Genomic DNA, 115343 nt, shown 5'->3' with positions numbered 1-115343 from the left:
CAGGTCGCCCGGCTGCGGTCGCAACTCGGCCTCGACGAACCGGCCGTCGAACGCTTCAGCCACTGGCTCGGCGACGTGCTGACAGGAGACCTCGGTACTTCGATGATCAGTGGCGGGCCGGTGCTCGACATCGTGAAGTCCTCGGTCGGGGCGACGCTGGTCCTGACGCTCGCGACGCTGGCCGTCGTGATCCCGCTCGCTGTTGCTCTAGGCCTGGTCATGGGCACCCGCGAAAACGGTCGGCTCGACCGCACGATCACCTCGATCACGTTGGCACTGAGCGCGATCCCCGACTTCGTGATCGCGGTCGTCCTGGTCACGCTGTTCTCCTTGAAACTCGGCTGGCTGCCGGCCACGTGGGTCGGCGGCGACCTGCTGGCAAGCCCGGCGCTGCTGGTGTTGCCGGTCGCGGTGCTGCTCGGCAGGACCGTTTGCCTGCTCTCGCGTCAGGTCCGGGCCGGCACGATCAACGCGCTGAACGCCGACTATGTGGTGCAGGCCCGGCGCCTCGGCGTACCGCGACGGCAGTTGCTCCTGAGGCACGTGTTGCCGAATGCCGCGGTCCCCGGAGTCCAGGAGTTGGCCCGGACCGGCGACACCCTGCTCGGCGGTGTGCTGGTCGTGGAGGCGATCTTCGCGATCCCCGGGTTCGCGACGGCGTTGGTGGACGGGGTCGAGACCCGGGACGTGCCGGTCGTGCAGGGCTTGACGCTGGTCCTGGCGGTCGCCGCGCTGGTGATCAACCTCGGCGCTGACCTTGTCTGCAACCGCCTGGTGCCGCGCACGGAGCTGCTCAGATGAGAGCCCGTACTGCGAATCGTTCGGCGTTGGCCGTGTCGGCCACGCTCGTCGCGATTCCCTTGCTGGTGGCGATTTTCGGCCCGCTGGTCAAGCTTCACGCCAAACCCGGGCTCCCCTATGAAAGAGGTGCCCGGCTGGGAACGGACGGGCTCGGCCGCGACGTACTCGAGCTCCTGCTGGTCGGCGGCCGGACCGCGCTCGGCATGGCGCTCGGGGCAGTGGTGGTCGCCTATCTCGTCGGCGGCGTCATCGGGTTGGTCGCGGCGTCCACCCGGCATCGGTGGATCGACGAGGCGCTGATCCGGCCGCTGGACGTACTCCTGCCGCTGCCGTCCTTGCTGGTGATCAGCGTGGTCGCCGTCGGCTGGCGTGCCTCCCCGCCCGCGATCACGCTGGCCGTTGCCATGGTCAACGTTCCCACCGTGGCCCGGCTGGTTCGGGCGGCCGCCTTGGATGCTGCGAGTGGACCCGTGGTAGAGGCGTTGCGGATGCAGCGGGAGAGCTGGGTCGGGATCCACCTCGGCCATGTCGGCCGCGCAGTACTCGGTCCTGTTGCCGCCGACCTCGGCACCAGGATCACCTTGGCTGTCTTCCTCGTTGCCTCGGTCAACTTCCTCGGGCTGGGGCTGAGCCCGACCGCACCGGACTGGGCGGTCAGCGTCTCGCGCAACCGTGAAGGCGTGCTGCTGCAGCCGTGGGCGGTGATCGCGCCGGCGATGATGCTTGTTGCATTCACGCTCGGCTTCAACCTGTTGGCCGACCGCCTCGTCCATCGTTCCAAGCAACTCGCCGAGGCCCAGCGATGAAGCCGCTGGTGAAGGTCACGCGATTGGCGGCGGTCGCGGGAACCGCCATTCTGGTCGACGGTGTCGACTTCGAGGTCTGGCCGGGCCAGGTGACCGCGCTGGTGGGCGCCTCGGGATCCGGGAAGACGACCTCGGCTCTGGCCTTGCTCGGCGAGCACGGCAACGGCGTAACGCTGACAGGGCAGGTCCAAGTCGACGGCACGGTGGTTGTCGACCACAACGGTCCTAGCCGGTCAGCACCCGCGGTCAAGGGCCGTGTGGTCGCCTACATGCCGCAGCATCCCGGCAGTGCGCTCAACCCCGCGAGGCGGATCGGCGCCGGACTGCGGGAGCTGGCCAGGCTGCATCGCCCGGGTGAAGAGGTTGTCCAGGAAGCTCTCAGAGCAGCGCAGGTTGCGGGCGATCCAGCAACCTTGCGGCGGTTCCCGCACCAGTTCTCCGGCGGTCAGCGGCAGCGGATCGCGCTGGCCCAAGCCCTCACCTGTGGCCCGAAGGTGCTGATCTTGGACGAGCCGAGCACGGGCCTGGACTCGATCACCCGACTGCAACTGGTCTCCGAGTTGGAAGACCTTGCCCAGCGAGGTCTGGGGATCTTGTTGCTCAGTCACGATCTCGACCTCGTCCGCGCCCTGGCGCAGCACGTCGTAGTACTCGCTGCCGGCCGAGTGATCGATGCGGGCGGCACGGATGTTCTTCCAGCTGCAACAGGGATCGCCTCCCCGTCGGGAACCACGGGCCGCACGAAGCCGTTGCTCCAGGCAATGAAGCTGTCCGCCTCGTTGCGCACTCGCGGGCGCGGCCCGATCCTGCTGGAGGTCGATCTTGCTGTGCTGCCCGGTGGATGCGTCGGGGTGGTCGGCCGTTCCGGCAGCGGCAAGACAACCTTGGCGCGATGCCTCGCCGGACTGCACGAGCGCTACACGGGCCGTATCACCCTGGCCGGCCAGCACCTTCCAGTACTGCGTAAGAGGTCGGCTGAGCAGGTCCGTCAGGTCCAGTACGTCTGGCAGGAAGTCCGCGGCTCGTTCGACGAGCGCAGGCGGGTCGACGAACAAGTCGCACGGACGGCCCAACGCCTGCGGGGACTCGATCGCGGGGAAGCATGTGCCGAGGCCGTGGAAGTCCTAGCCAGGCTGGGAGTCTCGGCGATGGTCGCGGCCAGACCACCGAGCCAGTTGTCCGGGGGAGAGCTCCAGCGAGCCGCTCTGGCGAGGGCGCTGCTGGCACGACCCGACGTGCTGGTGTGTGACGAGATCACCACCGCGCTCGATGAGCACGGCACTGCGCTCGTGGTCGAGCTGCTGAACGAGATGAAGGATCAGGGGACCGCCTTGGTCTGGATCAGCCACGACCTCGGCCTCGTCGCCGCGGTCTCCGACCATGTGCTCGTGCTGGATGCCGGTCGGGTGGTCGAACAGGGGCCACCGGCAACAGTGATGACCGAACCCAGAACAGAGTTGACCCGGCGACTGGTGAGGGCCGCCCGGGTCGGCTGGCAATCTCCGCCCGTGCTGACCAATTGTGCCGACACGAGGAGCGAACCGCAGCGATGAAGCCTTCCCGATTACACGATCATCTGGCGGAGGCGATCAAGGATCCGGACCCGATCCGGGTCGGTGACGACCTGATCTGCCTGCGGTTCGAGACGATGAAGGTGTACTCCGCGCTGGGTGCTGTCCGGCATCTGCTCGAGACGGGCGCGGTCCAGCCGGGGGACACCCTGATCGACAGCTCCAGCGGGATCTACGCGCACGCGCTCGCGCTGGCGTGCCACCGGTACGGGATGAGGTGCCACATCGTCGGGTCCACCACGGTCGACCGGACACTGAGGATCCAGCTGGAGATCCTCGGCGCGACTGTCGAGCAGGTGCCGTCGTCGAACAACCTGCAGCTGGACCAGAACCTCCGGGTGCGGCGGATCGGCGAGATCCTGCGCGACAACCCGTCGTACCACTGGATGCGGCAGTACCACGACGACATCCACTATCTCGGGTACGGCGCGGTCGCGGATCTCGTCGACGAGATGGTTCCCAACGGACCGCTGTGCCTCGTCGGCGGTGTGGGCACGGGGGCATCCACCGGTGCGATCGCGGAGTATCTGCGCGACCGCGGGCGCGACGTGAACCTGGTCGGCGTGCAGCCGTTCGGCAGTATCACCTTCGGGGCGGGGCACACGCAGGACCCCGAGATGATCATCGCCGGGATCGGCAGCTCGATCGAGTTCCGGAACGTGCGGCACGAGCTGTACGACCGGATGCACTGGGTGTCGTTCGACTATGCGATGTCGGCGGCGGTGGACCTGCTTCGCACGTCCGGGATCTTCGCCGGGCTGTCGGCGGGCGCGGCGTACTTGTCAGCGCTGTGGGAACACACCTGCGACAGCAGTCGCACCCACGTGTTTCTGGCAGCCGACACCGGCACGCGCTACGTCGAGTCGGCCTTTGCTCGTCATGCCGAGGCGCACCCGATGGACGCTATGCGCCCCCGCGAGATCCAATCCCTGGATGAACTGGCCGTGCCCTGGTCCGCCATGTCCTGGGACCGCCGTGAGTCAGCCTGGACCCGACGCAAAGAATTCCCATCTGCGACCCCGTCGCATTAAGGTGAGTACCATGACCGCCTCCGTGGCTGCTTTGACCGCTGACGTTCTCGCCGGGAACCGTGGGCCGGCGCCTGCTGAGCTCAATGTCACGAGTGCTTTCTGGTTGCACCACACCACCCGGCTGCCAGGGGCAGACGTCACCTACCGGAACTACTACGTGCTCCTGCGGGTCGGCGAGGTCTTCGGCGCGTGCTCCTTCGAAGCGGGCGAGTTGGAGCCGTCCTTCTGCGAAGAGACTTCCGGTCTGTCCCTGGACAAGCTGATCGCCGACGCGCCGCTGCCCGTGCGGATCGCCGCGCTGGACGCCTACCTGGCGTCGGTCGAGCCGCATCACCAAGCCTCGAGCGCCGAAGAGATCGTCCTGCCGGCCGGTACGCCGGATGTCCGGGCGCGGGCGCGTGACGCGGCGGTGGCCGGACTCCTGGATGTCCAGGACGGTTCCAAGGTCGCGCTGATCGGCGTGGTGAACCCGCTGGTCGACGCGATCGCCGAGCGCGGTGGAACTTGTCTGCCGTGTGACTTCAACCTCCGCGAGACCGCGTCCGGGATTCCGGTTTCTCGCGATATGACGGAGGTTATCGACGCCGCGGATGCTGTCGTGGCCACCGGAATGACCTTGAGCAACGGGAGTTTCGACGTCCTCCTCGATCGTTGCCGCCAGCAAGAGAAGCCGCTGGCGGTCTATGCTCAGACCGGAAGTGCCGTGGTCCGGTCCTTCCTCGGCTCCGGTGTCACCGCCCTCTCGGCGGAGCCCTTCCCGTTTTCCCAGTTCAGCTCCCGCCCGAGCAGCTTGTATCGCTATCGCGAGGACGGATTCCATGAGCACTGACCAACGAACCCCGGCTGCCGTTGTGCCGGGGGACCTCCGGATGGCCAAGAGACTGTGGCCGTTCCTGCTGGCCTCGATGGTCAGCCTGATCCCGTTCACCGTGTTCGGCATGTACCTGGTGCCGATCGCGGGGGCCGCGGACGGCACGGTGGCGGAGATCGGGGGGCTGCGAGGGCTCGGCGGACTGGCCGCACTGGTGGTCGGGATCGCTCTCGCGCCGCTGGTCGACCGGCTGGCAAGGGAGCTCGTGGCGGCCGGAGGCCTTGCCCTGCTGGGGATCTCGGCCGCGCTCGGTGCTGTTGGCAACGTCTTTGCGCTGGCCGCGTTCTGCTTGTTGATCGGGGCATCCACCTCGATCCTCGGTCCCTCGATCGGAGCTGCCGCCGCTGACCGGTTCAAGTCGGCCGCCGCTGCCGGGCGCGCCGCCACCCTGGTCTCGGCGACCACCTCGATGATGGCGATGCTCGCCGCGCCCGTCCTCGCAGTACCGGGGCTTTGGTGGGGATGGCGCGGCAACCTGCTCGCTGCTTCGGCCGTATCACTCGCGTTGTCGGCCGCGTTCTTCTGGCGGGGGCGCGGGCGGAAGCCTCGAGCGGCTGGCGTGCGCACGAGTTACCTCGCGACGTACCGGGCGTTGGCCCGGGTCCCGGGTGCGCTGCCACTGCTGACGGTGGCGATGCTGCGGACGGCGGCGTTCATGGGGTACCTGGCCTACTTGGCGGCGTTCTACGACGAGAAGTTCGAGTTGGCTCCGGGGTGGTTCGCGTTGGTGTGGTCGCTGAGCGGTGCCTCCTTCTTCCTCGGCAACCTGCTGGCCGGGCGGTACATCGCCCTCGAACGTCCGTGGATCGGCCCGGAGAAGATGCTGCTGCTCGGCCTGGGCGTCGCGTTGATCAGCGTGGCCGCCGTCTACTTCTCGCCGACCCTTCCGCTCACCTTGCTGCTGACCGCGCTGATGGGCGCGAGTCACGCGACCGTGGCCGCCTGCGTCACCACGCTGCTCGTACACCGAAGCGGCGACCTGCGGGGATCCGCCCTCAGCATCAACGCGGCCGGGATGAGCATGGGCACGTTCCTGGGCGCGGCGATCGGCGGACTGGGCCTCGGGCTCGGGGGTTACCCCGGCGCGGCCCTGGCTTTCGGCTCGATCACCCTGCTTGCGCTGGTTTTCGCGTTCCGGGTGGGCCGGTAGGACAGCTATCGTTCGGTCTCATGGACAACCTGCCCGACCGCCCGAACCCGCATGCGCATCTGCGCGCCTCCGACAGCGATCGGGACAAGGTCGTCGAGGTGCTGCGAGATGCGCTGATGACCGGGCGGCTCACGCAGGACGAGCACGGCGAACGCCTCGAGCAGACCCTGCAGGCGCGAACCCTCGGCGAGCTCGAACCGATCACCCAGGATCTCGCCCTACCGGGGCAGGCCTTCCGTCCGGCAGCAGCGGCTCAGCCATCGACGGGCGTCGTGCCGATCGAGGAGCCTGCCAACCCCGAGGACAGCTTCGACACCGTGGTCGGCATCTTCGGCGGCGGCGAGCGCAAGGGTCGCTGGCGGGTGAAGCGGCGGACCAATGCGCTGTGTGTGTTCGGCGGCTACGACCTGGACATGAGGGATGCGATCTTCGAGGGTCGCGAGGTCACCGTTTACGCGTTCGCCGTCTTCGGCGGCGTCGACATCACCGTGCCCGAGGGCGTCGAGGTCCGCACCCAGGGCGTCGGCATCTTCGGTGGGTTCGCCGGCCGGGGGAGCAAGGAGCCCGACCCCACCGCCCCCGTCGTCGTCCTCAAGGGCCTGGCCCTCTTCGGCGGCGTCAGCGCCCAGACCGCCAAGCCCAAGAAGCACTGATGCCGGTCAGATCCAGGACTTGAACCACATTCGGCTGAGCCACTCCGGGTGCGGGAGGACCTTGTCGGTCAGGATCGGCCAGATGTAGGCGAAGTTGAGCACGACCAGGACGACGAAGGCCCCGACCGCCGCGCTTCCGATCAGCCGGCGCGGGGTGGACGTCTGGAGGGCGGCCTTCGCCGGTCCGAGGATCTTGCCGAGCACGAGCGCCAGTGCGATCACCGTGAACGGGATCATCGTGACCGCGTAGAAGAAGAAGATCGGCCGGGTGTCGAAGAAGAACCACGGCACCCAGCAGGTCAGATAGCCCACGATCGGTAGGCCGAACCGCCAGTCCCGCTGGCCGATCCACAGGATCAGCCCGGCGATGAGGGCCAACGCACCACCCCACCACAGCAGCGGAGTACCGAGGGCGGAGATCACCGACAGGCAGTTCGTGCCGGCGGGAGCGGTGCAGCCCGCAGTACCGGGTTTGATGTCGTTGACGGCGTCGAACCCGATCGGGCGGGCGACGATCGGCCAGCCGGCCGGGTTCGACTGGTACGGGTGGGTGGCGTGCTTGATGTAGTCGCCGGTGTGAAACGCCAGGACTTCCTTGTGGTAGTAGAGCAGTGACCGGAAGTCGTCGGGGACCACCTTCATCACGCCCTGCGCCGGGTGCGTGGACGCGTAGTTGTGGTCGTAGGCGTTGTCGTGCAGCAGCCAGCCGGTCCAGGTCGCGGTGTAGGTGATGACAGCGACCAGCACGATGCTGAGGAACGCTGGGATGCCGTCGATCAGCGCGGACTTCCAGAACGCATGCCGGACGCCGATCGCCCGGCGTGCGCCGAGATCCCAGGCGAAGGCGAGCAGCCCGAAGCCGGCGATGACCCAGACGGCGCTCCATTTCGTGCCCAACGCAAGGCCGAAGCACACACCGGCAGCGAGGCGCCATGGGCGGATCAGCATCCAGCGGCCGAATCCACCGCGGTCCAGGGAGTCGGCGAGGCGGCGCCTGGACCAGTCGCGGTCGGCGACCAGGCACGACACCGCGGCCACGATCCAGAACGCGAGGAAGATGTCGAGCAGGGCGACCCGGGACATGACGACGCTGAGTCCGTCGACGGCGAGCAGGAGGCCGGCGATGCAGCCGATCAACGTGGACCGCGTCATCCGGCGCACGGTCCGGATCAGCAGCAGCACGGTCAGCGTGCCGAACAGGGCCGGCATGAAGCGCCAGCCGAAGGTGTTCATCCCGAACAACTGCTCACCCGCGGCGATCATCCACTTGCCGACCTCGGGGTGCACGGTGAGGCTCGGGGTGTCTTTGAAGACGTCGAGATTGCCGGCGATGATCTGCTTGTCCGCGATCCCCTCCGGCTTGTCGATGAACTGCCGGGCGTAGCCGTACTTCAGCAGCGAGAACGCGTCCTTGGCGTAGTACGTCTCGTCGAAGACGAACTTGTTCGGCGTGCTCAGGTGCCAGAACCGCAGCACCGCGGCCATCGCGGTGATCGCCAGGGTGGCGATCCAGCCGCTCTCGAAATCCCGCGGCATCGGGGGGTACAACCGCTCCTTCAGCGGTGGCAGCCGACGCCCTTGGACGTCGCGTCCGAGCGTCTCCCGCGGCTCGGCGGTCGTCGCGGTGTCGTCATCGATCACGGCAGTCACGGTGGCCATGGTACGGGGGGGCTGCGATGATGGCCTGCGATGATGGCCTGCGTGACTGGGCGACTGGTGTTGGCGGGGACTCCGATCGGGGACTTGGGGGATGCGTCGCCTCGGCTCGCACGGGTGTTGGGTGAGGCCGATGTGGTGGCCGCTGAGGACACGCGACGGCTGCGGCGGCTGACGAGCGAGCTCGGGATCACCGTCAAGGGCCGGGTGACCAGCTTTTTCGAGGGAAACGAGCGGCAGCGCACGGACGAGCTGGTGGCCGCGCTGGTCGACGGTCAGACCGTGGTGGTGGTCACCGATGCCGGCATGCCGAGCGTGTCCGATCCGGGGTACCGCCTGGTGGCTGCCGCGATCGAGGCCGACATCGTGGTCACGGCGGTACCGGGCCCGTCTGCCGTGCTCACCGCGCTGGCGCTGAGCGGGCTCCCGGTGGATCGCTTCACCTTCGAGGGTTTCCTGCCACGCAAGTCGGGCGAGCGGAACAAGCGGCTCCAGGAGCTCGCGAAGGAACCACGGACGATGGTGTTCTTCGAGGCGCCCCACCGGCTCGCGGCCTCCCTCGAGGCGATCGCCGACGCCTTCGGAGCAGATCGCCCTACTGCGGTGTGCCGGGAGCTGACCAAGACCTATGAAGAGGTCAAGCGAGGCACTGCCGCCGAGCTGGCCGAGTGGGCCGCGGACGGCGTCCGCGGCGAGATCACGCTGGTCGTGTCAGGAGCCGACCCGAGCGCCCGCGAGCTGGGCCCGGACGAGCTGGCCGCCGAGGTGGCGACCGACGAGGAAGCCGGCACGCCGCGTAAACAGGCCATCTCCGACGTGGCCAAGCGGTTCGGGGTCCCGAAACGGACCGTGTACGACGCCGTCCTGGCCGCCCGCGACCCTGGTAAACGGGCCTAGCCCGGCCGACTACGATTTGTGTATGTCCGAGAAGGCCTTTTACGTCACCACCCCGATCTACTACGTCACGGCCGCGCCGCACATCGGCAGCGCCTACACGACGGTGGCCGGGGATGTCCTGACCCGTTGGCACGCCCAGCGCGGCGAGCGCAAGTGGTACCTGACGGGGACCGACGAGCACGGCGAGAAGGTGATGCGCAGCGCCCAGGCGCAGGGCATGTCCCCGAAGGAGTGGACGGACAAGCTCGTCGAGGAGGCCTGGAAGCCGGCCTGGGTGGACGTCGACATCGACTACGACGACTTCATCCGGACCACCGAGAAGCGGCACACCGAGCGCGTCCGCGACTTCTGGCAGACCCTCTACGACAAGGGCGACGTCTACAAGGGCGAGTACGAGGGCCTGTACTGCGTCGGCTGCGAGGAGTTCAAGCTACCGGCGGACATTCGCACGGATGAGGACGGCACCCAGCGCTGCATGATCCACGGCACCGAGCTGGAGACCGTTTCGGAGACGAACTACTTCTTCCGCCTCTCCGCGTACGCCGACAAGCTGATCGAGCTCTACGAGTCCCAGCCGGATTTCGTGGCTCCGGCCAGCGCCCGCAACGAGGTCATCTCGTTCGTCAAGCAGGGCCTGCAGGACCTGTCGATCACCCGGTCCACGTTCGACTGGGGCATCCCGGTGCCGTGGGACGAGGACCACGTTCTCTACGTGTGGATCGACGCGCTGCTGAACTACGTCACCGCCGCGGGCTACGGGACCGACCCGGAGCGGTTCGAGGAGCTGTGGCCGGTCGACGTCCACCTGGTCGGCAAGGACATCCTGCGGTTCCACGCGGTGATCTGGCCCGCGATGCTGATGGCCGCGGGTGTCGCCGTACCGAAGCAGGTGTTCGCGCACGGTTGGCTGCTGGTCGGCGGCGAGAAGATGAGCAAGTCGAAGCTGACCGCGATCGCGCCGCACGAGATCACCGACCACTTCGGCTCCGACGCCTTCCGCTACTACTTCCTGCGCACGATCCAGTTCGGCTCGGACGGGTCGTTCTCCTGGGAGCACCTGAACGCGGTCTACACCTCGGAACTGGCGAACGGCCTGGGCAACCTGGCCAGCCGGATCGCGGCGATGGTCGGCCGGTACTTCGACGGCGAGCTGCCCGAGCCGACCGACCACGGACCGGCCGAGCAGGCGCTCGCGGACAAGCTCGCCGCGACCGTCGAGACGGCCGACCGGGCGATCGACACGCTGGCCTTCCAGGACGCGTTGGCCGCGATCAACGACCTGGTCGGTGCCGTCAACGGCTATGTCTCCGAGCAGGAGCCGTGGAAGGTGGCGAAGGACGAGACGCAGCGGGAGCGGCTGGCGACCATCCTCTACACCTCGGCCGAGGTACTGCGGGCGGTCGCGGTCCTGCACAACCCGACGATGCCGAAGACCGCCGCCAAGTTGTGGACCCTGCTCGGCGCCGAGGCCAAGCTCGGCCCGCTGAAGGACCAGCGGGTCCAGGACGCGGGCACCTGGGGTCAGCTTCCGGCCGGCTCCACCCTGGTCAAGGGCGAGGCCTTGTTCCCCCGCCTGACAGAAGAGTCCTGATCTCGGGAATACCCGCGGGGCGGACCGCGATTGAAACCTCCATCAGAGAGTTGACGTATCAACTCCTCTCCAGTGGAGGTTTCGATGCAAGCGATCGTGTTCGAGGAGTTCGGCGGTCCCGAGGTTCTGCAGACCCGGGAGATCGAGGAGCCACACGCAGGACCGGGCGAGGTCCGGGTCACGGTCCGGGCCGCCGGCGTGAACCCGGTGGATTTCAAGATCCGGCGGGGGTGGGTCCAGGCCGTGATGCCCACCACCTTCCCCGCGATCCCGGGGCTGGAGGTCGCCGGAGTCGTGGACGAAGTCGGCGACGGGGTGACTGAGTTCGTGGTCGGCGACGAGGTGGTCGGCTGGGCGAAGAGCGGCTCGTACGCCCAGTACGCGCTGGTCGGCGCCGTTGCCAACAAGCCGGCCGAAATTTCCTGGCAGCAGGCCGTCGCACTGCCGGTCGCCGGAGAGACAGCCGGGCGGGTCCTGCGCGAACTGGGCCTCAAAGAAGGCGAGACGCTGCTCCTCCACGGTGCGGCCGGTGGGGTCGGCGCGGTGGCAGTCCAGCTCGCGGTCGCACTGGGGGCGACCGTGGTCGGCACGGCCTCCGAGGCGAATCACGACTTCCTCCGCTCCCTCGGCGCGATCCCCGTCACCTACGGGGACGGCCTGGTCGAGCGGGTACGTGCCGCGGCGCCGCAGGGTGTGGACGCGGTGTTCGACGTCGCGGGCAAGGGTGCGCTGCCGGCCTCGATCGAGTTGCGCGGCGGCACCGACCGCATCATCACGATCGCGGACGCGGCCGCCCAGGAGTTCGGGGTGGCGTTCGCGGCCGGTGGCACGCGGCCCGAGGCGCAGAAGGCGGGGCTCACCGAACAGCTGCGCCTGGCGGCTGACGGCAAGCTGCGGTTGACCGTCGCCGAAACCTTCCCGCTCGCCGACGCCCCCAAAGCCCAGCAGCTCAGCGAAGAGGGCCACGTCCAGGGGAAGCTCGTCGTACTGCCGTAAATCCGTCGCCGCCGACGAAGGCCCGCACCTACAGTCGGCGGCATGACCCATGTACTCGCAGCTGTTGCGTGGCCGTATGCGAACGGACCCCGGCACGTTGGACACGTGTCGGGGTTCGGCGTTCCTTCGGACGTTTTCAGCCGGTACATGCGGATGGCAGGGCACGACGTACTGATGGTGTCGGGAACCGACGAACACGGTACGCCGATCGTGGTGCAGGCCGAGCGGGAAGGCGTCTCGCCGAAGGAACTCGCGGATCGCTACAACCGGATGATCGTCGAGGACCTGCAGGGCCTCGGCCTGTCGTACGACCTGTTCACCCGGACCACCACCCGCAACCACTACGCCGTCGCGCAAGACCTGTTCCGCACGATCCACCGCAACGGCTACCTGGTGACGAAGACCGCGATGGGCGCGATCTCCCCGTCGACGGGTCGGACGCTGCCGGACCGCTACATCGAAGGCACCTGCCCGATCTGCGGGTACGACGGCGCGCGGGGCGACCAGTGCGACAACTGCGGCAACCAGCTCGACGCGATCGAGCTCCGCAACCCGCGCAGCCGGATCAACGGGGAGGCCCCGGTCTTCGTCGAGACCGAGCACTTCTTCCTCGACCTGCCGGCGCTCGCCGATGCCCTCGGGTCGTGGCTGCAGACCCGGACGGACTGGCGGCCGAACGTGCTCAAGTTCGCCGCCAACCTGTTGGACGACGTGCGCCCGCGGGCGATGACGCGGGATATCGACTGGGGTATCCCGGTCCCGCTGCCGGGCTGGGAGGACAACCCGAACAAGCGCCTCTACGTCTGGTTCGACGCCGTCATCGGGTACCTCTCCGCCTCGATCGAATGGGCCCGGCGGAGCGGTGATCCGGACGCCTGGAAGGCCTGGTGGTGCGACCCGGCCGCGGAGTCGTACTACTTCATGGGCAAGGACAACATCACCTTCCACGCGCAGATCTGGCCGGCCGAGCTGCTCGCGTACGGCGGCCTGAACCTCCCGACGGAGGTGGTGAGCAGCGAGTACCTCACCGTGGACGGCCAGAAGTTCTCCTCGTCCCGCGCGCTGGTGATCTACGTCCGGGACGTGCTCGAGCAGTACGGCCCGGACGCGCTGAGGTACTTCGTCTCCGTAGCCGGTCCGGAGACCCAGGACACCGACTTCACCTGGGCCGAGTTCGTCCGCCGCAACAACGACGAGCTGGTCAGCACCTGGGGCAACCTGGTGAACCGGACCGCCTCGATGATCGCCAGGAACTTCGGCGCGATCCCGGCCGCCGGTCCCCTCGGTGACGCCGACCACCAGCTCCTCGCAGCCGGCCGGAGCGCCTTCGCCACGGTCGGGGACCACATCCAGCACCACCGACTGAAGCAGGCGATCGGTGCGGCAATGCGGACTGCCTCGCAGGCGAACCAGTACCTCTCCCAGCAGGCACCGTGGAAGGAGTCCGACCTGGAGCGCAGGGCAACCATCCTGCATGTCGCCGCGCAGGTAGTAGCCGACAGCAACAGATTGCTCGCGCCGTTCCTGCCGCACTCGGCCCAGCAGGTGCACGAGGCACTCGGCGGGACGGGCTCGTTCGGCGATCGGCCCGAGATTCGCGAGGTGGCGGACCTCGACGGCGGCCCCGGGTATCCGGTGATCACTGGCGACTACTCGCTGCGAACCACCTGGGCCTCGCGACCCGTAGTACCGGGGACCCGGGTGCCGGACCCGGCACCGATCTTTGCCAAGTTCGTTTGACGCCTTTCTACAAGCGGGTACCGGTGGGGGCGATCTAGTGTCGGGGCATCGAAGAGAGGAGTCGAAAGCGATGGCTGACCATGTGGCCACGGCGGAGACCGAGATCAGTGCCGCGCCGGCGCAGGTGTGGGACGTGCTGACCGATCCCGAGCAGGTCAAGAAGTTCATGTTCGGTGCGGACGTGAAGACCGACTGGCAAAAAGGCAGTCCGATCACCTGGCAGGGCGTGTACGAAGGCAAGGAGTACGAGGACAAGGGCGAGATCCTCGAGGTGGACCCCGGGCGAGTGCTCAAGATGACCCATTACAGCCCGCTGAGCGGGCAGCCCGACGTACCGGAGAACTACCACACGCTCACCTATGAACTCGCCGATCGCGGCACCACCACCCACCTTTCGCTGAGTCAGGACAACAACGCCAGCGAGGAGGAGGCTGAGCATTCCCGGGGCATGTGGGAGATGCTCGTCGGCGGTGTCAAGGAGGCTGCCGAGCGCGGCTGACCGATCGGCCCCCATGACCGTGCATTATTGACAGGTGACCGGCACGACGATGGTGGGTTCGGCTGTGCCCACCCGACCAGAACCCACTTCAACACGGCCGGCACCAGAGCTGGGGCTCGGGCTGGTCGGGTGGTGGTTGCTGGTCCCGATCACGGCCGTCCTGCTCCTGGCCTGGGCCGGCGACCCCGGCGGCGAGAGCATCCGGTTCTTCGCTACCTGGCTGTTGGCCGTGCTGCTCCCGGGCACCCTGTTGTGGCGGGTGCTGGCCGGTGGGCGGTCGGTGACGCAGGACCTCGGATTCGGCGCCGTCCTGGGGCTGGTCTGGCAACTGGCGACGTGGGCGATCTGTACGGCGATCGGCCTGCCGCTGCTGCAGTGGGCGGCTACCGTCCTGCTGGTACTGACCTTCATCCTCGTCCCTGGCCTCAGACCGCATTTCGGGTTGCGTGGCATCGCGCCCGCGCCGCCACGGTGGTGGCACGCGCTCCTGGTGACGAGTTTGCTGCTGGCGATCCTCCGGACCGTGGCGGTGCTGCTGCGAGCGATTCCGCTGCCTCCGGAGGCAGCGGCCCGCAACCAGGACATCTGGTACCAGCTCGGGCTCGTGCACATGCTGACGCACCACGTTCCGCCGCCTGACCCGGCGGCCCTCGGCGAACCGCTGATCTACCACTGGTTCGCCACCGCTTCGATGGCGAGCGGGTCGGTGATGTCAGACGTCGATCCGCCGCAGGTGCTGATGCATCAATGGCCGATCATCATGGTGATCACGCTCGTGCTGGCCGGCTGGGCGGCAGGCGAGGCTCTGAGCGAGCGTTCCTGGGTCGGCCCGATCGCGGGGGCCTTCGCGGGCGTCCTGCCCGGCGCTCTGCAGTTGGCTGTGACGCCCAAGGCCAACCTGGTGGGCTCGCAGTCGATCCAGTCGCCGACGGGGACGATGGCCGCCGTGGTGATGCTGGGTCTGGTCGGGCCGACCGTGCTGATCCTGCGGCGACAAGCCGGTCCAGGGGTCTGGGTCGCGATGGTCCTGCTGCTCGGGCTCGCGGCCGGCACCAAGCCGACGGTGTTGCCGATCATGCTGGCCGGGTGCGCGGTCGCGGGAGTGTTCAGCTGGTTCTCAGAGCGGCGTCCGCCCTGGCGATTGGCCGCCGTGACCGGTCTGTCCGCGGTCTTCCTGCTGGCGTCCTCCTTCGTGTTGATCGGCAGTGCCCAGGGGAGCCGGATCCAGTTCCTGGCGGCCCTGCGGGTGCTGCCGTACTACCGGGTCGTCACGGGCGACGCGTCGCTTCCGGCCAGCGGCGGTTGGACCCTGCCGTCGGTGGCTTCCGGTGACTCCAGGCTCATCCTGTTCGCCGCAGTCCTCCTCACCTGGTATCTGGTCACTCAGACGCCCAGATTGGTCGGCTTGTTCGGCCTGAGGATCGAACCCGTACGACGGGACCCGGCGTACTGGTGGATCGGTGGCTGTGTCGCGGCCGGAACCTGCCTCACCCTGGTCATCTCGCAACAGGGCTACTCGGAGTACTACTTCCTGAGCGCCATCCTCGCGCTCGGCACGGTCGGGACCGTTGCAGTCGGCGCCGAGCTTGGCCGCCGGGCGGATCTGCTGAGCGTGGTGATCGCCGGCTGGGCAGGCGTCCTGACGGCCAGCGCCTTGTACCTCTGGTGGCCGACGAACCAGGCGAACCGCACGGTGGCCGGGGCGATCGTAGGTCTGGTGGTGCCGTTCGCGATCCTGGCGGCCGTCGGGGCGGTGGTGATCCTGCTGATCAATCGCGCCCGCGGTGCCGCCATTTGCGTGCAGGTGATCGCGCTGACGATCGCGGCCGGGCTGCCCGCCCAACTGGTCTACAACGTCCAGGCCATCGGCGTCGCTGCGCAACCACGGTCCGCGCCGAACGAGGCCCAGCGGATCTACCTAACGCGGGACGAGCAGGCAGCGATGCTGTGGCTGCACGACCACAAGGCGGATGACGATGTTGCCGTCACCAACGTGTTCTGCATGCCGGCGAAGTACCGGCCGGGGTGTCCCGATGACGCGTTCTGGGTGTCGGGGTTGAGCGGAATACAGCAGTATCTCGGGGGGTGGGCGTACACACCGGCGAACCTGGGCGCGGTTGAGGCCGGGAAGAGCTTCCTGGCGCAGCCGTCGCCCTGGCCGGATCGGTTGCAGGACAGCCTGGATGCCGTTCAGCAGCCGACCCCGGAACTGCTGGCCCGGTTGAAGAACCAGGTCGGCGTGGACTGGATCGTGGCCGACCTGCGAGCGGGACCGGTGTCACCCGAGCTCGACAGACTCGCAGTACGGGCCTTCAGCAATTCCGACATGCGGATCTACCGACTGCGGTAAGTAGGCTGTGGTGCATGTCTACCGACGGTGTGGAGGTCGATCGCCCGACCCGGGAACGTGCTGCCATCGGCGAGGACGGGCGGTCGCGGGACCGTAGCCGGCCCGCCGTGCCGGACCCTTTGCCGATGAGCGTGGTCGACGCGCACTGCCATCTGGACATCGCCGACGGCGAGGACGGCAACTGGCTGGGTGCGGCCGAGGCGATCAAGCTGGCCGCATCGGTAGGCGTGACCCGGATCGTGCAGGTGGGTTGCGATCTGCCCGGCGCGCTCTGGGCCGTGGAGGCCGCCGAGCAGTACCCCAATCTGATCGCGGGCGTCGCCCTGCACCCCAATGAGGCGCCGAAGCTCAAGGCGGCCGGGGAGCTCGACACCGCGCTGGCGGAGATCGAGCGGCTCGCCACGAGTTCGGACAAGGTGCGCGTGGTGGGCGAGACGGGGCTGGACTACTTCCGCACCGGTGAGGACGGCCGGGCCGCGCAGCACGAGTCGTTCGCGGCTCACATCGAGTTGGCCAAGCGGCTGAACAAGACCCTGATGATCCACGACCGCGACGCGCACGACGACATCCTGGCCATCCTGGATCGCGAGGGGATGCCGGAGCGGGTGGTGATGCACTGCTTCTCCGGGGACACGGAGTTCGCTCGCAAGTGCGTCAATCGCGGCGCCTACCTGAGTTTCGCGGGGGTGGTCACCTTCAAGAACGCGCAGTCGTTGCGGGACGCGCTGGCGGTGACTCCGCTGGATCGCGTGCTGGTCGAGACGGACGCGCCGTACCTGACGCCGTCCCCGCACCGCGGTCAGCCGAACGCGTCGTACCTGATCCCGCACACGGTCCGGAAGATGGCCGGCGTCCTGAACATCTCGGTCGCCGAACTGTGCGAAGCCCTGTCCACCAACGCCGACAAGGCCTTCGGCGGCCCCTGGTAATGGAGTTCAGCGAGGTTGTCCGCCGGCGGCGAATGGTCCGGAACTACGACCCCGATCGGCCGGTGCCGGCCGAGATCCGGGAGCGCATCCTCCAGAACGGTCTTCGGGCGCCTTCGGGCGGGTTCACCCAGGGCTGGGCATTCCTGACCCTGGAGGGCGACGACCGGGAACGGTACTGGGCGATCGCGGCCGAATCTGTGGACGAGAAGTATGTGGAATGGGTCACAGGATTGCGCCGAGCTCCGCTGCTGATCTTCGCCTTCGCTCACAAGGACGCATACCTCGATCGGTACGCGGCGCCAGACAAGGGCCGGACCGACCGCGACGAGTCCCGCTGGGCCGCGCCGTACTGGTACATCGACACCGGGATGGCGGCCTTGTTGATGCTGCAGACAGTGGTCGACGAAGGCTTGGGAGCTTGCCTCTTCGGGCCTCCGGCGGACAAGGTCGACCGATTGAAGAAGGAGTTCGGGGTGCCCGTCGGGTTCGACCCGATCGGGGTGATCTCGGTCGGCTACCGGGCGCCTGACCGCCGCTCTCCGTCACTGAAAAGAGGGCGTCGCAGTACTGCGGAAGTGGTCCATCGGGGCCAGTGGGGTCAGCACGCTGAGTGATCGGGTCGTTACACCTATTTCGGCCAAATCGGCCAGGGGATTGGCACTTCCGGAACTTCTTCGTTACTGTCTCGTGATGTTGGCCGGGATCGGGGAAGGTTCCGGACAGCACGCCCCTCGGCGAAGACCGTGGTTTCCGGGCCCTGCAACCCGGCATTTGCGGCGTTCGCCTGTGCTGTCCCACCCCGTGCCCGGGTAGTCCTACCTGGGAGAATTAGTGCGCAAGTCCATCATCGCGGCCGTCGGTGCGACGGCTGTGCTCGCCGTCGTGGGCGGCTCCGTGGCCTACGCCAGTAAGAGCAAGACCGTGACTTTGTCCATCGACGGCCAGGCGCAGAAGGTTCACACCTTCGGCTCCACCGTGGCGGACGCATTGAAGGCGAAGCAGATCCAGGTCGGCGAGCGCGATCTGGTGGCTCCCGCCCCGGACGCGAAGCTCCAGGACGGCCAGGAGATCGCGGTCCAGTACGCCCGTCAGTTGACGGTCAACGCCGACGGCACCAGGAAGATCTTCTGGACCACTGCGAACAGGGTGAACCAGGCCCTCGCCGACCTGGGCCTGCGCTACGACGGAGCCTTCCTCTCCACCAGCCGCAGCGCCCCGATCGGGCGTCAGGGTCTGCTGCTCGAGGTCCGCACCCCGAAGACCGTCCAGTTCGTCCGGCAGGGACACGTCGCCCAGGTGAGGTCCATGGCGATGACCGTGGCCGAGGCGCTCAAGGGCGCCGGCGTCCAGTACGACGGCGACGACCGGATCACCCCCGTGACGGCGACCGCGCTGAAGCCGGGCGTCAACCGGATCACCATCGTCAAGGTCGACGTCAAGAAGGTCACCAAGGTCGAGCCGATCGCCTTCGCCAAGAAGGAGACCAAGTCGGCGACCATGGTCGAGGGTGACACCAAGACCGCGGCCAAGGGCACGGCCGGCTCGAAGTCGGTCAACTACGTCATGACCTACGTGGACGGCAAGCTCACCAGCACCAAGGTGGTCGCCACCAACGTGCTGACCAAGCCGGTCGACGAGCAGGTCCTGGTGGGCACGAAGCCGAAGCCCACCGCGCCGACCACCGACACCGCCCCGCCGTCCGGCAACACCGGCGCCTGGGACCGGATCGCGCAGTGCGAGTCGGGCGGCAACTGGGCGATCAACAGCGGCAACGGGTACTACGGTGGCCTGCAATTCGACCACGGCACCTGGGTGGCCTACGGTGGCGACGCCTACGCCAGCAACGCCAACCTTGCCTCCAAGGCGCAGCAGATCGCGATCGCGGAGAAGGTCAAGGCCGACCGCGGCGGTTACAGCGCCTGGCCGGTCTGCGGCCAGAAGGCCTGACACACTGACCTGTGTGACCAGCGCTGATTCCCCCACTTCCGCCGGACCGAGGCTTCTCGGTCCGGCGGAAGTGCGTTCACTGGCCGCGTCGCTCGGGCTTCGCCCGACCAAGCAGCGCGGCCAGAACTTCGTCATCGACCCGAATACCGTCCGCCGGATCGTCCGGACCGCGGAGCTGTCCGCCGCCGGCGAGAGCGTGCTCGAGGTCGGCCCGGGGCTGGGGTCGCTCACGCTCGCGCTGCTGGCCGAGGGGCACCGGGTCACCGCCGTCGAGATCGACCCGCTGCTGGCCGGGGCGTTACCCGGCACCATCGCTTCGTACGCGCCGAACCAGGCCGACAGGCTGATTGTCGTGCTCGCCGACGCGATGACTGTCCAGCTGTCCGAGATCGGCTCGCCTGAGGCTTGTGTGGCGAACCTGCCCTACAACGTCGCCGTGCCGGTCCTGCTGCACCTGCTGGCGATCGCGCCGTCACTGCGGCACGGCCTCGTCATGGTCCAGTCCGAGGTCGCCGACCGCCTCGCCGCTCCACCTGGCTCCCGCACGTACGGCGTACCGTCCGCCAAAGCCGCCTGGTACGCCGAGGTGCGCCGCGCCGGGCCGATCGGCCGGAACGTGTTCTGGCCGGCCCCGAACGTCGACTCCGGCCTGGTCGCCTTCGAGCGCCGCGAACCGCCCGCCACGCCAGCAACCCGCGAGGAGGTTTTCGCCGTGATCGAGGCCGCCTTCTCGCAGCGCCGCAAGACCGTCAGGTCCGCCCTGGCCCGCTGGATGCCCGACCGCGACCGCCTCGACGAGGTGCTGCAGAAGGCCGGCATCGACCCCACTCTGCGCGGCGAGATGCTCGGCATCGAAGAATTCGCCGCGATCGCCGGGGCGACCTACTAGGGTTTGCGCGTGCCACCTCAAGCCCAGGTCACGGTCCGGTCGCCGGCCAAGATCAATCTCGGTCTGTCCGTCGGTCCGCCGCGTCCGGACGGGTACCACCCGCTCGCCACGGTCTACCAGGCCGTCGCCCTCTACGACGACGTCACCGCGACCGTGCGGGACGACCTCGAGGTCACCGTCGAGGTGGTCGGCGACTTCGCCGTCGACGTACCGACCGACGACTCGAACCTCGCGGTCCGCGCGGCCCGGCTGCTACAGGCCGAGTTCGACGTCGAGGAAGGCGTCGACCTGACCATCCGCAAGACCATCCCGGTCGCAGGCGGCATGGCCGGCGGCTCCACGGACGCCGCCGCGACCCTGGTGGCGTGCAACCGGCTCTGGGGCCTGCAGTTGTCGCCTGCCGAACTGGAGCGGATCGCCACGGACCTCGGCAGCGACGTACCGTTCTGCCTGGTCGGCCACACAGCCCTAGGCCGTGGCCGAGGCGAGCAGGTCACCGAAGTGATGTCCCGGGGCACGTTCCACTGGGTCTTCGCCATCGCCGACGGCGGCCTCTCCACTCCCGCGGTCTTCAAGGAACTGGACCGCCAACGCCCGCTCCGCCGCGTCGAGGCGCCCGAGGTCCGGCCCGAGCTCTTGTCGGCTCTGCTCTCCGGTCAACCGGCCACGCTGGCGGTTGCTCTCAGCAACGATCTTCAGTCGGCAGCTTTGTCCCTCCGCCCGGAGTTGGCCTCAACCCTTCAGTTCGGCCTTGACCAAGGCGCCCTCGCGGCGATGATCTCCGGCTCCGGCCCCACCTGCCTCTTCCTAGCCGCCGACAGCCGCCGAGCCGTAGACCTCGCCGTAGAACTAGCCGAATCAGGCCTCTGCCGAATGGTCCGCCAAGCAGAAGGCCCAGTCCCCGGCGCCCGAATCCTCCCAGCCCCCATCAGCCGCTGACCTCCCGCCGTCTCGCCCTCTCAGCCCTCTCAGCCCTCTCGCCTCCGCGCCGCTCGCCCGCCGCTCGGACCCTTCCGGCATCAGCGGTACAGGGCTGGTCTGCGCTCCGCACCCTCGGCCTCTCCACGCGGCCCCGGGCTGCCACCTGCCAACTGGTTCCCGCCAACTGCCTCCTGCTGCCATCGCCCCTCGCCCCTAGCCGCCGCCTCCGGCTGCCACCGTCCGCGGGTTGCTGCTGTCTCGCTGACACCTGCCTCCTGCTGTCAGCAGCCATCGGGCCTGTCACCTGCGTCCAGCTGGTACGTGTAGCCGACGGCAGTCGCTTCCGGCTGCTACTTGCATCCGCCTGCCTAGCGTCTGGCTCCAAGACGTCCACATTGCGGCTCTCTTCCGCGCTGTCTCGCTCGCGGGCCCGGTCGGAGGGCGTGGTTGCTGTCGGTCCCGTAGCTCCCAACGGGACTTACGCGCCCCGGCCTGACTGATTACCTTGACTGGGACTTTGACGTATATCCGCTTTTCGAGTGAGGCGGGGTGTGATGTTTTCTCCTTGTGGATAAGGGTAAACGGGTCGGTTGCGGGTTTGCTGACGGTCCCTGGGCGGGCGTAGTGTCGAACACATGTTCGCAGGGGATGTGACCGAGTTGGGTGCGGCCGAGACGCTCGCCGCGACCCGCGACTGGCTCGCCCTGCAGGGCGAGTCCGAGATCAGGGTGCTTCAGCTGGCGCTGCGCTACGCCGACCTGCATCCGAGCCCGGCGAGGGTGCCCGACGACCAGCGGCTGCCGGGCGGCGAGCGTGGCGTTGTCTATGGGGGCGCGGGGTGTCCGGCGGTGGCGGAGTTCGCGGTCGCGGAGTTCGCCGCGGTGCTGGGGGTGACCTCCGAAACGGGCGGCAACTTCATCGGTCAGGCGCTCGCGTTGCGGCATCGGCTGCCGTTGACCTGGGCCCGGGTCGAGGCGGGTCAGGCGACGGGTTGGAAGGCGCGGCTGATCGCGACCGCGTGTCTGGGTCTGTCGGTCGAGGCGGCGGCGCTGGTCGATGCGCGGGTCGCGGGGGTGGTGGACTCGTTGAGCGCGCATCAGGTGAAGACGATCGTCAAGGCCGCGGTCTGGGATGCCGACCCGGCCGCGGCGCGGGCCGCGGCCGAGCAGAAGGCCCGGGAGCGGGGCGCCTGGCCGGGCCAGTCCGATCAGCACGGCACCACCACGCTGTTCGTGAAGGCCGCCAGTGGTGACGTGATCCGGTTCGACGCGACCCTGGGCCAGATCGCCGACGCGCTGGCCGCGTTGGGTGACCCTGACAGCCTGGATCAGCGTCGCGCCAAGGCGCTCGGGATCCTGGCCGACCCGGCCTTCGCCCACGAACTCCTCCAGGTCGCCCAATACCTCGCCACCCGCCACCACCCCACCACCGGTGACGACGGCACCGATGCGCCGGCTGCAACCGACGCCCCGACCGCCGCGGCCGACCCGGCCCGGGCAGGCGACACGGCCCGGGCAGACGACACGACCCGGGCAGGCGACTCGGCGCAGGCCGAGGCCGCACCGGGCGCAGCGACTTGTGAGGGATCCACGTCGGCCACCGACGCGGAGCTCACCCCGGCAGACCAGGCCCCGGCCACCGAGGACTTCGGGCCGCGCAGCGGCGCCGCGCCGGCGGGTAACCCTCCGACGACAATTGACGCCGAGCGGGCCGGCGACGCGCAGGCTGTCGAGGTGACCCGGGACGGACAGCCGGCTAGTGACTTGTTCCTCGCCGACGAGCCCGGCGCCGATACCGAGGCTGACCGGGATGCGCCGCACCCGTGCCACCCGGACCAGCCGCTGGACGCGGCCAGCCGGTACGGGCCCCGCACCGGCCGCGGCAGGGCCGAGCAGATCTTGTGGGGCATGGACGCCGCCGCACGCCACGACCTGGTCGCGAAACTCGCCGCGATCAAACGAGCCGCCGACACCGGTGGTGGTGGGCGTAGACCCGGGCGGATCAAGCTGTATGTCCACATCACCGACGAGACCCTGCTCGCCGGTGGAGGAACCGCGCGCGTCGAAGCCTTCGGGCCCGTGTTCGCGGCCAAACTGGCCGAACTGCTCGGCCACGACCGCATCACCGTCCAGCCGGTGATCGACCTGAACGACCACGTCAGCGTCAACGCCTACGAGATCCCGCACCGGATCCGGGAACGCGTCAAGCTGACCTACCCGGTCGAGCAGTTCCCCTACGGGACCGGGGAGACCACCACCAGCACCGACCTCGACCACGTCGTCCCCTTCGACCCGACCGGGCCACCGGGACAGACCAGCACCAGCAACCTCCGGCCGCTGCGACGCTTCAGCCACCGGGTCAAGACCCACGCCGACTGGACAGTCCGCGCCCTCGACGACCAGGCGCTGGAATGGACCACCAAACACGGCTTCAAGTTCCACGTCGACCACACCGGCACCCACCCCATCACCAACGACGACCAGCCCTGACAGCGAACACGGTCGGAGCGCGGTGGTCGATCTCGCTAGGACGTCCCATCGTCGCGGTTCTAGCGCTGGCCGCATGACGAGGTCCTTCCGCATGCGGACGACGGTGCGAGCTGTTCGGGTCAGCTGACCGCCCAGCCCGTGAACGCAAGATCATCACGGGATCACTATCGGCGTAGGCCTGTGGAGCCACAGCGCTGGGCGCTCCAGCCAGGAGCTGATACTGCTTCATGCCAGACGTTTCGAGCTACCACGGCATCGACATCGTCGGAGACGGCGGCGAGCTCAGCCAGAGGTACCGCCCGGCCGGAATCCCTTGCAGCGCGACGGAAATTCGGTGTCGACGGATCGACTCGCGCTGCTACCATCGGCAAACGTTGGTCCCACGTGTGCCGAGCGAGAAGGAGAACGAGATGCGCCGGGTGTCGGTCTACGCCATCTCTCCTGATCGCTTCGACGCACCCGCGAGGACCTTTGAAGACCCTGACGATGGGCATTTTGGCGCATGTCGACGCCGGTAAGACCAGCCTGACCGAACGCCTGCTGCATGCGGCAGGGGTGATCGACCACGTGGGCAGCGTGGACGACGGCAGTACTCGCACCGACTCGATGGACCTCGAGCGGCGCCGCGGGATCACCATCCGCTCGGCCGTGGTCTCCTTCGAGCTCGGCGACCTGACCGTGAACCTGATCGATACCCCCGGCCACTCCGACTTCATCGCCGAGGTCGAACGAGCCCTGTCGGTGCTGGACGGCGCCGTACTGGTGATCTCGGCGGTCGAGGGCGTCCAGGTGCAGACCCGCCTGCTGATGCGCACGCTGAACCGGCTGCGCATCCCGACGTTGTTGTTCGTGAACAAGATCGACCGAATGGGCGCCCGGTACGACGACCTGCTCGCCGACATCGGGCGGCTGCTCACACCGGCAGCGGCGCCTATGGGGTCCGTCGCCGGCCTCGGCACTCGCGAAGCGAGCTATGAGCCGTTCCCCCTACGGGACAAGGTGCTCGGCGAACTCCTTGCCGACCGCAACGATACCTTCCTGGCCGGCTATCTCGAGGACAGCCTCACAGCCGACGACTACCGGCGTGAGCTCGCCGACCAGGTCAGCCGATCGGTCGTCCACCCGGTGTACTTCGGTTCGGCGATGACGGGCGAAGGCGTCGCCGCACTGATCGAGGGCATCCGCACCTGGCTCCCCAGAACCCCAGAGCGCGTCGAAGAACCATTACAGGGCAGGGTTTTCAAGGTCGAGCGCAGTTCTACAGGCGAGAGAACCGCCTCCGCGCGTCTGTTCGCCGGCACCCTGCAAGCCAGGCAGTACTACGACCTGCACCGGGCGGGCGTGGTCACGCCGATCAAGCCTGCGTCGATCGGCGTCTTCGACCGAGGCGGCACGATCCGCGTCGACCAAGCAGAGGCGGGCCGGATCGTCCAACTCAGCGGCCTCAAGGACATCAGTATCGGCGACGAACTCGGCAGTCCCTCGGGCAAGGACGGCCACCTGTTCTCGCCACCAACTCTGGAGACCCTGGTCCGCTCCAAGGACTCCCGCCTGTACGTCGCCCTGCAACAACTCGCCGAGCAGGATCCCCTGATCCAGCTACGCCTGGACAGCCACGCCGGCGACCTGACAGTCCGCCTGTACGGCGAGGTCCAGAAGGAGGTGATCGCCTCCCTGCTCGAATCCGAGTACAACCTCCCCGTCGAGTTCGCCGAAACCCGGCCCGTCCACATCGAACGCCCCACTGGCACCGGAACTGCCCAACGGGAGATCGGTGACCCTGACAACCCCTGGGCGGCGGCCGTCGGGTTCCGCGTCTCGCCGGGCAAGATCGGAAGCGGCATCGACTACCGGCTGGAGGTCGAACTCGGAGGTTTGCCCCGCGCTTTCCACACCGCAATCGAGGAGACTGCTCGACTCTCCCTGCAGCAAGGTCTTCACGGCTGGGAGGTGGTGGACTGCCGTGTGGACCTCATCCACACCGGCTACATCGCTCCGGCGACAGTGGCCGCGGATTTCCGTCGGCTGGTTCCGCTGGTCCTCATGCAAGCCCTGCTGGATACAGGGACGAGAGTGCACGAGCCGGTCAACGAGTTCGAGCTGGAGCTGCCGGCCGGCTCAGTGTCCCCTGTCCTGACCAAGTTGGCGGAGGCCACTGCGACAGTCGTCGAGGCCGTCGTCGGGCCGCAACAGGCTCGCCTCACCGGGCTCATCCCGGCGGGTCGGCTGCGCCCTTTCGAGACCCAGCTCCCCGGCCTGACCCACGGCGAAGGGGTCTTGCTCGCCGCCTTCGAAGGCTTCCACCCGGTCCCCGGCGTCCCGCCGTACCGCCGACGCACCGACGGCAACCCCCTGAACCCAAAGGAGTACCTCACCCACCTGAACAACCAGTGACCACGTAGGCTGGGTCGGTCATGGCCGCTACCCCTGCACCCAACCTGGTCAATCTGGAAGCCGTCTCCAAGGGCTTCGGAACCCGCACCCTGCTCGACGGGGTCAGTCTCGGCGTCGGCCGGGGTGAACGCATCGGCGTAGTGGGGCGCAACGGCGACGGTAAGTCGACGTTGCTCCGCTTGCTCGCCCGTCGGGAGGAAGCCGATGCCGGGCGGGTGACGCTCAACCGCGACCTGCGGCTCGGGTATCTCGGCCAGAGCGACGACCTCGATCCGAACCTCACCGTCGCGCACGCCGTGCTCGGCGATGTCGAGACCTACACCTGGGCGGCTGATCCGCGCGCACGGTCGGTGATGGAGCATCTGCTCGGCGGCGTCGATCACGAGGCAATGGTCGGCACGCTGAGTGGTGGTGAGCGGCGCCGGGTCTCGCTGGCGAAGCTGCTGCTCACCGAAGTCGATCTGCTGATCCTCGACGAGCCGACGAACCACCTCGACATCGAGGCGGTGAACTGGCTCGCCGCCCACGTGGTGGATCGCGCCGGCGCGCTGGTCGTGGTGACCCACGACCGGTGGTTCCTCGACGCCGTCTGCACCAACACCTGGGAGGTCCAGGGCGGCCGGGTCAACTCGTACGAGGGTGGCTACGCGGCGTACGTGCTGGCGAAGGCGGAGCGGTCGCGCAATGAGCAGGTGGTCGAGGGCAAGCGGCAGAACCTGATGAAGAAGGAGCTCGCCTGGCTGCGCCGGGGAGCTCCGGCCCGGACCGCGAAGCCGAAGTTCCGGATCGACGCGGCGAACGCGCTGATCGAGAACGAACCGGCGCCCCGCGACAAGCTCGCGCTCGCGCAGTTGGCGACCTCGCGGCTGGGCAAGGACGTGTTCGACGCCGAGGACGTCAGCCTCAAGTTCGGCAACCGGGTGATGCTGAACCACGTCACCTTCCGGCTCGGGCCGGCCGATCGGATCGGCCTGCTCGGCCCGAACGGTGCGGGCAAGACCACCTTCCTCAAGGTGCTCACCGGTCTGCTGGAGCCCGACTCCGGCAAGGTCAAGCAAGGCAAGACGGTCCGGATCGCGAATCTCTCGCAGACGCTGGAGGATCTCGACGGCTCGGTGACGGTGCTCACGCACATCACGGACATCCGTCGTACCGCGGCCCTGGCCGGCCGGGGTGGCGAGATGACGTCGTCGCAACTGCTGGAGCGGTTCGGGTTCACCGGCGACAAGCTGACCACGCGGATCAGCGACCTGTCCGGTGGTGAGCGGCGGCGGCTGCAACTGCTGCGGATCCTGCTGGACGAGCCGAACGTGCTGATCCTCGACGAGCCGACCAACGACCTGGACGTCGAGACCCTCACGGTGCTCGAGGACTTCCTGGACAACTGGCCGGGCGTGGTCGTGGTCGTCACCCACGACCGGTACTTCCTGGAGCGGGTCAGCGACATGGTCTACGCGATCATGGGCGACGGCCAGGTCCGGCACCTGCCGCGCGGAGTCGACCAATACCTGGACGAACTCGAAACCGGTACTGCGCCGCGCCGCGTCGTGTCCGAACCCGTTGTCGAGGCGACGACTGCGCCTGCCCAGGACGCGGAACCAGTCGTGGATGCCGCGGCCGCGAGAGCGGCGAAGAAGGAGTTGAACCGGATCGAGCGGCAGCTGGCGAAGCTGACGGAATCCGAGGCGAAACTGCACGACCAGTTGGCCGCGAACGCGAGCAACTACGAGCGGCTGGCCGAGCTCGACATCGAACTGCGCAAGCTGGCCGAAGAACGCGGTGAGCTGGAAACCGCGTGGTTCGAAGCGGCCGAACGGGCCGAATAACCACGCATTCCTGCGAATGTCATGAGTTGCGACGTACCCTCCCATCCCCTGTGATCGGGAGGGTACGTCGCCACTACCGGGTGAGCGGGCCCCGTGCCGGCCGTTGTTGTTCGGGCCCCGAGCCCCGGACACCATCGACCCGCTTCGGCGGACCACCTCTTGCCGCCGAAGTCACCAGAGATGAACGATTTGTAGTCGATTGGACACCGACAGTGAGGACCTTAGTTGGACGGGTGACTCAGTGTCGATAGTCGGCGGCTACAGCAATCTCTCGATCTCGTTGCAACTAGCAACGATCGGCGACCACATTAAGTGACGCGCCGTCTTTTCGGATTATTCCGGCACAATTCCGACCGGTCTACTGAAATCTCTTTCAGTGTTTTTCGACGTCGAACGGGCCGACCAGTTCCCGCAGTACGCGGGCGATCTTGGCCTGGTCCCGTTCGCTGATCGAGCCGAGCAGGTTCCGCTCGTGCGCGAGCAGGTCGGCCATCGCCGCGTCCACCGAGTCGCGGCCCGAATCGGTGAGCTGGACGAGCACTCCGCGCCGGTCCGCCGGATCGGGCAGCCGCTCGACCAGACCGCGGGCCGCGAGCCGGTCCACCCGGTTCGTCATCGTGCCGGACGTCACCAGCGTCTCCTTGAGCAACCGCCCGGGGGAGAGTTGGTACGGCGCGCCCGCGCGGCGCAGTGCGGCGAGCACGTCGAACTCCCAGGACTCGAGCCCGTGCGTCTCGAACGCCTGGCTGCGGGCGCGGTCCAGGTGCCGCGCCAGCCGGCTGACCCGCGACAGCACCTCCATCGGTGCCACGTCGAGATCGGGCCGCTCCCGGCGCCAGGCCTCGATCAGCCGGTCGACCTCGTCTCTCATACGGTGAGACTATGTCATCAAGACTCTTGACATCAAGACAACTCCGGGGCGTAGAGTATCTCGACGTCAAGATATCCAGCTCGAAGGGCCTGCCGCGATGCGAACCTCCCCCGTCTGGAACCCCGAGCAATACGGCAAGTACGCCGATGAGCGCGGGCGTCCGTTCGCCGATCTGGTCGACCGGGTCTTCGCCGACCAGCCGGCGACAGTGGTCGATCTGGGCTGCGGCCCGGGCAATCTGACCGCGACCTTGCTCGATCGCTGGCCGTCGGCCACCGTGCGGGGTGTCGACAGCTCGGCCGAGATGATCGAGGCCGCCCAGCCGCTGACCTCGGACCGGCTGACCTTCGAGGTCGGCGACCTTCGCGAGTGGACCGCGCCGCCGGGGTCGGTCGACGTGATCGTCACGAATGCCACGCTGCAATGGATTCCGGAGCAGCTCGACCTGCTGCCGGGGTTCGTGCGGGCGCTCCGCCCGGGCGGTTGGCTCGCGATCCAGATCCCCGGCAACGGCGATGCCCCGTCGCACGCAATCCTTCGCGAACTCGCCGCCACGCCGCCGTACGCCGAGTTCGCCGCGGGCAAGTCGCTCCGCGCGGACGTGCCGGGGCCCGCGGAGTACGTCGACGCGCTCAGCGCTGAAGGGTGTTCCGTCGACGCCTGGGAGACGACGTACAACCACCTCCTGTCGGGCGACAACGCAGTACTGGAGTGGGTGAAGGGGACCGGTGCGCGGCCGGTGTTGCAGGCGTTGCCGGACGACCTGCGGGCAACCTTTGAGAAGGAGTACGGCGCTCGGTTGGCGGAGGCTTATCCGCAACGCTCGTACGGCACGTTGCTTCCGTTCCGCCGGATCTTCGCAGTCGCCCACCTACTCGCTCGCTAGGGCGCCTGCGGGGGCGACCTTGGCGGCCCGGCGGGCGGGCAGGACCGAGGCGAGCAGACCCGCGACGGCCGCGACCAGCGCGATCGTGACGAGCATGCCGACCGGCAGGGCGTATTGAACACTCCCGTCCGCGGTCTGGCCGGCCATCAAAGCGGTCGTCCCGGTCCAGCCGTAGATCAAGCCGAGTGCGATACCGAGTCCGGCCGCGACAAGGGCCATGAGCAACGACTCGATCGCCAGCATGCCCCGCAGTTGTCGCCGGGTCAGGCCCATCGCCCGGAGCAGCGCGTTCTCACGAGTCCGCTCCAGCACCGACAGGCTCAACGTATTGCCGACGCCGACCAGCGCTATCAGCACCGAGACCCCGAGCAGGCCGATGCCTACGATCAGCAGGACGTCGAAGATCTGCGTGTACGAACTGCGCTCGGCCAGGCCACCTCCGACGGACAGGTCCTTGACCGTCGGCAGCGACCCCTTGACGGCATCGATCACGGTCGGCCCGTCCGCCTTCGGATCGGACGCGAGCCAGTACCCGGTGATCGCGGCGCCCGGGGCGAGGATCTGAAGGTCGGCCTGACTGATGGTGATCGGATCCAGACCGGTGGCCACGAACGCCTTCATCGTCACCTTGTTCTTGCCGGCCACCAGCGTGAGGTCGGAGCCGTCACTCAGCTCGAGCATGTTCATGGTGTTGTTGTCGAGCAGCGCAGTCCCCGGCTTGAGCTTGTTGACCAGGTCCGCGTTGTGCACGACGGGCGGCGCCGCGGCCGGGTCGATCCCGGTGACGTTCAGCTCCTGCGAACCGGTCTTCACCGAGATGGTTCGGACCGGAACGACCTGCGTGATGCCCTTGATGTCGTGCAGCTGCTTCTCGCCTGTGGCCGGCATCTTCTCGTTGTAGGCGGCAACCATTACGTCGACTGGGTACTGATCATCCATCGTGACGTCGAACGTCTTGCGCACAGAGGCGATCCCGACACAGGTCAAACTGATCAGAGTGACCCCGATCAGCAGCGCCGAAGTGGTCGCGGCAGTCCGCTTCGGATTCCGTACTGCGTTGCCCACGGCGATCCGCGCAGGAACCCCTCCGCCCCGCGCAGGCAGTGCCCCGAGCAGCTTGATCAAGGCGGGCACCAGCAGTGAACCGACCGCCAGGATGCCCAGGAACGACACCACGCCGCCCGCGACACCGATCAGCACCTGCCTCGACTGTGTGCTTGCCGCCAGCAACAGACCCCCACCGGCAAGCAACAGGAAGCCCAGTACGAGCCGCAGTACGCCGGCCTTGGACGCGGCGGCAGGCGCGACCTCCGGCCGAAGCGCAGCAAGCGGAGCGACCTTCGTTGCCCGCCGAGCCGGTACTACGGCCGCCAGGATCGTGGCGATCGTGCCTAGCAGCAGGGGGAGGGCAACCGAGGCAAGGTCGAGGTGCAGGTCGATCGCCGGAATGCCCCAGTCGAACTCGCGGGTCAGCGCGAGTGCGAGCGCCGACAAGGCGACGCCGAAGACCACGCCGACGGCAGAGGCGACCACGCCGACGACGGTCGCCTCTGCGAGCACCGAGGAGAACACCTGGCGTCGGGAGGCGCCGACGCAGCGCAGCAACGCCATCTCGCGGGTGCGCTGGGCGATCACGATGGTGAAGGTGTTGCCGATCACCAGGCACGCGACGAACAGGGCGATGACCGCGAACATGCCGAACACCCCACCGAGCACGTCGATGCCGTGGGTGTAGTTCTCCACCTCGTGCTTGATCCAGCCTTCGCCGGTGTAGACCTTCAGGCCGTTGCCGGCGAGACCGGTCACGGCAGTGGCCAGCGCTTGCTGGGTGACACCCGGCCCGGCCGCGATCTCGACGCGGCTGACGTACGCCTCCGGATCGAACAGGTGCACGGTCTGGGCGGTTGCCACCGCGTTCGACGGTCCGACCGAACCCGTGTCGTCCAGCGTGCCGACCACGGTGACGGTCCAGCTCTTGTCGTTGGAGTCGCTGAGCCGCAACTTCGAGCCAAGCGCGACCTTGTACTTCTCGGCGAGCTTCGCCGGCAGCGCGAGCTCGAGCGAGCTGTCCGGGAGCCGTCCCGTGCCGGCGACCGGGCCGGCGATCCTCGACGTGTCATACCGGGCGTCGACGCCGAGATAGTCCGGCCGGAACTTACCCGGCCAGGTGATCTGCAGGTACGAGGTGGTGAGACTGACCGCCGAGGCGACCTGCGGAAGCTTCCGGACGGCGGCGAGATCGGTCGGCTGGATGAACCCCTGGTCAGGGGTGATGACCGCGTCGACACCGGCGTACTGCTTGCCGATGGTCTCGTCGATGCCGTGCGAGGCCGAGGCGTGCGCGGTCATCGCCAGGGTGCCGAAGCCGACGCCGAGCACGATCGCCAGACAAGCGGCGACCAGGCGGCCCAGGTGGGCGCGCAGGGAGGAGAGGATCGAGCGTCGCACGGTCAGGCCCCCAGCTGTCGCAGCGCGCCGAGGACGGACTCCGGTGTCGGGTCCAGCAGCTCGCCGGCAAGTTTGCCGTCGGCAAGCATCACCACGCGGTCGGCGTACGACGCGGCCAGCGGGTCGTGCGTCACCATCACGACGGTCTGGCCGAACTCGCGGACCGAGCGGCGCAGGAACCCCAGCACCTCGGCGCCGGAGCGTGAGTCCAGGTTGCCGGTCGGCTCGTCCGCGAAGACCACCTCGGGACGCCCGACCAATGCGCGTGCCACGGCGACCCGCTGCTGCTGACCACCCGACAGTTCGGACGGCCGGTGGGTCAACCGGTCGGCCAGACCGAGCACCTCGATCAAGGTGGACATCCACTGCTGGTCCGGCTTGCGACCACCGAGCTCGAGCGGGAGCAGGATGTTGTCCTTCGCCGACAGCATCGGCAACAAGTTGAACGACTGGAAGACGAAGCCGATCCGGTCCCGGCGGATCCGGGTCAGCTCGGCGTCCGGCAGGTGGGTCAGCTCGGTCTCGCCGAGCAGCACCTGACCGCCGGTCGGGGTGTCCAGACCGGCCAGACAGTGCATCAAGGTCGACTTGCCGGAACCCGACGGGCCCATGATCGCGGTGAACCGCCCGACCCCGAAGTCGACGGACACCCCGTCGAGCGCGGCGACCGCGGTATCACCTTGGCCGTACACCTTGCGAAGTTCGTGCGCGCGGATCGCAGTACGGTCGGCGGTGTCCTGCGGCAAGCGGCCGAGCGGAAGCTCGCCGGTCTGGATGGTCATCGTTCTCCTAGAAGCAGTCGGGGGCGAGCCGTCCTCGCCCACGCTCCTAGAAGTTAGTGATCCGCAGCGGCGTTTCCGTCGGACCACGGACTGCACTCGTCGTACGACCTGGGTCGTACGACGAGGTCAGTGGTTCGGCTTGACCAGGCCGGTCTCGTAGCCGAGAACCACCAGGGCGACGCGATCCCGGAGGCCGGTCTTCGCCAGGATGCGGCCGATGTGGGTCTTGACCGTTGCCTCGGACAACGTGAAGAGCCTGGCGATCTCGGTGTTCGACAGCCCGCGGACCACCTCGACGAGCACCTCGCGCTCGCGGGCGGTCAGCTCCGCCAGGTCGGGCCGTTCGCGCTCCTCGTCCGGCAGGGATCCGGCGAAGTGCTCGAGCAGGCGCCGCGTAGTACTGGGGGAGACGACCGCGTCACCCGAGTGGACCTGCCGGATCGCCGACAGCAGATCCGCCGGCGGTGTGTTCTTGAGCAGGAAGCCGGCCGCACCGGCCTTGATCGCGGCGAACGCGTACTCGTCCAGGTCGAACGTGGTCAGCACGATCACCCTAGGGGCCTCAGGCAACGATTGCAGCTGCCTGGTCGCCTCCACGCCGTCCAGCCGCGGCATCCGCACGTCCATCAGCACGACGTCGCTGGCGGTCACCTGGAGCTTCTCCAGCGCCTCGCCGCCGTCACCCGCCTGACCGACCACCCGCATGTCGGGCTGGGAGTCCACCAGCATGGTGAACCCGGCGCGGACGAGTTCCTGGTCATCCACAAGGAACACGCGGATCACGTCGTCGGTCACTGATCTCCTCCAGGGGGCAGGTTGTACGGGAGCCTGGCGACCACTTCGTACCCGCCGCCCGCCTTCGGTCCGGCGTTGACGGTACCGCCGGAGATCGAGGCGCGCTGCCGCATCCCGACCAGGCCGTGACCAGGATCGCTGCTCGGCACGACGGCGGCGCCACGGCCGTCGTCGGTGACCACCACGGTCAGCATCTCGCGCCCGAAGTCCAACTGCACGGAGGTCCGCGCCCCCGGCCCGGCGTGTTTCAGCGTGTTGGTCAGACCTTCCTGCACGATCCTGTACGCCGTCAGTCCCAGCAGCGCGGGCAGATCCCGCGGTTGGCCGGTCACCTGGTAGTCCACGGACAGGCCGGCCTGGCGGACGTTCTCGATCAGCTCGGGGAGTGAGGAGACGCCGGGCTGCGGGCGCGGCTGGTTCGGATCCAGCTCAGGCTGCGCGTCCTGCTTGAGCAGACCGAGCATCTTGCGCATCTCGTTGAGCGAGGCGCGGCCGGTGTCCCCGATGGTGGCAAGTGCCTTCTTCGCCTGCTCGGGGGACGCATCCGCGGCGTACAAGCCGCCGTCGGCCTGGACGATCATGATGGACAGGCCGTGCGCGACCACGTCGTGGATCTCCCGCGCGATCCGGGTCCGCTCGTTCGACACGGCCAGCTTGGCCTCGCGATCCCGGTCCCGTTCGAGTTGTGCCGCGCGCTCTTCCAGCTGAGCGACGTACAGGCCTCTGGTCCTGCGGCGCTCGCCGATCGCCCAGACGCCGAAGACCAAGGCCCCGAGGGCCACCATCATGGTGATCTGCTGACGCCAGTCGTTGTTGCTGTAGTACCTGGCGGTTGCCATCAGTACGCCGAGGCCGCCGACGCCGAGGGCGATCCGGCTGTAGCGGACCTCGCCGTACACGGAGATCGCGTAGAGGGCGACGAGCAGGCCGACGTCCCCGGCCATCAGGGGAATCCCGGCGAGCCACTGCAGGACGGCGATCGCGGAGACCCCGAAGAAGACCAGCTCGGGGTGGGTGCGGCGCCAGATCAGCGGACCCAGCATCGCGAGCCCGAGTATGCCGCTGAAGTGTTGCTGCGCCAGGGAGAAGAAGCCGAAGAAGAGCGTCAACCCGCCGGCCAGCAGCAGGTCGAACGCCTTGCTGCGGGCCGACACGCGCCGCGGCGTCAGGATCCCCGTCATGCCGGTCAGGGTACGGGGATCAGCCCGGCCAGAAATCATGCCACGGGCGGATGTCGCTGTCCTACTTGTGGGGGCGGGTGGACAGCGTGGGCTTGGCCTCGAGGCCGGACAGGCCGTTCCAGGCCAGGTTGACGAGGTGGGCTGCCACGTCAGGCTTCTTCGGCCGCCGGACGTCGAGCCACCACTGACCTGTCAGCGCGACCATGCCGACCAGCATCTGCGCGTACATCGGGGCGAATTTCGGGTCCAGCCCGCGGCGCTTGAACTCCTCGGCCAGGATGTGCTCGACCCGGGTGCCGACGTCGCTGAGGATCGAGATGAACGACCCGCTGGACGAACCGACCGGCGAGTCCCGGACCAGGATGCGGAATCCGTCGGACGAGTTCTCGATGTAGTCGAGCAGCGCCAGTGCGGCCTGCTCCACCAACTCGTGAGCACGACCCGCGGTCAGAGAAGCCGTCACCGTGTCGAGCAGGCTGCGCACCTCGCGGTCCACCACCACGGCGTACAGGCCCTCCTTGCCGCCGAAGTGTTCGTAGACGACCGGCTTGGAGACCTCGGCACGAGCCGCGATCTCCTCCACCGAGGTCGCCTCGAAGCCCTTCTGGGCGAACAGGCCACGAGCGATCGTGATGAGTTGCTCGCGACGCTCCGCACTGGTCATCCGGATCCGGGTGGACCGCCGCGGTTTGGGTTCCGTCACGTCGAGATCACGTCAACATCATGCCGTACAAGGGTCGCACGAGGTGGGAGATTTACGGTGCCCTCAGGCTGCCGCTCGGTCGGCGGCGGTCACCCGCCGCGCTTCGAGGCGTTCCTTGACGGGCCACCGAACATCGGAGACCCAGCCCAGCTTCTCGAAGAACCACAGGCAGCGGGCGGACGTGTCCACTTGGCCCTTCAGTACGCCGTGGCGCGCGCAGGTGGGGTCGGAGTGGTGCAGGTTGTGCCACGACTCGCCCTGGCTGAGGACCGCCAGCCACCAGACGTTGCCCGACTTGTCCCGGCTCTTGAACGGCCGGTCGCCGATCGTGTGGCAGATCGAGTTGATCGACCAGGTGACGTGGTGCAGCAGCGCGATCCGGACCAGCGAGGCCCAGAAGAACGCGGTCAGTGCGCCACTGATCGACCAGGACCAAAGGCCGCCGATGATGGCCGGCGCGACCATGGAGAACAGCACCAGCAGCGGGAACATCCGGGAGACCCGGACGATGTCCTTGTCCTTCAGCAGGTCCGGCGCATACTGCCGCTGCGGGGTCTGCTCGGTGTCGAAAAGCCAGCCGACGTGGGCGTGCATGAACCCCTTGGTCAGCGCGCCGAGGCTGGTGCCGTACTTCCACGGGCTGTGCGGGTCGCCGTCGCGGTCGGAGAACTTGTGGTGCTTGCGGTGGTCGGCGACCCAGCGGACCACCGGCCCCTCGATCGCGAGCGACCCGGCGATCGCCAGCGCGTACTTGAGCGGCCGGTTCGGCTTGAACGACTTGTGCGTGAAGTATCGGTGGAAGCCGATCGAGATGCCGTGCCCGGCGATCGTGTAGAAGACCGCCGCGAGCACGATGTCGTGCCAGCCGAGGAACCCGCCCCAGGCGATCGGGACGGCCGCCAGTACCGCGAGGAACGGGATCCCGATGAACAAGGCCAGCGCCACCTGCTCCCAGGGACGCTTCTGCTCACCTCCGAGCGTGCCCGTGTCGACGTCGAACTCGTCGGCCTGCTGGGCGCGGGTGGGCGCTTCCGGTGCGGCAACGGCGGGTGGGGTCATGGTCGTATTCCCTCTGATGGAGGACGGCTTACCTACGCAACCGTAACCTACGGACCCGTAGGTAAGGAACCCCTCGCGTGTCGGCACCCTCAGCCATGGCAGACTGTTCCGGCGTACACCCCGATCCCCCGTGGGGTAATCGGCAGCCCGCGAGACTTTGAATCTCGAAGATCTGGATCGAAACCAGGCGGGGGAGCAAAGCAAAACCCCAGGTCAGAGCGTTTCTGACCTGGGGTTTTCTTCATGCAGGGCCCGGCTTGCTAACGGATTTGCTACGACGTACTGGCCCGGCCAGGGACTTCAGAAGACGTGGATCGGCCGGAGTTCGATGGTTTCGCCGGGGCCGGCGAAGGTTTGGGCTACGGCGTCGGCGCGTTCCGGGGTGTCGACGTCGATGAGGAAGAAACCGGCCAGGTGTTCCTTCGACTCCGAGTACGGGCCGTCGGTGACGACCGGGCGGCCGGAGTAGCGGTAGAGGCGGGACGTGGCCGGGTCGCCCAGGGCCTCGCCGCCGAGCAGTTCGCCGTTGGCCTGGAGTTCGCTCAAGAGCTTCTCGAAGTCCGAGTTCAGCCGGTCGCGTTCGGCCTTGGGGAGGGCCTGGTGCTCGGCCACGGTGTCGCCGGTCGGGTGACCCCACGGCTGCGGGCTGGAGTGGATCAGTAGGACGTACTTCATCAGAGATCCCTAACGTCGGAGCAGCCGCTGGTCGGCCCTCTCGAAGCTACATCGGGGCCGACCCGCGACTCTCGACATTTCAGCCGTTCAGCAGGTCCTCGAACGGGCCCCAATCAGGTCTGGACCAGGTGTTCGCCGGCCTGCTCCAGGTGGTCTGCTGGCGGCCGGGTTCCTGGGGCCCGAGCAGCCCACCGTAGAAACGGGCCATCTCCGCGGGTTTCTCGACTCTACGGCGTCATCTTGGTGCCCGTGAGGAAGTTCCACATCAGGGCTCGGCCGGTTGCCTTGGGCGGAACCACGCCGGCGCCGGGCCAGCGGTGGGTGAGACCGTCCCAGCGGACCAGTGCTACCCGGCCGGCGCCGCGGCAGGACGTCCACTCCTTGACGGTTGCCGGTCCAACCGTGGTGGTTGACGGCGTGGAGGCGCAACCCTCGACGGATCGCCAGTCGGCTGCGGTAGCGGGGCCGGTGGTGGCGCCGTCGGGCACGTGCCCAGGTGCGGCGTGGGGGTCGGCGCTGCCGTAGCCGATCAGGACCGGCACTGGTGGGCGGCCGGTGGGGCAGCGGGCCGGCTGGGCTGTCCCATAGGTGGCAACGCCGGCGATGCCGGGCAACGCGCAGGCGGCGGTGAGAGCCAGGCGGCCGCCATTGCTGTAACCGACTAGGTAGACCCTGCTCGGGTCGACTGGCGCGTGCTTCTCGATCGCGGGGATCAGAGCCTGCAGGAATGCGACGTCGTCCACTTTCTGCTTCGCAGCTATCGAGCAGCAGCCGGTGCGGGCGTTCCAGGACCGGCCGATCCCGGCCGGGTACGCGAGGACCGCGGTGCCGTTCTCGGCCAGGTCGGTGAAGCCGGTGCGGACCAGCTCCTGGGCAGGCGTGGTGTTCCGGCCGTGCAGTACTACGACCAGCGGCACCCGCCCGGAGGTTCGCGGAGTGAGCACGATCGCGGTCCGCTCTCGGCCACCGGAGGACAGTTGGACCATTCCCGTTCGGCTGCCCGCCGACGCCGCGACGGCGGGCGGCGGCAGCTTGGCCGGCCCCCACACCGGCACCGCGCTAGCTGTGGTCGCGCCTACGACAGGAGTGTCCTGGGCCCGCAGCAACGTCAAGCCCGCGCCGGCAAGCACCAGCACAGTGAGTACTGCGAGGCCGCGGTTGAGGGACTTCACAATCGGCCGCGCCCAGCCGGCACGAGTTCCGCGTCCAGCGGCCGCGGGTCCACCCGCAGTGAGAGCAGCGTTCCGATCGCCAGCAGGACCACCGACAGCGCGAGCGGCAGCTGCCAGTTCCCGGTCCGGTCGATCAGGAACCCGAAGACGATCGGGGACACGATGCCCGCCACCCCGAAGCCGGTGTTCATCAGCCCGCTGGCCACCCCGGCGTGATCGGGGGCGATGTCCATCGGGATCGTCCAGAGCACCGAGTTGGTCAACTCCAGGAAGAAGAACGACAGCGTCAGGCTGATCGTCACCAGCACCAGGTTGTGCACCAGCAGCGACGGGATCAACGCCAGCATCGAGCCGGCCAGGCCGATCACCAGGTTCACCCGCCTCGCCGTACGGAGGCTGCGGGTCCGGGCCAGGAGCCGGTCCGACAGCATCCCGCCCAGGGTGTCCGACACCACTCCGGCGGACAGGACCAGGGAGGTGAACAGCGCGAAGCCGGCCAGCGCCAAGCCGTACTCGGCCTCGAAGAAGGACGGCAACCAGGTGAGGTAGACCCACAGCATCCATCCGTAGCAGAAGTCGACGAGAGTGACTGGTGCGATCCGGGCCACCAGCCTTCGCCACGGTACCTTCGGCCGGTTGACGGCGGAGGTCGTTCGGGGCGCCTCGTCCGCGTGCTGCGCGTCCAGCTCGCCCAGTTCGGTCTCGGAGACCTGGTCGTCGTCCTGCGGGCGGTCGCGGAACCGGCGTACCCAGGCGATCGCCCAGAGCGCGGACACTATGCCGAGAGCGAGGAAGGCGGCCCGCCAGCCCACCGTCGCGAGCAGCGCGGCCATCATGAGTGGGGCGATCGCGGCGCCGAGCCGGGCCGCCGAGTGCACCACGCCCTGGCCGTAGCCGCGGCGGTCGCCGGGCAGCCACAAGGACATCGCCCGGGTCGCGGTCGGGAATGCGGCGCCCTCGCTGAGCCCGAGCAGCAGCCGGGCCGTGCCCAGCGCCAGGAGCCCGGTAGCGAGGCCGGTCCAGATGGTGGAGATGCCCCAGGCAACGGCGAGAATCCCGAGCACCTTGCGAGGGCCGAACCGGTCACCGATCCAGCCGCCGAAGACCTGCAGCAGCGCGTACGGAAGTGAGTACGCCGCCAGGGCGAGCCCGAACTGCGTCTCGGTCAGGTGCAGATCGGCGCGGATGGACGGAGCCGCCGTCGAGATCGCGGTGCGGTCCACGTAGGAGACCGCGTAGAGGACGCAGAGCAGCATCAGCACGCGCCCGCGCACGCGGTGCCGCAGCGGGGAGCGGACCGGCGCCTTGGCCGCGGGGCTGGCGGGTCCGATGCTGAGAGTCATGTCACGCCTTCCGGCTGAGAGCGGATTCGGGCTGCTGGGTGACGGACCCCACCGAGGACTTCTGCGGACGCCGGCGCGGCCTGCCGGTCAGCGGAAGGCTGGCCGGTGACCGCCGGACCACCTCGGTGACAAGCAGCGAGCCTGCCAGCGCGAGAGCGGTGGCCAGGACCGCGGTCACCGCGGCAGGTGGCGCGGTCACCCAACTCAGATCGAGCAGCCCGAGCAACAGCAGCGGGTGCAGCAGGTAGACGCCGAACGACAGGTCGGAGGCGCGGTCCACCCAACGCACGTGCGGCGTGCCGTTGTCAATCCACCGCGTCGCCGCGGCGCCCAGCCCGGCGACCAGGACGACCGCCCAGATCTGCATCACCGGCTGGATCGGGTCGGAGACGGCGTCCGGTTGGGTGCCGACGGCAACCGAGACGAAGTACAGGACCTCCATCGCGAGCGCCGCGGCCAGAGTGCCGGCCAGCATCGCCCGCCGGTGCTTGGTCAGCCAGTCCAGGACGGTGTCCAGGTGCAGCGCCGCGACGCCACCGACGACGAACAGCAACTGGTACGTCGGCAGCAGTTGGCCCGCGTACTGGCGATAGGTGCCTAGCAGGCCCGGCGACCAGTGCCCGTAGCGCAGCCAGCCGGTGACCACGATTGCGACAGCCAGGCTGGCGCCAATTAGTGCCCACGGGTGCTGGCGCGTGCGCCGCAGTAGCCAGAGGAAGGCCGGCAGCGCCACATAGAACTGCATGGTGACAAGCAGGAAGTACAGGTGGTACCAGGCGGTGCCGGTCAGCAAAGCAAGCCAGGCGCCGTCCCACGGGGCGTTCCGGCCGCCGGTTGCCCAGGACACCACGAGGTAGATGACCGACCAGGTCAGGTAGGGCACGCCGACCAGCATCAGCCGCCGCCGCAGCTTGCCTGTACGGCCGGACCGCTCCGCAGAGCGGACCAGCACGATCGCCATGAACACGAAGAAGCCCGAGCGGGTGTAATGCAGCAGCATCAGCGCCGCATTCCCGCCGAGGTCGCGGGCTGCGAATGAGGCGCTCACCGCGTGGACCGCGACGACGGCGCCGAACGTCACCACCCGGACCAGGTCGATCTCCGGAACCCGACCGCCCCGCTTGCTCATGGCGATGCCGCCGGGTGGGCGGCGCGCTCCATCGCGGCGACCTCGGCCCGCAGGACCTTTCCAGTGCCGGTGGTGGGGAGTTGCCCGACGACGGTGATTTCCGCCGGTCGCCGGTCGCGGGGGAGTGCGGCCCGAGACAGCTCGGCCAGCCGGTCGGCGAGCCCGGGGTCGTCGCCGCTGCCCACCACGTAGGCGACCGGGACCTCGCCGAGCACCGGATCCGGCCGCCCGACCACCACCGCGTCCCGGACGGCGGGATCCTCACGCAGTACGTCCTCGATCTCTCGCGGCAGGATCTTCTCCCCGCTGCGGTTGATCAGCTCGCTGGACCGGCCGACCAGCCAGACGTACCCGTCCTCGTCCAGCCGTCCCAGGTCGCCGGTGTCGAGCCAGCCGTCGGCGTCGAACCGCTCGGCGCCGACAGCGGTGGCGTAGTGCCGGATGACGCCGGCGCCGCGGATGCGGATGGTGCCCGACTCACCAGCCGGCAAATCGCGGCCGTCGTCACCGACCACCTTCAGCTCGCCGCCGACCGGCAGCCCGACCGAGCCGGGCCGCCGTTCGCCGTTCAGGGGGTTCACCGTGATCTGGCTGGCCGCCTCGGTCATCCCGTACGACTCCAGAACCGGGACGTGGTGCGTCTCCTCGAAGCGGCGCAGTACCGGGACCGGCAGCGGTGCGGATGCACTGCGGACGAAACGGATCCTGCCCGGGTCCCTGGTCGTCGTGCGGTCTCCGGCCAGGAGCGCGAGGATCGCGGGCACTGCGTTCACCCACGTCGCTTTGTAGGCGTCGACCGTCGTCCAGAACGCGCTGCGGGAGAATCTCCGGTCCAACACCAGCGCGCCCCCGGACCGCAGCGTGGCCAGCAGTCCGACGACCTCGGCATTGACGTGGTAGAGCGGAAGCGGGCAGTAGCCGATGTCGGCCGGGCTGAGCTGGTGAGAGTCGGCGACCGTGGCGGCGACATGTGCGAGCTGGGCGTCGCTGAGCAGGACCTGCTTCGGCTCGCCGGTGCTGCCCGAGCTGGAGAGCAGTACTCCGGCCGGCCGCCGCGTCGGGCCCCGGTCCTCGAGCCGCTGCAGCCCGTCGTCGGTGATGGCGGCGACCGTGTTCGGGTCGGCCAGACGCCGGTCCAGCGCCCGCGGGGCGGCGGGATCGACCGGCGCGGCGACCCGGCCGGTGGCAATGAGCCCGAGCAGCGTCAGCGCCGCGTCCAGTGGGTCGGTCACCGCGGTGGCCACGGTCGCGCCCGCCGGCACGCCCGCGTCGGTCAGCCGCTCGTCCCACTCGGCAACGGCCTCAGCCGTCTCGCCGTAGCTGACCCGCCGGGCGCTGCGCGCGTCGGCCAGATAGGTGATGTCTGCGTGCTCGGCGTTCGCCTCGTCGATCCATCGGGCGAGCTGACTCAGTCTCTCCACCGGCATGCTTTCGACGCTAACCGTGCAACCTGTGCGGCAGCCGAGTGCTGGCTGAATGCCCGCCGTGAATGGACCGTGTTCTTGTACTCACAATGCAACGATCGCCGCCACCTGCCTGCCAGGCAGCCCGGCCAGCACCGTCCACAACCTCCTGCTAGCTGGTAGCGCTGAGGCTGGCGCCTGATCCTCCCGACCATTGCCGGGGACACAGCAAGGTGACGTTGTTGCTGGGCTGGTTTGTGTGTGGTCGTGGGGTAGGCGACCATTGGCGGGCTGGGGCTGGTGGGGGCGGGTTGAGAGGGTCTGGTTGATGCCGGGGTTGTGGGCTGCGGGGCGTCGCTGGCTGGGGCCTGCCTGGCCGCCGCTTGTAGCCGCGCTGCTGGTTGGCGGGACTCTGTGGCTTGCGGTGACTCCTGCCAGCCGGAACCTGGAGCTGACCACCTCGGCGATGCAAGGTCCGACGTTGGAGCAGGTCCGGCCGAGTGCGTCCGGCGAGGTGGATCCGCGCCTGGCCGCTGCTGTCGACGCGATCCTCGCGCGCCGCGGCATCGCAGTACGGACCAACAATCTGGGCATGTTCCTGGCTGACGTGGCGCCTGAGCTTCGGGTGGAGCAGCAGCTGTTGTTCCAGAATCTCCGGACCGTCGGGGTGAGCCCGATCTTCCGGCGGGCCGAACCTTGGGTCGACTACGAGGCCGTACGCCGGTACGGGCTCGCCACCGGCACGTTCCGCGTGAGCATGCGCTATCAGTTGGCCGGCACCAAGCTCGCCTCGGCCGCCACCGACGTGGGGTACACGTACACCGTCCGCGACAACAGGCTCTACCTGGTCGCCGACGACGACCTTGATCAGGCGATCGGCGCCAAACGGCAGCCGTGGGACTTCGGCAGGGTCGAGGTGGTCCGGCGCAAGAACGTGCTGGTGATCGTGAACCAGGGACAGGGCGCGCTCGCGCAGAAGCTGGCGAACCAGACCGTTCAGATGGCGCGGCAGGTCCGCAAGCTCTGGAAGGGGCATCTGCAGATCGTGCCGGTGATCGTGGCGATGCGGGAGCCGCAGGTGCTGACGGACATGCCGCCGACGCTTCCCGGAGACGAGCCGGCCCGGGTGCAGCCGATGCCGGCCCCGGGCATCTCCGGCCTACCCGTCGGGGGCTATGTGGTGATCCGCCCGGGCGCGCAGAGCACCTTCGATTCCGCCCAGATGACGCATGTCCTGCTGCACCTGCTGCCGGTGAAGATGGGCGAACTGGTTCCGCGCTGGCTGGCCGAGGGCATCGCGGAGTACGGCGAGAACCTCCAGCTGGTGGCGACCGGCCGGGGCGCGGCGGTGGCCAAGGCGCGGAGCGAGGTCAGCCGGGAGCTGCTCGGTGAGTTGACCCGGCTGCCCGCTGACGACGAGTTCACCACTACGCAGAGTTATGACATCAGCTGGCTCGCAGTCGAGCACCTGATCAAGGAGGTCGGCGTCAAGCCGGTCACCGACTTTTACTTCCAGGTCGGCCGCCGCGGGTACAGCCAGGCGGCCCGGGAGCGCCTGATGCAGGAGTACACCGGGTTCACCGAAGAGACGCTGGTGGAGTCCCTGCGAAGCCTCGCCGGCTGAGCAAGTAGGCTTGCGCAGGCACCAAGTCGAGTGCCCGAGAACTTAGTTCGGCCCGAACTCGCAGGGAACTCGAGGAGAAGACCGCGTGACTTCCCAACGTCCTGTGGCGGTCATCATCATGGCCGCCGGTCAGGGGACCCGGATGAAATCCGCGACCCCCAAGGTTCTGCACGAGATCGGCGGGCGCAGTCTCGTCGGGCACGCGGTGGTCACCGCCCGTGCACTCGCGCCGGAACATCTCGTCGTCGTGGTCGGCACCGGCCGGGAGCAGGTCGAGGCCCATCTGGCCGCGATCGACCCGGACGTCCGGACTGCTGTCCAGCAGCAACAGCTCGGCACAGGCGATGCCGTCCGCGCAGGACTGACCGCAGTACCGGCTGATTTCGACGGCGCGGTCGTGGTGACGTCCGGTGACGTGCCGCTGTTGCGGCCGGAGACGCTGCACGAACTGATCGCCGAGCATGACAAGCAGGGCAACGCCATCACCGTGCTGACCGCGCGAGTGCCGGACCCGACCGGCTACGGCCGGATCATCCCCGGGGACGACGGCACTGTTGCGGGCATCGTTGAGCACAAGGACGCCAACCCCGAGCAGCGGCAGATCGACGAGATCAACGCCGGCATCTACGTCTTCGACGCGGCCGCGCTACGCGATGGGCTGAGCCGGCTCACCACGGACAACGCGCAGGGCGAGCTGTACCTGACCGACGTGCTCGCGATCGCCCGGGGCGACGGCAAGCGGGTCGGCGCGTATGTCACCGACGACGCGATGCAGACCGAGGGCGTGAACGACCGGGTCCAGCTGGCCACGCTCCGCGCCGAGCTGAACCGCCGCACCCTCGACTCGCTGATGCGCGCCGGAGTCACGGTGGTCGACCCGAACACCACCTGGGTCGACCAGACCGTCACCCTCGAGTCCGACGTCACCCTGCTGCCGAACATCCAGTTGCATGGCGCGACCACCGTCGCGACCGGCGCGACGATCGGCCCGGACACGACGCTGACCGACGTACAGGTCGGTGCAGGCGCGTCGATCGTCCGCTGCCACGGCTCGGGCGCGATCGTGGGGGCCGGAGCCTCAGTCGGCCCGTATGCGTACCTCAGACCCGGTACGACGCTGGGCGCGAACGGCAAGATCGGCACCTTCGTCGAGACCAAGAACGCGTCGATCGCCGCCGGCGCCAAGGTGCCGCACCTGACCTACGCGGGTGACGCCACCATCGGCGAGGGCGCGAACATCGGCGCCGGCACGATCTTCGCCAACTACGACGGCGTGAACAAGCACCACAGCACCGTCGGGCGCTACTCCTTCGTCGGCAGCAACTCGGTGCTGGTCGCGCCCGCGAACATCGCCGACGGCGCGTACGTCGCGGCCGGTACGGCGCTGACGGAAGCCGTGGGGCCGGGCGAAATCGCTGTGGCCCGGGGCAAGCAGCGCAACATCGCCGGCTGGGTCGCGCGGAAGCGGGCCGGCACCAAAACCGCGAAGGCCGCGGAAGAAGCCCGGGCGCAAGAGGCAGCGCGGACGGACAAGCTGAGCGACACTGGCGACGAGGCCGAACGGGAGGCGCGACCATGAGCGGCATGAAGCGGACCACCGAGAAGAACCTGATGGTGTTCTCCGGACGGGCCCACCCGGGCCTGGCCGTGGAGGTGGCCGAGCAGCTCGGCGCGGGGCTGGTGCCCACCGCGGCGTACGACTTCGCCAACGGCGAGATCTACGTCCGGTTCGAGGAGTCGGTCCGGGGCAGCGACGCGTTCGTGATCCAGAGCCACACCTCGCCGATCAACCAGTGGATCATGGAGCAGCTGATCATGGTCGACGCGCTGAAGCGGGCGTCGGCCAAGCGGATCACCGTGGTGCTGCCGTTCTACGGGTATGCCCGGCAGGACAAGAAGCACCGCGGCCGGGAGCCGATCTCGGCCCGGCTGATGGCGGACCTGTTCAAGACCGCCGGTGCGAACCGGCTGATCTGCGTCGACCTGCACACCTCGCAGATCCAGGGCTTCTTCGACGGCCCGGTGGACCACCTGATGGCGCTGCCGATCCTGACCGACTACGTGCGGGAGAAGTACGGCGACCAGCAGTTGGCAGTGGTCTCGCCGGATGCCGGCCGGATCAAGGTGGCCGAGCAGTGGTCGGCCCGCCTGAACAACGCACCGCTGGCCTTCATCCACAAGACCCGCGACATCGACCGGCCGAACGAGACCGTCGCCAACAGGGTGGTCGGTGAGGTCTCCGGCCGGACCTGCATCCTCGTCGACGACATGATCGACACCGGCGGCACCATCACCAAGGCGGCCGACGCGCTGATCGCAGCCGGCGCCGCAGGCGTGGTGATCGCCGCGACCCACGCGATCCTGTCCGGCCCGGCGGTCGACCGGCTGAAGAACTGCCAGGCCAGCGAGGTGATCGTCACCAACACGTTGCCGATCGCCCCGGAGCGCAAGTTCGACAAGCTGACCGAACTGTCGATCGCCCCGTTGATCAGCCGGGCCATCCGCGAGGTCTTCGAGGACGGCTCGGTCACCAGCCTCTTCGAAGGGCGTGCCTGATCCGATGCGGATCGCCGTCTTCCACCCGGGCGCGATGGGGTCGCAGCTCGCGGCGCAGTTGGTTGTTGCGGGCCATGAGGTTCATTGGGTTCCCCAGGGGCGGAGCGACGCGTCTGTTGCTCGCGCCGAGGCGGCCGGATTGATCGGTACGCCGTTCGCCGAGGCGGTCGGATCGGCCGAGGCGGTGCTCTGTTCGTGCGCACCTCAGGGAGCAGTGGACATCGCGCGGCAGGTTGGTGCGGCAGGGTTCGCCGGGCTCTACGTCGAGGCCAACCCGCTGTCGCCGAAGTCGCTCGAAGATGCTCAGGCGGCGCTGCCTGAGGCGACCTTCACAGACGCAGGCGTGATCGGCCCGCCACCCACGGGCGGGGCGACTCCGACCCACCTGATGCTCTCCGGTGCCGCGGCTCAGCAAGCGGCTGACCTCTGGGCGGGGACTGCCGTCACACCGATGGTCGTGGGCGAGGAAGTCGGCGCCGCCAGCGCGGCCAAATCCGCCTACGCCCTTTACAACAAGGGCAAATCAGCGCTCGCCGTGCTCGCGTTCCAATTGGCGGACAAGCATGGGGTCACCGACGCTCTGATCGCCCAGCAGGTGCGGGCCGATGCTGGTTCGCTGAGAGATCCTGGGTTGCCTGACCAGCTGACGGCAGTCGCCTGGCGCTGGGGACCCGAGTTCGACGAGCTCGCGGAGACCCTCGACGCCGCCGGCCTCGAAGGTGACGCGGCCCGCGCGCTTCGAGAGGTGTGGACCAAGCTCAGTCGGTGACCACGCAGCCGCCGATCTCGGCTCAACAGGTGCCGGCCGACTGGATCCGCCGCCTGCTGGAATTCCCGGATCATGGCGTAGGCAGTCAGGGCGATACCGGCCACGACCGCGGTGGAGAGGATGCGCAGATCCACCGCCGGGATCCACATCAGATAGTGGGCGGAGTCCGAGCCAGGGCGGAAGAGCGGTGGTATCGGCGAGCCAGTGCGCTCCGCCACGCGATACGGCAGCAACAGGTAGTTGAGGTAGACCGACAGCGAGGCGAACTGCACCAGCAGCGGCACCGGCAGCAGCCTCAGGCGTCCGGGCAGCCAGAAGGCGACCACGACGGTCAGCACATCGGCCAGGTAGAAATAGCGATCGTGCATGGACGGCAGCAGGAACGGCGTCAGCAGCACCGACAACGAACTGATCAGCAAGATCCGGGCAGGCGTGAGCTGAATGCGGTGCAGCGCGGCGAAAATGATCGGTCCGAGCAGGATCAGCCCGGTCAGCAGGACGCCCGCCTTGCGGATCGTGTCGCCGGTGTCCTGCAGCAGATAGGTGTAGACCGTCGGGGCGTTCATGCTGAGGACGGGGTACTGATTGGTCTGGTCCAGGTAGATGGACAGCAGCCGTCCAGGGTCGGCGCCCAACAACACGGCCGGTACGTCGAGAAGCAGGTACACGGCAGGTATTGCCAGCAAGGCCCGCCACGGGAGCCACCGGCGCAAGGCGAACAGCAACAACGCCGGAAACAGGAAGACGATCTGCAGCTTGAAGGCCAGTGCCAGCCCGAAGAACACGCAGGCTCTCCAGTGTCTCCTCAGCAGCAGGTGGTAGAGCCCGCCCGCAGCCATGGCCGCATAGGTGGCATCGGCTTGTCCCCACATGGCCCCGTTGAGCACGACGGTCGGCAGCAGCACCACCACGGCTCCGGTCGGCGGCACCCAGCCAGTGGGGTATCGCAGCCGGAGCAACCGGTAGACGTACCACCCGAGGATGACCTCGAAGATGGCCGAGATGAGCTTGACCGCGACGAGAGGTGACAGCGGGAGGTAGCTGACCGCCGCCATGAGATACAGATACAGCGCGTTGTAGTTCGAGAACGAGTACTGCAAGGCCCCGAAGCCGCCGTGCTGGTCTATGAAGGCGGCCCACGGTCCCAGGAAGGTCTGATAGTCCGGCGACTGGTAGTCGAAGAACACGAGCCGGACGAACACCGCCACCACCAGCAGCCCGACCAGGGCGACAGGCTGCCCTTGCGGTCGTTCGATCAGAGGAGTCGATCTTGCAGCATGCTTGGGCGCCGTCGTCAGTGGCACTGCATTTCCCCCAGGTCGACGGTCATCGTCGACATATATGACGATCGATCCCGGGCAAAGTTCTGCGGCGACCGGTAACGATCCGGCAGAAACTGCCGATCGAACGGATTTCCCGAACCCGCCCGGTGATGGGTAGACTGTGCAGGTTGCCTCGGCGAGGGACGCCCCCCGGAAACTGGCGGGCGCGGCTCCGTGATCGACGCGGTGGTTCGTTGCTTGTCGCCTGTTGCGGCGTCATGACGTGCCCGCTGAGGCCAGCAATCGGTTCCACCACTGACAACAGATCACCGCAACGCACTTGAGGAGTTCATCTCGTGGCCGAGGTCAAGATCCAAGCCGAGTCGCGCACGGAGTTCGGCAAGGGTGCTGCCCGCCGAATCCGCCGGGACAACAAGGTGCCCGCCGTCCTTTACGGCCACGGCACGGACCCGGTGCACATCACGCTGCCCGGTCACGACACCATGCTGGCGCTGAAGACCGCCAACGCCCTGCTGCTGATCGAGGTCGAGGGCAGCGAGAGCCTGCTGGCGCTGCCGAAGCAGGTCCAGCGCGACCCGATCAAGGGCTTCATCGAGCACGTCGACCTGGTCATCGTGAAGCGCGGTGAGAAGGTGCAGGTCGACATCGCCGTGCACGTCGAGGGCGAGGCCGTCAGCGACACGCTGGTCGTGCTCGAGCACCCGTCGATCCTGGTCGAGGCCGAGGCGACGCACATCCCGGACGGCGTCACCGTCTCCGTCGAGGGTCTCGACGTCGGCGCGCAGATCCACGCGTCGGACCTCAAACTGCCCTCCGGTACGACGCTGGCGATCGAGCCGGACACGCTGATCATCAACGTGACCGCCGCTCAGACCGCCGAGCAGGTCGACGCCGACCTGGCCGAGGCCGAGGCCGAAGCGGGCATCGAGCGGGACGAGCCGGAGGTCGCCTCGACCGAGACGGTCGCCGCCGCTGCCGAGTAGGTAGCAGTCACAACAGCTTCAACAGGAGGGCCGGGATCCGTGGCGGACGACGTGTGGTTGGTCGTCGGACTGGGGAATCCCGGCCCCTCCTATGCCAAGACCCGGCACAACGTCGGCCAGATGGTGGCCGACGAGCTGGCTGCCCGGGTCGGCGGTGGGTGGAAGCAGCACAAGCATGCCAAGGCCGAGGTGATCGAGACCCGGATCAGCGGCATCCGCACGATCTTGGCCAAGCCCCGGTCCTACATGAATGAGTCCGGCGGACCGGTGTCCGGCCTGCTGAAGTTCTTCAAGCTCGAGCCGGCCTCGCTGGTCGTCATCCACGACGAGCTCGATATCGACTTCGGCACCCTCCGGGCCAAGTTCGGCGGCGGCGACAACGGCCACAACGGGCTCAAGTCGCTGCGGAAATCGCTTGGTACCGGTGAGTACCATCGACTGAGGTTCGGTGTGGGCCGGCCCCCGGGCCGGCAGAACCCGGCGGACTTCGTCCTGAACGAGTTCTCCTCGACCGAACGCAAGGACCTACCGTTCGCGGTGGACCGCAGCGCGGACGCATTCGAGTCCCTGCTCACGGATGGTCTCGAAGCAACCCAAGGGAAGTACAACTCGTGAAACTGGCCGGTCTGGTCGACACCCTGATCACCGATCCGGTGGTGGCCGAGGCCGTTCGTGATGCCCGCACTGACGGGGTCACGACGCTCGACCTGAGCGCTCCCGGGCCGATCCGCCCGGTGCTGATGGCTGCGCTGGCCGCTCACAACGGTGCTGACCGCCCGGTGCTGGCGGTGACCGCCACGTTCCGCGAGGCCGAGGAGCTCACCGAGGCTTTGCAGTGCATGGTCGAGCCCGGCAGCGTCGCCTACTACCCGGCCTGGGAGACGCTGCCGCACGAGCGGTTGTCCCCCCGGTCGGACACGGTCGGCCGGCGACTCGCAGTACTGCGACGCCTGGCGCACCCGGATCCGTCGGACGAGACGACCGGGCCGATCAAGATCCTCGTCGCACCGGTGCGATCCGTGCTGCAGCCGCAGGTGGCGGGACTCGCCGACCTGCAACCGGTCCAGCTGCACGTTGGCGACTCTGTGGAGCTCGAGGACGTCGTCCAGCGGCTGGCCGGCGCGGCCTACCACCGGGTGGATCTGGTCGAGCGCCGCGGTGAGTTCGCCGTACGCGGCGGCATCATCGACGTCTTCCCGCCGACCGAGGAACACCCGCTGCGGGTCGACTTCTTCGGTGACGACGTGGAGGAGATCCGGTACTTCGCTGTCGCCGATCAGCGGTCGCTGGAGATCGCCCAGCACGGACTGTGGGCACCTCCTTGCCGCGAGTTGCTGCTGACCGACGAGGTGCGCGCACGGGCCGCAGTACTGGCCAAGGAGCACCCGGAGCTCTCCGAACTGTTCGAGAAGCTGGCCGAAGGTCACGCGGTCGAGGGGATGGAATCGCTCGCGCCCGTCCTGGTCGACGACATGGAACTGCTCGTCGATCTGATGCCGGCCGGAACGCACATCGTCGTCAGCGACCCCGAGCGGGTTCGCGCTCGCGCGCACGACCTGGTCGCCACCAGCCAGGAGTTCCTGGAGGCATCCTGGGCCGCTGCCGCAGGTGGTGGCGAGGCGCCGATCGACCTGGGTGCGGCGGCGTACATCTCGCTGGCCGACGTGCGGGCGCACGCCCTGGGCAGGGGCCTTGCCTGGTGGAGCATGTCGCCGTTCGCCGCGGCTCCGACGGACTCGCCCGAGCTGCGGGACTCGATGGGGGAGCGCGTCTCCTTCGACATCGACCCGGACGCCGGTGCGGTCCGCAGCCGCGCGATCGCCGCGCACGAGGTCGACCCCTATCGGGGCGAAACAGCTGCTGCTGTCGAAGATGTGCGCGCTTGGTTGCGGGACGGCTGGCGCGTCGTGTGCGTGACGGAAGGCCACGGCCCGGCCCAGCGGTTGGCCGAGGTCTTCTCCGAGGCGGAGCTGCCCGCGCGGACCGTCGACAGCATCGACGGGATCCCCGAGCCCGGCGTCATCCTGATCTCCCAAGGCGCGCTGGAACGCGGATTCATTGCCGAGGGCATCAAGTTCGCGGTGCTCACCGAGAACGACCTGGCGGGTCAGCGATCGGCGGCCGAACGGCGTTCCCAGCAACGGATGCCGAGCCGCCGGAAGAAGGCGGTCGACCCGCTGGAGCTGACCCCGGGCGACTACGTCGTGCACGAGCAGCACGGCGTCGGCCGCTACGTCGAGATGATGCAGCGGACCGTCGGCACCGGTGCGCAGAAGGCCACCCGCGAGTACATCGTGATCGAGTTCGCGCCGAGCAAGCGCGGCCAGCCCGGCGACCGGCTGTACGTGCCGAGCGACCAGCTCGACCAGGTCACCCGGTATGTCGGTGGCGAGCAGCCCTCGCTCGACAAGATGGGCGGCGGCGACTGGGCCAAGCGCAAGGGCCGCGCACGCAAGGCGGTCCGCCAGATCGCCGGCGAGCTGATCAAGCTGTACGCCGCGCGGCAGGCCACCAAGGGTCACGCGTTCGCCAGGGACACCCCCTGGCAGCGCGAACTGGAGGACGCGTTCCCGTTCGTGGAGACGCCCGACCAGCTCGCCACCATCGACGACGTGAAGCGCGACATGGAGCGCGTCACCCCGATGGACCGGATCGTCTGTGGAGATGTCGGCTACGGCAAGACCGAGATCGCCGTACGGGCTGCCTTCAAGGCCGTGCAGGACGGCAAGCAGGTCGCCGTACTCGTCCCGACCACTCTGCTCGTGCAGCAGCACTACGCGACGTTCGCCGAGCGGTACGCCGCCTTCCCGGTGAACGTGGCTCCGCTGTCGCGGTTCCAGACCGACAAGGAGGCCAAGGCATCCCTCGACGGCCTGGCCGACGGGTCCGTCGACGTGGTGATCGGCACCCACCGGTTGCTCAGCGGCGAGGTCCAGTTCAAGGATCTCGGCCTGGTCGTCGTCGACGAGGAGCAGCGGTTCGGCGTCGAGCACAAGGAGCAGCTGAAGCGGCTGCGGACCGCGGTCGACGTACTGACCATGTCCGCGACGCCGATCCCGCGCACGCTGGAGATGTCGATCACCGGCATCCGGGAGATGTCGACGATCGCGACCCCGCCGGAGGAGCGGCACCCGGTGCTGACCTTCGTCGGCGCGTACGAAGAGGGCCAGGTGACCGCCGCCATCCGGCGCGAGCTGCTCCGTGAGGGTCAGGTCTTCTTCGTGCACAACCGCGTGAACACGATCGAGAAGGCGGCCGCACGGATCCGCCAGCTGGTGCCGGAGGCGCGGGTCTCGGTCGCGCACGGGCAGATGCCCGAGCACCAGCTCGAGCAGGTCATCCAGGGCTTCTGGGAGAAGGAGTCCGACGTCATCGTCTGTACGACGATCGTTGAGTCGGGCATCGACATCTCGAACGCGAACACGCTGATCGTGGAACGGTCCGACCTGCTCGGCCTGTCCCAGCTGCACCAGCTCCGCGGCCGGGTCGGACGAGGCCGCGAGCGCGCCTACGCGTACTTCTTCTTCCCGCCCGAGAAGCCGCTCACCGAGACCGCGCACGACCGGCTCGCCACGATCGCGCAGCACGCCGATCTCGGTGCCGGCATGCAGGTGGCGATGAAGGACCTGGAGATCCGGGGCGCGGGCAACCTGCTCGGCGGGGAGCAGTCGGGCCACATCGCGGATGTCGGGTTCGACCTGTACGTCCGGCTCGTCGGCGAAGCCGTCGCGGAGTACCGGGGTGACACCCAGGCCGAGGAGCCCGAGGTCAAGATCGAGCTGCCGATCGACGCGCACCTGCCGCACGACTACGTGCCCTCGCAGCGCCTCCGGCTCGAGATGTACCAGCGGATCGCCGCGGTGCGGGATGACGCCGAGATCGAGGAGTTGGTCGAAGAACTGCACGACCGGTACGGCGACATCCCGCAGCCGGTGCTCAACCTGATCGAGGTAGCGAAGTTCCGTAACCACGCCCGCCGGGCGGGTCTGCACGACGTCACCCTGCAGGGCAACCTGATCCGGTTCGGGCCGGTCGAACTGCCCGACTCGAAGGTGCTGCGGTTGAACAGGCTGTACCCGAAGAGTCTGGTCAAGCCGCAACTGCGTACGATCCTGGTGCCACGACCTGCCACCCGGCCGGTCGCCGGTCAGCCGCTCCGGGACCAGGAGCTGTTGCAGTGGTGCACCAGACTGATCGACGACGTGATCGCCGAGCCCGTCGGGGCGCCGGCCTGATGAATTTCAGTTGGAGGAGAGTTCCGGTGAGTAGATCCCTCGCCAAGGTCGTTGGTGCGGCGCTGGCTTCGGTGCTGGTGCTGGCCGGTTGCGCCGCCGGCACCCACCCGGGCGCGGCTGCCGTGGTCGGCAACACCGAGATCACAGTGGGCGACCTCGACCAGACCACCCGCGCGGTTTCCACCGCCCTCGGCCAGCCGTTCACCAGCGGTGCGACGCTCAGCAATCTGGTGAACAGCGCGCTGGTCCAGCAAATCACCGAGCAGCGCTCGATCAAGATCAGCGACGCCGAGACCGCGGCAGGTATGAAGGCCGTCGTCTCCGACCAGGCCACGTACGACAAGCTCGTCAACGACCCGGTTGCGAACAACTTCCTCCGTGGTGTCGCGCAGGCCGTGATCGGCACGATCAAGCTGGGCGGCGGCACCGGGGTCACCGACCCGAACGCGCAGCAGGCCCAGCAGGCCGGCCAGGGCGTGATCAAGGACGCCTCGAAGAACATCAGGGTCGACATCGCGCCGCGCTTCGGCAAGTGGACCGACGGCACGATCGACGGCAAGGCCTCCGGCTCGCTGTCCGACCTGTCGCCGCAGTCGCAGGCGTCGCAGGCTGCGACCAGCCAGCAGACACCACAGCCGCAGCCGCAGGGCTGACCCGCGCACCCCGTGATCGCCTCGGCCCTGTGAGTACCTCGCCCGATGCCGCCGTCGGCGGGATCAAGGTCGTCCTGACCAGCCCGCGGGTAGCTCCCGGAGTGCTCACCCGCGCCGCATGGCGCGCGTTCGAGGACGCGGATGAGGTCGGTGCGGCACGCGGGGCCGTCGAGCGTCCGGACGTCCAGGCTCTTGAGGCCGAGGGCTTGACGGTCGAGCGGATCCCCGGGGACACGGTGGGCCACTGGGCCTGGTTGACCACCACCGCCGGCCTCGGAGGGCAGGTGGCGTGGCTCGTCGGCGACGACGGGGAACCAGGTCTGCTGCGCCTCATCGCGGACGAGCTCAGCCGGGAGCCGCGCCCGGCGTACGAGGTCGAGATCGTGCACGGCTCGTACGACGTACCGGGCGCGCGGCTGATCGACCTGGTCCGCGTGATGGACCGGCTCCGCCGGAACTGCCCTTGGGACCAGGAGCAGACGCACGAGAGCCTGGCGAAGTACCTGCTCGAGGAGACCTACGAGACGCTCGAGGCGATCGACTCGGGTGATACCGACCATCTGCGCGAGGAACTCGGCGATCTGCTCCTTCAGGTCGCCTTCCACTCCCGGATCGCCGAGGAAGAGCCCGACGAAGGCTTCTCCATCGACGATGTCGCCGGCGACATCGTCGAGAAGTTGATCCGCCGACACCCCCACGTCTTCGCCGACACCCTCGCCGCCGACGCGGCCGCGGTCGAGGCGAACTGGGAAACCATCAAGGCCGCCGAGAAGCAACGCACCTCCGTCCTCGAAGGCATCCCCCTGGCCCTCCCGGCCCTGGCGCTAGCGGACAAACTGCTCTCCCGAGCCGCCAAGGTCCTTCCGTCCGAGCCTCCCGCTCCTTCCGACGACCTCGGCGACCGCCTCCTCGACCTGGTCCGCAAGGCCCGGGCCTCGGGCCAAGACGCCGAGCAATCCCTCCGCGCCGCCACCCGCCGCCTCGCCCAAGAAATCCGCACTGCCGAAGCCGGCAGCTAACTCTCCAGAGGGCCGCGGATCCAACGGCGCTTCGGGTTGTCGGCCCGGGTTGTCGGCCCGGGTTTCCGGCCAGATGTCGGACCAGCTGTCGGGGGTTCGGACACCACGTGGGGGTCTGGGACACGAAATGTCTTGTCCGAGGACCCGAGTCGGTGTCCAAGGCCCCCAGACCTGCCCGTCGCCAGAACTCGGGACCGCGGACAACCACTTGGGACCTCGGACAATCGAAAAAGGCCGACGCGGTCCAGTAGGTGTGCTGGTCTGGACGTTAGGCTCGGCGGTGACATCAAGGTGTGAACAAGGGAGTAGCTGTGGCCACCATCGAGGCCGTCGGAGCGCGTGAGATTCTCGACTCGCGCGGCAACCCCACTGTCGAGGTCGAGGTTCTGCTCGACGACGACACCGTAGCCCGGGCGGCGGTGCCGTCGGGCGCTTCCACCGGCCAGTTCGAAGCTGTCGAGCTGCGGGACGGGGACAAGTCCCGCTACGGCGGCAAGGGTGTCCAGAAGGCCGTGATGGCCATCCTGGAGGACATCGACAAGGAGATCGTCGGGTACGACGTGCACGAGCAGCGGCTGATCGACCAGGCCATGCTCGACCTCGACGGCACCCCGAACAAGGCCAAGCTGGGTGCGAACGCCATCCTCGGCGTCAGCCTCGCGGTGGCCAAGGCAGCGGCCGAGAGCGCCGGGCTGGACCTGTACCGCTACGTCGGCGGCCCGAACGCGCACGTGCTTCCGGTGCCGATGATGAACATCCTCAACGGCGGCGCCCACGCGGACAGCAACGTCGACGTGCAGGAGTTCATGATCGCCCCGATCGGTGCGGCGACGTACGCCGATGCGCTGATGCAGGGTGCGGGCGTCTACCACGCGCTGAAGGCGGTGCTGAAGGAGCGCGGGCTGTCCACCGGCCTCGGTGACGAGGGTGGTTTCGCCCCGAACCTGCCGAGCAACCGCGACGCGCTCGACCTGATCGTGGTCGCGATCGAGAAGGCCGGCCTGCAGGTCGGCAAGGACATCGCGCTGGCCATGGACGTGGCCGCGAGCGAGTTCCACACCGACGGCGTGTACGCCTTCGAGGGCGGCAAGAAGTCCTCCGACGAGATGATCGCGTACTACGCGGACCTGGTGGCGTCGTACCCGATCGTGTCCATCGAGGACCCGCTGAACGAAGAGGACTGGGACGGTTGGAAGAACCTCAGCGCCCAGCTCGGTGACAAGATCCAGATCGTCGGCGACGACCTGTTCGTCACCAACGTCGAGCGGCTGCAGCGCGGTATCACCGAGAAGTCGGCGAACTCGCTGCTGGTGAAGGTGAACCAGATCGGCTCCCTGACCGAGACGCTGGACGCCGTCGACCTGGCCCACCGCAACGGCTTCACCTGCATGATGAGCCACCGCTCCGGTGAGACCGAGGACACCACCATCGCCGACCTCGCGGTCGCGACGAACTGCGGCCAGATCAAGTCCGGCGCCCCGGCCCGGTCCGACCGCACCGCGAAGTACAACCAGCTGCTCCGGATCGAGGAGGAACTGGACGACGCGGCCCGGTACGCCGGTCGCTCGGCCTTCCCGCGATTCAAGGGCTGACCAGCGTAGGATTTTTGGATGTCCTCCCGCCGGGATCCAGGTGCACGCCCAGGCTCGCGTCCGACGAGTCGCAGCCAATCGCGTCCACCTGCCCGGAGGGACGGCAACCAGCCCAAACGCCGTACCGCGGGCACCCCGGCTGGCCCGGTGCGGACCAGGGGTTCACGCAATCTGACCGGCCGGGCTGCCGTCGTGCTGCTCGTGCTCGGCGCGCTGATCGTGTCCTACGCGCAGAGCCTGCGGGTGTGGTTCGACCAGCACCAGCAGATCAGCGCGCTGCAGCAGGAGATCCAGGACCGGGAGAAGCGGGTCAACCAGTTGGACGACGAGATCGCCCGCTGGGGCGACAACGCCTACGTCCGGGCCCAGGCCAGGCAACGCCTCGGCTGGGTGATGCCGGGTGAGGTGGGCTACCGGGTGATCGGCGCCGACGGCAAGCCCGTCGGGGCGCCGCCGGAGCCGAGCGGTCCGGTCGATCCGCAGGCCGACCAGCAGGACCCGACCTGGTACACGAAGCTGTGGGGCAGCGTCGACGGCGCGGGCAAACCGGCCGGCCAGACCACCGCACCGCCGGCCAAGCCGAAACCCAAACCGATCCTCACTCCCTCGCCGAAGGCCGCCCGGTGACAGTTCCACCCGAAGACGTCGCGGCGGTCAGTGCGCAGCTCGGCCGCCCCGCCCGCGGGATCCGCTCGATCGCGCACCGCTGCGGTTGCGGCCTGCCCGACGTGGTCGAGACCGAGCCCAGGCTGCCGGACGGAACGCCGTTCCCGACCACCTTCTACATCACCTGCCCGAGGCTCGCTTCGGCGATCGGCACGCTCGAGGCCGAGGGAATGATGAAGGAGATGACGGACCGGCTGGGAACCGACGAGGAGCTGGCCAAGGCCTATCAGGCCGCGCACGAGGCGTATCTGAAGCACCGGGAGTCGATCGAACATGTCGCTGAGATCGACGGGATCTCGGCCGGCGGGATGCCGACCCGGGTGAAGTGTCTGCACGTCCTCGTCGCTCACTCGCTGGCCTGTGCGCCCGGCGTCAACCCGCTGGGCGACGAGGCTTTGGCGGCGCTGCCCGACTGGGGCAGGCGGGGTCCGTGCGTGAACGCCTCAGCGGATGACTGAGCCGCTGCGCGTGGCGGCGGTCGACTGCGGGACGAACTCGATCCGGCTGCTGATCGCGGACTACGCCGACGGCGAGCTGACCGAGGTCGGCCGGCAGATGCGGATCGTCCGCCTCGGCCAAGGGGTCGACTCGACCGGCGCTTTCGCTCCCGGGGCCCTGACCAGGACCTTCGCGGCGGCTGACGAATTCGCCGTCCTGGTGCGTGATGCGGGGGTATCGCGGCTCCGCTTCGTCGCGACGTCCGCGGCCCGGGATGTGAGCAACCGGGACCAGTTTTTCGCCGGGATCTCGGCCCGCTTCGGAGTGGAGCCGGAGATCATCTCTGGCGCAGAGGAAGCCGCGCTGAGCTTCGCGGGCGCGACGGATGGACTCGCTGCGCTGGATATCCCCGGGCCGTATCTGGTCGCGGACATCGGCGGTGGTTCCACCGAGCTGGTGCTCGGTGACGCTTCCGGGGTCTTGGCGGCGGAGTCCCTCGACATGGGATCGGTGCGGATGACCGAGCGTCACCTGGCCTCCGATCCAGCGACGATCGAGGAGATGGCCGCCGCCACGAAGGACGTCGACGCGCTGCTCGACTCGACCTCGGTGCCGTTGTCGCAGGCAAGGAGCCTGGTCGGGGTGGCCGGAACGGTGACGACTGTGGCGGCCGTCGCGCTCGGGCTGACGGAGTACGACCCGGGGGTGATCCACCACGCGCGGATCCCGGCTGACCGGCTGCTCGACACCACCTCGTGGCTGATGGGATCCAGCCGTGCCGCACGGAGCGAAGTGCCGGCGATCCATCCGGGCCGCGTGGACGTCATCGGCGCCGGCGCGCTCATCCTGCAGCGGTTGTACGACCGGATGGCCGACAACCTCCTGTACGACGAGGTGCTGGTCTCCGAGCACGACATCCTCGACGGGGTCGCGCTCGCCCTTGCTATTGCGGCGGGCGAGTAGCGCGAAGGAGTTCGGCAGACGCCCTTGCCAAGCGGCTGCCGTGGTCCCGTCAGCGGGGCGCCAGAACGGCTCGGCGTACTCCTCGAGCACCTCGACCTCCAGGCCTGCCCGCACGACCGCGGTGATGATGTCGCCGAGCGACCACTGCCATTCCTGCGCGCCGTTGGCCGGGAAGCTGTCGTTGATGTGCGACTTCGCGAAGTAACTGCGATCCGGGCGGATCCTGGCTTCGTCCTCGTCCCATGACCACAGCGGTACGGTCGGATGCGCTTCGTAGACGTAGAGCTGGCCGGCGGGCTTGAGGAGCCGCGCGACCTCGTCGGCCCAGGCCCGGATGTCGCGCATCCAGATGAGCGCGCCCTTGCCTGTGTAGACCAGGTCAGCGCACGCATCTTTCAGCGGAACCATCGGCACCTCAGCCACCACGTACTGCGCGCCGGCCTCGAGCTCGCGTGCTCTCCGGTGAGCGGCGGCGGCGGCCGTCGCGCTGTAGTCGACGCCGACGACCGACCGCGCACCCTTCGCCACCAGCGCGACATCGTCCATCCCGTGCCCACTCTGCAGATGCACCACGACCGGCGCCTTGGCGAGAGCCGGCTCGAGCAGCTTCAACTCCAACGGCAGCACCGACTCCAGTCGCGCAGCCTCAGCCAAATGCTCGTCGTACTCCCGGACGTGCTTCTGAGAAGCCTTCTCCCAAGCCACCCGGTTAGCCGCAACCTCAACGTCCACAAATCCTCCTGGTCGCCTCGATGATCGGCAGGCTCAGCGGGGGCGGAGGCCGTCCAGGGCCAGGTGGAGGACTCGGGTGCGTTGGGCCTCGTCGACGAAGCCGGCGCCGGTCAGGCCGCTGACCATGCGGAGTACGTCGTCGAAGGTGGTGTCGGTGCGGACCGCGCCGACCGCCTGGGCCTGGTCGAAGAGCGGCTGGCCGGCACCGTACATCGCCTCGCGGGCCTTGCTGAACATCTCGGAGTCGCGGTTCAGCTCCTCGTAGATCGCCCGCTTCGTGGCGGCGTACCCGACGAAGCGCTGCAGCCACGTCTCCAGCGCCTCCCACGGCGGCAGGTCGGCGACCTGGACGGCGGCTTCGCACAGTTCCTCGATCTCGCCCAGGTAGACGCTGTCGAACAGGTCCTGGCGGGTCGGGAAGTTCCGGTAGAGGGTGCCGATCCCGACGCCGGCGCGGCGGGCGATGTCCTCCAGCGAGGCTCCGGCGCCGTTCTGGGCGAACGCGTCCCGGGCGGCGCCAAGCAGCGCGTCGAAGTTGCGGCGGGCGTCCGCGCGATGGGGGCGCTTCACGGCGACGCCCAGGCCGGAGCGGGTGTTGTCGGTCACCTCAGCCGCCTTTCCACTAGAACCGGAGGGGTACCTCCGTTATACTGGAGGCACACCTCGACTTTACCAGGTTCACACCCTTTCGAAGGACTTCCGCATGTCCATAACCATGTCCGAAACCAGACACAGAAAGACGACCTCCCCGCGAGTGACGCTGGCAGTGTTGGCGACCGTCGTGGCCGCGTTCTCCATGTTGCAGTCGCTGGTGACCCCGGCGCTGCCGCTCATCCAGCACGACCTGCACACCACCCCGGGCACGGTCACCTGGGTGTTCACCGCGTTGCTGCTGTCGGTCTCGGTGGCGACGCCGCTGCTCGGCCGGATCGGCGACATGGTCGGTAAGGAACGCACGCTGCTGATCGGGCTGGTCGCCCTCGCGGTCGGCTGTCTGCTCGCGGCGCTCGCCCCGAATATCGGCGTACTGATCGTCGCCCGAGTGGTCCAAGGGCTCGGCGGCGCGGTGTTCCCGCTGTCGTTCGGCATCATCCGGGACGAGTTCCCCGCTGAGCGGGTACCGTCCGTCGTCGGCGTGGTGTCGGCCGTCATCGCCGCCGGTGGTGGGCTCGGGATCGTACTGGCCGGGCCGGTCGTGGAAGCGCTCGGCTGGCGCTGGCTGTTCTGGATCCCGCTGATCATCGTCACGCTTGCAGCGGTGGCGGTACGTCGCTACGTCCCCGAGTCGCCGAATCGGGTGCCCGGCCGGATCGACTGGCTGGCTGCCGCCTTGCTGTCGGGATGGCTGATCGCGCTCCTGCTGCCTTTGAGCGCGGGACGGTCCTGGGGCTGGGGCTCAGCGCGGACCATCGGTCTGTTCGTGGCGGCCGTCGTCCTGCTGATCGGCTGGATCACCGTCGAACTGCGGTCGCGGAACCCGCTGATCGACATGCGGATGATGCGGCTGCCGGCGGTCTGGACGACCAACCTGGTGGCCTTGCTGTTCGGAGCGGCCATGTTCGCGGTCTACGCGTTCGTACCGCAGTTCCTGCAGATCCCGACCGCAGCGGGCTTCGGGTTCGGCTCGAGCGTGACGCAGGCCGGACTGCTGATGCTGCCGATGCTGGTCACGATGGCCGTCACCGGTTCGGTGAGCGGGCCGCTCGCCCCGCGCTTCAGCGCGAAGGCCCAGGTGGTCCTGGGATCGGCGCTGAGCCTGGTTGCCTCACTCGCGTTCGCGGAGTTCCACGAGGCGCCGTGGCAGGTCGCGATCTCGACCGCGGTTTTCGGCATGGGACTCGGCCTCGCGTACGCGTCGATGACCAGCCTGATCGTTCAGAACGTGCCCCGCGAGCAGACCGGCGCGGCCACCGGCATGAACGCCAACATCCGGACTATCGGCGGAGCGATCGGAACCGCCCTCGCGAGCTCGATCATCAGCGGCCACATCCAGCCGTCCGGGCTCCCCGCCGAGGCTGGCTTCACCGACACCTTCCTCCTCCTCGCCGCCTTCTCCGCTGTTGCCGTCCTCCTGGCCCTCGCCATTCCCGGCGCCCGTCGCAGCAGGTACGCCGCCCCGGATCCGCTCCTGGAGGAGCTCGTCAGCTGACCTAGTCTGAGGGGATGGAGCTTCCGCATCCGCTGACCGGGCAGCTGTTCGAGAGCCCGGTGCCGTCGGGCACGGGCTGGCCCGAGGACCCGGCGGCGCGCAGTACTCCGGTCGCTCGTACCGCGGCGGAAGTCGTCAAGCTCGCGCAGACGGACACCCTGGCTGAACTCGACGCCAGAGTGTCCGTCTGCTGTGCGTGTCCCCGGTTGGTGGAATGGCGTGAAGATGTTGCCGTAGGCAAGCGGAAGTCGTTCGCGGACCAGCCGTACTGGGGCCGCCCGATCGCGGGGTGGGGAGCCGCCGAGCCGCGGGTGCTGATCGCGGGTCTGGCGCCGGCCGCGAACGGCGGAAACCGGACCGGCCGGGTCTTCACCGGGGATCGCTCGGGGGACTGGCTTTTCGCCTCGCTCTATCGAGTCGGATTGGCGTCGCAGCCAACCAGCGAACACGCCGGCGACGGGTTGCACCTGCTCGGCGCCCGGATGATGGCAGCCGTCCGCTGCGCCCCACCCGCCAACAAGCCGACCCCGTCAGAGCGCGACACGTGTTCACCATGGTTCCGCCGCGAACTGGAACTCGTCCTCCCGTCCACCCGTGCGATCGTCTGCCTCGGCAAGTTCGGCTTCGACGTCCTCCTCAACGCGCTGCAATCGGTCGGCGGCGAGGTGCCCAGGCCCCGCCCGAAGTTCGGCCACGCGGTCGAGTACGTCGTACCGGGTCCGTACGGCGAGGTCGTGGTCCTCGGCTGCTTCCATCCCAGCCAGCAGAACACCTTTACCGGCAAACTCACCGAGCCCATGCTCGACGCCGTGATGGCCAGGGCGAAGTCGATCGCTGGGCTTTGACCCGGCCTTGCAGTTGTGTACCGGGTGCCGAGACGCCATTCCAAGTCGTAGGTGACCGCTCTCGCAGGCGTCACGATGGTGAGTGCGAGTCCCTCCGGCGGGTGAGTATCCGATGGCTGAGATCACCCGGAAGAGTGCTTGTGAAAGTTTTCACGAGCCCGTAACCTGAAGTCGACATGAAGTCGGAACACCACTCAGGGAGAGTGAGCCGGATGACAGCCCAGGTACCGCACATCCTCGTCGTCGGGGGCGGTTACGTCGGGATGTACACCGCGTACGGCCTGCGGAAGGCCGCGCGCCAAGGCAGGATCAGAGTGACCGTGGTGGACCCGCGGTCGGTGATGACTTACCAGCCTTTCCTGCCCGAGGCGGCAGCCGGTTCGGTCGAACCGCGGCACGTCGTGGTGCCGCTGCGTAAGACTCTCAAGGGCTGCCGGGTGGTCACGGGCCGGGTGACCGGCATCGACCACGCGAACAAGGTGGCCAAGGTGATGCCCGAGGAAGGCCCCGACTACGAGCTCGCCTACGACCAGATCGTCGTCGCGCTCGGCTCGATCGCCCGGACGCTGCCGATCCCGGGGCTGGCCGAGCAGGCCACCGGCTTCAAGAACGTCGAAGAAGCCATCGCGCTGCGCAACAAGGTGCTGGACAGGCTCGACGTCGCGTCCTCCCAGCCCGACCCGGTGCTGCGCAAGGCCGCGCTGACCTTCGTCTTCGTCGGTGGCGGGTACGCCGGGATCGAGGCGTTCGCGGAGCTGGAGGACATGGCCCGCTACGCCACCCGGTACTACGACAACATCAGGCCCGAGGACATGCGCTGGGTGCTCGTCGAGGCAACCAACCGGATCCTGCCTGAGGTCGGCCCCGAGCTCGGGCAGTACACGGTCGAGCAGCTCCGCAAGCGCAAGATGGACATCAAGCTGGAGACCCGGCTGGAGTCTTGCGAGAAGGGCCATGTGGTCCTCAGCGACGGCGACGAGTTCGACGCCGACACGATCGTCTGGACCGCCGGTGTGAAGGCCAACCCGGTGCTGGCCGCGACCGACTTCCCGCTGGACGAGAAGGGCCGGGTCAAGTGCCTCGCGAACCTGCGGATCGAGGGCGTCAGCGATGCCTGGTCCGCAGGCGACAACGCGGCCGTGCCTGACCTGACCTCGGAGACCGGCGCGTACTGCGCTCCGAACGCTCAGCACGCGGTCCGGCAGGCCCACCGCCTCGCCGCGAACATCCTCCGGGTGGTCGACGGGCAAGCGCCGCAGGACTACAAGCACAAGTACGTCGGGTCCGTGGCGAGCCTCGGGCTGCACAAGGGCGTTGCCCAGCTGTACGGCGTGAAGGTGAAGGGCTGGCCTGCCTGGTTCCTGCACCGGACGTACCACGTGTCCCGCGTCCCCACCCTCAACCGCAAGGCCCGCGTCATCCTCGACTGGACCCTTGCCCTGTTCTTCCGCCGCGAGGTGACGTCGCTCGGCAGCCTGCAGACCCCGAACGAGGAGTTCCGCCGCGCCACCGGCTCCTGACCACACCTTGCGTCCGAACAACCGCGGGGCCTGACCCCGGGTTCTTCGGACGCAAGCGTTCAGCGTTCAGCGACCAGCGTTCAGCGTTCAGCGTTCAGCGGCTGTCGTCGAGGAGGCCGGCGTCGTGCACCAGGAGGGCGATCTGGACACGGTTGTTCAGGTCTAGCTTGGTCAGGATGCGGGAAACATGCGTCTTCACCGTCGGCACGCTGAGGAACAGTGTCGCGCTGATCTCCGCGTTCGACTTGCCCTCGCCCACCGCGACGGCGATCTCGCGCTCGCGGTCGTTCAGGTCGGCCAACCGGTCGTTGGCTCTGGACTTCCGCTGATCGTGGCCCGACGACGCCACTCGGGTGATCAACCTCTTCGTCACCGACGGGGACAGCACCGGCTGCCCGTTGACCACCCGGCGGACGGATTCGACGATCTCGGCCGGTGGAGTGTCCTTCAGGACGAACCCGGCGGCACCCGCGCGCAGCGCCCGGAGTACGTGCTCATCGGCGTCGAACGTCGTCAGGATGACGACCTCGGGCGCGCCAGGACGCCGGCGTACGGTCTCGGTGGCGGTCAGGCCGTCGACCCCGGGCATCCGGATGTCCATCAGCACGACGTCGGGGGAGAGCCGGTCGATCAGACCCTGTACGCCGGCGCCGTCGCCTGCCTCGCCGACCACCCGGATGTCCGGGGCGCCGCCGAGCATGAGCTTGAGCCCGGCGCGCAGCAGCGGATCGTCATCCACGATCAGCACCCGAATCGTCATGCCGGCCACGGCAACCAGGCGGCGAGCCGGAAGTCGCCCTCGGGTGTGCGACCGTGCTCGAGTCGCCCTTCGACGAGCGCGGCCCGCTCGCTGAGTCCGCGCAATCCCTGGCCCTCTCCTGCTTTGCTTTTCGGTGCCGGGTTGCTCACCTCGACCTCAAGACCGTTGCCCGGGGCACCGGTCACCTTGACCCGGACAGGCGCACCAGGGGCGTGCTTGAGGGCATTCGTCAACCCTTCCTGCACGATCCGGTACGCCGTCCGGCCGACGTGGTCCGGAAGGGTGCCGGGGGCATCGAAGTCGAGCTCCACGGGAAGACCCGCCTTGCGGGAATCCTCGACCAGTACCGGCAGATCCGCGAAGGTCGGCTGGGGGAGTTCGCCGACGGGCGCCCGCAGTACGCCGATCACTTCGCGGAGATCCTGGAGGGCCTGGTGCGCGCTGGCTCGGATGATCTCGGCAGCCCCTGCGACCTCCGCGGTCGTCGCGTCCGGGCGATAGGCGAGGGCGCCGGCGTGCACGCTGAGGAGAGACAGCCGGTGGCCGAGTACGTCGTGCATCTCGCGGGCGATTTCCTCGCGTGCCCGTAGTTGCGCCTGTTGCGCTTGCAACCGGGCGACGGTTTCTGCGCGATCGGCCCGATCGCGCAGGGTTTGCAGAAGCTGGCGGCGGGAGCGGAGATACAGCCCCCAGCCGACGGCGGCCGCGTAGATCGCGATCGCGGCGACGATCAGCGCCGGCAACGGATCGGGCTTCGGCCTGACTGCGAAGTAGATCCCGAGGGCGACCGCGTGGGCGGCGCAGACGGCGAGAGTGGTCCGCAACGGCTTGTAGACAGCGACCGTCATGACCAGCAGGAGGGTGGGCCCGCTGGCCGCGTCGGAGAACGTCGCGAGCGCAGCGGCGATCAGGGCCAGCTGGACGGGCCAGCGCCGCCTGAACCAGAGTGTGAGGCACAGGGCCATGCCGGCGCAGAAGTCGAACGCGAGGAACGTGGGCGAGACGGCGTCGCGAGAGCCGTCGTCATAGAGCCAGAGGCTGCCGAACAGGCCGATGACGAAGACCAGGCTGTCCACCGCCCAGTCGCGCGCGCTCCGCCTGCGCCTGACCTCGTCGCCCATGGGGCGAATCTAGCGAGGTCGGGGCGGCCGCGGCGGTAGTTCGGGCGGTCCGGATACCGAAGTCGCGACAGGTCGAGACTTTCGGCCGGGTAGGTTTCCGCCCATGAGTCAGCTCGCAGTCACCGTCATCGGCCCGGACCGCCCGGGCATCATCGCCGACGTCACCGAGGCCCTCGCCGGCGCCGGGGTCAACCTCGAGGACTCCACGATGACCCTGCTGCGGGGCCACTTCGCCATGATGATCGTGTGCTCCGGGCCGTTCGCCGAGGTCAAGGAGGCGCTGGAGCCGCTGCGCGGTGAACTGGTCATCACCGTCCGCGAGACGGGCCCCGAACACGCCCACGCGCCGATCGGGGCGCCGTACATCCTCAGCGTGCACGGAGCGGACAGGCCCGGCATCGTCTCGGCGATCACCCGCATGATCGCCTCGGTCGGCGGCACCATCACCGACCTGACCACCCGGCTCAGCGGCGAGCTCTACGTCCTCACCGCCGAGGTGGAACTGCCTCCCAGCGCCGAACTCGGCATGCTGCAGCGCGCCCTGGAGATCACCGCCGAAGAACTCGGCGTAGGCATCACCCTCCGGCCAGCCGAGAGCGACGATCTGTGACCCTCGCGAACTGGAGCCCAGCCCAGCTAGGCCTCGTGGGCGACGTACTGGAGGTCATCCGCGCTCCGCACCCGGTGCTCGCCACGGAAGGCGCGGAGGTCGATCCGGTGGACCCCGTGATGGTCGCCCTCGCGGCCGACCTGGTCGCGACGATGCGGATCTCGCCTGGCTGCGTCGGGCTGGCGGCTCCGCAGGTCGGGGTTGCCGCTCAGATGTTCGCGCTGGACGTGACTGGTCATCCGAAGACGCGCACCTGCCACGGCGTCTTCGTGCTGTGCAACGCCGTTGTGGTGGAGGCAACCCGGCAGGAGAAGGCCCGCGAAGGCTGCATGTCCGTCCCCGACCTGACTGGCGACGTCAAGCGGGCCACCCGCCTGACGGTCACCGGGGTCCTCCCCGGCACGACGGACCCGGTGACCCTCAGCACCGACGCCTTCGAAGCCCGCGCCATCCAACACGAGATCGACCACTGCGCCGGCAAACTGTTCCTCGACCGAGTAGCAGGAGCCCACGCCATCTACCCCCGCCAGGTGTACCTGTGATTCCGCTGCCCGCGCACTCGGCTACGGGCTGCCGGGAGCGGGGAGGCCGCGGCGGGACGATCAGGACTGCTTACCTTGTGTCTGTGGCCAGCTTCTACTTGTAAGGTCGTCCTCTGACTGTTGGCCCGGGTGGCGGAACGGCAGACGCAGCGAGCTTAAACCTCGCAGCCGAAAGGCATACGGGTTCGAATCCCGTCCCGGGCACAATGCGGATGACTTGCGCACATTCCTCTCAAGGCATATTGGCCAGGCCGCAAGAATGGCCGCTTTGGTTGGATTGGGGAGTCGGTCGTTTCGGTGCGAAAGTCCGTTCCCGTCCAATGGCGTTAACCGATTTCGATCTCCCAGGGCCCACCCGGCACGAGGATCATGGGTCGTCTGCTCGCTTCCTCGACGAGGATGGTGAATCTCTGCAGGGCGTGGAGTTGATACTTGCCGGGCGGCAGCGTTCCTGAGGCTGCGTCGCATCTGCGAAGGTAGATGGCTGAGTTGTACTCGGCTGTTGCACCCGGTTCAAGGTTGTAGACATAGCCCTTGGCGCGGGACGCCCGTTCGGGGCTCGCGACCACGACCCCGTTGCTCGTGACGGCCATCAACGCACCCTTGCCGGTGACCACGCTCAAGGCAGCTGGCGACACGTTCTTGACCGATGTGACGATCTGCACGAAGGGCTGATCGTCGGTGCCCCTCAAAGGCGTGGTCGGCGGGGCCGCGGCCAGCTGTAAGGGCAGGGCGGTCTCCGATGGGGTGGCTATGCGCGATCCACAGGCGCCGAAGTTCTTGAAGGTGTCCTGATCACCGGACGCATCGGCCGGATCGGCACGTCGGACAGGCTCTGAACCGCTCATTGTCACCTCCCCGATGGCTAGACGCTGAAGCCTGACACGTGATGCTTCGCCAGGAGCTCGCCGATCTGGTCGTTCGCCGCCCTGCCCGCTGGGGTCCGGTCGGCCGAGAGCAGGAGGCCGGCGGACTGCATCCTGACTCGGGTGCCGTCCCGGAGCTTGAACACCCAGAGCCCGTTGTTGGAGTTGAATGAGGTCCGCTTGACATCCTTGACGTCGATCGACAGGTGCTTGCTTCCGTCGAGGCTATCGATCGTGAGGACATCGCCGTCGATTGTCAGTTCGCCCTTCCAGCCGCCGAAAGTCACGACGCTGGGGACCACCCTGACCTTGCTCCTTTGCATCCTTGCTCTCCCTTGCTCGGCCTGCCAGCATGCTGCGGTCAGCCAATGATGCACGCCACCCTCCGGACGTGCCAGGGACCGTAGCGCACTGGGGATGCGCGAACTCAAAGCTCGCAGCCGAAAGGCATGCGGTTTCGAATCCCGTCCCGGGCACACACCGCTCTGACCCTTCGCACATTCCTTCGCGTCAGAACAGCCACCCGGGGGAAGGCGGATGTCGTGCTGTCATCGAAAGACGCTGTATTGCAGGCATGCAACGCCAACTACTACTCGCCGACCGAGCCGTCGGTTGCTTCTCGGAGCAGGTCCAGGTGGCCTAGATGCCGGGCAGTCTCTTCGATCAGGTGGGACACGGCGTAGCGAAGGTTGAAGGTCATGTCCGGGCCTTGGGCGGTGGCGTCCAGGGAAGAGGCGGCGGTGATCTCCTGGGAGCGGGCGCACTCGGACTGGTAGGCGGAGATGATGCCGGCGAGGGTGTCGCCTGGCCGGATGGGGAAGTTGCCGTGGGGATCGTCTTCCGTCCACGGCCACTCGGCGTCCGAACCGGCGAAGTCGATGCTGAACCAGAAGCGCTCTACACCGGTCAGGTGTTTCACGAGGCCTGCGGGTGTCAGTTCGGTCGAGTGGATCGGACGACCGAAGGCCTGCTCATCCGTCAGCCCCGCAACCTTGTTGACCACGGTGGCGCGGAGGAAGTCGAGCAAGCCGCTCAGGACCGCTCGTTCGTCACCGGCCTCGGGTGGCCGCACTCGTTCGATCAGCATGCAGACAAGCTAGCTGCTGCGGTGGGCCTCCACACGGGGAAAGATCCCTGCGGGGTAGACGAAGACTCGCTTGACGCTGGTGATCGGTTCCTTCGCGGCGAGGATCGCGGTGCCCTTCGCTCCGGGCAGGAGATAGACCCGGCTGGGTGGGCGTCACCCCAGGACTGGGGGTGTCGAAGTTCAACCAGGCTGAGGACGGTGGGTGAACTTCGTCAGAGTCTGGTGAGAAGCGTTGATTGTTTGGGGTCGGTGCGCGTCAAATGGGTTGGTGAGCACATACCGGAGTCAGGTCTTGACGGGGGCTCTACTGGGGCCGTTGGCGGTTTGTGCGGTGTTGATTCCGTTCCGGGACAGCTTTGACAATGCCAATGCGGCGTTGGTGCTGGTGTTGGTGATCGTTGCCGTTGCTTCGTTCGGGATTCGGTCGGCCGGGATCGTCGCCGCGGTCTCCAGCGCGGTGTGGTTCGACTTCTTCCTCACGGTTCCGTACAACCACCTCACCATCGACAACCGGGGCGACATCGAGACCACGGTTCTGTTGGTCGTGATCGGAGCGGCGGTGACGGAGCTGGCGATCTGGGGCCGTCGGCAACAAGCTCGGGCGAGTCGCCAGAACGGGTATCTGGCCGGTGTGATGACTGCGTCCGGTGCGGTCGCGGAAGGCGGATCGACGGAGGAGTTGATCGATCACGTCAGCGCCGAGCTGATCGCAGTACTGGAGATCGACGGGTGTCGGTTTGCCGAGGGCAACGGGCGGCATGACGCGCCGCGGTTGAACCAGGACGGGTCGGTGACGCGCGGCTCGCACCAGTTGAAGGTGGAGCGGGACGGGCTGCCGACGAACGCGGAGATCGAGTTGGTCGTGCAGCATGCCGGGGTCGCGAAGGGGCGACTCCTGTTGACCGCGTCGGCCCGGATCGTGCGGCCGGACCTCGAGCAGCGCCTGGTCGCGGTCGCGCTGGCAGACCAGGTGGGAGCGGCGTTGTCCTCCCAACTCGCCCAAACCCCATGAGCTGGCCTGCGGGACGAACTACCTCCTGGGTGGCCACCGGTTCCGGCGTCGTACTTGCCCATACAGGTACGACGCCGTGCCGGTGCTCTGGTGGACGTTCTACCTGCTCCTGGGGCTTCCTGACCGCCGATCTGGTTGGGTTTTGCAACCGGATCCGGCTGCGGGGTTTCGGTTGGGGAACAGGAGGTTGTTCCTCAGGCGTTATTCAGAATAGGCCCGTACCATCGCGATACGGCCCACAGCGGGTCGTCAGTGGGTCATCAGGAGGATGACATGCAGAGCAGTAACCCGGTCCTGAACCGGTCGAGTGCATTTGCGCCTGGCCAAGGCCAGGCCTATCCCGGGGCCGCTCCGTACGGTCAGCCGGGTCCTTACGGTCAGCCCGGCCAGTACGGCGGGCCTGGTATGCCGCCGCAGCAGTACCAAGGCGCGCCTGCCGCCAGCCGCCCGATGACGTTGGACGACGTCATCGCGAAGACCGCCCTGACGCTGGGCGTGGTCGTCGTGGCCGCCGCCCTCGCATGGTGGCGGACGCCTGACACGCTGGTGACTCCGGTGTTCTTCGCCGGTCTGCTGGTGGCGTTCGTGCTGGGGATGGTGCTGTCGTTCTCGCGGCGGATCAACCCGGCGCTGGTGATGGTCTACGCGGCCGCCGAGGGTGTTTTCCTGGGCATCGGCAGCAAGTTCATCGCCAACTACGTCGGTGACCCCGGCATCGTCGTCCAGGCTGTTCTGGCCACGATGGTGACCGCGGGGTTGACGCTCGCGACGTACAAGTACTTCAACATCAAGGTGACGCCGAGATTCACCCGCATGGTCATCATCGGCACCATGGGGTTCGCGGGCGTCGTGGTGATCAACCTGATCGCCAGCCTGTTCGGCTTCAACACCGGCATCGGCGGCTTCGGGGCCATGGGCCTGCTGTTCGCCGCGATCGGCGCCGGACTGGCCGTGTTCAACCTGATCCTCGACTTCGACATGGTTGAGCAGGGGGTCCGGCACGGCGCCCCGCAGAACGAGGCCTGGCGGGCCGCGTTCGGCCTGACCGTCACGCTGGTCTGGCTGTACTGGAACCTGCTGCGGATCCTCGCGATCCTGCGTGGCGGTGACTGATCAGCGCCTGATGCGCTAGCAGCGAAGGGGCCGATCCCTCAGGTGGGGATCGGCCCCTTCGCTATGTCCCCAACGAACAGCGAAAGCCTGCCCCTCCACCTGAAAGGGCAGGCTTTCGTGAAAAGCAGACTCCTGTTCGGCTCGTCAGCCCATTCGCCTGTGCGCTCTGACCAGATCGTATTCATGCACGATGGCTGTGGCGTGCCCGTGAGCGAGGGCGTACTCGCTGGAAAGCCATCTCACCCTGTCGTCGAAACGCAGGAACGACGGTCCGTCGTTCATCAGCTTGAACCACTCGGTCATCTCGCGCCCGGTGCACTGGGGCACCTTCTCCACCAGACGTTGGTGCGTCTCCTCTGAGTGGTTCAGGCCCATCTTCGCCTCCCGTCAGCGGGGTATTGCGTCGTTATCGACTGTGCCTCAGGACTCGGCCACAGGCAAGAGCTTCATCATGAATGTCCTCGCTCAGCGGACGCTCTCCACCATGGGGGTTTCGCCGAGATCCCCTTCGTGGCCGTCGACGGCCACGCGGTCGACGGCGGGTTTCGGATGCCGGCGCCGGTGCCGCAGCTGGGCCCAAGGCCCGCGCGGTCCCTGTTCGTTGCCGGCCACCTTCGCTGCGGCGACCTCGGTGCCGGCCGTGCGGGCAGCCTGGACCGCCGCCTCGGCGATCGGCAGCACGGCCTCGCCGCGGAACGACTCGGGATGTACGAACGATTCCGGGCCGACACCCATGGCCGCCGCCACCGAAGGCAGCAACGCGGCAGCGGCAGCGGCGTACCCGGTCACTGAGGGGTGGAAGTTGTCCGGGCCCCACATGGACGGGTTGGTCCGGAAGGCCTCGCTGAGCAAGGAACCCATCGAGACCGTGCGGCCACCGGCCTCGACCACGGTGATCGTCTGGGCGGCGGCGAGCCGCTGGCTCCACGAGCGGGCGACCTGCCGCAGCGGCGGCATGATCGGCCGGACGACCCCGAGATCCGGACAGGTGCCAACCACGACCTCGCAGTTGGCGGCGCGCAACCGGCGGACGGCGACGTCGAGCAGCCGGACGGCCTCGGAGGGGGACACCTTCGACTTCACGTCGTTGACGCCGATCAGGATCACGGCCACGTGCGGACCGGCGAGCAGGGCGTTGTCGACCTGGCCGGCCAGGTCGATGGACTTGGCCCCCGTCCTCGACACGTCGACCAGCCGAACCGGGCGCTTGGCCAGCTCGGCGAGACCGGACGCCAGGAGGACGCCGGGAGTCTCGTCGGGGGAAGCGGTGCCGTAGCCGGCCGCGCTGGAGTCCCCGATCATCGCGAACGTGATCGGATGACCTGGGTAACGGCCGTACAGGCCGTCGCCCTTGGCCGGGTGAGCCTTCATCGGACCGATCACACGCCGGGCGTATTCCGCCTCCGCGGTCAGGACGCCGTACAGCGTGGCGCCGATCAGTCCGAGTCCCCCGCCACCGAAGGCTGCGGCCTGGGCCAGCTTCTTGGCGGCCCGGGCATTCATCATGAATCAAGGATTACACGCTGTGATGCCAACGCAAGCGAAATAGGGCCCGCGACACCCGCGCTCGCTGTTGTCCCATACAGTGAGATTCGTGCGCTACGTGAACTCACTCCTGGACCTGGTCGGCAACACTCCGCTGGTGCGGCTCTCGCAGACCACCGACGGTGCCAAACCGCTGGTGCTCGCGAAGGTCGAGTACTTCAACCCCGGGGGCTCGGTGAAGGACCGGATCGCGGTCCGGATGATCGAGGCCGCGGAGGCCTCCGGCGAGCTCAAGCCCGGCGGCACGATCGTCGAGCCCACCTCTGGCAACACCGGGGTCGGGTTGGCGATGGTGGCCCAGGCGAAGGGCTACAAGTGCGTCTTCGTCTGCCCGGACAAGGTCAGCGAGGACAAGCGCAACGTGCTCAAGGCGTACGGCGCCGAGGTGGTCGTCTGCCCGACGGCGGTCGCGCCGGAGCACCCGGACTCGTACTACAACGTCTCCGACCGGCTGGTCCGGGAGATCGACGGCGCCTGGAAGCCGAACCAGTACGCGAACCAGAACAACCCGCGCTCCCACTACGAGACGACCGGTCCGGAGCTCTGGGAGCAGACGGACGGCAAGATCACCCACTTCGTCGCGGGCGTCGGCACGGGCGGAACGATCAGCGGCACCGGGAAATACCTCAAGGAGGTGTCCGGTGGTCGCGTGCAGATCGTCGGCGCGGACCCCGAGGGGTCGGTGTACTCGGGCGGCACCGGGCGGCCGTATCTGGTCGAGGGCGTCGGCGAGGACTTCTGGCCGGAGACGTACGACAAGACCATCTGCGACCGGATCATCGAGGTCTCGGATGCGGACTCGTTCGCGCTGACCCGTCGGCTGGCTCGCGAGGAGGCGATGCTGGTCGGTGGATCCGCCGGGATGGCGGCCGCCGCGGCGATCCGACTGGCGCACGAGCTCTCAGCCGACCCGGCCGCTGAAGACCTGGTGATCGTCGTCCTGCTGCCCGATGGTGGTCGCGGTTATCTGACGAAGGTGTTCAACGACGACTGGCTTGCGCAGTACGGGTTCCTGGCGCACGCGCGGCAGGGGACGACGCTGGGCGAGGTGCTCGCCGGCAAGGACGGCAGCATGCCGCCGATGGTGCACACCCACCCGCACGAGACGATCGCCGAGGCGATCGAGATCCTGCGCGAGTACGGCGTCTCCCAGATGCCGGTGGTTCGCGCGGAGCCGCCGGTGATGGCGGCCGAGGTGGCCGGCGCGGTGTCGGAGCGGACGCTGATGGACGCCTTGTACTCCGGTAAGGCGCGGCTCGCGGACATGGTCGAGCAGCACATGGACCCGGCGCTTCCGTCACTCGGCGCGGGCGAACCCGTCACCAGGGCGGTCGAGCTGCTCGAGGCCGGTGACGCCCTGATGGTGCTCGACGACGGCAAGCCGGTCGGCGTGCTCACCCGTCAGGACCTGCTGGGCCACCTGTCGATCGGCTGAGGCTCAGCGATCCACCACGGCGGGCACGACGGCGATCAGGACCGTGACCAGGATTCCGAGCACGATGCCTGCTGTTCCGATGATCTGAAGGATTTCTTCCATACCTCAAGAGTCCTTCGGGAAACGCGGCCGCCCATCGGTCCCAGGGCCTGTCTTCGCGTCCTCCCGGAGTAGCAGGTCGTTGCCCGCAGCTCCTACTTCCGTTCCGCTGAGCAATCACCAGCGAACAACGACGTCCGAAGCACTGGCGAGAGGTGTCGCCAGTCCTTCGGACGTCGTAGTCCGAACGTCGGGTGCCGAGCGGCTCAGCGGTCGACGACGGACGGCACGATGGCGATCAGGGCGGTGACGAGAACACCGGCGACGATCGCGACCGCGCTGAGGATCTGGATCAGGGTCATGGATCCAGGGTCCCGCCGAACGGGCCGGATCTCATCGGCCTCAAGGCCCGTCTTGAGATCCTCCCTGGGTACTACGGGGCTGCCGCGGCGTACTACTCCAGTCGTCCCTTCGGAGGAGCTCGACCGCTTGCCGTCAGCTGACCACCACGAAGTCGGCGGGGTCGAGCCGGCGGGTGCGGCGCCAGTAGGACACGGTGAACTCCGGCCAGATGGTGGAGTTCCGGCCCTGGGCGTCGAGGTACCAGCTGTTGCAGCCCGACTGCCAGACGGTGTCGCCGAGTTGGTCCTGGACCTCGCTGACGAAGCGGTCCTGCGCCTCCTCCCGGACCTCGACGTACGAGCCGGTGCGCTGCCGGAGCAGGTCCAACGCCTGCATCACGTATCTGACCTGCGCCTCGATCATGAACACCATCGAGGAATGGCCGAGTGCGGTGTTCGGGCCGACCAGCAGGAAGAGGTTCGGGTAGCCCGCGACGGCGATGCCGAGGTGGGCGCCGATCCCGTCGCGCTTCCAGGCGTCGGCCAGGTCGACACCGTCGCGGCCGAGCAGGCCGATCCGGGTCAGGTTGCCGGAAATCTCGAAGCCGGTTCCGAGCACGATCGTGTCGCACTCGTGCTCGACCCCGTCCGCCGTGACCACGCCGGTCGGAGTGACGCGAGTGATGGGCGTGGTGACCAGGTCCACGTTGTCGCGGGCGAGTGCGGGGTAGTAGTCATTCGACTGCAGGAGCCGCTTGCAGCCGACCTGGTAGGCCGGGGTTAGCTTGGCCCGCAGTACCGGGTCCGTCACCTGCTTGCGGAGATGCCGCTTGGCCTGGATTTCAAGGCCCTTCATCAGCTTCGCGTTGCCGGTGAACCCGAGGCCGCGGGCTTCGAGCCCCCAGTAGATGAGGTTCCGGATCGCGCGTTGTCCCGCGGGGAAGCGCGCGTGCAGGGTGCGCTCGCGCGGGCCGATCGTCCGGTCGGGCTTGGGTGTGATCCACGGTGGCGTCCGCTGGAACACGTCGAGGTGGTCGACCTGCTCGGCGATCCGGGGCACGAACTGGATCGCGCTCGCACCTGTTCCGATCACGGCCACATGACGACCCGTGAGGTCCTGGTCGTGGTCCCACTGCGACGAGTGGAACGTCCTACCGGCGAACGAATCGAGGCCCGGGAGGTCGGGGAACTTGGGCTGGTGCAGATTGCCGACGCCTGCCACCAGGGCCCGCGCGTCGATGGTCTCGCTGCCGTTGACCAGGACGGTCCACCGGCCGGTCGCCTCGTCGAACGCCGCTTCCGTGACCTCCGCGCCGTACCGGATCTTGTCGGCGATCCCGTACTTCGCGGCGCAGTGCTCGAGGTAGGCCAGGATCTCGTCCCAGGGCGCGAACATCCTGGTCCAGTTCGGGTTCTGCTCGAACGAGAACGAGTACAGGTATGACGGTACGTCGCAGGCACAGCCGGGGTAGGTGTTGTCCCGCCAGGTGCCGCCGAGGCGGTCCGCCTTCTCGAGGATGACGAAGTCCTCGCACCCGGCCTGGCGGAGTTTGATGCCCATGCAGAGCCCGGCGAACCCGGACCCGATGATCGCGACCTCGGTCTGTGTCATGGCGAGCGATGTTACCCGCGGGTTACGCGCGTGTCAGCGGCTTCGGCCCGCTGACCGGTTGGACCACCGCGGGCGGACGCCGGGGGGTGGTCGCCCGCCCGCGGTGCCGTAACGCGCCGAGGTACTGGTGGTTGGACGCGCCGGAACTCTCACGCTGGCTGGCTGGCAGGGCGCGCGGCAAGGGTCATGACGAACTTGTCACCCGACTGTCAGCGTCTCGACGGGAGTGTGCGGGCAGCGGCACCGGAGCAGAGGTGGTTGCCGGCTTGCGGGGGAGGATCAACTCGAAAAGTGCTCCGCCGATGGTCGACCTGCCGGCCGTGATGTGGCCGTCGTGGGCGTTCGCGGCGGCCTGCGCCATCGGTAGTCCGAGACCACTTCCCATCGGGCCGGTGACCGGCCTGCGATGCCAGAAGCGCTGGAAGACATACGACAGGTCCTCCGCGGCGATTCCGGCACCGCTGTCGGCGACCGCGATGACAAAGCGGTCCTCGAGGCTCCAGCAGGACAGCAGGATCTGCTCCCCGGAGTCGGTGAAGTGAACGGCGTTCTCGATCAGGGCGTCCAGGGCGAGCTCCAGCCATTCTGGATCCGCGCTCACCAGGCCGGTCGGGTCGCAGTCGATCGCCCAGTCGCGGTCGGCGCTGCTGGCCCAGTTCCTCCCCACCTCGTCGACCAGAGCGGCCAGGTCCACCGGCACCCCGCGAACAGGTTCGCCCGAATCCAGCCGGGCCAGCGCGAGCAGCCGGTTGGACAGGGCCGACATCCGGTCCAGCTGGCGCAGTGCGATCTCGAGATCCTCCTCGTTCATCGGGTCGATGAGGACGTCCTCCAGCAGTTCGAGATGGCCGCGCGCGATCGTCACCGGCGTACGGATGGCGTGCGATGCGTCCCGGAAGAACTCCCGCTCGCGGTCCACGACCGCCCGCCGCTGGTCGGCCATCTTCTCGATCTCGCGAACAGCCGCGACCCGTCGGCGCGCGTGCCAGGCCATCACCAGGAACATCAACGGCATCAGCGGGACCTCTGCAAGCTCCGCGTCGTGGATGTAACCGTGCAGATGGTGGCGATACATGATCCAGCCGGGTGCGATGGTCATCGCCAGCGCCACGATCAAGGTCGCTCTGAGCGGCCAGACACGGAAGCCGTACACCAGGGTCAGGGCCACGAACATCACCATGTAGGGCGCGACCTCCTGACCTCGCCACACCTCCATCAACGTCAGCATGGCGACGATGAAGATGCCGAGCAGGACGTCGATCAGGTGGTACGGCCCCGGTCCGCGGCCTGCCGCGGTCGCCCATCGTTCGATCCGCTCCGCGTGTGGGGCGGACCGACGATTACGCGCTCTGAAGCTGATAGCCGACATTGCGCACCGTCTGGATGAGGTCCTTGCGCACCTTGGCCCGCAGCCGGCCGATGTAGACATCGACGACATTCGTGGCCGGCTCGAAGTCATACCCCCACACGGCCGAGAGCAGCTCGGTCCGGGAGCAGACTGCGTCCGCGTGGCGCATCAGGTGCAGCAGGAGCAGGAACTCACGCTGCGACAGGAGCACGTCACGGCCGTCGACCCGCAGCCGGCGCGCCCGCAGGTCGAGCACGATGGCCCCGACTCGCATCAGTTGGTCATTCTCCGGTTGGCGGTCGAGGCTGCGCAGCCTCGACCGGACCCGCGCCAGCAGTTCCCGGATGGCGAAGGGTTTCGCCAGGAAGTCGACGGCTCCGCGCTCGAGGCAGCTCACCCGCGCCTCCACGTCGGCAGCGGCCGAAAGAACCAGGACCCGCATCGCCGGATGGCTCACCAGCACTCCCGACAACACCGCGTGGCCGTCCACGCCTGGCATCAGCAGGTCCAGCACGATCAGGTCAGGGTCTTCGGTCATAGCCAGCCGGAGCCCCTCCGCGCCGTCCGTGGCCGTCAGGACCTGGTACCCCTCCGCTTCGAACGCGCGGCGGATGAACCGCACCAGATCCGGTTCGTCGTCAACAACGAGAATCCTTGTCATCACACCCCCCAGAGACAGGAACCACCCCCCGCCCCACAGTTTCTTGTTTTGCGTTTTGTCACCCCGGCGTCATTCTTGCTCGCCATACCGCAGGTGGGAAGGCCCCCGCAATTGAAATTGTGACAGTCCGTCGCCGCCGCGGCCTGACAGGCATGACGACCTCATAACAGAACTGTTAGGTGCCGCCGCGCCCCGTCATCCGGCCAGATGATTCTGGCGGGAACCGGAGGGTGCCGGTCTCCCGCAGGGCGTTCGCCGAGTCCCCGGCGGACGACGCAGATGCAGGGCTCCGAGGGGGGAGCGTTCTATGTCAATTTCTCGACTTCAGCATGCGCGGTTGGCCCGGATACGTCCGGTGACAGCCGTGGCGACGGCCTCAGCCGTCGTACTGGCCTTGATGATGCCGGCCATCGGCAGTCTCACCGCCGCCAGGGCGGCAGCGCCGCCCGGGCAGGGATTCACCCTCAACGCGGGCGACGTCAAGTTCATCCTCAAGCAGATCAAGATCGCCGAGAACCACGCCACGAAGGAAGGTCCGGCCGGCGAGCCCGTTGCCGGCGCGCCATTGCTCGGCACCGGCCCGAACCAGGTCGCCAATCCGCTGCTGCCGTTCGGTCTGCGCACCGTGGACGGCAGTTACAACAATCTCGTGCCCGAGCGGGAGAATTTCGGTGCCGCGCATCAGCTGTTCCCGCGGCTGACCACGCCGAATTTCGAAGACGCCGAGGACGGCAGCGGTTTCGGTCAACCTGGACAGACGAGCTACAAGCAGAAAGTCGGCGTGGTGGTGGACTCCGAGCCCCGCCAGATCAGCAACACCATCGTCGACCAGACCTCGACCAACCCCGCAGCCGTGCTGGCCGCGAAGAACCCGCACCGGACTTTCCTGGGCGAGCCCGTCGAGGTGTGCACGAGCCTCAACCCGAACCTGCCCGAAGGGTGCATTCCGCCGGGCAAGACGCTGCCGATCCCGAACATCACCACCGACGTGGGCCTGTCGCCGCCGTTCAACTCGTGGTTCACGCTGTTCGGCCAATTCTTCGACCATGGCGTGGACTTCACCGTGAAGGACGGCGGCGCGGTGATCGTGCCGCTGCGTGACGGCGACCCGCTGATCTTCGGTCCTGACGGGGTTTCGGGTGGCGGCGACGACCTGCCGGAGAACAAGCGCTTCATGGCGCTGACCCGGGCCAAGAACCAGCCCGGGCCGGACAACACGATGGGCACCGCCGACGACGTGCAGGAAGCGACCAACACGGACTCGCCGTGGGTCGACCAGAGCCAGACCTATACCTCGCACCCGGCGCATCAGGTGTTCCTTCGGGAGTACGTGGCCGGCGCGAACGGCCGTCCCGTTGCCAACGGCAAGATGTTACGCGGCACTGACGGCGGCATGGCTACCTGGAAGAAGACCAAGGACCAGGCCCGCACGCTGTTGGGTATCGAACTGAGGGACGCTGACGCGCTCGACATCCCGCTGCTGCTGACCGACCAGTACGGCCGGTTCCTGCGCGGTCCGGCTCGCGGTCTGCCGCAGGTCGTGATGGCCGACGGCAGCGCGGTCGAGGGCAACGTCGCGGCGCCGATCTCCACCGTCGAGGCGAAGCGCATCACGGTTGCCTTCCTCGACGACATCGCGCACACAGCGGTGCCCAAGCCCGGCTCCGTCGGAGACGCCAACACGGTCGTCAACCCGCCCGGCCCGCCGCCGGCGGCCGGCCAGTACGACAACGAACTGCTCGACGAGCACTTCATCGCCGGTGACGGCCGGGTCAACGAGAACATCGGTCTGACCGCGATCCACCAGGTCTTCCACTCCGAGCACAACCGGCTGACCGACTACATCCAGGGGCTCATCACCGCGGAGAACATCGACGTGGCCGAGTGGAAGCTCCCCGATGGTAGTTGGAACGGGGAGCGCATCTTCCAGGCGGCGCGATTCGTCACCGAGATGGAGTATCAGCACCTCGTGTTCGAGGAGTTCGCCCGGATGGTCCAGCCGGCGATCAACCCGTTCAACGTGTTCACCCAGTCCGACACCGCGATCAACCCGGCCATCATGGCGGAGTACGCGCATGCCGTTTACCGGTTCGGCCACTCGATGCTGACCGACACGATCTCGCGGACGAAGCCCGACGGGACCAACGACGACATACCGTTGCTCGACGGGTTCCTCAACCCGGTGTCCTTCACCAACAACCACACCCTCACCCCGGAGGTCGCGGCCGGCAACATCGCGATGGGCATGACCGATCAGGTCGGCAATGAGATCGACGAGTTCGTCACCGAGACCCTGCGCAACAACCTGCTCGGTCTACCGCTGGACCTGCCGACGATCAACATGGCCCGTGCCCGTGAGGCCGGGGTGGCGTCGCTGAACAACCTGCGCAAGCAGATCTACCAGGACACCCAGGACAGCTCGCTCAAGCCATACACGGACTGGGTGGACTTCGGTCAGGGCCTGAAGCATCACGACTCCGTGGTCAACTTCATGGCTGCCTACGGCAAGCACCCGAGCATCCTGGGTGTGCCGACCATTGCCGAGAAGCGAGCGGCGGCCCAGCTGCTGTTCGACAACGACCCGGCGCTGTACCCGGAAACCCCGACCGACGCATACGACTTCGTCAACAGCGCCGGCACCTGGGCGAGCGTGGATGGCAACTCCAAGACCGGCGTCGACGATATCGACCTGTGGGTCGGTGGTCTCGCCGAGTCGCAGAACCTGTTCGGCGGTCTGCTCGGATCGACGTTCAACTATGTGTTCGAGCGGCAGCTGACCGATCTCCAGGACGGCGACCGGCTGTACTACCTGTCCCGGACGTCCGGCCTGAATCTGCGGACGGCGCTCGAGGGCAACTCGTTCGCCGAGCTGATCATGCGCAACACGGACGCGCACAGTCTGAAGTCCGATGTCTTCAGCACGGCCGACTGCGAGTTCCAGCTGGCCAACCTGACGTTCAACGCCAACACCAACACCGTGAACAACGATCCGGCCTCGGAGTGCGACGAGTCCAAGGTGCTGCTCAGGATGGCCGACGGGACCATCCGGTACCGCCAGACCAACACCGTCGACCCGCCCGGGCTGAACGCCCAGAGCACCTTCAACGGCACGGCGAACAACGACCGGATGTGGGGTGGCGTCGACAACGACACCTTCTGGGGCAACGCCGGCGAAGACACCATCGAGGGGTCCGACGGGGCAGACCACGCCCTGGCCGGTGAGGGCGACGACGTCATCACCGACTCTGCCGGCGACGACATCCACAAGGGCGGTGACGGCAACGACGCCATCGACACCGGGCCGGGTCTCGACGTCCTGATGAGCGGTAACGGCAAGGACTTCCTGAACGGCGGGCTGAACGCCAACCAGACCTTCGCGGGCGAGGGCGACGACTTCGTCATCTCCGGCGGCGGCGCCGACACCGTCTTCGGCGGTGGTGGCGATGACTGGCAGGAAGGTGGCAACGGCAACGACCTGTTGCAGGGCGACAGCGGTGCGCCCTTCTTCGACGACCTCAACAAGCCTGGCGACGACATCCTGATCGGCGGCAGCAACGAGGACGACTACGACGCCGAGGGCGGCGACGACATCATGGTCGCCGGTGCGGGGATCGAGCGGAACCACGGTGCCCGTGGCTTCGACTGGACCACCCATGCCAGGGAACCAACCCCTGGTGACTCGGACCTGACGATTCACATCGCCGCAGGACCCGGCCAGCTGGCCGACCGGTTCCTGATGACCGAGGCGCTGTCCGGCTGGGACAAGAACGACATCCTCAGGGGTGACGACTGGACCCCGTTCGAGCAGGACGTCGAGCTGCACGCACCGTGGGGATCGAACGCGCTGACCAACGAGGGCATCGCGAAGATCGCCGGACTGGACCAGATCCTGGCCGGCAATACCGAGTGCCGCACCGATCCGCAACTGCCGGGTGACGAGGGCGAGGGCGGTCCGCCGGCTTCGGGCCCGCCGATCACGATCTGCGGCTTCGGCAAGGGCAACATCCTGCTCGGTGGTGGCGGCAGCGACCTGATCCAGGGGCGCGGCGCCGACGACGTGATCGACGGCGATGCCTGGGTCAACCACCGGCTGAGCGTCCGGACCGACCCGAACAACCCGGCGACCGAGACCCTGTCGGCGAACCAGATGTCCGAGCTCTCACCGGCGGTCTTCAACCGGACCATCAATCCGGGCAACATCGTGGCCGTCCGCGAGATCAAGACCAACGGGCCGGCCGGCATCGACACCGCCGTGTACTCCGGTGCACGGGCCGACTACGACATCGACATCAACGGAGCGAAGTTCACCATCACCCACGCCCGCAACATCCCGCCGTGCTGCGCGGACCAGACCGGCGTACTCAAGGGTGACGGCACCGACACGCTCCGCAACATCGAGCGGCTACAGTTCTCAGACCAGTTGGTCGAGGTGTCCAGCATCCCGACCAACACCCCGCCGACCGGCACCGTGACGCTGAGCAGCACGACGCCGATCGAGGACCAGCAACTGACCGCGACCCGGGCCTTCAACGACGCCGACGGCGTCAACGCGGCCACGATCGTGTTCACCTGGCAGGCCGAGCTGGCCGGGGTCTGGACCCCGGTCGGGACCGGCGCCACCTTCACCCCGTCCGACAACGTGGTCGGAGCACCGCTGCGCGTGGTCGCGACCTTCAACGACGGCGACGGGGTACTGGAAAGCGTCACCTCCGCGGCGACGGGCAATGTCGCCAACGTCAACGACGCACCGACAGGCGTGCCGGCCGTGCTCGACCTCACCCCGCAGGAAGGGATCGCGCTCAGTGCCACTACAGCGCTGATCGCCGACGCCGACGGGCTGCCCGCGACACTGAACGTGCGCTGGCAGGCCAGCACCACGCCGACGAGCACCACCTTCGCCAACATCGCCGGCGCGACCGACCCGACCTTCACCCCCACCCAGGCGCAGGTGAACCGCCGCCTTCGGGTAGTGGTGACCTACACCGACAGCCACGGCACGGCAGAGACCCTGACGTCCGCGGCGACCGGAGTGACCGGTGACCTGTTCATCGGCAACACCCTGCTGGGAGACAGTTGGACCGGCACGGCAGGTGACGACCGGGCCTTCGGCCGGGGCGGCAACGACACCCTGAACGGCTTGGGCGGCAACGACCAGTTGGCCGGTGAGGGCGGCAACGACACCATCGATGCCGGCACGGGCAACGACACGATCGAGTACACGGGTGCCGGCGGTGGCGCCGACAACGTGACCGGTGGTGCCGGAACCGACCGGGTCGTCGCGACGGCGGCGACCACGACGATCGGGCTCAACACGCTGGCCACGGTGGAGGAGATCTCCGCCGAGCCGGTGGCCGGCGGCGGACCGTTCGCCCAGGTGGTGGTCCGTGGTTCCGCAGCGGCGAACACGCTGAACTTCGGCGCTGTCACGCTGACGAGCATCGTCGACGTCGACGGTCTCGACGGCAACGACATCCTCACCGGCAGCAGTTCGCCGAACCTGATGTTCGGCGGGCCTGGCAACGACACCCTCAATGGAGGCGCCGGCAACGACCGGCTGTTCGGCGACCTCGGCAACGACACCATCACACCGGGGGCGGGCGACGACCTCCTCCGCTACCGGTCCGGGGCGTTCGGGGCCGACATCGTGATCGGGTTCGACTCCAACCCGACCGGTGGGCAGGACAAGATCGACCTGTCCCCCCGGGGCGTCACCGCAGGAAACTTCGCAGCGAATGTGTCGATCGCACAGGTCGGGGCCAATACACGGGTCACGATCGGCGGGTTCCTCAGCACCATCACCTTGAACGGGGTGCTCGCCACCACGGTCACCCAGGCGGACTTCGTCCTGGCACCGTGACCGAGTGAGCAAGTAGCAGGGCGGTGCAGGGTGCGACGGCACCCTGCACCGCCAATCGCGTTTCAGCCGGCAGTACTCCGGAGCCGGTGCAGGATCTCGCCGGCGTTGGGGATCACCAGCGTCTCGGGATCGTTCTCGTACTGCGTCAGGTCGAAGCTCGCGGGGTCCAGATAGCCGAGGTTGGCCCGGCGGACCACGGCCTCCGGGATGCCCGTGGCCAACGTGACGTCGACCCGGCATCGTTCCCCGTTCACCGGATCCCAGGTGCCGGCGCCTCGTAGGTGCGTGGAGTGCGCGAGGACACCCCAGTGCGCGTCGCGGATCTCGTCCCACTGACCGAGGAAGTAGTCGCGGCAGTGGTAACCGATCTGCTCGATCTCCGGGTGCATCGCGGCCAACTGGGTCACGTGCGGGGCGTAGAGGATCACCTCGCCGCCATCCGCGACGATCGGCTCGACCTTGTAGAAGCCCTTGGCGGCTGTCCAGATGTCCTGGTAGCGGGACGGCATCAGCGATACGACCCGGCGTACGGGGTGTTCCAGGTAGCGCACATGGGTCTCGGCGGATACCGCGGAGGCGGCTTGCCAGGAGGAGATGGTGTCGCCGAAAGCCACCGCGTGCAAGGCGTTCGTGCCGGACTGGGCCACAACCGACAGGGCTAGCTTCTCGGACGGGATCAGCGCGGCTGCTTCGTTGATGAGGGTGCGGACCGGGGTGTCGCCCGGTGTACCGATGATGCCGGCGCTGGTGATGAGGGCGCCCAGCCAGTGCGAGAGGTCGATGACCTCCTGGCCGGCAACACCCGGGAAGAAGTATTTGTTGCCGCCGGAGAAGCCGACCACCTCGTGTGGGAAGACCGGCCCGACGACGAGTGCGACCTCATGCTCGACGACAGCCCGGTTGAGCTTCACCTCGACTGACTCGTGCAACAGTCCGCCGGAGATCTCGCCGACCCGCTCGGCGCTGATCGTGCCGAGATCGACGAAGGTGTCGGGCTTCCACCACTCGTGGTTGAGCACCGTCACGCCTTCGTACGTGCCGCCGAGATGCGCGGCCAACTCGGCTTCCGTCAGCTCGGCATGGGTGCCGAGGGCAACCAATATGGTCAGCTTCGAGACCCGGCCGGTCAGGGCCTGGTGAACGGCGTCGAGCAGCAATGGCAGTGGACAGCTACGGGTCGCGTCGGGCACGATCACGCAAACGCTGCGGCCGTCGAGTGCCGCTCCCGCCAGGGCCTCGCCGACGAAGGCGGTGACCTCTTCCTCGCTGAGCACCTGGCCCGCTCCACCGAGCATCACAACAGGTCGGACATCAACACCGGTCATGCCTCGAACTTATCCGGACGGCGATTGCCGATGCTTGTTGAGGGCCGATCGGCGACTATCAGTTGTGGACCGGCGACTGCTTGTAGGCGGGGGATGCACGTCAGCGGACGGTGACTGATGAGGCGTTGACCGGGCGTGGGGGCAGGCGCAGCATCGGGCTTGTCCACTGGGGAACGGGCTATAGCTGAGGGGGTTCCCATGTCCGACACGATCTCTCGACCCGCCGGCGCTCACCGGGGGCGGCCGGACGGTTTCGGAGGGGAAGTACTGAGGCCGGGTGATCCGTCGTACGACGACGCCCGGACTGTGTTCAACGCGATGATCGACAAGCGACCGGCCATGATCGCGCAGTGCGAGTCGGCCGCGGATGTCGCGGCCGCTGTGCGGTACGGCGTTTCGGAAGGGTTGGAGATCGCGGTTCGGGGTGGCGGCCACAGCGTGGCGGGGTCGGGGGTGAGCGACGGTGGCATCGTCGTCGATCTGCGCAAAATGACGAGCGTTCAGATCGATCCGGAGGCCAGGCTGGCGCGGGTCGCCGGCGGTGCGACCTGGGCCGACGTCGACGGAGCCTGCCAGCCCTTCGGGTTGGCCACGACGGGCGGACGCGTCTCGACCACCGGGGTGGCCGGGCTGACGCTGGGCGGCGGCTCGGGCTGGCTGGAACGGAAGTTCGGCCTGGCCTGTGACGCCCTCGTGTCGGTCGAGCTGATCACGGCTGACGGCCAACTCGTCATTGCCGACGAGACCAAGAACACCGAGCTGTTCTGGGCGTCGCATGGTGGCGGCGGGAACTTCGGAGTGGCCACCTCCTTGACGTTCAAGCTACGGCCGCTGCCCGCGATGGCGATCGCGATGCTGTTCTGGCCGGCCGAGTCCGGGCCAGAAGTGATCCGCATCTACCGCGACATGATCGAGGCCGGTGCGCCTGAGGAACTGGGCGGCGGCGTGATCTACCTGACCGGGCCGCCGGAGGAGTTCGTTCCGCAGCGTCTGCAGGGACAGCGGCTGGTCGGGGCCGCCGCCTTGTACGCCGGCACCGAGGCGGAGATGCGGGAGGCCTTCGCGCCGATGCTCGCGCTGGCGCCGGAAGGTCAGATGAGCGCCGAAATGCCGTACGCCGCTGTGCAGTCGGCTCTCGACGATCCACCGGGATTCCGCAATTACTGGTCGGCTGAACACCTGAGCGCCCTACCCGATGAAGCGGTGAAGGCGTTCACCGACCGGGCCGCGGACATGCCGTATCCGTCGCCGTCGCAGCAGTTGGTCGTGCCCTGGGGAGGCGCGGTGGCCCGCGGCGTGGACAGGTGGCCGCTGCCGCACCGCAGCGCGGCTTGGGTGATCCACCCGTTCGGCTTGTGGGAGGACGCGGCGGATGATGCCCGCGGCATCGAGTGGGCCCGCAACGTGTGTACGGACCTGAAGCCCTGGGCAACCGGCGCCGTCTACCTGAACTTCATCGGCAACGAGGGACACGACCGGGTGGTCGCCGGGTTCGGCAAGGAGAACTACGACCGGCTGACCAGGGTCAAGACCGAGTTGGACCCAGGGAACGTGTTCCACCTGAACCAGAACATCCGGCCCGAGGACTAACCGGCTCGGGCGATCGCGATACAGCCTTCGAGGCGGGCACCTGTTCGAGTTGGTCCGGAACGGGTACACCATCGGGATGACCGACTGGTTCCTCACCCCTGATGAGCGGGGCAATCCCGCGACCGACATCGACCGCATCGGGCCGGGTGGGTCGTGGACCGAGGGGAATCTGGTCAAGCCGGTCATCCACGGGGCGACCTACTTCCGGCGGCTCTACGACGAGCTCTGCGTACTGCGGGCCGGTGACCGGGTCTTCTTCACGGACTGGCGCGGCGATGCCGATGAAGTCCTGTATCCCGATGGCCCCACCATCGGACAGGTGTTGTGCGACCTGGCCCGCTCGGGTGTCGAGGTCCGCGGTCTGCTCTGGCGGTCGCACTCGGACCACCTGAGCTTCAATGCGCAGGAGAACCAGAAGCTCGGGGCCGAACTGAACGAGGCCGGCGCGGAGGTGCTGCTGGACCAGCGCGTCCGACGGATGGCCTCGCACCACCAGAAGTTGTTCGTGATCCGGCACCAGGGCGAGCCGACCAAGGATGTCGCCTTCGTCGGCGGGATCGACCTGTGCCATCAACGTCGCGACGACGAGCGGCATCTCGGCGATCCACAGCAGGCGCCGATGGATCCCCGCTACGGCCCGCGCGCCCCCTGGCACGATGCCGCGGTGGAACTCCGCGGACCAGTGGTCGGCGATCTCCTGCGCTGCTTCGTCGAGCGGTGGGACGACGGGCACCCACTCGACCGCCGGACGCCGTACCGGATGTGGGTGCAGCGCCGGGCCAGGATGCCGCGGCATCCGAAGAAGCTGCCGGAGGCGTTCCCGGATCCACCCGAGGCCGGGCGGCACGCAGTACAGGTGTTGCGGACTTATGCGCACAAGCATCCGGGGTTCCCGTTCGCGCCGAAGGGGGAGTACAGCGTGGCGCGTGCGTATCAGAAGGCGTTCGCGCGGGCGCGGCGGCTGATCTACGTGGAGGATCAGTACTTTTGGTCCCGGACTGTTGCCGAGGGCCTCTGTCGTGCGCTGGAACGGTCGGCTGAACTGCGTCTGATCGCGGTGGTGCCGCGGTATCCGGACCAGGATGGGGCGATCAGCGGACCGCCCGCCCGGTATGGGCAACTGCAGGCGATGCGGATGCTGCAAGCGGCCGCGCCTGATCGGGTCGCGATCTTCGACCTGGAGAACTCCAACGGCGTGCCGATCTATGTGCACGCCAAGGTCTGCGTGGTCGACGACGAGTGGATCGCCTGCGGTTCGGACAACTTCAACAGGCGGTCGTGGACGAACGACAGCGAACTGACCTGCGCGGTCACTGGTGACCTGGCCCGGGAGTACCGGCTGCGGTTGTGGGCCGAACACCTCGGCACGGACACTGATGATCCCGATTTCCTCGACCCCGAGCTCGGGTTCGCGCGCTGGCAACGCACCGCGGCCGCGCTGGACGCCTGGCACGACGCCGGCGAATCCGGCCCACGCCCGCCCGGCCAGATCCGCCGACACGACCCCGACCCCGTCAGTCGCCTCCAGACCCTTTGGGCAGCGCCGCTCTATCGCCACCTGTACGACCCGGACGGCCGTCCCCGCAGCATGCGCCGCCGCAACGAGTTCTGAATTGGGTCGACAGGGTTGTCGGGGGTGGGATGGGATTGCCCGTTGTGAAGATGCATGCGGACGAGCAGGACATCGATGAGGAGCTTGTACGCCGGCTGGTGGCGGGGCAGTTCCCGGACTGGGGCGGGTTGTCGCTCAAGGAGATTCCGTCGAGCGGGACCGTCAACGCGATGTTCCGGCTCGGTGATTCGTTGACGGTGCGTCTTCCGCGCGTTCAGGGCGGGGTGGACGACGTCGTGAAGGAGTTCGAGTGGCTCCCTCGGTTGGCGCCGCTGCTGCCGGTGGCGATCCCCGCGCCGGTCGGCCTCGGGGTACCGGCTGAGGGGTATCCATGGCCGTGGGCGGTGCATCGCTGGATCGAGGGCGCTGTTCCGGTCGCTGGTTCGGCTGAGCTTGCGCGGGAGCTGGCGGGCTTCGTGGCAGCGTTTCGGAGGATCGAGTTGCCTGACGGGCCGCGTGCCTATCGCGGTGGTCTGCTTGCTCTGCAGGACGAAGGGACGCGCGCGGCGATCGAGCAGTTGGAGGGGTGGATCGATACTGACGTCGCAACCGCCGCTTGGGAATCCGCTCTGGCGGCAGCGCCTGCGGAGGTGGATCTGTGGGTGCACGCGGACCTGATGCCGTCGAATCTGCTGGTCGACGAAGGGCGCCTGGCTGCGGTCATCGACTTCGCCACGGCTGGTGTCGGCGACCCGGCTTGTGACCTCATCCCCGCGTGGAACTTGTTCGGTCCGGAGGATCGGGAGGTCTACCGGGACGCGGTGGGCGCGGATGAGGTCGCCTGGAATCGCGGCCGGGGTAGGGCCTTGTCGATGGCGCTGATCCAGCTTCCGTACTACCGCGAGACGAACAAGGGCATCGCCGCCAACGCGCAGTACGTCATCGATCAGGTGATCGCCGACTTCAAGGGCTGAGGTCAGCTGGGCTTTCGCGCGATGAGGCCGATGTCGTCGAGACCTCAGGTTGCTCCCTGGTAGCACTTCTCGATGCCGTAGGAGGTGAAGCCGGCTCGGCGGAGAACGGGGGCCGAGGTTTCGGCTCGGCCCTTCACCAAGGCGAGGGTGGCGCCCTGGCGGATTCCGTCAGCGCAGCGGGCTGCCAGGAGCGCGCGGTAGGCGCCGCGGCCGCGGGCCTCGGGGAGGACTCCGGCGCCCCACAACCGCAGTACGTCGTCGACCAGTGTGTAGCCGGCTGAGCCGACCGCCTCATCGTCGAGGTACGCGAGAAACCTGCGGACGCTCGGGGACCCGTTGGTCTCTGCCAGCATCTCCCTCTCGTCCTCGAGTTGCTGTCGAGTCGGAGGAGGCCAGCCGAAGACCTTGGAGTCGATCTGGCCGGCCAAATAGATGCTGTCGGCATCGTCCGCGGGGCGCACGATCACGTCGTCCGGCAGTTCCAGTGCTGCGGCCAGCTCGTCAGCGCTGCTCAGTTCGAGGGCCAGGACCTCGACCGTTTCGATCAGGTCGAACCCGAGCTGCTCGAGCACGTCAGCTGTATTGGCTGGTGCGGTACGGCCGTTCACCCACCACCGCACCGCGGAATGGCCGGCCTCACGAGCGCGCTGCCGCACCTCGGCGATGAGCTCCGGCAGCGGGCGGCTGGTTGTGGACCATTGCACGCTCGCGCGATGCGGATAGATCGTCAGCCGATAGTCGGCCTCCACATAGTCCTGCGCATCCGAAGGCATCCAGGCCCAGGTCGCCGCCTCGGCAACTCGCTGCTTCATACCGAGTGTCTACCGCACGCGGGGTTCTGCGGGGTGCCAGCGAGCTGGAACCCCGCGAACAAGGGACACGCGCGACTTCGTTCTGAAGCCCTCCATCGCCGTTGAATTTGACGGAAGGTGATCGCCGGGGTTTGCTGCGGCTGTGTCTGATCTTCGCATCGAGCAGGTGGACAGCGACGCTTCCCTCCTGGACTGGCAGCACGTCCACAACCTGCTCATCCCGACCGCCCCTCTGTCGCTGGACGACATCCGCGAACGCGCCCAGCGCAACGTGCTGGAGGTCGCCTACGTCGGCGACGTCCTCGTGGGGTGCTCGACGATCCGGCCGCCTTCGGACGAGACGCCTGCCGCGACGGTGATCGCTCGGATTCTTCCGGAGTATCGGCGTCGGGGTCACGGCAAGGTGCTTTATGAGCGTTGTCTGGTCCGCGCGCAGGGGTTCGAGGCGCCCGCGATCGAGACGATCATCCTGGCCTCGAACGTGGAGGGCCTGCGATTCGCCGAGGCCCGCGGCTTCGTTGAGCTCGAGACCTACTTGCTGCCGGGTGACACCATCCCCTTCGTGACACTTCGCCTGCAGTAGAGACCTCAGACGCCGAACAGGGCTCCGTAGCCGTCAGGTCGTGTCTGCGACTTGGCCGCGCGGAGCATGCCCCACAGGAGTGCCTGGTTGGCGGTGAGGACGGGCCGTCCCAGGTCCTCCTCGAGCGCGGCGATCACGCCGACCGTGCGGAACCCGTTGCCTCCGATGAAGACGGCCTCGGCTTCGTCCGGCGTATGAAGGAGAACCCAGTCATACACCTCGGGCGGGTTGATGCTCCGCTGATTGCTGGGCAACCCGCACGGCGCGTGAAAGACCACGTCGAGCTGTTGCGACCCGAAGTACTGGGCTCCCAGTCGGTTCAGTTCGGCGTTGAACCACGGCGGGTCGAACAATGCGACCCTGCCGGCGCCGAGTGCCCGGAAACCGGCGACCGCGGCCGCACAGGTCGCAACGACGGGAATGCCTGAAGTGCGCTGCTGCAGTCTGTCGACGAGCTCCCTCTCGCCATCGACTCTGGTGACGTAGGACGAGCTGGTGAACCCGACTCCGATCGCACCCACCGGCGCGGCGGCGAGCAGGGCCACGGCCTCGTCGATGTGCGGCGGCTCGACGAAGGCGTGCACAGGCGCCAGCGGAATGGTCGGGTCCATCGCCCCGCGAGCCGCCATGCCCCCGAACGGCACCCGGGCGGCGTGGATCCGAATGCCCTCCGGCGCCATCGCCTGGAGCTCCGACTCCGGTCCGACATCAGCGTGCGGGGTCAGCACCCCGAGCCGGAGACGAGCATCCCACCCATCCGGTTGCCACATTTCCCCTCCCGCCCGGCCGACGCCGGGATCCACCCATGACAGCACGGACGCCCTGCCTTCGACCAGCGGCCGAGCTCAGGCTGCCTCGTCCGCTGCGTCGTCGATTGCGTCCTGGCGGCGTTCGCGTTCACGGCGCCCGTACGCCGCGGCGCGGATCGCGTCGTCGGTCTCCAGACTCGAGCCCAGGGCTGCACCCGCGGTGGCTGCTGTGGAGACCAGCCAGGAGAGGAGAAAGTAGTTGCCGACACCAACTGGATGGCCGAAGGTCTGCTGCAGGAGCACCGGCCTGAGCACGAACGCCGCCAGCAGCAGGTTCAGCACGAGCAGGCCGAGGTAGCAGATGCCGACCCCGACAACCAGCGTGAGGACGGTGGAAGCGTTGTAGAACCAGGCCTTCTCGCGCTGGTCCGGAGTCGGCTCCTCGACTCGCTCCCACAGCTCGGCGTCGATGATCAACCAGGCCACCAGCAGCGCGATCGATCCCACCATCGCCACCAGCAGCCGCGGCGTACCGAGAGTGTCCGAGACCTGCCACATGGTGTTGTTCAAGGTCGAGACCGCGCTGGTTGCCAACGCCGCCGCCATCGCCTTGGCCAGGCCGGGAAGGAGCTTCCAAGGCCGGTTGGAGCGGACCATGCCGAGGAGCAGGCGGATGCGGCCGCGAGCCATCGTGCCGACCAGCCGTACGTCGATCAGCTCGTCGTCGACAGCGCTTGTCCGGAACGGCGCGGTCCACTTCCGCGCCAGCTTCGCCGCGCCGGCTTCGACCTCGCGCTGGCCGGCGTAGAGCGCGCGGATCAGGTCGAGCAGCGCGGCACGGGCACGGGTGCGCATCCGCAGGCCGCCGAGCGCCGGGAGTGAGATCACCGCGGCTCGCTGCGAGGCGCTGGCATCCGCCACGAGCGGGCGACCACCGGCGCGGATCGGCAGCTCCGTCAACCCGATCGCGATGTCCCAACCCTCGCGCCGCGCTCTCCTCGCGATCCGGCTGACCAGGGTCCCGCTGTCCTCGGTCTGCGCGCTGAAGGGACTGCTGTGGACCTCGAGGACCCACTCGAGTGAGCCGTCGACCTTGGCCGCCAGCAGCTCAGGCAACTCCTCGGCCAGCTCCTGAGCAAGGTCGGTCGGGGTGTCGGGGTCCGCCAGCAGACCGACCGTCACCCGCTTCCGCCGCTCACCGGCCGCTTGCATTCTCCGAGCCTATGCGCATTCCCAGCCAACCCGCGGCCCCACCCGCCTCGCGGGCAACACCACTCGAGGCATGGTGACAAGTTGCGCTTGGTTACGGTCGCGTGGTGACCACCGGTCGCTCGATCACGCAGTACTGGCGCTGGCGCGGGTGAGCCGCTCGCCGAGCTCCTGGAGGGCTTCGCGCAATTCCGCTGGCTCGAGCACCTCGAATTCCCACGGGATCCGCGCGGCGTAGTCGACCAGCGGGGCGAGGTCGTTCGCGGCAAAGCGCAGTACGGAAGATGTCGCGTCGACAACCTCCACAACGCCCTGGCCGGGCGGAATGACTCGAGTCACGGTGTCGGCATCGGCGCGGACCAGTACGCGAGCCTCGATCTCCCAAGGGGCGAGGCCCGTTCCCTCGGCGACGAGGGCGACCGGGTCCGGCGGGTCGTCGAAGCGGTAGCGGTGGCCCGTCAGTGTCGGCGCCGTGACACGGTCGATGCGGAACGTCCGCCAAGCTCCGCGATCGCGGTCCCGCGCGACGAGGTACCACCGTCTGCCGGTGTGAACGATCCGCAACGGCTCGACCGACCGCTCGCTTGCCCGGCCGGCGTGGTCGCGGTAGGTGAACCGGATGCCCTCGGTACGCCGGCAGCCGGCCGCGAGCGCGACCAGAACCTCACCGTCGATCGACGGCAGATCGCCCGGCGGCAACTGAACCGTGCTGCCGGCGACCGCGGTGACCTGCTCGCGGAGCCGGGTCGGCAGCACCTGGTGCAGCTTGGCCAGCGCTGCTATCGCCGCCTCCTCAATGCCCGAGATCGTCGTCGTGGTCGCGACCCGGAGCCCGACAGCGACGGCGACAGCCTCGTCGTCATCCAGCAAGAGCGGCGGCAAGCGGCCGCCGTGGCCGAGGCGATAACCGCCGCCTAACCCCGGGTCGGCCTCGACCGGATAGCCGAGCGACCGCAGCCTCGTCACGTCCCGGCGCACGGTTCTGGAGGTGACCTCCAGGCGGCTGGCGAGCTCGGCGCCGTCCCACTGCGGGCGAGCCTGCAGCAGCGACAGCAGGCGCAGTACGCGGGCGGCAGTGTCCATCGTCCTATTGTCGCCGGTACTGCGGACCGACCCTGTCCGCAGGAGCTCCACCAGCGATTTCACCCCGACCCGAAGATGGTCGCTCGGAAGCCGCGCCGAGTGCTGGGCCGTAGAGCCCGCCAGCGACAACCCCGAGCCGCGGACCGGGCGGGGTGCCCGGTCCGCAGTCGTTCAGCTCACTGACTCAGCTTGGTCAGCCTGGTGTACCAGTTCGCGAGTGCCGTGCGAGTGCCTCCGCAGCTTCCGAAGCTGGCAAAGTCCGCGTACTGGGCCAGGGTGCAGGTCTGGCCGATGTACTCCGACGCCATCCAGATCGTGTCGCCGTCGGACACAGCCGCGCCGTAGTCGCCCCAGCGGGTCCGCGGCGCGCCGTTGGTGAACGCGTTGTACCCGCTGAAACCGTCGTCCGGCCCGAGGCCCTTCGACGCGATGTGGATCGGGCCTACCGAACCGTTCTCGCTGATGCGCACATAGCCGGCGCTCGGGTAGTACTTCTCGCCCATGACGCTGAACGCGATCGCACCCTTGCCGTCTCGCGTGAAAGCGATGGCGGGCATGGTGAGGTTGTTGTCAGCCAGGGCGATGTACCCCTGCTTCTTCACCTTTCCCTCGATCTGCCCGGCGTCGTCGATCTTCGGGCGCACGGCGAACCAGGCGATACCTGCCTTGAGCTCACCCTTGACCTTGACCGCGGTACCGGAGGAGCCCCACAGGGTGCCGTTGACGTACCAGGTCTGCTGCATCCGAGAATCCAGCGAGTCGGGGCTGGACTCGACCTCGTTGTGGGCAGGCTCATTCACGAAGAAGGCCCGCCAACACCCGTCCCCGAACGGTGTCAGCAGCTTTGTGTCGTTGATGCACTGACCGAGCGGGATTGGACCGCGCTTCTGGGTCGCCTTCGGCGGGAACACGTAGGTCTGACTGTTCGTCAGGCGGCTTGTGATCCCCAGCGCGGGCGTGGCGGTATTCAGCGACTTGGTATTCGTGATCGCCCAGATGCCCAGCTTGTTTGCCGTGCGGGTGGGGTTGCCGGTCTCGCTGCCGTCGCCGGCGATGGTGCTGAGCAGGTACTCCGTGCCGTTCCGCTCCTTCGAGTACTCGCCCTTCGGTGAGTTGGCCGGCCAGACCGTGAAGCCAGGCGTACCAGCGACGGAGAGGTCCTCGACCAGGGTCACGTTGACACTCGACCCGTGGGCGGCAAGTTGCGCCTTGGAGAACGCGAAGATCTGCGCGGCGCTGTACTTCGGTCCGAACAGGTCGTACTCATTGGTCGAGATGTAGATTCCGTTGGCGTCCGCGCCGATGTGCGGGTAGTCCTGGAAGCAGGGACCCGGGTTCGTGCCATCAACGGTGCAGCCGTGGTTGGGCGTTCCCTCGGTCCCGTCGTTCTGGGCCGGCACGTGGTAGATGGTCCAGTTACCCAACGGGCTCCGGCCGTTGGACACGGCGACGTCGATCGTGTTCCGGCCGGTGAAGGCGCCGTCCGGCCGAACGTGCAGGGTCGTGATGGCCACGACGAAACGCCCGTGGTCGGGGTCGTACAGACAGACGGGGTCGATGACATTCGGCCCGATCACCCCGGTCGCGCGGTTGACCGCGGCGGGATAGCCGTAGAACGTGTTGATGTCCTGTACTCCGCTCAATGCCGCGCCGGTCCTGGCGCTCCGGACCCGGAGCACGCTGTTGACCGCCTCGACGACGTACCCATTGCCCACACACAGCGCCTGGTCGGGCGGCTCGAGGGAGAACTGGTTGCCGCCGTTGGCCAAGCGCTGATCGCGATGCGTCAGGCCATTCACGCTGACTGCCACATCGGGGTTCGACCGTGCCACGGCGCTGGACTGGACCTTCGGGGGCGGGAGTGGGCTGTCGGGGAACGGGCTGTCGTTGGACCCCGGACGCGCACGATTGGCCTCGGCACTGCCCTCTTCAGCCCTCCCATTCGGACGCAACTCGGGCTGCTGGAGCCCGTTGACTCCCGTGGGGCCGGACCGAATGCTCGTAGTACCTCCGCTGGGGATAGCGCGCGTGCCTGTGGCGGCCGCTGTCGCGCCCACAGACACAGTCGGGGTGGTCAGGCCGGCCGCGACAATGACTGACGCGATTGCCAGCCCCAACGCTCTGCGGCGGGTCAGTTGGGCGGTGAACTTCATGCGGTTGCCTCCATGCTGTCGCGTGTCGCTTCGTGACGACCGAACGTCAGCATGTCGGCACACGCGATGCAGTGGTCGGCCTACCGCACCCCGAGTTGCCCGTTCGCCAAGCCTCACCAGCCATTTGAGACCCGATCTGCGTCAGAGCGCAAGAAGTCAGGCCCTGGTATTCGGGCCAGGCAAGCTCCAGGCGATCAGGGGTGGGAGCTTTGAGACGCGACCGAGGTCGTCGGTGTGGTCGGAGGCAGTTCGCCTGATGCTATGGGCAACGGTGTGACCTCACCCACAGGGCAAGGGAAAAGTGGTGCGCCCCCGTAGGCTTACCGATGTCTCGCAGCGCGCGACCAGGGCCAGGTCCCGGTCACCTCTTCGGGGCTTTCCCCGATTTGGAAGGTAAAGGCGATGACCTGTCTCGTCTGCAAGAACGACTCACTCGAAGGTCACTGCCCGAGGACCCGTCCGGCCTGTGCGTGGTACCGCTGCTTCACCTGCAGCACGGTTATCGACGTCGCCCGGCGGCTCGCTTGGCTCCCCGACCATCAGGTCTTCCGGTTCGGCTGAGTTCACGGGATGAGCCGGATCTCGATCGGGGAGTGGGCCGCCTCAGGGAGTCTGGCTGCGAGCTGGGCCCCTCGTTCTGGCCCGTCGCAGTCCACTAGGAAATAGCCGGCCAGCACTTCCTTCGCCTCGGTGAACGGCCCGTCGTGACGACAGACAGGCGGTCGTTCACCCGAACCACCTGTGGATCGCGGATGTTCGGCACCGCGGGCCCCGCCGGGATGCGCGCCGGATCGCTGTGCGGGCACAGCGTTGGATGCCCAGCGGCCGACCGAGTTGCTGGACGTGGTGCTGGCGGCTGACGGTGGTGCAGAACGACGGGACGGCGGCCTGGAGCTGGACCTCATCCTGCCCGGCTGAGGTCTCAGTTCGAGCTGGCTCAGGTACCGCGGACCCGACCTCGTTCTGAGTCATCGACGTCTCGTAGTGCTTGTCACGATCTTTGGCTAGCCTCATCAGGTGAGCACCGCGCCGCGCGCGCGACGGGTTCCACTAGGCGCCGAGATCGCGCTGGCCTTCTTAGCGGGCGCCGGAACGTTTGTTCTGGTGGCCGTTGTTGTCGCGGGTATCGAGTCGGATGTTCCCCTCGTGCTCCTGGGCGTTCTGCTCGCCGCCGCCGTTGTCGCGCTCGCTCGGCATGAGGGCGTCGCCTATGCCGTCCCGACTGCCATGGCGGGCATGCTCGCCTACGACTGGTTCTACCTGCCGCCGGTCCATCCGCTCGCGTTTCCGGACTCCGCGAACCTGGTGGATCTGCTCGTCTACCTCGCGGTTGCCGTGCTGATCGGCGAGTTGGCGGCGGATGCGACTCGCCGCGCCCGGGTCTCCGAGGCGGCACGAGCCCAGATTGCGGAGGAGCAGGCGGCATTACGACGGTTGGCGACGAGGGTCGCGCAGGGCGCGCCCGCGCAGGAGTTGCTGGCGGCGGTGGCCGAGGAGGCGGGCACGTTGCTCGCTGTCGACGCGACCCGCATCAACCGGTACGAGAACGCGGACGAGATCGTGAACGTCACCGATTGGAGCAAGCCCGGATATGACTCCGCTCCCTTCGATCGCGCCAGGCTCGAGGGCAGGAGCGTGTCTGCCGACGTGCTCCGCACCGGGCGCGTCGCCCGAATCGACAACTACGAGGAGGTCGAGGGGAGGCTGGCCTTCGCCCGCGGCGTGCAGATCAAGTCCGTGGTGGGTGCGCCGATCCTCGTCGAGGGTGGCCTGTGGGGGGTGATGGTTGCTTGGTCGGCCAGAGAGGCGCTCCCTGCTGACGCGGAAGCCCGCTTGACCGACTTCACCGAACTGGTGGCCACGGCGATTTCGAATACGGAAGCGCGCAGAGAGGTCGAACGGCTCGTGGAGGAGCAGGCCGCGCTGCGGCGGGTGGCGACCCTCGTCGCGCGCGGTGTCTCGCCGTCCGAGGTCTTCGAAGCGGTTGCCGGTGAGATCGGGGGGCTGCTGCGCGTCGCTGTGACCAACATGGCGCGCTACGAGCCCGACGGTACGGCGACCGCGGTCGGCAACTGGTGCGCCGATGGCAGTCGCGTGCCGGCCGGAACTCGAGCCACTCCCGACAGCGCCAGCGTCTCCGGATTGGTGTTCAGCAGTGGCCTGGCCGCGCGAATGGACAACTACGACGATGCCTCCGGTGACGTCGCCGCCTGGGTTCAAGCCTTGGGTATCCGATCCTCGGTCGGGGCACCGATCGTTGTCGACGGCAAGCTGTGGGGCGTGATGATCGCCTCTTCCGACCAGGACCAGCCGCTCCCGGCGGACACGGAGGCGCGGATCGCCGCCTTCACGGACCTCGTCGCCACGGCGATCTCGAACGCCGAAGCGCGGACCGAGATGGCCCGGCTCGCGGACGAGCAGGCCGCACTGCGGCGGGTGGCGACCCTCGTCGCGCGTGGCGTGCCTCCGGCCGAGGTGTTCGAGAGTGTCATCCGCGAGGTCGGGCTGCTCTGCGGCGCAGACCTTGCCCGACTGGAGCGCTACGAGTCGGACGGAACGGTGACCGGAGTCGGCGTTTGGAGCAAGGACCGCGCTCACCAGCTTGCCCTCGGCACCCGGTTGGCCATCGAGGGGGTGAGTATCGCGGCGCTGGTGCAGGAGACCCGCCGTCCGATGCGGGTGGACAGTTTCGTTCGCGCCTCCGGCCCGATCGCGCAAGAGGCCCTGGAGCTTGGGATCCGCTCGTCGGTGGGATGTCCCATCGTGGTCCAGGGCCGCCTCTGGGGCGTGATCGCCGCCTCGTCGAAGAGCGAGACGGCGTTTCCCCCGGACACCGAGTCCCAGATCGGCGAATTCACCGAGCTCGTCGCGACGGCAATCTCGAACACCGAGGCGGGGGTCGAGGTGACACGGCTCGCGGACGGCCAGGCTGCCCTGCGCCGAGTGGCGACGATGGTTGCGCAGGAGCGCCCGGCGGAAGAGGTCTTCGCCAAGGTCGCGGAGGAGGTCGGCAGGCTGCTGCACGTCGACGCCACCGCGATGCTTCGCTACGAGCCCGACGTCACCGCGACGTTCGTGGCGGCATGGAGCGACCAAGGGATCCGCTTCCGCATGGGCACCGGCGTCTCCGTCGAAGGGCAGAACATCACCTCTCGTGTCCTCAGGACCCGGCGACCAGCCCGGATAGACGACTTCGCGGCCGCCACCGGCCCTTCTGCCGACCTCGCCCGGGCAAAGGGCATCCGCTCCTCGGCCGGCAGCCCGATCGTCGTCAAGGGTGCGGTCTGGGGCCTGATCATCGCCATGTCTCTGCAACCCGAGCCGTTGCCGCCGGAAACCGAGTCCCGGATCGGTGAGTTCACCGAACTGGTCGCCACAGCCATCTCGAACCTCGAGGCGCGTGCGGAGCTGGCCGCGTCGCGGGTGCGGATCGTCGAGGCCACCGATCAGACCCGCCGGCGATTCGAACGCGACCTGCACGACGGGATTCAGCAGCGCCTGGTGTCGCTCACGTTCGAGCTCCGGGGGGTCGAGGCGATAGCGCCTCCCGAGCACGCTGATCTCCGAGCTCAGCTCTCCCAGGTCAGCGATGGAATGACCGGTGTGCTGGACGATCTCCGTGAGCTCTCGCGGGGCATCCACCCCGCGATCCTGTCGGAGGGCGGTCTCGGCCCCGCGCTCAAGGCGCTGGCCCGACGTTCGGCTATCCCCGTAGAGCTGGACGTGAGTGTCCAACAGCGGCTCGCGGATCGCGTCGAGGTGGCGGCGTACTACGTCGTCTCGGAGGCGCTCGCGAACGCTGCCAAGCACGCCCACGCCTCCCTTGCACAGGTCCGTGTCGACGCCGGCAACGGCATCCTCGCTCTGAGAATTCGCGACGACGGCGTCGGCGGAGCTGATCCCGGTCGGGGCTCCGGCCTGATCGGACTCGCCGATCGCGTTGAGGCGCTCGGCGGAAAGATCGAGATCGCAAGTCCGGCCGGCGAGGGAACGTCCCTGGAGGTGGAACTCCCCGTCGAACTCGCGTGACCGCGCCGCCTGCCGACCATCCGGGCGGGGTCCAGCGGTCGCAGAACACTTCAAGTTGCCCTCATTCGTGCGAACGGTGAGGACGTCCTTCACGGTAGAACGGCTTCCGGACGTTCTGCTTCCGGAATCAATACCTAGTGACAGTCGCAGGAACCTAGCACTGCGGTTCGGGGCGATTCGGCTCCCCGACCTTCGGCAAGGAGCCGCGTTCCAATGCCAGCAGGGATCGCGCTTTTGGGCTCATCGAGTGCTCTTAGTGATTGTCACGATCTTTGGCTAGCCTCGAAAGATGAGCACCGTGCCGGGCGCGCAACGGATCCCTCTCGGCGTCGAGATCGCGCTGGCCTACCTAGCGGGCGCCGGAACGTTTGTTCTGGTGGCCTTGGTTGTCGCGGGCATCCAGTCCGATGTTCCGATCGTGATCTTCGGCATTCTGCTCCTCGCCGCCGTTGTTGGGCTGGCTCGGTTCGAGGGGGTCGCCTACGCCGTCCCGATCGCGATGGCGGGCATGCTTGCCTACGACTGGTACTACGTGCCTCCGATCGTTCCGCTCGCGATCCCGGACTCCGCGAACCTGGCGGAGCTGCTGGGTTACCTCGCGGTGGCGGTCGTGATCGGCGAGCTGGCCGCGCGGGCGACCCGCAAGGCCCGGGCCTCCGAGGCGGCACGAGCACAGATTGCGGATGAGCAGGCGGCCCTGCGGCGGGTGGCGACGAGGGTCGCGCAGGGGGTGCCCGCGCAGGAACTGCTGGCTGTGGTGGCTGAGGAGGCGGGCACGCTGCTTGATGTCGACGCGACCCGCATCATCCGCTACGAGGGCGAAGAAGAGATCGTCGATCTCATCGAATGGAGCAAACCGGGATATGACCCCGCTTCCTTTGACCGCGCCAGGCTCGAGGGCAGGAGCGTGTCCGCCGAGGTGCTCCGGACCGGGCGTGTCGCCCGCATCGACAACTACGACGACGTCGAGCAGAAGCTGGCCTTTGTCCGCGGGCTGAAGATCAAGTCGGTGATGGGTGCGCCGATCGTCGTCGAGGGTCGCCTCTGGGGGGTGATGGTTGCTTGGTCGGCCACTGAGGCGCTCCCTGTTGACGCGGAAGCGCGCTTGACCGACTTCACCGAGTTGGTGGCGACGGCGATCTCGAACACCGAAGCGGGGGCCGAGGTGACACGGCTCGCGGACGAGCAGGCGGCCCTGCGGCGGGTGGCGACGATGGTCGCGGAAGAACGCCCGGCCGAAGAGGTCTTCGCCAAGGTCGCGGAGGAGGTAGGGAGGCTGCTACACGTCGACGCCACCGCGATGCTTCGCTACGAGCCCGATCGCACCGCGACTTACGTGGCGGAGTGGACCGAACAAGAGATTCGCTTTCCGGTCAGCACGAGCGTTCCCGTTGAAGGCGACAACGTCACAAGTCGCGTCTTCAGAACACACCGGCCGGCCCGGTTAGACGACGTCCCAGGCGCCACCGGCCCTACGGCGGACGTCGCCCGAGCAGTCGGCATCCGCTCAGCGGCCGGCAGCCCCATCGTCGTACAAGGGCGGCTTTGGGGCTTGATGATCGCGATGTCGACGCAACCGGAGCCGTTGCCGCCGCAAACCGAGTCCCGGATGGGCGAGTTCACCGACCTGGTCGCCACGGCCATCTCGAATCTCGAGGCGCGGTCGGACCTGGCCGCGTCGCGGGTGCGGATCGTCGAGGCCACCGATCAGACCCGCCGGCGATTCGAACGCGACCTGCACGACGGAGTACAGCAGCGCCTGGTGTCGCTCACCCTCGAACTGCGGGGCGCGGAGGCGGTGGCGCTGCCCGAGAGCGTGGACCTGAGAACTCAGCTCTCTCAGGTCGGCGACGGACTGACCGGTGTGCTGGATGATCTCCGTGAGCTCTCACGGGGCATCCACCCCGCGATCTTGTCGGAGGGCGGCCTCGGTCCCGCGCTGAGGGCGCTCGCTCGTCGTTCGGCCGTCCCCGTCGAGTTGGACGTGCGCGTCCAGCAGCGGCTGGCGGAGCGCGTCGAGGTGGCGGCGTACTACGTCGTCTCGGAGGCGCTCGCGAACGCTGCCAAGCACGCCCACGCCTCGGTTGCCCAGGTCCGCGTCGAGGCCGTCGACGGCATCCTCGCCCTGAGGATTCGCGACGACGGGGTCGGCGGCGCCGATCCGGCCCGGGGCTCCGGCCTGATCGGGCTCACGGATCGCGTCGAGGCGCTCGGCGGGAAGATCGCGGTCGCGAGCCCGGCCGGCGAGGGAACGTCCCTGCACGTCGAACTCCCCGTCGAAGTCGCCTGATCGCGCGGCCCGCCGTCCGATGTGCTTGTCATAGGGGTCGTGAACTGTCCTCCGTTCTTCCTAAGCTCAATGCATGACAGCGAACGAGCAGATCGTGACCGGTGAGCGCGCCGACATCCTCGACTTCCTCACCAAGCACCGCTACTTCCTGCGCCACACCGCGGAAGGTCTCGGCGACGAGCAGGCGAACACCCGCAGTACCGTCAGCGCGCTGACGATCGGCGGCCTGATCAAACACGTCACCGAAGTCGAGCGGATGTGGGCGGACTTCGCCCAAGCGGGCGGCGGCAAGGACGCGCCCGAGGAGATCGAGTACACCCCGGAGCGAATCGCTCAGTGGGAGGACCAGTTCCGCCTCACCGAGGGCGAGACGCTGGCCGGCGTGCTGGCCGAGTACGAGAAGGTCGCGGCCGCCACCGACGACCTCGTCCGCACTCTCGACCTGGACACCACCTACGAACTCCCGGCCGCCCCTTGGCAGCCACCGGGCGTCTTCTGGACGGTCCGCCGCGTCTTCCTCCACATCACCGCCGAAACCGCCCAGCACGCCGGCCACGCCGACATCATCCGAGAAACAATCGACGGCCAGAAAAGCATGGGCTGACCGTCAGCGGCGGCATCCGCCGGCAACGGCACCGTACGCACCCCGCAGCTACATGCCCGACGGCCGCGGCCCGCTGTACAACCTCGAGCAGGTTCCGCCGGGCGAGATGGTCCCGAACGACGACGCCACCCTGATGTTCACCGAGTCACTGCCTGGCTGATCGTGAGCTGATTCACGGCATCAACTGCGGCGATCTGTGACCCTTGGCACCGCCGGGCGTGTACCGACGGACAGGACGTGATCGGGTGGTTGGGTTGTCCCACGCCTGACTGTAAGGCGGTCTGCGTCTTGAACCCGTACTACGTCCTGTCGGTCGGTACGCCGGCATCGTGCGTAAGCCCACGCCGACCAACGTCTTAGCCGCGACGTAGGAGGGGCGTCCCGGGGTGTGGGAGACCGACTGTGGGGGCCGCTCCTCCGTCGTACTAGCTCGGTGTCAACTGGGAAGCGGGACGCCGGCGTTGCTGTGGCACCTGTAGCCGCTCGGGTTCTTGAACAAATACTGCTGGTGGAAGCAGTGCCGCCAAGGCGATAGAACGTCTCGCGGAAAACCCGAGGACGCGGTGGTGGCCGACGGGCTAGCCTGCGGGCGTCGGATGCTGGGACTGGGAGGACATCTCGTGGGCGGCTCGGAATACGTGATCAGGGCGTTGCGGGATGACGACCCGGAGGTGATCTCGGCGGCAATGACCGCGCTCGGGTGGGACAAGCCGGTGTCGCAGTACGAGAAGTACGTCGCGCAGCAGCGGGCCGGGCAGCGGAGCGTGCTGGTGGCAACCATCGACGACGAGTACGCCGGATACGTCACCGTGTGGTGGGAATCGCCGTACGAACCGTTCAATGGCATCCCGGAGATCCAGGACTTCAACGTGCTGCCGAAGTTCCGCCGACGCGGGATCGGCACCGGGTTGATGGATGCCGCCGAAGCGCTGGTCGCCGAGCGGTCGAAGGTAGTCGGTATCGGTGTTGGGCTGTACGCCGACTATGGCACGGCACAACGGATGTATGTACGCCGCGGCTACATTCCCGACGGCCGCGGCCTCCTGTACAAGCTCCAGCAGATCCCGCCGGGCGAAATGGTCCGAAACGACGACGACGCCACCCTCATGTTCACCAAGTCACTGCCCGGCTGATCCCGCTGTACGCCCGTTCAACGTAAATACCTCTTTGACGACAGCGTTCAATTCGATACCCAGCGGATGACCACAATTGTTCGTAGGACCGAGGCACGCGCTCCGTACCGACCGACAGGAGGTGCTCGCTTGGGTGTGGGTCTCTCGTGCCTGACAGGACGGTGGTCTGGCGATTGAGTTCGCACTACGTCCTGTCGGTCGGTACAGCCAGCCTGCGCGCTTCAAGCCGGGCCAGCCACAGCTTCAGCGGCGTATCTGGGTGGGCAGCGGGCGAGGGAGGAGCGAGCGGTGGGGGGCTCTGCTCCTCCGTCGTACCAGAACCTAGGCGTCAGCTGGGAAAGGGACGCCGGTGTTGCTGTGGCACCTGTAGCCGTTGGGGTTCTTGTGCAAGTACTGCTGGTGGTAGCGGTACCCCCGCGGCGATAGAACCTGGAGTCATCGGGCGGCCAACCTAGCCCGGTGACGCTCGGGATGTCGACATGACGCGAAGCGCTCGCCCGCGACTCGAAGCCTGCGCCATGCCGGATCTGGGGCAACGCTCCGTCGGCCCGGGTCGTTGTCTAGTTGACTGCCGAGCCGGTCAGGTGTAGCTCGTGGTGGAGCACGCCACGCGTTGCTACAGGCTACTGCTCGCCGCGACGCAACATCGTGCCCGCAACCATCTTGGATGCGCTCGCCGAAGGTTCAGCGCATCTCCTTGGGCTCGACAACCCCTGCCCGCCCGATCTGGCTGGGTGCGAGATGCCGATGGATCTGGCACTCTCGACGGGTGAGGAACTGGTCCGTTCTGACTGACCTCGACTTCGAGGCTCTCATTTGCGATCTATTAGCCGCTGATCTGGGGATTCCCGTGGAGCGCTTCGCTCGTGGGCGCGACGGTGGTGTCGATCTCCGGTGGACACTCGAGACTGGAGATGTTGGCATCGCGCAGTGTAAGCACTATCCAAAATCCTCATTCTCGCAGCTGCTGGCCGCTGCGAGAGAAGAGGTGCCCAAATTGGCAAACCTTGAATTCACTGAATACAAGTTCATCACGTCACAAGAGCTCGGGGTGAGCCAAAAGGAGCAGATTTACAATCTCTTCAGCGAGCACATGAGGAGTCCTCAAGACGTATACAGCGGTTTCGATGTCGATCAACTTGTCGCCCGTCACCCAGAGGTCGAGCGGCGGCATGTCAAGCTTTGGTTGGCTTCGGGGACCCAACTGTTTTGGGCTACCCATAGCGAGCTGGCGAACCGCTCTGAAGCTCTTCGTGAACGCCTTGAGCGCACATTACATCGCTACGTCGATTCGACGGCCTTCGGGCTAGCGACAAGGCTACTTAGTGAACACAAAGTCTGTCTCATTGCTGGCGAACCGGGAATCGGGAAGACGGTTCTCGCTCGAATGCTTGTTGCAGAAGCCATTGCGCGAGGGTTCGAACCTGTAGAAGTGTCAATGGATATTGACGAGGCTTGGGCGGCGATGCAGGGCGATCGGCTGCAGGTATTCCTGTACGATGACTTCCTTGGCAAGATAACGTTCTCTGAACGTATGGGAAAGAATGAGGACGCTCGTCTCTCTGACTTCATTGGCAAGGTTTCGGGCATGGAATCAAAGCTACTTATAATGACAACCCGTGAGTACATTTTGCGCGACGCACGGCGTGACTATCGCCAGCTCGAACGAATGGATCGTCGCCTGCATTTCTTGCTTGAGCTTGAAGCATACTCACGGCTGGACAAGGCGCGGATTCTCTACAATCACATTTGGCACGCGGACATCTCGAGGGAGTCATTGCGTGGCCTTGCGGATGGCGGCTGGTCGCGTGTTGTGGATCATCCCAACTATAGTCCGCGATTGATCGAATATTGTACACGGCCTTCTTTTGGTCTCGCGGCGGATGACTACTTGGATAGATTTGTTGATGCGCTCGCTCACCCAGAAGAGATCTGGAGCGAAGCGTATGACCGACATCTGACGGAGGAGCAGAGAGCTCTTCTCGTCGTCGTGGCATCCTTCCCGGCCGAAGTTGGCATCAACGATCTGCAGTCTGCTCACTTCTCGTTCTGCGCCCATATGGGGATCCCGACGTCAGTTCGTGGCCTCAGGGCGTCGCTGGAAGTTGCAGAAGGCACGTTTGTCGCTCTGTCCAAGCGAGATGACGATCCAGCAGCGGGGCTCTATAGCCCGTCTGTGGGCGAGTTTTTGCTCGACGTAATTGCCAACGATCACGAGCTTCTTGCCGGTCTTGTGCGGAGTGCCATGTTTTTCGAACAACTGTCGACGCTTGCAACAGCGCGTACTGGCGGAGTTAGCTTGGGTCGACGGTCCACCGTCGGTCCAACTGATGCGTTACCACTAGATGATTTCTGGCCGGATGTAGCCGCAGGATTTACGCGCACATTCGATGGGCCGACACCTGATCGAATCTTGAATCAGACCGGGTACATGACTGGTTACGAGCCGCCATTTGGATACCTTGAGAGGCGCTTGCTCTTACTTCTTAATCTTCCTGCGGCGGCGCGGCCAGATGTTTCTTGGATCAACGACAAACTACGCTATGTGGCGGATCGTTGGAAACAAGGGAAAGGCTGGAAACCAGACGCGGTAAAGCTTGTGCAAGCAGTCGGCAGGGAAGACTTCATTCATGGTGAGGTCAAAGACTATATCAAGATTGCGCTCGAATCTTGGCTCTCTGGCCAACTCTCCGAAACTACCGACTGGAATATCTATTTGGACTACTTGCAAGAGGATCGAGGGGTGGACCACCCGGCAGACCTTGCTATCGCTTTCGAAGAGCATTCTCAGAGTGAGTTAGATCGCTGGGATCCTTCGCCGCCCGACCTCGATGACCTGATCTACCACGCACAAAGGTTTGGCTTGGACGAGGTCACCGATCTGCTGCGGGAGAAAGCCAGCGAGGATGAAGAGCGCGAGGAGGCCAGAGCGGGGCAGTTGGCCTCCACTCCGGCGGCCCGACCGCGACCTGGCCGTGCCTGGGCATCTGACGCTGACATAGAGGCAATGTTCTCGAGACTGGCCCAGTCCCACGGGTGATGTCCGTATCCCGATCGCTAGAGCTGCCCGCGCAGCCACGGCTGCTCCACATCGGCATTCCCGCGCTGGGCGAATGCGAGAGTCTTCCGGCGCGGCCTGTCGGATGGTGTCAGGATTAATCAGTGTCGGCCGGGAACGGAACACCGGTGTTGCTGTGGCACCTGTACCCGTTCGGCGCCTTCCGCAAATACTGCTGGTGGTAACCATGTCGTGAAGGCGATAGAACCACGCGTAACACGAGCCGATGCCTGAGTTGGGTGCTCATGCGGTGAGCGGCATGACAGACGAGCTGTGACCTAGGGGCGTGTGCGCCAGTCGCTCAGGATCGCGTACACGTAGGCAGGCCCGCGAACCAACCGATTGATCTCACCTGGACCCTGTAGCGGCATCAGGTCGAAGGCCTTCCGAAACTGGCTGATATGGATGGGATAGCCAGTTCGGTCTGGGATGACGGTCGTGCCGTCGATCCGGTACGTGAACGGAAGATCTGTTTTGGTGTGGAACTCCTGGCCCTCGCAGGTCTTCATGCGTTCCCAGACACTCTCGAAGCTGGCCATGAGATCAGACTGCGCCTCAGGGCGCTTTCGCGATAGTACAACTCTCGGGCTGTGCGCAGGCGCTGTTGCCGGGAAGTCAGCAGGCTCGGCTCGCAAGGTCGTTCGCAGCTGTGTCGATCTGCTCTGCAGAGGTTGTCAGACTCTGAACTGTCGCGGTTGCTTTCGTCGTCGTACCTGACTGGCGCAGAACTCCGGCTGCGTCAGTCGTACTCGAAAGGTCGGGCACCGTGCCGCCCTTTGCTTGGACACTCTGCGCGGACGCCTGAATGGACGTGATCTCTGTCTGCAGATCCTGCTCGGCGCTCGCGAGGTCCGTCGTTGCGGTTTCGAAGTCCGCTTCGGCAGTCATTAGGTCCGCGTACGCGGTGCCCTCGTCGGCGATCCTTGTGAATACGTCAATACAGTCAGCCGACTTCACCGCGGCAAGCGCAGCCCGCTGCGCCTTGAGGGCGCTCTGTACCTTGCCGACGGCTGCCTTCAGTCCGCCGGCGGCTGACTTGACGGCGCTGGTCAGCGCGGGAACATTACCGATGCTCTCCGCGAGTGCTTGTTCGTCGCCTGCGAGTGCTGCCGCCGCGCTGGCGTCGGCGGCGGCCTGGGCCCGCTGTGCCCGCTCTGTAGCGACACGCGCCGCCAGCGCTTCAACAGCACGGTTGTACGACGCGATAGTCGAGCGCGAGTAAGTCACGGTCCGGACGCCGCCGTCCGTCTGGGGCACAGAGAGCGTCAAAGTGTCGCCCGACAACGTCCCGGTCACCGTGGTGAGGCCATCAACGGTCAGGTTCAGCGCACCTTTCGAAACACGCCCCCGGATGCTGGCGTTCGAGCTTTCAGTGGCTGGCCCGTCGGACTTGCTCGAGGCCGAGACCACCTGATAGGTCCCCGTCAGTACGCCGTCACCATCCTCGGTCCATTGAACGATCGACAGTTGGTCAGATGCCTTGGCCACGAACGTCGCGGGACCCTTGTCGCTTGCCGACCCACAGCCAGCGAGCAACACACCGATCAGCATCAGCACGATTGGCAGACGCAACATGACCTCCCAGTCCAGCACTCGGGCCGGCGCTCTTGCCCGTCCCTCTCTGGGAATCGTTCGCATACGCTGCCGCGTTACACCAAGCCACCGAGGTGCTCCGAAGGCGCTGGAACACTAACCCGCAGGCACCCAACTAGGCCGCTGTTCGCTCCTATCCGAGCGCGGACTACCCGATGGGTGATCTGGTCTTGGCTGACCAGGTCACTACCAAGGTACGGTCAGAGCTGGTGGTAGCGATACCAGGAAGGCGATAGAAGGGTTGTCTGCATAGCACCCGGCTCCAGGTACGGGTATAAGGCGACGCCGCGTTGCTCACCTTCGAACGCGTTGCTGCTGAACCAGTTCCTTGATCCGAAGGTGGCCGCCCCGTCCCAAGAAGTCCATGACTCGCTCCGCCGACTCGACCGCGTGCACGTCGCCGCTGTCCAGAGCCGCAGCGATGATTCCTGGTGCGTGTTCGACTAGGTCGTAACGAGACATCGGTTCCTCGCGACCTTCCAGCAATCGTTCGAGGATGTGAATCACCTGGGTCGGCGAAATCGGAGCGGCCTTTTCAAGGTGTTCACCGATGAGGCCTCTCGAGTCGAAGGCGGGACTTTCAACGGCTTGCGCCAAGCGAGGTAGCCACCACTCAGGCTCGAACTGATCACTCCGCGCCCACCAGTAGAACTCGCTGAGTTCTTCCGGGTCGGCCTCACCGGAGCGCACAAGATCGGCGCGCCAGTCCCAAAGATTCTTCGCACGCTCGATGAGGTCGGGGGGGAGAGGCTCATCAGAGCGACCAATCAACCATCCCAGGTGTCCGAGAACACGCGAGATCGCTGCGGGTGACGCTACGTCGAAATAGGCTGCGACCAGGGCGTCGGTCCTCTGCAACGAGTCCCATATCAGGAGCATCGCAAGGTGGTCGCCCAGTAACTCCACCGCGTTTCGGTCATTACGCCACCCGAGGGTGATCTCCTCACCGCCTGCACTTCTCTGAAGTAGTCGTCTCGCTGCAGGAGTCAAGACTTCTATCAACACCTTGCCTGGCCTATAGGCAGATAGCGCGACCGTGAGCACAACGTCGCCGAACGGGTCCGGTGACAGGAGCTGTGACTCTCGGAGTTCCACCCATGTCCGATCCATCCAGACCAGCCGGCCGAATCCTTCTCCGAACGCCGCCGCCTCGGCGAGACTCTCATCCCGCGTGGCTCCGAGCCTACCTGCTGCCAGCGCCAGCACGCGATCGATCACGTGGTCGAGTTGGCTTCCGTCTCCGCGGGAGCCGACCTGGTCGCGGGCTTTCGACCCGATGTGGAGAAGTGAACGCATGGCCGCGGGACGCGTCGTGTTCAACGACAGCGTGAGCGGATCCATATTCGAGCCGCCGTATCGTGCCTCATGTTCCGAAGTCGGATCACTGTGGCTCACAAGGGGAGCCAGCACCTCCACCGCTTCGCCGTACTCGGCGGGCTGGAGCGCATGAGCATCTGATGCCGCAGTCCCTGTTTCCAGCAATGAGGCGACGCTGCGCTGCGCATATCGCCAGACTGAACCCTCATCATCCTCACGGTTGACCTCGTCGCTGTCGTCGCCCTTGGACGTCACTACCGCCCCTAGCCAGAGAACCGCCTTCCAGTCGATCTCGGTTCCCTCTTGAACAGCCTCCCGAAGTCCTACCAACAGGGCGCCCACGTAGGTTGGACCGAGGTCCGCGAAGCGCTCCACCCGGTCGAGGAACGGCGCGGGGTTCTCCTTGACTGCTTCCTGGAAAGCGCGCGCAAACCCCTCCTTAGACGGCCCCCAGGGTTCTACAGACTGCGGCTCCCAGGTCAGCAGTTGGTCGATCAGCTTGTCCGGACCGAGACTATTGATTTCCTCAGTAGATAATGGACTCGATGGACCGACCCACGAGGCCGACCAACTTGGAAAGGCCGCATGATCAAGAGTGCCGTGCTTGGCTTCCAGTTCTGCGAGGCGATCGATGCACCGAGGCGGCATCGACTGCGCCCTGATTCCGCTCAGCAATTGGAGCTGCCAGTATTCTCGAACGCGCTCCTGTGCCTGGTCGAATGATTCACCTTCCTCCTGACGACGAGATGCGCGCTCTCTGAAGGCATCGTCCACAGGCGGAAGAGTGTCGAGAACAAGAGACTGCCACCTCTCCACTGTGGCTTCGTCGAGTACGGGGAGCGCCGCGCTCGCCAGCTCGGCGTACTCGTGGCGGAACGACATTTCGAGGAGCTTGACATCAAGAAGTCGAGATGCTGCGACCTGTCGCGCGGCAGAGTCCGCTTCAACTCGCACTGAGATGGTGTGCAACGCGACTCGAGTCAGAAGCGGTTGTCGTGTTCTCTCCAACGTCGTCAGAACCTCGGTGATGGGACGACCGTCGGCTGCCTGCTTCGTGCTGAGGTCACGTACTGCATCAACCAGTACGTCCCCGTAGTCCTCGTACCTGTGATTCTGCTCGTGCGCAGCAATGGACGGCCGCCAGAGATGCGTCAGGTCATATCCGTCAGGACCGACGAACTGGTCAGAGGCAACAAGGTAAGCGTCTAACCAATCTGTCAGTGTCTCCAGCGTCCGTGATCCTTGAACTGACGACAGGATCTCGACGGTTCGAGGCAGCAACTCGCCGTAGAAATAGGGCTCGAGTCCCGCAATCACATTTCTGCGTGGGTTCGACGATGCATCACCGGCTACGTCGATGCGCGGGAGGAATGCAGCGTTCGCCAGGGCAACAGTTGGCGCCTCCTTGCCTGCGGCAGCGAAGTGAGCCATTAGGTCGGCAATCTCCGGCGCGTAGCTCATGGCTCCGCTCGCGACGTACTGCGAGATCGAGTCAATTAACCGTTCAGAGTATTCGACGGGGAGCGCAATGGCAGCGCGCAGGATCGTTCCCTGAACGATTCTGTTCGTGCTATGGGCGGCAGCGATCAATGCCTCAGTCACATCCTCAGGCACATGGGGTGCCATACGTACCAGGTACTCGCCTTCGGGCCACGGCTGCCAATACTCGCGCCCCTCACTATCGACACGCGTTGCCGGTGGGGTGGCAAACACCCGCCGCCGCAGCAGGGCTGCAACCCAGAGTGGGTTCTCCAGTCTGTCGAAGAACACGCGGCGATGTTGTGTCTCGCCGATCCGAGCCAAGACGTCGCTGATCAGTCGTTCGTCCGGCTCCTGCCACTGGCCAAGGTTCGCTGTCACTCTTGACCTCCCTCGGTTCGCTTGTTCGCCGCGCTGATTACATCCATCAAGTCTTCGACCGATTCGAAGAACCGTCCAACTCTTGCTTCGAGGGTCGCTTCGATGACGGGGAGTGCCTGGTCGATGCGCGCGATCGCGGCGTCGAGATCAATCTCTCTGCCACGTCCTGGGTGACGGACGATCTCAAAGGCGCGCACACTCTTGTCGAAGAGTTTGACGGTCGCGTCTGGGCGTGGCTCCTGCCGCCCCAAGGCCAGTGCGCTTCGGCGGCGGCGATTGTTCTCAGTTGCGGTCCTGCTAGCCGCTGCCACTTTGCGCGCGGCCTCCACCAACGCGGTCGGCACGGCCATCACTCGCTCGGGACCGTCCGGCGGCGCGCCAGTTGGGATGGGAGTGTGTAGCGGTCCAAGGTGGTCCTGGTTGTTATCCCAGACAGCTGCCAACAGTTGAGTTGGTGCTGACATGTCAACGTAGGCCGGTATCTCACCGGCGTCGCCGATGACATCCGGGAGACCGTTTGCCAAGTCACGAATGCAATGCCCTGCAACGACGATGGCATCCGGGGTTAATGGGCGTTCGTTCAGCGCTGTGATCGCTCGACGGTACAAGCCAGCGAAGAGTTCGCTCTGACGCTCCAGCGCCTCCAGCAGCCGCCATCGACGCTCGTCCCACAAGTCGCCGACCGCGACGGATGCCGGCTTTGGGCTTTCGGGCGGCACTGGTGGTTCCGTCACCGCGACGTCCCGGTAAGTGGTTCCTCGATCCCGCGGCGCTGTGCATCGAAAATCGTGCCCGATGGGGCCAGCGCGGCCAGTTCGTCGGCGCCGGTCGCGGGCGCGGGAGTCAGCACGCCGTCATGCTAGCCAGGTCACCCTCCCGTGACTGCCAAGGCCCCTCGTCAATCCCGCGGGAACGGAACACCGGTCGAGCTGTGGCACCGGTAGCCGTTGGGCACCTTCCGAAGATACTGCTGGTGGTAGCCCTCGGCGTAGTAGAAGTCCTTGGCGGGGGCGATCTCGGTAGTGATCTCGCCGTAGCCGAGGGGAGCGATCACGGGGGCGTAGAGGTCGCGGGTGCGCTCGGCCTCGGCTCGCTGCTCGTCGGTCGTGTAGTAGACGGCCGAGCGGTACTGGGAGCCCAGGTCGTTGCCCTGGCGCATGCCCTGCGTCGGGTCGTGCGTCTCCCAGAACACCTTGAGCAGGTCGGTGAAGGTGGTCTTGGTCGGGTCGTAGACCACCCGGACGGCCTCGGTGTGACCGGTGCGGCCCGAGCAGACCTCTTCGTACGTCGGGTTCGGGCTGTAGCCACCGGCATAGCCGACGGCTGTGGTGTAGACCCCCGGCTGCTGCCAGAAGATCTCCTCGGTGCCCCAGAAGCAGCCGGTGCCGAACCACACCTCGGCGTACCCCTCGGGGGCCGGTGCGGTCTGCGGCGTACCGAGCACGATGTTGTCCGCCGGTACGGCGAATCCGGGCTCCGGGCGTCCGGGCAGGGCGGCCTCGGGCTCGACCAGGGCTGTCTTGTGCTTGAAGAACGACATCTCACGCCTCTCGCAGAGTGACTCTATAGTCCTCCAACACCCTTCGCCGGGTGAACCTTCCCCGCGGCGATTACGGGGCGTTTACGTCAAGCGATCATGGCCGCCGTACGGCGAACGCCTGGCCCCGCGGCAATCTGGTGATAAGAGTGAGCAAGCCGCTGTACTGCGTCACGCAGCGTGTCCGGCTCGAGGGTATACGGAAGGCGGATGAACTTCTCCAACCCGCCGTCCGGGGAGAATCGGGAGCCGGCCACGAGCAGTACGCCGTTCCGCTGCGCGACCCCGACCAGGCTGGAACCCACTGGCTCGGGGAGTTCGCACCACAGCGACAACCCGCCACCCGGCAGGTCAAACCGCCAGTCCGGCAAGGCGGCCCGCAACCCAGCAGCAAGGGCGTCCCGGCGCAAAGCAAGCCCGGCCCGGCGCTCCGGCAGGATCGACGACCTGTTCCGCAGTAGACCGCAGACCACCAATTGTTCGAGGACGGGTGCGCCGAGGTCGAGGGAGGCGCGGGCGTCGAGGATGCGAGCGACCAGCGACTCCGGCGCGCGGAGCCAGCCGATCCGCAGGCCGCCCCAGAACGATTTGCTGACCGAGCCGACGGTGATCACGCCGGCCGGATCGAACGACGCGAACGGCGGCGGCAGTTCCTGACCGTCCAGTGACAACTCGAACAAGGTCTCGTCGATGATCGCGGTGGTCCGGCTCCGGGCGAAGGCGACCGCCAGCCGCTGCCGATCGGTTGCCGACATCAACCACCCGGTCGGGTTCTGGAAGTCCACCACCAGCCAGGCGGCCCGGGGTGCGGTCTGCCGGATCGTTGCCTCCAGCAAAGGAAGGTCCCAGCCGCCGGGGCTCATCGGGGCGGCGACCACCCGGCAGCCGCTGCGCCGGATCGCGTCGACGGAGTTCGGGTGGGTCGGGCTCTCGGTCAGCACCCGGTCGCCGATCTGCGTCATCGCCCGGATCGCGATCGAGGTGGCCGCCAGTGCTCCCGCGGTGACGATGATCTGGTCTGCCGACGTGGGCAATCCGCGAGCCGCGTACGACGCGGCGATCTCCTCCCGCAGCGCCGGCAACCCCTGCGGGTGATAGCCGGGGGTCGCCAGATGCAGCGGGAGATCCTCCAGCGCCTGGCCGACCGCGGTGCTGATGCCGGGCACGGCCGGGGAGGCGGCGCAGGTGAAGTCGTAGAGCCCCTCCATGTCGATCCCGGGGGCGTGGTGGCGGCCGAGCTCTGGTTCGACCTTCGAGGGCAGCGCGGTGACGCTGCCCGAGCCTCGCCGGCTGGTCAGGTAGCCGCGGTCGCGCAGTTCCCGGTACGCCGAGGCGACGGTGGTGCGGCTGACTCCGAGCGCCTCGGTCAGTTCGCGCTCACTCGGCAGCCGGGCGCCGGGCGTGATCCGCCCGTCCGCGATCAGTAGTCGTAGCCGCTCGGCCAGGCTCCGGTAGGCCGGAC

The 115343-nt window shown here is 67.5% G+C and carries 91 protein-coding genes, 1 tRNA gene and 1 pseudogene (2 of these 93 running past the window's edge); 54 read left to right on the top strand and 39 right to left on the bottom strand.

Translation table 11 applies throughout. The features are described 5' to 3' along the window. The 7 genes in view from ABD210_RS08945 to ABD210_RS08915 are tightly spaced (at most 20 nt apart) and all read left to right on the top strand, a layout consistent with a single transcriptional unit that may run on beyond the window. Positions 1-801: the 3' portion of an ABC transporter permease gene (locus ABD210_RS08945; protein WP_344110501.1), read on the top strand. It extends 138 nt beyond the left edge of the window; only the last 801 of its 939 coding nucleotides appear in the window; the start codon falls outside the window, past its left edge; it ends in the stop codon at positions 799-801. Then, positions 798-1607, top strand: coding sequence for an ABC transporter permease (locus ABD210_RS08940; RefSeq protein WP_344110500.1), 810 nt, complete (start codon positions 798-800; stop codon positions 1605-1607). Before ABD210_RS08945 ends, ABD210_RS08940 begins: the two co-directional genes overlap by 4 nt. Further along, entirely contained in the window at positions 1604-3160 is a 1557-nt protein-coding gene (locus ABD210_RS08935) for an ABC transporter ATP-binding protein (protein WP_344110499.1), read from the top strand. Before ABD210_RS08940 ends, ABD210_RS08935 begins: the two co-directional genes overlap by 4 nt. Next, a complete protein-coding gene (locus ABD210_RS08930) occupies positions 3157-4209 on the top strand; it encodes a pyridoxal-phosphate dependent enzyme (protein WP_344110498.1) in 1053 nt (350 codons plus the stop codon). Before ABD210_RS08935 ends, ABD210_RS08930 begins: the two co-directional genes overlap by 4 nt. 10 nt (positions 4210-4219) lie before the next feature. Further along, a complete protein-coding gene (locus ABD210_RS08925) occupies positions 4220-5038 on the top strand; it encodes a Rossmann-like domain-containing protein (protein WP_344110497.1) in 819 nt (272 codons plus the stop codon). Further along, on the top strand, positions 5028-6230 hold the full coding sequence (locus ABD210_RS08920; RefSeq protein ID WP_344110496.1) for an MFS transporter: 1203 nt from the start codon (positions 5028-5030) through the stop codon (positions 6228-6230). Before ABD210_RS08925 ends, ABD210_RS08920 begins: the two co-directional genes overlap by 11 nt. 20 nt (positions 6231-6250) lie before the next feature. Further along, positions 6251-6883, top strand: coding sequence for a DUF1707 SHOCT-like domain-containing protein (locus tag ABD210_RS08915; protein WP_344110495.1), 633 nt, complete (start codon positions 6251-6253; stop codon positions 6881-6883). 6 nt (positions 6884-6889) lie between these two features. On the opposite strand, the gene ABD210_RS08910 is transcribed toward ABD210_RS08915, so the two are convergent. Beyond that, the gene (locus ABD210_RS08910) at positions 6890-8419 is read right to left on the bottom strand and encodes a dolichyl-phosphate-mannose--protein mannosyltransferase (protein ID WP_344112023.1); all 1530 of its coding nucleotides are present in this window, start codon (positions 8417-8419) and stop codon (positions 6890-6892) included. A 156-nt stretch (positions 8420-8575) separates the two neighbouring features. Between ABD210_RS08910 and rsmI the strand changes: the two genes are divergently transcribed. From rsmI to ABD210_RS08840, 14 genes are all read left to right on the top strand, one after another. Next, the gene (rsmI, locus tag ABD210_RS08905; protein ID WP_344110494.1) at positions 8576-9436 is read left to right on the top strand and encodes a 16S rRNA (cytidine(1402)-2'-O)-methyltransferase; all 861 of its coding nucleotides are present in this window, start codon (positions 8576-8578) and stop codon (positions 9434-9436) included. 22 nt (positions 9437-9458) lie between these two features. Next, positions 9459-11027, top strand: coding sequence for a methionine--tRNA ligase (metG, locus tag ABD210_RS08900; protein ID WP_344110493.1), 1569 nt, complete (start codon positions 9459-9461; stop codon positions 11025-11027). Positions 11028-11111: 84 nt separating this feature from the next. Further along, a complete protein-coding gene (locus ABD210_RS08895) occupies positions 11112-12023 on the top strand; it encodes an NADP-dependent oxidoreductase (RefSeq protein WP_344110492.1) in 912 nt (303 codons plus the stop codon). A gap of 42 nt (positions 12024-12065) precedes the next feature. Further along, a complete protein-coding gene (gene metG / locus ABD210_RS08890) occupies positions 12066-13763 on the top strand; it encodes a methionine--tRNA ligase (RefSeq protein WP_344110491.1) in 1698 nt (565 codons plus the stop codon). Between the two features lie 70 nt (positions 13764-13833). Beyond that, the gene (locus ABD210_RS08885; protein ID WP_344110490.1) at positions 13834-14262 is read left to right on the top strand and encodes an SRPBCC domain-containing protein; all 429 of its coding nucleotides are present in this window, start codon (positions 13834-13836) and stop codon (positions 14260-14262) included. 34 nt (positions 14263-14296) lie between these two features. Next, positions 14297-16612 (top strand): hypothetical protein, encoded by a 2316-nt coding sequence (locus ABD210_RS08880; protein ID WP_344110489.1) that lies wholly within the window; start codon positions 14297-14299, stop codon positions 16610-16612. Positions 16613-16626: 14 nt separating this feature from the next. Beyond that, on the top strand, positions 16627-17541 hold the full coding sequence (locus ABD210_RS08875) for a TatD family hydrolase (protein WP_344110488.1): 915 nt from the start codon (positions 16627-16629) through the stop codon (positions 17539-17541). Further along, entirely contained in the window at positions 17541-18155 is a 615-nt protein-coding gene (locus ABD210_RS08870; protein ID WP_344110487.1) for a nitroreductase family protein, read from the top strand. The genes ABD210_RS08875 and ABD210_RS08870 overlap by 1 nt, the downstream gene beginning before the upstream one ends. 217 nt (positions 18156-18372) lie before the next feature. Next, positions 18373-19488 (top strand): resuscitation-promoting factor, encoded by a 1116-nt coding sequence (locus tag ABD210_RS08865; protein ID WP_344110486.1) that lies wholly within the window; start codon positions 18373-18375, stop codon positions 19486-19488. A 13-nt stretch (positions 19489-19501) separates the two neighbouring features. Further along, positions 19502-20377, top strand: a complete 876-nt coding sequence (gene rsmA / locus ABD210_RS08860) for a 16S rRNA (adenine(1518)-N(6)/adenine(1519)-N(6))-dimethyltransferase RsmA (RefSeq protein WP_344110485.1) — start codon at positions 19502-19504, stop codon at positions 20375-20377. A 3-nt stretch (positions 20378-20380) separates the two neighbouring features. Next, positions 20381-21316 carry a 4-(cytidine 5'-diphospho)-2-C-methyl-D-erythritol kinase gene (locus tag ABD210_RS08855; RefSeq protein WP_344110484.1) on the top strand — a complete coding sequence of 312 codons (936 nt, stop codon included), beginning with the start codon at positions 20381-20383 and terminating at the stop codon, positions 21314-21316. 617 nt (positions 21317-21933) lie between these two features. Next, positions 21934-23787 carry a hypothetical protein gene (locus ABD210_RS08850; protein ID WP_344110483.1) on the top strand — a complete coding sequence of 618 codons (1854 nt, stop codon included), beginning with the start codon at positions 21934-21936 and terminating at the stop codon, positions 23785-23787. A 486-nt stretch (positions 23788-24273) separates the two neighbouring features. After that, positions 24274-26181 carry a GTP-binding protein gene (locus ABD210_RS08845; RefSeq protein WP_344110482.1) on the top strand — a complete coding sequence of 636 codons (1908 nt, stop codon included), beginning with the start codon at positions 24274-24276 and terminating at the stop codon, positions 26179-26181. 20 nt (positions 26182-26201) lie between these two features. Next, positions 26202-28007, top strand: a complete 1806-nt coding sequence (locus ABD210_RS08840; protein ID WP_344110481.1) for an ABC-F family ATP-binding cassette domain-containing protein — start codon at positions 26202-26204, stop codon at positions 28005-28007. Positions 28008-28380: 373 nt separating this feature from the next. Here ABD210_RS08840 and ABD210_RS08835 read toward each other — a convergent pair whose 3' ends face one another. Beyond that, positions 28381-28878, bottom strand: a complete 498-nt coding sequence (locus ABD210_RS08835) for a MarR family winged helix-turn-helix transcriptional regulator (protein ID WP_344110480.1) — start codon at positions 28876-28878, stop codon at positions 28381-28383. A gap of 97 nt (positions 28879-28975) precedes the next feature. On the opposite strand from ABD210_RS08835, the gene ABD210_RS08830 reads away from it, so the two are divergent. After that, positions 28976-29764, top strand: a complete 789-nt coding sequence (locus ABD210_RS08830; RefSeq protein WP_344110479.1) for a methyltransferase domain-containing protein — start codon at positions 28976-28978, stop codon at positions 29762-29764. Here the strand turns inward: ABD210_RS08830 and ABD210_RS08825 are convergent. The 12 genes from ABD210_RS08825 to ABD210_RS08770 all read right to left on the bottom strand — a co-directional run bounded on the left by ABD210_RS08825 (position 29750) and on the right by ABD210_RS08770 (position 42478). Continuing rightward, on the bottom strand, positions 29750-32212 hold the full coding sequence (locus ABD210_RS08825; protein ID WP_344110478.1) for an ABC transporter permease: 2463 nt from the start codon (positions 32210-32212) through the stop codon (positions 29750-29752). The two genes, ABD210_RS08830 and ABD210_RS08825, sit on opposite strands and share 15 nt — an antisense overlap. Positions 32213-32214: 2 nt before the next feature. Beyond that, the gene (locus ABD210_RS08820; RefSeq protein ID WP_344110477.1) at positions 32215-32994 is read right to left on the bottom strand and encodes an ABC transporter ATP-binding protein; all 780 of its coding nucleotides are present in this window, start codon (positions 32992-32994) and stop codon (positions 32215-32217) included. Between the two features lie 126 nt (positions 32995-33120). Next, positions 33121-33789 carry a response regulator gene (locus ABD210_RS08815; RefSeq protein ID WP_344110476.1) on the bottom strand — a complete coding sequence of 223 codons (669 nt, stop codon included), beginning with the start codon at positions 33787-33789 and terminating at the stop codon, positions 33121-33123. Then, on the bottom strand, positions 33786-34970 hold the full coding sequence (locus ABD210_RS08810) for a sensor histidine kinase (protein ID WP_344110475.1): 1185 nt from the start codon (positions 34968-34970) through the stop codon (positions 33786-33788). Before ABD210_RS08810 ends, ABD210_RS08815 begins: the two co-directional genes overlap by 4 nt. Before the next feature lie 61 nt (positions 34971-35031). Then, positions 35032-35673 carry a TetR/AcrR family transcriptional regulator gene (locus tag ABD210_RS08805; protein ID WP_344110474.1) on the bottom strand — a complete coding sequence of 214 codons (642 nt, stop codon included), beginning with the start codon at positions 35671-35673 and terminating at the stop codon, positions 35032-35034. A 63-nt stretch (positions 35674-35736) separates the two neighbouring features. Further along, positions 35737-36732 carry an acyl-CoA desaturase gene (locus ABD210_RS08800; RefSeq protein WP_344110473.1) on the bottom strand — a complete coding sequence of 332 codons (996 nt, stop codon included), beginning with the start codon at positions 36730-36732 and terminating at the stop codon, positions 35737-35739. A 300-nt stretch (positions 36733-37032) separates the two neighbouring features. Then, positions 37033-37407 (bottom strand): YciI family protein, encoded by a 375-nt coding sequence (locus ABD210_RS08795; RefSeq protein WP_344110472.1) that lies wholly within the window; start codon positions 37405-37407, stop codon positions 37033-37035. Positions 37408-37486: 79 nt separating this feature from the next. Further along, entirely contained in the window at positions 37487-37615 is a 129-nt protein-coding gene (locus tag ABD210_RS08790) for a hypothetical protein (RefSeq protein ID WP_344110471.1), read from the bottom strand. A gap of 19 nt (positions 37616-37634) precedes the next feature. Next, positions 37635-38579: a CE1 family esterase gene (locus ABD210_RS08785; RefSeq protein WP_344110470.1), complete on the bottom strand. Its 945-nt coding sequence runs from the start codon at positions 38577-38579 to the stop codon at positions 37635-37637. Further along, positions 38576-39922 carry an MFS transporter gene (locus ABD210_RS08780; protein WP_344110469.1) on the bottom strand — a complete coding sequence of 449 codons (1347 nt, stop codon included), beginning with the start codon at positions 39920-39922 and terminating at the stop codon, positions 38576-38578. The genes ABD210_RS08785 and ABD210_RS08780 overlap by 4 nt, the downstream gene beginning before the upstream one ends. 1 nt (position 39923) lies before the next feature. Then, a complete protein-coding gene (locus ABD210_RS08775; RefSeq protein WP_344110468.1) occupies positions 39924-41051 on the bottom strand; it encodes an acyltransferase family protein in 1128 nt (375 codons plus the stop codon). After that, positions 41048-42478 (bottom strand): AMP-binding protein, encoded by a 1431-nt coding sequence (locus ABD210_RS08770; protein WP_344110467.1) that lies wholly within the window; start codon positions 42476-42478, stop codon positions 41048-41050. Before ABD210_RS08770 ends, ABD210_RS08775 begins: the two co-directional genes overlap by 4 nt. Positions 42479-42878: 400 nt before the next feature. Here ABD210_RS08770 and ABD210_RS08765 point away from each other — a divergent pair, with 400 nt between their 5' ends. From ABD210_RS08765 to ABD210_RS08705, 13 genes are all read left to right on the top strand, one after another. After that, entirely contained in the window at positions 42879-44078 is a 1200-nt protein-coding gene (locus tag ABD210_RS08765) for a hypothetical protein (RefSeq protein WP_344110466.1), read from the top strand. 85 nt (positions 44079-44163) lie between these two features. Next, positions 44164-45657, top strand: a complete 1494-nt coding sequence (gene glmU, locus ABD210_RS08760) for a bifunctional UDP-N-acetylglucosamine diphosphorylase/glucosamine-1-phosphate N-acetyltransferase GlmU (protein ID WP_344110465.1) — start codon at positions 44164-44166, stop codon at positions 45655-45657. Further along, positions 45654-46634 (top strand): ribose-phosphate diphosphokinase, encoded by a 981-nt coding sequence (locus ABD210_RS08755; RefSeq protein ID WP_344110464.1) that lies wholly within the window; start codon positions 45654-45656, stop codon positions 46632-46634. The genes glmU and ABD210_RS08755 overlap by 4 nt, the downstream gene beginning before the upstream one ends. Before the next feature lie 4 nt (positions 46635-46638). After that, positions 46639-47403 (top strand): DUF1932 domain-containing protein, encoded by a 765-nt coding sequence (locus ABD210_RS08750; RefSeq protein ID WP_344112021.1) that lies wholly within the window; start codon positions 46639-46641, stop codon positions 47401-47403. A 1618-nt stretch (positions 47404-49021) separates the two neighbouring features. Continuing rightward, on the top strand, positions 49022-49669 hold the full coding sequence (locus tag ABD210_RS08745; protein ID WP_344110463.1) for a 50S ribosomal protein L25/general stress protein Ctc: 648 nt from the start codon (positions 49022-49024) through the stop codon (positions 49667-49669). Between the two features lie 39 nt (positions 49670-49708). Next, a complete protein-coding gene (pth, locus tag ABD210_RS08740; RefSeq protein ID WP_344110462.1) occupies positions 49709-50284 on the top strand; it encodes an aminoacyl-tRNA hydrolase in 576 nt (191 codons plus the stop codon). Further along, positions 50281-53904, top strand: a complete 3624-nt coding sequence (gene mfd, locus ABD210_RS08735; protein WP_344110461.1) for a transcription-repair coupling factor — start codon at positions 50281-50283, stop codon at positions 53902-53904. The genes pth and mfd overlap by 4 nt, the downstream gene beginning before the upstream one ends. A 26-nt stretch (positions 53905-53930) precedes the next feature. After that, on the top strand, positions 53931-54557 hold the full coding sequence (locus ABD210_RS08730; RefSeq protein ID WP_344110460.1) for a SurA N-terminal domain-containing protein: 627 nt from the start codon (positions 53931-53933) through the stop codon (positions 54555-54557). Positions 54558-54586: 29 nt separating this feature from the next. Further along, entirely contained in the window at positions 54587-55576 is a 990-nt protein-coding gene (locus ABD210_RS08725; protein ID WP_344110459.1) for a nucleoside triphosphate pyrophosphohydrolase, read from the top strand. A 311-nt stretch (positions 55577-55887) separates the two neighbouring features. After that, complete coding sequence (gene eno / locus ABD210_RS08720; protein WP_344110458.1) at positions 55888-57168, top strand: phosphopyruvate hydratase; 1281 nt, start codon at positions 55888-55890, stop codon at positions 57166-57168. A gap of 147 nt (positions 57169-57315) precedes the next feature. Then, positions 57316-57795: an FtsB family cell division protein gene (locus ABD210_RS08715; RefSeq protein WP_344110457.1), complete on the top strand. Its 480-nt coding sequence runs from the start codon at positions 57316-57318 to the stop codon at positions 57793-57795. Next, positions 57792-58292 carry a DUF501 domain-containing protein gene (locus tag ABD210_RS08710; RefSeq protein WP_344110456.1) on the top strand — a complete coding sequence of 167 codons (501 nt, stop codon included), beginning with the start codon at positions 57792-57794 and terminating at the stop codon, positions 58290-58292. The genes ABD210_RS08715 and ABD210_RS08710 overlap by 4 nt, the downstream gene beginning before the upstream one ends. Beyond that, positions 58285-59235, top strand: a complete 951-nt coding sequence (locus tag ABD210_RS08705) for a Ppx/GppA phosphatase family protein (protein WP_344110455.1) — start codon at positions 58285-58287, stop codon at positions 59233-59235. The genes ABD210_RS08710 and ABD210_RS08705 overlap by 8 nt, the downstream gene beginning before the upstream one ends. A 336-nt stretch (positions 59236-59571) precedes the next feature. On the opposite strand, the pseudogene ABD210_RS08700 reads toward ABD210_RS08705, so the two are convergent. Further along, a pseudogene (locus ABD210_RS08700) lies at positions 59572-59781 on the bottom strand (methyltransferase domain-containing protein); the annotation flags it as partial. Between the two features lie 219 nt (positions 59782-60000). Then, a complete protein-coding gene (locus ABD210_RS08695) occupies positions 60001-60573 on the bottom strand; it encodes a TetR/AcrR family transcriptional regulator (RefSeq protein ID WP_344110454.1) in 573 nt (190 codons plus the stop codon). Between the two features lie 163 nt (positions 60574-60736). Between ABD210_RS08695 and ABD210_RS08690 the strand changes: the two genes are divergently transcribed. The 3 genes from ABD210_RS08690 (at position 60737) to ABD210_RS08680 (ending at position 64481) form a co-directional block, all read left to right on the top strand. Continuing rightward, on the top strand, positions 60737-62116 hold the full coding sequence (locus ABD210_RS08690) for an MFS transporter (RefSeq protein ID WP_425552646.1): 1380 nt from the start codon (positions 60737-60739) through the stop codon (positions 62114-62116). Positions 62117-62130: 14 nt separating this feature from the next. Further along, complete coding sequence (locus ABD210_RS08685) at positions 62131-62961, top strand: uracil-DNA glycosylase (RefSeq protein ID WP_344110453.1); 831 nt, start codon at positions 62131-62133, stop codon at positions 62959-62961. Between the two features lie 212 nt (positions 62962-63173). Next, positions 63174-64481, top strand: coding sequence for an NAD(P)/FAD-dependent oxidoreductase (locus ABD210_RS08680; protein WP_344110452.1), 1308 nt, complete (start codon positions 63174-63176; stop codon positions 64479-64481). Positions 64482-64575: 94 nt separating this feature from the next. Here ABD210_RS08680 and ABD210_RS08675 read toward each other — a convergent pair whose 3' ends face one another. Both ABD210_RS08675 and ABD210_RS08670 read right to left on the bottom strand, forming a co-directional pair. Next, complete coding sequence (locus ABD210_RS08675; RefSeq protein WP_344110451.1) at positions 64576-65241, bottom strand: response regulator transcription factor; 666 nt, start codon at positions 65239-65241, stop codon at positions 64576-64578. Next, positions 65238-66362 (bottom strand): sensor histidine kinase, encoded by a 1125-nt coding sequence (locus tag ABD210_RS08670; RefSeq protein ID WP_344110450.1) that lies wholly within the window; start codon positions 66360-66362, stop codon positions 65238-65240. The genes ABD210_RS08675 and ABD210_RS08670 overlap by 4 nt, the downstream gene beginning before the upstream one ends. Positions 66363-66465: 103 nt before the next feature. Between ABD210_RS08670 and ABD210_RS08665 the strand changes: the two genes are divergently transcribed. The 3 genes from ABD210_RS08665 (at position 66466) to ABD210_RS08655 (ending at position 67718) form a co-directional block, all read left to right on the top strand. After that, positions 66466-66972, top strand: coding sequence for a glycine cleavage system transcriptional repressor (locus ABD210_RS08665; RefSeq protein WP_344110449.1), 507 nt, complete (start codon positions 66466-66468; stop codon positions 66970-66972). Then, the gene (locus tag ABD210_RS08660; protein ID WP_344110448.1) at positions 66969-67514 is read left to right on the top strand and encodes a peptide deformylase; all 546 of its coding nucleotides are present in this window, start codon (positions 66969-66971) and stop codon (positions 67512-67514) included. The genes ABD210_RS08665 and ABD210_RS08660 overlap by 4 nt, the downstream gene beginning before the upstream one ends. A 123-nt stretch (positions 67515-67637) precedes the next feature. Next, a tRNA-Leu gene (locus ABD210_RS08655) sits at positions 67638-67718 on the top strand. A 122-nt stretch (positions 67719-67840) separates the two neighbouring features. Here ABD210_RS08655 and ABD210_RS08650 read toward each other — a convergent pair. The 3 genes from ABD210_RS08650 to ABD210_RS08640 form a co-directional block, all read right to left on the bottom strand. Beyond that, on the bottom strand, positions 67841-68362 hold the full coding sequence (locus tag ABD210_RS08650; RefSeq protein WP_344110447.1) for a hypothetical protein: 522 nt from the start codon (positions 68360-68362) through the stop codon (positions 67841-67843). 17 nt (positions 68363-68379) lie between these two features. Then, positions 68380-68703: a hypothetical protein gene (locus ABD210_RS08645; RefSeq protein ID WP_344110446.1), complete on the bottom strand. Its 324-nt coding sequence runs from the start codon at positions 68701-68703 to the stop codon at positions 68380-68382. 266 nt (positions 68704-68969) lie between these two features. Then, entirely contained in the window at positions 68970-69467 is a 498-nt protein-coding gene (locus ABD210_RS08640; RefSeq protein WP_344110445.1) for a DinB family protein, read from the bottom strand. Positions 69468-69735: 268 nt separating this feature from the next. On the opposite strand from ABD210_RS08640, the gene ABD210_RS08635 reads away from it, so the two are divergent. Both ABD210_RS08635 and ABD210_RS08630 read left to right on the top strand, forming a co-directional pair. Beyond that, positions 69736-70479 carry a DUF4118 domain-containing protein gene (locus ABD210_RS08635; protein WP_344110444.1) on the top strand — a complete coding sequence of 248 codons (744 nt, stop codon included), beginning with the start codon at positions 69736-69738 and terminating at the stop codon, positions 70477-70479. A gap of 273 nt (positions 70480-70752) precedes the next feature. Next, a complete protein-coding gene (locus ABD210_RS08630) occupies positions 70753-71592 on the top strand; it encodes a Bax inhibitor-1/YccA family protein (RefSeq protein WP_344110443.1) in 840 nt (279 codons plus the stop codon). A 144-nt stretch (positions 71593-71736) separates the two neighbouring features. Here the strand turns inward: ABD210_RS08630 and ABD210_RS08625 are convergent, their stop codons facing one another. Further along, positions 71737-71967, bottom strand: coding sequence for a DUF4287 domain-containing protein (locus ABD210_RS08625; protein ID WP_344110442.1), 231 nt, complete (start codon positions 71965-71967; stop codon positions 71737-71739). A gap of 90 nt (positions 71968-72057) precedes the next feature. Beyond that, positions 72058-73098, bottom strand: a complete 1041-nt coding sequence (locus ABD210_RS08620; RefSeq protein ID WP_344110441.1) for an SGNH/GDSL hydrolase family protein — start codon at positions 73096-73098, stop codon at positions 72058-72060. A gap of 88 nt (positions 73099-73186) precedes the next feature. On the opposite strand from ABD210_RS08620, the gene ABD210_RS08615 reads away from it, so the two are divergent. Further along, positions 73187-74572, top strand: coding sequence for a cystathionine beta-synthase (locus tag ABD210_RS08615; protein WP_344110440.1), 1386 nt, complete (start codon positions 73187-73189; stop codon positions 74570-74572). 534 nt (positions 74573-75106) lie between these two features. Here ABD210_RS08615 and ABD210_RS08610 read toward each other — a convergent pair. From ABD210_RS08610 to ABD210_RS08600, 3 genes are all read right to left on the bottom strand, one after another. Then, on the bottom strand, positions 75107-76564 hold the full coding sequence (locus tag ABD210_RS08610; RefSeq protein WP_344110439.1) for a flavin-containing monooxygenase: 1458 nt from the start codon (positions 76562-76564) through the stop codon (positions 75107-75109). A gap of 184 nt (positions 76565-76748) precedes the next feature. Next, positions 76749-77933 (bottom strand): sensor histidine kinase, encoded by a 1185-nt coding sequence (locus tag ABD210_RS08605; protein WP_344110438.1) that lies wholly within the window; start codon positions 77931-77933, stop codon positions 76749-76751. Continuing rightward, positions 77905-78573 (bottom strand): response regulator transcription factor, encoded by a 669-nt coding sequence (locus ABD210_RS08600; RefSeq protein ID WP_344110437.1) that lies wholly within the window; start codon positions 78571-78573, stop codon positions 77905-77907. The genes ABD210_RS08605 and ABD210_RS08600 overlap by 29 nt, the downstream gene beginning before the upstream one ends. A gap of 307 nt (positions 78574-78880) precedes the next feature. On the opposite strand from ABD210_RS08600, the gene ABD210_RS08595 reads away from it, so the two are divergent. Further along, a complete protein-coding gene (locus ABD210_RS08595; protein ID WP_344110436.1) occupies positions 78881-84430 on the top strand; it encodes a peroxidase family protein in 5550 nt (1849 codons plus the stop codon). A 62-nt stretch (positions 84431-84492) separates the two neighbouring features. Here the strand turns inward: ABD210_RS08595 and ABD210_RS08590 are convergent, their stop codons facing one another. Then, on the bottom strand, positions 84493-85755 hold the full coding sequence (locus tag ABD210_RS08590; protein WP_344110435.1) for a lactate racemase domain-containing protein: 1263 nt from the start codon (positions 85753-85755) through the stop codon (positions 84493-84495). A gap of 198 nt (positions 85756-85953) precedes the next feature. Between ABD210_RS08590 and ABD210_RS08585 the strand changes: the two genes are divergently transcribed. From ABD210_RS08585 to ABD210_RS08575, 3 genes are all read left to right on the top strand, one after another. Beyond that, a complete protein-coding gene (locus ABD210_RS08585; RefSeq protein ID WP_344110434.1) occupies positions 85954-87345 on the top strand; it encodes an FAD-binding oxidoreductase in 1392 nt (463 codons plus the stop codon). 76 nt (positions 87346-87421) lie between these two features. Beyond that, complete coding sequence (locus ABD210_RS08580) at positions 87422-88957, top strand: phospholipase D family protein (protein WP_344110433.1); 1536 nt, start codon at positions 87422-87424, stop codon at positions 88955-88957. 50 nt (positions 88958-89007) lie between these two features. Then, positions 89008-89871: an aminoglycoside phosphotransferase family protein gene (locus tag ABD210_RS08575; protein ID WP_344112019.1), complete on the top strand. Its 864-nt coding sequence runs from the start codon at positions 89008-89010 to the stop codon at positions 89869-89871. Between the two features lie 44 nt (positions 89872-89915). Here ABD210_RS08575 and ABD210_RS08570 read toward each other — a convergent pair whose 3' ends face one another. Further along, positions 89916-90683 (bottom strand): GNAT family N-acetyltransferase, encoded by a 768-nt coding sequence (locus ABD210_RS08570; protein ID WP_344110432.1) that lies wholly within the window; start codon positions 90681-90683, stop codon positions 89916-89918. A 142-nt stretch (positions 90684-90825) separates the two neighbouring features. On the opposite strand from ABD210_RS08570, the gene ABD210_RS08565 reads away from it, so the two are divergent. Then, positions 90826-91266: a GNAT family N-acetyltransferase gene (locus ABD210_RS08565; RefSeq protein WP_344110431.1), complete on the top strand. Its 441-nt coding sequence runs from the start codon at positions 90826-90828 to the stop codon at positions 91264-91266. Between the two features lie 5 nt (positions 91267-91271). Here ABD210_RS08565 and ABD210_RS08560 read toward each other — a convergent pair whose 3' ends face one another. The 5 genes from ABD210_RS08560 to ABD210_RS32420 form a co-directional block, all read right to left on the bottom strand. Further along, on the bottom strand, positions 91272-92036 hold the full coding sequence (locus ABD210_RS08560; protein WP_344110430.1) for a maleate cis-trans isomerase family protein: 765 nt from the start codon (positions 92034-92036) through the stop codon (positions 91272-91274). Positions 92037-92111: 75 nt separating this feature from the next. Next, on the bottom strand, positions 92112-93227 hold the full coding sequence (locus tag ABD210_RS08555; protein WP_344110429.1) for a hypothetical protein: 1116 nt from the start codon (positions 93225-93227) through the stop codon (positions 92112-92114). 123 nt (positions 93228-93350) lie between these two features. Further along, entirely contained in the window at positions 93351-94307 is a 957-nt protein-coding gene (locus ABD210_RS08550; RefSeq protein WP_344110428.1) for a helix-turn-helix transcriptional regulator, read from the bottom strand. A 176-nt stretch (positions 94308-94483) separates the two neighbouring features. Then, positions 94484-96139: a hypothetical protein gene (locus ABD210_RS08545; RefSeq protein WP_344110427.1), complete on the bottom strand. Its 1656-nt coding sequence runs from the start codon at positions 96137-96139 to the stop codon at positions 94484-94486. Positions 96140-97023: 884 nt separating this feature from the next. Further along, positions 97024-97116, bottom strand: coding sequence for a hypothetical protein (locus ABD210_RS32420; protein ID WP_425552666.1), 93 nt, complete (start codon positions 97114-97116; stop codon positions 97024-97026). Positions 97117-97477: 361 nt separating this feature from the next. Between ABD210_RS32420 and ABD210_RS08535 the strand changes: the two genes are divergently transcribed. The 5 genes from ABD210_RS08535 (at position 97478) to ABD210_RS08515 (ending at position 107556) form a co-directional block, all read left to right on the top strand. Next, on the top strand, positions 97478-100489 hold the full coding sequence (locus ABD210_RS08535) for a GAF domain-containing protein (protein ID WP_344110425.1): 3012 nt from the start codon (positions 97478-97480) through the stop codon (positions 100487-100489). Between the two features lie 289 nt (positions 100490-100778). Continuing rightward, entirely contained in the window at positions 100779-102779 is a 2001-nt protein-coding gene (locus ABD210_RS08530; RefSeq protein ID WP_344110424.1) for a GAF domain-containing protein, read from the top strand. 73 nt (positions 102780-102852) lie between these two features. Then, positions 102853-103383 (top strand): DinB family protein, encoded by a 531-nt coding sequence (locus tag ABD210_RS08525; RefSeq protein ID WP_344110423.1) that lies wholly within the window; start codon positions 102853-102855, stop codon positions 103381-103383. Positions 103384-104003: 620 nt separating this feature from the next. Further along, entirely contained in the window at positions 104004-104516 is a 513-nt protein-coding gene (locus ABD210_RS08520) for a GNAT family N-acetyltransferase (protein ID WP_344110422.1), read from the top strand. A gap of 769 nt (positions 104517-105285) precedes the next feature. After that, positions 105286-107556, top strand: a complete 2271-nt coding sequence (locus ABD210_RS08515; RefSeq protein WP_344110421.1) for an nSTAND3 domain-containing NTPase — start codon at positions 105286-105288, stop codon at positions 107554-107556. Between the two features lie 296 nt (positions 107557-107852). Here ABD210_RS08515 and ABD210_RS08510 read toward each other — a convergent pair whose 3' ends face one another. From ABD210_RS08510 to yczR, 6 genes are all read right to left on the bottom strand, one after another. Continuing rightward, the gene (locus tag ABD210_RS08510) at positions 107853-108113 is read right to left on the bottom strand and encodes a hypothetical protein (protein WP_344110420.1); all 261 of its coding nucleotides are present in this window, start codon (positions 108111-108113) and stop codon (positions 107853-107855) included. Between the two features lie 76 nt (positions 108114-108189). Next, the gene (locus ABD210_RS08505; RefSeq protein ID WP_344110419.1) at positions 108190-109149 is read right to left on the bottom strand and encodes a hypothetical protein; all 960 of its coding nucleotides are present in this window, start codon (positions 109147-109149) and stop codon (positions 108190-108192) included. A 312-nt stretch (positions 109150-109461) separates the two neighbouring features. Next, a complete protein-coding gene (locus ABD210_RS08500; protein WP_344110418.1) occupies positions 109462-112344 on the bottom strand; it encodes a hypothetical protein in 2883 nt (960 codons plus the stop codon). Next, entirely contained in the window at positions 112341-113078 is a 738-nt protein-coding gene (locus tag ABD210_RS08495) for a hypothetical protein (protein WP_344110417.1), read from the bottom strand. Before ABD210_RS08495 ends, ABD210_RS08500 begins: the two co-directional genes overlap by 4 nt. A gap of 164 nt (positions 113079-113242) precedes the next feature. Next, on the bottom strand, positions 113243-113884 hold the full coding sequence (msrA, locus tag ABD210_RS08490; protein ID WP_344110416.1) for a peptide-methionine (S)-S-oxide reductase MsrA: 642 nt from the start codon (positions 113882-113884) through the stop codon (positions 113243-113245). An 86-nt stretch (positions 113885-113970) separates the two neighbouring features. Next, on the bottom strand, positions 113971-115343 hold the 3' portion of the coding sequence (gene yczR, locus ABD210_RS08485; protein ID WP_344110415.1) for a MocR-like transcription factor YczR. Its footprint extends 67 nt past the window's final position; only the last 1373 of its 1440 coding nucleotides appear in the window; its start codon lies off the right edge, out of view; the stop codon is at positions 113971-113973.

The sequence above is a fragment of the Kribbella alba genome (assembly GCF_039529635.1).
Taxonomy (GTDB): domain Bacteria; phylum Actinomycetota; class Actinomycetes; order Propionibacteriales; family Kribbellaceae; genus Kribbella; species Kribbella alba.
This window is presented reverse-complemented; position numbering and strand designations above follow the sequence as displayed.

What these genes read in the sequence shown, in the direction of transcription:
- ABD210_RS08940 (WP_344110500.1), top strand. Translation starts at nt 798, where the DNA reads ATGAGAGCCCGTACTGCGAATCGTTCGGCGTTGGCCGTGTCGGCCACG.
- ABD210_RS08935 (WP_344110499.1), top strand. Translation starts at nt 1,604, where the DNA reads ATGAAGCCGCTGGTGAAGGTCACGCGATTGGCGGCGGTCGCGGGAACC.
- ABD210_RS08930 (WP_344110498.1), top strand. Translation starts at nt 3,157, where the DNA reads ATGAAGCCTTCCCGATTACACGATCATCTGGCGGAGGCGATCAAGGAT.
- ABD210_RS08925 (WP_344110497.1), top strand. Translation starts at nt 4,220, where the DNA reads ATGACCGCCTCCGTGGCTGCTTTGACCGCTGACGTTCTCGCCGGGAAC.
- ABD210_RS08920 (WP_344110496.1), top strand. Translation starts at nt 5,028, where the DNA reads ATGAGCACTGACCAACGAACCCCGGCTGCCGTTGTGCCGGGGGACCTC.
- ABD210_RS08915 (WP_344110495.1), top strand. Translation starts at nt 6,251, where the DNA reads ATGGACAACCTGCCCGACCGCCCGAACCCGCATGCGCATCTGCGCGCC.
- ABD210_RS08910 (WP_344112023.1), bottom strand. Translation starts at nt 8,419, where the DNA reads ATGCCGCGGGATTTCGAGAGCGGCTGGATCGCCACCCTGGCGATCACC.
- rsmI (WP_344110494.1), top strand. Translation starts at nt 8,576, where the DNA reads ATGGCCTGCGTGACTGGGCGACTGGTGTTGGCGGGGACTCCGATCGGG.
- metG (WP_344110493.1), top strand. Translation starts at nt 9,459, where the DNA reads ATGTCCGAGAAGGCCTTTTACGTCACCACCCCGATCTACTACGTCACG.
- ABD210_RS08895 (WP_344110492.1), top strand. Translation starts at nt 11,112, where the DNA reads ATGCAAGCGATCGTGTTCGAGGAGTTCGGCGGTCCCGAGGTTCTGCAG.
- metG (WP_344110491.1), top strand. Translation starts at nt 12,066, where the DNA reads ATGACCCATGTACTCGCAGCTGTTGCGTGGCCGTATGCGAACGGACCC.
- ABD210_RS08885 (WP_344110490.1), top strand. Translation starts at nt 13,834, where the DNA reads ATGGCTGACCATGTGGCCACGGCGGAGACCGAGATCAGTGCCGCGCCG.
- ABD210_RS08875 (WP_344110488.1), top strand. Translation starts at nt 16,627, where the DNA reads ATGTCTACCGACGGTGTGGAGGTCGATCGCCCGACCCGGGAACGTGCT.
- ABD210_RS08870 (WP_344110487.1), top strand. Translation starts at nt 17,541, where the DNA reads ATGGAGTTCAGCGAGGTTGTCCGCCGGCGGCGAATGGTCCGGAACTAC.
- ABD210_RS08850 (WP_344110483.1), top strand. Translation starts at nt 21,934, where the DNA reads ATGTTCGCAGGGGATGTGACCGAGTTGGGTGCGGCCGAGACGCTCGCC.
- ABD210_RS08845 (WP_344110482.1), top strand. Translation starts at nt 24,274, where the DNA reads ATGGGCATTTTGGCGCATGTCGACGCCGGTAAGACCAGCCTGACCGAA.
- ABD210_RS08840 (WP_344110481.1), top strand. Translation starts at nt 26,202, where the DNA reads ATGGCCGCTACCCCTGCACCCAACCTGGTCAATCTGGAAGCCGTCTCC.
- ABD210_RS08835 (WP_344110480.1), bottom strand. Translation starts at nt 28,878, where the DNA reads ATGAGAGACGAGGTCGACCGGCTGATCGAGGCCTGGCGCCGGGAGCGG.
- ABD210_RS08830 (WP_344110479.1), top strand. Translation starts at nt 28,976, where the DNA reads ATGCGAACCTCCCCCGTCTGGAACCCCGAGCAATACGGCAAGTACGCC.
- ABD210_RS08820 (WP_344110477.1), bottom strand. Translation starts at nt 32,994, where the DNA reads ATGACCATCCAGACCGGCGAGCTTCCGCTCGGCCGCTTGCCGCAGGAC.
- ABD210_RS08810 (WP_344110475.1), bottom strand. Translation starts at nt 34,970, where the DNA reads ATGACGGGGATCCTGACGCCGCGGCGCGTGTCGGCCCGCAGCAAGGCG.
- ABD210_RS08800 (WP_344110473.1), bottom strand. Translation starts at nt 36,732, where the DNA reads ATGACCCCACCCGCCGTTGCCGCACCGGAAGCGCCCACCCGCGCCCAG.
- ABD210_RS08795 (WP_344110472.1), bottom strand. Translation starts at nt 37,407, where the DNA reads ATGAAGTACGTCCTACTGATCCACTCCAGCCCGCAGCCGTGGGGTCAC.
- ABD210_RS08790 (WP_344110471.1), bottom strand. Translation starts at nt 37,615, where the DNA reads ATGGCCCGTTTCTACGGTGGGCTGCTCGGGCCCCAGGAACCCGGCCGC.
- ABD210_RS08780 (WP_344110469.1), bottom strand. Translation starts at nt 39,922, where the DNA reads ATGACTCTCAGCATCGGACCCGCCAGCCCCGCGGCCAAGGCGCCGGTC.
- ABD210_RS08775 (WP_344110468.1), bottom strand. Translation starts at nt 41,051, where the DNA reads ATGAGCAAGCGGGGCGGTCGGGTTCCGGAGATCGACCTGGTCCGGGTG.
- ABD210_RS08770 (WP_344110467.1), bottom strand. Translation starts at nt 42,478, where the DNA reads ATGCCGGTGGAGAGACTGAGTCAGCTCGCCCGATGGATCGACGAGGCG.
- ABD210_RS08755 (WP_344110464.1), top strand. Translation starts at nt 45,654, where the DNA reads ATGAGCGGCATGAAGCGGACCACCGAGAAGAACCTGATGGTGTTCTCC.
- ABD210_RS08750 (WP_344112021.1), top strand. Translation starts at nt 46,639, where the DNA reads ATGCGGATCGCCGTCTTCCACCCGGGCGCGATGGGGTCGCAGCTCGCG.
- ABD210_RS08705 (WP_344110455.1), top strand. Translation starts at nt 58,285, where the DNA reads ATGACTGAGCCGCTGCGCGTGGCGGCGGTCGACTGCGGGACGAACTCG.
- ABD210_RS08685 (WP_344110453.1), top strand. Translation starts at nt 62,131, where the DNA reads ATGGAGCTTCCGCATCCGCTGACCGGGCAGCTGTTCGAGAGCCCGGTG.
- ABD210_RS08680 (WP_344110452.1), top strand. Translation starts at nt 63,174, where the DNA reads ATGACAGCCCAGGTACCGCACATCCTCGTCGTCGGGGGCGGTTACGTC.
- ABD210_RS08675 (WP_344110451.1), bottom strand. Translation starts at nt 65,241, where the DNA reads ATGACGATTCGGGTGCTGATCGTGGATGACGATCCGCTGCTGCGCGCC.
- ABD210_RS08670 (WP_344110450.1), bottom strand. Translation starts at nt 66,362, where the DNA reads ATGGGCGACGAGGTCAGGCGCAGGCGGAGCGCGCGCGACTGGGCGGTG.
- ABD210_RS08665 (WP_344110449.1), top strand. Translation starts at nt 66,466, where the DNA reads ATGAGTCAGCTCGCAGTCACCGTCATCGGCCCGGACCGCCCGGGCATC.
- ABD210_RS08650 (WP_344110447.1), bottom strand. Translation starts at nt 68,362, where the DNA reads ATGAGCGGTTCAGAGCCTGTCCGACGTGCCGATCCGGCCGATGCGTCC.
- ABD210_RS08645 (WP_344110446.1), bottom strand. Translation starts at nt 68,703, where the DNA reads ATGCAAAGGAGCAAGGTCAGGGTGGTCCCCAGCGTCGTGACTTTCGGC.
- ABD210_RS08640 (WP_344110445.1), bottom strand. Translation starts at nt 69,467, where the DNA reads ATGCTGATCGAACGAGTGCGGCCACCCGAGGCCGGTGACGAACGAGCG.
- ABD210_RS08630 (WP_344110443.1), top strand. Translation starts at nt 70,753, where the DNA reads ATGCAGAGCAGTAACCCGGTCCTGAACCGGTCGAGTGCATTTGCGCCT.
- ABD210_RS08625 (WP_344110442.1), bottom strand. Translation starts at nt 71,967, where the DNA reads ATGGGCCTGAACCACTCAGAGGAGACGCACCAACGTCTGGTGGAGAAG.
- ABD210_RS08620 (WP_344110441.1), bottom strand. Translation starts at nt 73,098, where the DNA reads ATGATGAATGCCCGGGCCGCCAAGAAGCTGGCCCAGGCCGCAGCCTTC.
- ABD210_RS08610 (WP_344110439.1), bottom strand. Translation starts at nt 76,564, where the DNA reads ATGACACAGACCGAGGTCGCGATCATCGGGTCCGGGTTCGCCGGGCTC.
- ABD210_RS08605 (WP_344110438.1), bottom strand. Translation starts at nt 77,933, where the DNA reads ATGTCGGCTATCAGCTTCAGAGCGCGTAATCGTCGGTCCGCCCCACAC.
- ABD210_RS08600 (WP_344110437.1), bottom strand. Translation starts at nt 78,573, where the DNA reads ATGACAAGGATTCTCGTTGTTGACGACGAACCGGATCTGGTGCGGTTC.
- ABD210_RS08595 (WP_344110436.1), top strand. Translation starts at nt 78,881, where the DNA reads ATGTCAATTTCTCGACTTCAGCATGCGCGGTTGGCCCGGATACGTCCG.
- ABD210_RS08590 (WP_344110435.1), bottom strand. Translation starts at nt 85,755, where the DNA reads ATGACCGGTGTTGATGTCCGACCTGTTGTGATGCTCGGTGGAGCGGGC.
- ABD210_RS08585 (WP_344110434.1), top strand. Translation starts at nt 85,954, where the DNA reads ATGTCCGACACGATCTCTCGACCCGCCGGCGCTCACCGGGGGCGGCCG.
- ABD210_RS08580 (WP_344110433.1), top strand. Translation starts at nt 87,422, where the DNA reads ATGACCGACTGGTTCCTCACCCCTGATGAGCGGGGCAATCCCGCGACC.
- ABD210_RS08575 (WP_344112019.1), top strand. Translation starts at nt 89,008, where the DNA reads ATGCATGCGGACGAGCAGGACATCGATGAGGAGCTTGTACGCCGGCTG.
- ABD210_RS08570 (WP_344110432.1), bottom strand. Translation starts at nt 90,683, where the DNA reads ATGAAGCAGCGAGTTGCCGAGGCGGCGACCTGGGCCTGGATGCCTTCG.
- ABD210_RS08560 (WP_344110430.1), bottom strand. Translation starts at nt 92,036, where the DNA reads ATGTGGCAACCGGATGGGTGGGATGCTCGTCTCCGGCTCGGGGTGCTG.
- ABD210_RS08555 (WP_344110429.1), bottom strand. Translation starts at nt 93,227, where the DNA reads ATGCAAGCGGCCGGTGAGCGGCGGAAGCGGGTGACGGTCGGTCTGCTG.
- ABD210_RS08550 (WP_344110428.1), bottom strand. Translation starts at nt 94,307, where the DNA reads ATGGACACTGCCGCCCGCGTACTGCGCCTGCTGTCGCTGCTGCAGGCT.
- ABD210_RS08530 (WP_344110424.1), top strand. Translation starts at nt 100,779, where the DNA reads ATGAGCACCGTGCCGGGCGCGCAACGGATCCCTCTCGGCGTCGAGATC.
- ABD210_RS08525 (WP_344110423.1), top strand. Translation starts at nt 102,853, where the DNA reads ATGACAGCGAACGAGCAGATCGTGACCGGTGAGCGCGCCGACATCCTC.
- ABD210_RS08510 (WP_344110420.1), bottom strand. Translation starts at nt 108,113, where the DNA reads ATGGCCAGCTTCGAGAGTGTCTGGGAACGCATGAAGACCTGCGAGGGC.
- ABD210_RS08505 (WP_344110419.1), bottom strand. Translation starts at nt 109,149, where the DNA reads ATGTTGCGTCTGCCAATCGTGCTGATGCTGATCGGTGTGTTGCTCGCT.
- msrA (WP_344110416.1), bottom strand. Translation starts at nt 113,884, where the DNA reads ATGTCGTTCTTCAAGCACAAGACAGCCCTGGTCGAGCCCGAGGCCGCC.